At 68.5% G+C, this 114,987-nt stretch carries 99 protein-coding genes and 2 pseudogenes (2 of these 101 cut by a window edge); 51 read left to right on the top strand and 50 right to left on the bottom strand.

Going from position 1 to position 114,987, the window contains the following annotated elements:
* The 4 genes from AB0M51_RS41235 to AB0M51_RS41220 form a co-directional block, all read left to right on the top strand.
* On the top strand, positions 1-5,125 hold the 3' portion of the coding sequence (locus tag AB0M51_RS41235) for a DNRLRE domain-containing protein (RefSeq protein WP_363754239.1). Its footprint begins 3,212 nt before the window's first position; 5,125 of the gene's 8,337 nt are visible here — the last part of the coding sequence; its start codon lies beyond the left edge, outside the window; it ends in the stop codon at positions 5,123-5,125.
* Entirely contained in the window at positions 5,118-6,080 is a 963-nt protein-coding gene (locus AB0M51_RS41230; RefSeq protein ID WP_363754236.1) for a hypothetical protein, read from the top strand. Before AB0M51_RS41235 ends, AB0M51_RS41230 begins: the two co-directional genes overlap by 8 nt.
* A gap of 642 nt (positions 6,081-6,722) precedes the next feature.
* Positions 6,723-7,421, top strand: coding sequence for a polymorphic toxin-type HINT domain-containing protein (locus AB0M51_RS41225; RefSeq protein ID WP_363754277.1), 699 nt, complete (start codon positions 6,723-6,725; stop codon positions 7,419-7,421).
* Positions 7,418-7,888 (top strand): hypothetical protein, encoded by a 471-nt coding sequence (locus tag AB0M51_RS41220; RefSeq protein ID WP_363754233.1) that lies wholly within the window; start codon positions 7,418-7,420, stop codon positions 7,886-7,888. Before AB0M51_RS41225 ends, AB0M51_RS41220 begins: the two co-directional genes overlap by 4 nt.
* Positions 7,889-8,243: 355 nt before the next feature.
* On the opposite strand, the pseudogene AB0M51_RS41215 reads toward AB0M51_RS41220, so the two are convergent.
* Positions 8,244-8,687: pseudogene (locus AB0M51_RS41215) on the bottom strand (transposase family protein); the annotation flags it as partial.
* A gap of 46 nt (positions 8,688-8,733) precedes the next feature.
* On the opposite strand from AB0M51_RS41215, the gene AB0M51_RS41210 reads away from it, so the two are divergent.
* The 7 genes from AB0M51_RS41210 (at position 8,734) to AB0M51_RS41180 (ending at position 14,841) form a co-directional block, all read left to right on the top strand.
* Entirely contained in the window at positions 8,734-9,069 is a 336-nt protein-coding gene (locus AB0M51_RS41210; protein ID WP_363754230.1) for a hypothetical protein, read from the top strand.
* A gap of 1,783 nt (positions 9,070-10,852) precedes the next feature.
* Positions 10,853-11,281, top strand: a complete 429-nt coding sequence (locus AB0M51_RS41205; protein ID WP_363754227.1) for an SUKH-3 domain-containing protein — start codon at positions 10,853-10,855, stop codon at positions 11,279-11,281.
* Positions 11,282-11,667: 386 nt separating this feature from the next.
* A complete protein-coding gene (locus tag AB0M51_RS41200) occupies positions 11,668-11,958 on the top strand; it encodes a hypothetical protein (protein ID WP_363754224.1) in 291 nt (96 codons plus the stop codon).
* Positions 11,885-12,940: an RHS repeat-associated core domain-containing protein gene (locus AB0M51_RS41195; RefSeq protein ID WP_363754274.1), complete on the top strand. Its 1,056-nt coding sequence runs from the start codon at positions 11,885-11,887 to the stop codon at positions 12,938-12,940. The genes AB0M51_RS41200 and AB0M51_RS41195 overlap by 74 nt, the downstream gene beginning before the upstream one ends.
* 2 nt (positions 12,941-12,942) lie before the next feature.
* The gene (locus tag AB0M51_RS41190; RefSeq protein WP_363754221.1) at positions 12,943-13,236 is read left to right on the top strand and encodes a barstar family protein; all 294 of its coding nucleotides are present in this window, start codon (positions 12,943-12,945) and stop codon (positions 13,234-13,236) included.
* Between the two features lie 34 nt (positions 13,237-13,270).
* Positions 13,271-13,780 carry a hypothetical protein gene (locus AB0M51_RS41185; protein ID WP_363754218.1) on the top strand — a complete coding sequence of 170 codons (510 nt, stop codon included), beginning with the start codon at positions 13,271-13,273 and terminating at the stop codon, positions 13,778-13,780.
* 320 nt (positions 13,781-14,100) lie between these two features.
* On the top strand, positions 14,101-14,841 hold the full coding sequence (locus AB0M51_RS41180) for a hypothetical protein (RefSeq protein ID WP_363754215.1): 741 nt from the start codon (positions 14,101-14,103) through the stop codon (positions 14,839-14,841).
* On the opposite strand, the gene AB0M51_RS41175 is transcribed toward AB0M51_RS41180, so the two are convergent.
* Entirely contained in the window at positions 14,838-17,768 is a 2,931-nt protein-coding gene (locus AB0M51_RS41175; RefSeq protein WP_363754212.1) for a S8 family peptidase, read from the bottom strand. The two genes, AB0M51_RS41180 and AB0M51_RS41175, sit on opposite strands and share 4 nt — an antisense overlap.
* 220 nt (positions 17,769-17,988) lie before the next feature.
* Here AB0M51_RS41175 and AB0M51_RS41170 point away from each other — a divergent pair, with 220 nt between their 5' ends.
* The 3 genes from AB0M51_RS41170 (at position 17,989) to AB0M51_RS41160 (ending at position 22,299) form a co-directional block, all read left to right on the top strand.
* On the top strand, positions 17,989-19,071 hold the full coding sequence (locus AB0M51_RS41170) for a chitinase (protein ID WP_363754209.1): 1,083 nt from the start codon (positions 17,989-17,991) through the stop codon (positions 19,069-19,071).
* Positions 19,072-19,174: 103 nt separating this feature from the next.
* Positions 19,175-20,836 carry an FAD-dependent oxidoreductase gene (locus AB0M51_RS41165; protein WP_363754206.1) on the top strand — a complete coding sequence of 554 codons (1,662 nt, stop codon included), beginning with the start codon at positions 19,175-19,177 and terminating at the stop codon, positions 20,834-20,836.
* A complete protein-coding gene (locus AB0M51_RS41160; protein WP_363754203.1) occupies positions 20,836-22,299 on the top strand; it encodes an ATP-binding protein in 1,464 nt (487 codons plus the stop codon). Before AB0M51_RS41165 ends, AB0M51_RS41160 begins: the two co-directional genes overlap by 1 nt.
* Positions 22,300-22,328: 29 nt before the next feature.
* On the opposite strand, the gene AB0M51_RS41155 is transcribed toward AB0M51_RS41160, so the two are convergent.
* Both AB0M51_RS41155 and AB0M51_RS41150 read right to left on the bottom strand, forming a co-directional pair.
* Complete coding sequence (locus AB0M51_RS41155; RefSeq protein WP_363754200.1) at positions 22,329-22,622, bottom strand: hypothetical protein; 294 nt, start codon at positions 22,620-22,622, stop codon at positions 22,329-22,331.
* A 163-nt stretch (positions 22,623-22,785) separates the two neighbouring features.
* Positions 22,786-23,721 (bottom strand): alpha/beta fold hydrolase, encoded by a 936-nt coding sequence (locus AB0M51_RS41150; RefSeq protein ID WP_363754197.1) that lies wholly within the window; start codon positions 23,719-23,721, stop codon positions 22,786-22,788.
* Positions 23,722-23,776: 55 nt separating this feature from the next.
* On the opposite strand from AB0M51_RS41150, the gene AB0M51_RS41145 reads away from it, so the two are divergent.
* Positions 23,777-24,307, top strand: coding sequence for a helix-turn-helix domain-containing protein (locus tag AB0M51_RS41145; protein WP_344193412.1), 531 nt, complete (start codon positions 23,777-23,779; stop codon positions 24,305-24,307).
* Positions 24,308-24,424: 117 nt separating this feature from the next.
* Here AB0M51_RS41145 and AB0M51_RS41140 read toward each other — a convergent pair whose 3' ends face one another.
* Together AB0M51_RS41140 and AB0M51_RS41135 are read right to left on the bottom strand one after the other, a co-directional pair.
* On the bottom strand, positions 24,425-25,354 hold the full coding sequence (locus tag AB0M51_RS41140) for a sugar kinase (protein WP_363754192.1): 930 nt from the start codon (positions 25,352-25,354) through the stop codon (positions 24,425-24,427).
* Between the two features lie 56 nt (positions 25,355-25,410).
* Positions 25,411-26,031 carry a bifunctional 4-hydroxy-2-oxoglutarate aldolase/2-dehydro-3-deoxy-phosphogluconate aldolase gene (locus AB0M51_RS41135; RefSeq protein WP_363754189.1) on the bottom strand — a complete coding sequence of 207 codons (621 nt, stop codon included), beginning with the start codon at positions 26,029-26,031 and terminating at the stop codon, positions 25,411-25,413.
* A gap of 126 nt (positions 26,032-26,157) precedes the next feature.
* Between AB0M51_RS41135 and AB0M51_RS41130 the strand changes: the two genes are divergently transcribed.
* Complete coding sequence (locus AB0M51_RS41130) at positions 26,158-27,945, top strand: sialidase family protein (RefSeq protein WP_363754185.1); 1,788 nt, start codon at positions 26,158-26,160, stop codon at positions 27,943-27,945.
* A gap of 3 nt (positions 27,946-27,948) precedes the next feature.
* On the opposite strand, the gene dgoD is transcribed toward AB0M51_RS41130, so the two are convergent.
* The 3 genes from dgoD to AB0M51_RS41115 are packed head-to-tail and all read right to left on the bottom strand — an operon-like array spanning position 27,949 to position 30,532.
* The gene (gene dgoD / locus AB0M51_RS41125; RefSeq protein WP_344193422.1) at positions 27,949-29,094 is read right to left on the bottom strand and encodes a galactonate dehydratase; all 1,146 of its coding nucleotides are present in this window, start codon (positions 29,092-29,094) and stop codon (positions 27,949-27,951) included.
* Entirely contained in the window at positions 29,091-29,798 is a 708-nt protein-coding gene (locus AB0M51_RS41120; RefSeq protein WP_344193424.1) for an FCD domain-containing protein, read from the bottom strand. Before AB0M51_RS41120 ends, dgoD begins: the two co-directional genes overlap by 4 nt.
* 11 nt (positions 29,799-29,809) lie before the next feature.
* The gene (locus tag AB0M51_RS41115; RefSeq protein WP_363754178.1) at positions 29,810-30,532 is read right to left on the bottom strand and encodes an SDR family oxidoreductase; all 723 of its coding nucleotides are present in this window, start codon (positions 30,530-30,532) and stop codon (positions 29,810-29,812) included.
* 106 nt (positions 30,533-30,638) lie between these two features.
* Between AB0M51_RS41115 and AB0M51_RS41110 the strand changes: the two genes are divergently transcribed.
* From AB0M51_RS41110 to AB0M51_RS41090, 5 genes are read left to right on the top strand one after another with little or no spacing between them, the layout of a single operon-like run.
* Positions 30,639-31,967 carry an ABC transporter substrate-binding protein gene (locus AB0M51_RS41110; protein WP_344193428.1) on the top strand — a complete coding sequence of 443 codons (1,329 nt, stop codon included), beginning with the start codon at positions 30,639-30,641 and terminating at the stop codon, positions 31,965-31,967.
* Positions 31,964-32,917, top strand: coding sequence for a sugar ABC transporter permease (locus AB0M51_RS41105; RefSeq protein WP_344193430.1), 954 nt, complete (start codon positions 31,964-31,966; stop codon positions 32,915-32,917). Before AB0M51_RS41110 ends, AB0M51_RS41105 begins: the two co-directional genes overlap by 4 nt.
* Positions 32,917-33,786: a carbohydrate ABC transporter permease gene (locus AB0M51_RS41100; RefSeq protein WP_344193432.1), complete on the top strand. Its 870-nt coding sequence runs from the start codon at positions 32,917-32,919 to the stop codon at positions 33,784-33,786. Before AB0M51_RS41105 ends, AB0M51_RS41100 begins: the two co-directional genes overlap by 1 nt.
* Position 33,787: 1 nt before the next feature.
* Positions 33,788-36,220 (top strand): beta-galactosidase, encoded by a 2,433-nt coding sequence (locus tag AB0M51_RS41095; protein WP_363754171.1) that lies wholly within the window; start codon positions 33,788-33,790, stop codon positions 36,218-36,220.
* Positions 36,217-37,482, top strand: coding sequence for a cellulase-like family protein (locus AB0M51_RS41090; RefSeq protein WP_344193436.1), 1,266 nt, complete (start codon positions 36,217-36,219; stop codon positions 37,480-37,482). Before AB0M51_RS41095 ends, AB0M51_RS41090 begins: the two co-directional genes overlap by 4 nt.
* On the opposite strand, the gene AB0M51_RS41085 is transcribed toward AB0M51_RS41090, so the two are convergent.
* From AB0M51_RS41085 to eda, 4 genes are read right to left on the bottom strand one after another with little or no spacing between them, the layout of a single operon-like run.
* Positions 37,469-39,046, bottom strand: a complete 1,578-nt coding sequence (locus tag AB0M51_RS41085; RefSeq protein ID WP_344193438.1) for a family 20 glycosylhydrolase — start codon at positions 39,044-39,046, stop codon at positions 37,469-37,471. The genes AB0M51_RS41090 and AB0M51_RS41085 overlap by 14 nt on opposite strands.
* A 27-nt stretch (positions 39,047-39,073) precedes the next feature.
* Positions 39,074-39,625 carry an AAA family ATPase gene (locus AB0M51_RS41080; protein WP_344193440.1) on the bottom strand — a complete coding sequence of 184 codons (552 nt, stop codon included), beginning with the start codon at positions 39,623-39,625 and terminating at the stop codon, positions 39,074-39,076.
* Positions 39,626-39,635: 10 nt separating this feature from the next.
* Positions 39,636-40,943, bottom strand: a complete 1,308-nt coding sequence (locus tag AB0M51_RS41075; protein WP_344193442.1) for an MFS transporter — start codon at positions 40,941-40,943, stop codon at positions 39,636-39,638.
* Positions 40,944-41,001: 58 nt separating this feature from the next.
* The gene (gene eda, locus AB0M51_RS41070; RefSeq protein ID WP_344193445.1) at positions 41,002-41,643 is read right to left on the bottom strand and encodes a bifunctional 4-hydroxy-2-oxoglutarate aldolase/2-dehydro-3-deoxy-phosphogluconate aldolase; all 642 of its coding nucleotides are present in this window, start codon (positions 41,641-41,643) and stop codon (positions 41,002-41,004) included.
* Positions 41,644-41,712: 69 nt separating this feature from the next.
* Between eda and AB0M51_RS41065 the strand changes: the two genes are divergently transcribed.
* On the top strand, positions 41,713-42,510 hold the full coding sequence (locus tag AB0M51_RS41065) for a DeoR/GlpR family DNA-binding transcription regulator (RefSeq protein WP_344193447.1): 798 nt from the start codon (positions 41,713-41,715) through the stop codon (positions 42,508-42,510).
* Positions 42,511-42,538: 28 nt separating this feature from the next.
* On the opposite strand, the gene AB0M51_RS41060 is transcribed toward AB0M51_RS41065, so the two are convergent.
* From AB0M51_RS41060 to AB0M51_RS41030, 7 genes are all read right to left on the bottom strand, one after another.
* The gene (locus AB0M51_RS41060; protein WP_363754164.1) at positions 42,539-43,909 is read right to left on the bottom strand and encodes a GH1 family beta-glucosidase; all 1,371 of its coding nucleotides are present in this window, start codon (positions 43,907-43,909) and stop codon (positions 42,539-42,541) included.
* Between the two features lie 10 nt (positions 43,910-43,919).
* Positions 43,920-44,912 carry an ABC transporter ATP-binding protein gene (locus AB0M51_RS41055; protein WP_344193451.1) on the bottom strand — a complete coding sequence of 331 codons (993 nt, stop codon included), beginning with the start codon at positions 44,910-44,912 and terminating at the stop codon, positions 43,920-43,922.
* Positions 44,909-45,919 (bottom strand): ABC transporter permease, encoded by a 1,011-nt coding sequence (locus AB0M51_RS41050; RefSeq protein WP_344193453.1) that lies wholly within the window; start codon positions 45,917-45,919, stop codon positions 44,909-44,911. Before AB0M51_RS41050 ends, AB0M51_RS41055 begins: the two co-directional genes overlap by 4 nt.
* Complete coding sequence (locus tag AB0M51_RS41045) at positions 45,919-46,899, bottom strand: ABC transporter permease (RefSeq protein WP_344193455.1); 981 nt, start codon at positions 46,897-46,899, stop codon at positions 45,919-45,921. The genes AB0M51_RS41050 and AB0M51_RS41045 overlap by 1 nt, the downstream gene beginning before the upstream one ends.
* The gene (locus AB0M51_RS41040) at positions 46,896-47,909 is read right to left on the bottom strand and encodes an ABC transporter ATP-binding protein (protein WP_344193457.1); all 1,014 of its coding nucleotides are present in this window, start codon (positions 47,907-47,909) and stop codon (positions 46,896-46,898) included. The genes AB0M51_RS41045 and AB0M51_RS41040 overlap by 4 nt, the downstream gene beginning before the upstream one ends.
* A complete protein-coding gene (locus AB0M51_RS41035) occupies positions 47,906-49,588 on the bottom strand; it encodes an ABC transporter substrate-binding protein (RefSeq protein ID WP_344193459.1) in 1,683 nt (560 codons plus the stop codon). Before AB0M51_RS41035 ends, AB0M51_RS41040 begins: the two co-directional genes overlap by 4 nt.
* 152 nt (positions 49,589-49,740) lie before the next feature.
* Positions 49,741-50,754, bottom strand: a complete 1,014-nt coding sequence (locus AB0M51_RS41030; RefSeq protein WP_344193461.1) for a LacI family DNA-binding transcriptional regulator — start codon at positions 50,752-50,754, stop codon at positions 49,741-49,743.
* 252 nt (positions 50,755-51,006) lie between these two features.
* On the opposite strand from AB0M51_RS41030, the gene AB0M51_RS41025 reads away from it, so the two are divergent.
* Complete coding sequence (locus tag AB0M51_RS41025) at positions 51,007-52,182, top strand: ROK family transcriptional regulator (RefSeq protein WP_344193463.1); 1,176 nt, start codon at positions 51,007-51,009, stop codon at positions 52,180-52,182.
* On the opposite strand, the gene AB0M51_RS41020 is transcribed toward AB0M51_RS41025, so the two are convergent.
* Entirely contained in the window at positions 52,179-53,402 is a 1,224-nt protein-coding gene (locus AB0M51_RS41020; RefSeq protein ID WP_344193465.1) for a family 16 glycosylhydrolase, read from the bottom strand. The genes AB0M51_RS41025 and AB0M51_RS41020 overlap by 4 nt on opposite strands.
* Before the next feature lie 223 nt (positions 53,403-53,625).
* Between AB0M51_RS41020 and AB0M51_RS41015 the strand changes: the two genes are divergently transcribed.
* Genes AB0M51_RS41015 through AB0M51_RS41000 form a run of 4 tightly spaced genes read left to right on the top strand, consistent with a single transcriptional unit; the run spans position 53,626 to position 58,051 of the window.
* Positions 53,626-55,485, top strand: coding sequence for a lectin (locus AB0M51_RS41015; RefSeq protein ID WP_344193467.1), 1,860 nt, complete (start codon positions 53,626-53,628; stop codon positions 55,483-55,485).
* On the top strand, positions 55,482-56,843 hold the full coding sequence (locus AB0M51_RS41010) for a lectin (protein WP_344193469.1): 1,362 nt from the start codon (positions 55,482-55,484) through the stop codon (positions 56,841-56,843). Before AB0M51_RS41015 ends, AB0M51_RS41010 begins: the two co-directional genes overlap by 4 nt.
* 38 nt (positions 56,844-56,881) lie before the next feature.
* A complete protein-coding gene (locus AB0M51_RS41005; RefSeq protein WP_344193471.1) occupies positions 56,882-57,697 on the top strand; it encodes a MerR family transcriptional regulator in 816 nt (271 codons plus the stop codon).
* Between the two features lie 6 nt (positions 57,698-57,703).
* Positions 57,704-58,051: a VOC family protein gene (locus tag AB0M51_RS41000; RefSeq protein WP_344193473.1), complete on the top strand. Its 348-nt coding sequence runs from the start codon at positions 57,704-57,706 to the stop codon at positions 58,049-58,051.
* Here AB0M51_RS41000 and AB0M51_RS40995 read toward each other — a convergent pair.
* The gene (locus AB0M51_RS40995; protein WP_344193475.1) at positions 58,048-58,797 is read right to left on the bottom strand and encodes a hypothetical protein; all 750 of its coding nucleotides are present in this window, start codon (positions 58,795-58,797) and stop codon (positions 58,048-58,050) included. The genes AB0M51_RS41000 and AB0M51_RS40995 overlap by 4 nt on opposite strands.
* A 120-nt stretch (positions 58,798-58,917) precedes the next feature.
* Here AB0M51_RS40995 and AB0M51_RS40990 point away from each other — a divergent pair, with 120 nt between their 5' ends.
* A complete protein-coding gene (locus AB0M51_RS40990) occupies positions 58,918-59,541 on the top strand; it encodes an antibiotic biosynthesis monooxygenase (protein WP_344193477.1) in 624 nt (207 codons plus the stop codon).
* A 38-nt stretch (positions 59,542-59,579) separates the two neighbouring features.
* On the opposite strand, the gene AB0M51_RS40985 is transcribed toward AB0M51_RS40990, so the two are convergent.
* Complete coding sequence (locus AB0M51_RS40985) at positions 59,580-60,119, bottom strand: helix-turn-helix domain-containing protein (protein ID WP_344193479.1); 540 nt, start codon at positions 60,117-60,119, stop codon at positions 59,580-59,582.
* A 33-nt stretch (positions 60,120-60,152) separates the two neighbouring features.
* On the opposite strand from AB0M51_RS40985, the gene AB0M51_RS40980 reads away from it, so the two are divergent.
* Positions 60,153-60,896 carry an SDR family oxidoreductase gene (locus tag AB0M51_RS40980; protein ID WP_344193481.1) on the top strand — a complete coding sequence of 248 codons (744 nt, stop codon included), beginning with the start codon at positions 60,153-60,155 and terminating at the stop codon, positions 60,894-60,896.
* On the opposite strand, the gene AB0M51_RS40975 is transcribed toward AB0M51_RS40980, so the two are convergent.
* Positions 60,876-61,598 carry a 6-phosphogluconolactonase gene (locus tag AB0M51_RS40975; protein ID WP_344193483.1) on the bottom strand — a complete coding sequence of 241 codons (723 nt, stop codon included), beginning with the start codon at positions 61,596-61,598 and terminating at the stop codon, positions 60,876-60,878. The genes AB0M51_RS40980 and AB0M51_RS40975 overlap by 21 nt on opposite strands.
* A 104-nt stretch (positions 61,599-61,702) precedes the next feature.
* On the opposite strand from AB0M51_RS40975, the gene AB0M51_RS40970 reads away from it, so the two are divergent.
* Positions 61,703-62,356 carry a DedA family protein gene (locus AB0M51_RS40970; protein ID WP_344193486.1) on the top strand — a complete coding sequence of 218 codons (654 nt, stop codon included), beginning with the start codon at positions 61,703-61,705 and terminating at the stop codon, positions 62,354-62,356.
* Positions 62,357-62,419: 63 nt separating this feature from the next.
* A complete protein-coding gene (locus AB0M51_RS40965) occupies positions 62,420-62,992 on the top strand; it encodes an NAD(P)H-dependent oxidoreductase (RefSeq protein WP_344193488.1) in 573 nt (190 codons plus the stop codon).
* Here AB0M51_RS40965 and AB0M51_RS40960 read toward each other — a convergent pair.
* The 3 genes from AB0M51_RS40960 to AB0M51_RS40950 all read right to left on the bottom strand — a co-directional run bounded on the left by AB0M51_RS40960 (position 62,989) and on the right by AB0M51_RS40950 (position 66,908).
* Positions 62,989-65,451: an FtsX-like permease family protein gene (locus AB0M51_RS40960; protein ID WP_344193490.1), complete on the bottom strand. Its 2,463-nt coding sequence runs from the start codon at positions 65,449-65,451 to the stop codon at positions 62,989-62,991. The genes AB0M51_RS40965 and AB0M51_RS40960 overlap by 4 nt on opposite strands.
* Positions 65,448-66,233 (bottom strand): ABC transporter ATP-binding protein, encoded by a 786-nt coding sequence (locus AB0M51_RS40955; protein WP_344193492.1) that lies wholly within the window; start codon positions 66,231-66,233, stop codon positions 65,448-65,450. The genes AB0M51_RS40960 and AB0M51_RS40955 overlap by 4 nt, the downstream gene beginning before the upstream one ends.
* Positions 66,234-66,311: 78 nt before the next feature.
* Positions 66,312-66,908 (bottom strand): TetR/AcrR family transcriptional regulator, encoded by a 597-nt coding sequence (locus tag AB0M51_RS40950; protein ID WP_344193494.1) that lies wholly within the window; start codon positions 66,906-66,908, stop codon positions 66,312-66,314.
* A 104-nt stretch (positions 66,909-67,012) separates the two neighbouring features.
* Between AB0M51_RS40950 and AB0M51_RS40945 the strand changes: the two genes are divergently transcribed.
* From AB0M51_RS40945 to AB0M51_RS40930, 4 genes are all read left to right on the top strand, one after another.
* Positions 67,013-68,014, top strand: a complete 1,002-nt coding sequence (locus AB0M51_RS40945; protein ID WP_344193496.1) for a hypothetical protein — start codon at positions 67,013-67,015, stop codon at positions 68,012-68,014.
* Positions 68,015-68,207: 193 nt separating this feature from the next.
* A complete protein-coding gene (locus AB0M51_RS40940; RefSeq protein ID WP_344193498.1) occupies positions 68,208-69,605 on the top strand; it encodes an extracellular solute-binding protein in 1,398 nt (465 codons plus the stop codon).
* Positions 69,606-69,623: 18 nt separating this feature from the next.
* A complete protein-coding gene (locus tag AB0M51_RS40935; RefSeq protein ID WP_344193500.1) occupies positions 69,624-70,547 on the top strand; it encodes a sugar ABC transporter permease in 924 nt (307 codons plus the stop codon).
* 14 nt (positions 70,548-70,561) lie between these two features.
* Entirely contained in the window at positions 70,562-71,371 is an 810-nt protein-coding gene (locus tag AB0M51_RS40930; RefSeq protein WP_344193502.1) for a carbohydrate ABC transporter permease, read from the top strand.
* A 1,335-nt stretch (positions 71,372-72,706) separates the two neighbouring features.
* Here AB0M51_RS40930 and AB0M51_RS40925 read toward each other — a convergent pair.
* Together AB0M51_RS40925 and AB0M51_RS40920 are read right to left on the bottom strand one after the other, a co-directional pair.
* Positions 72,707-74,359 carry a DUF222 domain-containing protein gene (locus AB0M51_RS40925; RefSeq protein ID WP_363754143.1) on the bottom strand — a complete coding sequence of 551 codons (1,653 nt, stop codon included), beginning with the start codon at positions 74,357-74,359 and terminating at the stop codon, positions 72,707-72,709.
* A 186-nt stretch (positions 74,360-74,545) separates the two neighbouring features.
* Positions 74,546-75,106, bottom strand: a complete 561-nt coding sequence (locus tag AB0M51_RS40920) for a CGNR zinc finger domain-containing protein (protein WP_344202229.1) — start codon at positions 75,104-75,106, stop codon at positions 74,546-74,548.
* Between the two features lie 76 nt (positions 75,107-75,182).
* Here AB0M51_RS40920 and AB0M51_RS40915 point away from each other — a divergent pair, with 76 nt between their 5' ends.
* Positions 75,183-76,334, top strand: a complete 1,152-nt coding sequence (locus tag AB0M51_RS40915) for an epoxide hydrolase family protein (protein ID WP_344202232.1) — start codon at positions 75,183-75,185, stop codon at positions 76,332-76,334.
* Here AB0M51_RS40915 and AB0M51_RS40910 read toward each other — a convergent pair.
* On the bottom strand, positions 76,327-76,965 hold the full coding sequence (locus tag AB0M51_RS40910; protein WP_344202235.1) for a hypothetical protein: 639 nt from the start codon (positions 76,963-76,965) through the stop codon (positions 76,327-76,329). The two genes, AB0M51_RS40915 and AB0M51_RS40910, sit on opposite strands and share 8 nt — an antisense overlap.
* Positions 76,962-78,173: an MFS transporter gene (locus AB0M51_RS40905; RefSeq protein ID WP_344202237.1), complete on the bottom strand. Its 1,212-nt coding sequence runs from the start codon at positions 78,171-78,173 to the stop codon at positions 76,962-76,964. Before AB0M51_RS40905 ends, AB0M51_RS40910 begins: the two co-directional genes overlap by 4 nt.
* Positions 78,174-78,438: 265 nt before the next feature.
* Between AB0M51_RS40905 and AB0M51_RS40900 the strand changes: the two genes are divergently transcribed.
* Together AB0M51_RS40900 and AB0M51_RS40895 are read left to right on the top strand one after the other, a co-directional pair.
* On the top strand, positions 78,439-79,776 hold the full coding sequence (locus tag AB0M51_RS40900) for an ATP-binding protein (protein ID WP_344202240.1): 1,338 nt from the start codon (positions 78,439-78,441) through the stop codon (positions 79,774-79,776).
* Positions 79,770-80,417: a response regulator transcription factor gene (locus tag AB0M51_RS40895; RefSeq protein WP_344202242.1), complete on the top strand. Its 648-nt coding sequence runs from the start codon at positions 79,770-79,772 to the stop codon at positions 80,415-80,417. The genes AB0M51_RS40900 and AB0M51_RS40895 overlap by 7 nt, the downstream gene beginning before the upstream one ends.
* A gap of 58 nt (positions 80,418-80,475) precedes the next feature.
* On the opposite strand, the gene AB0M51_RS40890 is transcribed toward AB0M51_RS40895, so the two are convergent.
* Together AB0M51_RS40890 and AB0M51_RS40885 are read right to left on the bottom strand one after the other, a co-directional pair.
* A complete protein-coding gene (locus tag AB0M51_RS40890) occupies positions 80,476-81,354 on the bottom strand; it encodes a PxKF domain-containing protein (protein ID WP_344202329.1) in 879 nt (292 codons plus the stop codon).
* Between the two features lie 42 nt (positions 81,355-81,396).
* Positions 81,397-81,504 (bottom strand): annotated as a pseudogene (locus AB0M51_RS40885) (thrombospondin type 3 repeat-containing protein); the annotation flags it as partial.
* 660 nt (positions 81,505-82,164) lie between these two features.
* On the opposite strand from AB0M51_RS40885, the gene AB0M51_RS40880 reads away from it, so the two are divergent.
* Positions 82,165-82,590, top strand: coding sequence for a CBS domain-containing protein (locus AB0M51_RS40880; RefSeq protein WP_344202245.1), 426 nt, complete (start codon positions 82,165-82,167; stop codon positions 82,588-82,590).
* Positions 82,591-82,630: 40 nt separating this feature from the next.
* Here AB0M51_RS40880 and AB0M51_RS40875 read toward each other — a convergent pair whose 3' ends face one another.
* Genes AB0M51_RS40875 through hisN form a run of 3 tightly spaced genes read right to left on the bottom strand, consistent with a single transcriptional unit; the run spans position 82,631 to position 86,083 of the window.
* The gene (locus AB0M51_RS40875; protein ID WP_344202248.1) at positions 82,631-83,977 is read right to left on the bottom strand and encodes a pitrilysin family protein; all 1,347 of its coding nucleotides are present in this window, start codon (positions 83,975-83,977) and stop codon (positions 82,631-82,633) included.
* A complete protein-coding gene (locus AB0M51_RS40870) occupies positions 83,974-85,272 on the bottom strand; it encodes a pitrilysin family protein (RefSeq protein WP_344202250.1) in 1,299 nt (432 codons plus the stop codon). The genes AB0M51_RS40875 and AB0M51_RS40870 overlap by 4 nt, the downstream gene beginning before the upstream one ends.
* Positions 85,273-85,303: 31 nt before the next feature.
* Positions 85,304-86,083 carry a histidinol-phosphatase gene (hisN, locus tag AB0M51_RS40865; RefSeq protein WP_344202253.1) on the bottom strand — a complete coding sequence of 260 codons (780 nt, stop codon included), beginning with the start codon at positions 86,081-86,083 and terminating at the stop codon, positions 85,304-85,306.
* Between the two features lie 134 nt (positions 86,084-86,217).
* On the opposite strand from hisN, the gene AB0M51_RS40860 reads away from it, so the two are divergent.
* Complete coding sequence (locus AB0M51_RS40860; RefSeq protein WP_344202255.1) at positions 86,218-86,697, top strand: DUF2231 domain-containing protein; 480 nt, start codon at positions 86,218-86,220, stop codon at positions 86,695-86,697.
* Between the two features lie 6 nt (positions 86,698-86,703).
* On the opposite strand, the gene rsgA is transcribed toward AB0M51_RS40860, so the two are convergent.
* The 5 genes from rsgA to AB0M51_RS40835 all read right to left on the bottom strand — a co-directional run bounded on the left by rsgA (position 86,704) and on the right by AB0M51_RS40835 (position 91,487).
* Positions 86,704-87,675, bottom strand: a complete 972-nt coding sequence (gene rsgA, locus AB0M51_RS40855) for a ribosome small subunit-dependent GTPase A (protein ID WP_344202257.1) — start codon at positions 87,673-87,675, stop codon at positions 86,704-86,706.
* Positions 87,675-88,946: a 3-phosphoshikimate 1-carboxyvinyltransferase gene (aroA, locus tag AB0M51_RS40850; RefSeq protein ID WP_344202260.1), complete on the bottom strand. Its 1,272-nt coding sequence runs from the start codon at positions 88,944-88,946 to the stop codon at positions 87,675-87,677. The genes rsgA and aroA overlap by 1 nt, the downstream gene beginning before the upstream one ends.
* A 40-nt stretch (positions 88,947-88,986) precedes the next feature.
* Positions 88,987-89,961, bottom strand: a complete 975-nt coding sequence (locus AB0M51_RS40845; protein WP_344202262.1) for a hypothetical protein — start codon at positions 89,959-89,961, stop codon at positions 88,987-88,989.
* Positions 89,962-90,127: 166 nt separating this feature from the next.
* Positions 90,128-90,700, bottom strand: coding sequence for a DoxX family protein (locus AB0M51_RS40840; RefSeq protein WP_344202264.1), 573 nt, complete (start codon positions 90,698-90,700; stop codon positions 90,128-90,130).
* A gap of 58 nt (positions 90,701-90,758) precedes the next feature.
* Complete coding sequence (locus AB0M51_RS40835) at positions 90,759-91,487, bottom strand: DsbA family oxidoreductase (RefSeq protein ID WP_344202267.1); 729 nt, start codon at positions 91,485-91,487, stop codon at positions 90,759-90,761.
* A 70-nt stretch (positions 91,488-91,557) separates the two neighbouring features.
* Here AB0M51_RS40835 and AB0M51_RS40830 point away from each other — a divergent pair, with 70 nt between their 5' ends.
* The 5 genes from AB0M51_RS40830 to AB0M51_RS40810 all read left to right on the top strand — a co-directional run bounded on the left by AB0M51_RS40830 (position 91,558) and on the right by AB0M51_RS40810 (position 97,299).
* Positions 91,558-92,427 carry an aminoglycoside phosphotransferase family protein gene (locus tag AB0M51_RS40830; RefSeq protein ID WP_363754128.1) on the top strand — a complete coding sequence of 290 codons (870 nt, stop codon included), beginning with the start codon at positions 91,558-91,560 and terminating at the stop codon, positions 92,425-92,427.
* Positions 92,428-92,452: 25 nt separating this feature from the next.
* Positions 92,453-94,735 carry a helix-turn-helix domain-containing protein gene (locus tag AB0M51_RS40825; protein WP_344202272.1) on the top strand — a complete coding sequence of 761 codons (2,283 nt, stop codon included), beginning with the start codon at positions 92,453-92,455 and terminating at the stop codon, positions 94,733-94,735.
* A 93-nt stretch (positions 94,736-94,828) separates the two neighbouring features.
* Entirely contained in the window at positions 94,829-95,278 is a 450-nt protein-coding gene (locus AB0M51_RS40820; protein WP_344202274.1) for a hypothetical protein, read from the top strand.
* Between the two features lie 113 nt (positions 95,279-95,391).
* Positions 95,392-96,054: a DUF4097 family beta strand repeat-containing protein gene (locus tag AB0M51_RS40815; protein ID WP_344202277.1), complete on the top strand. Its 663-nt coding sequence runs from the start codon at positions 95,392-95,394 to the stop codon at positions 96,052-96,054.
* Positions 96,055-96,072: 18 nt separating this feature from the next.
* Entirely contained in the window at positions 96,073-97,299 is a 1,227-nt protein-coding gene (locus AB0M51_RS40810) for a serine hydrolase domain-containing protein (RefSeq protein WP_344202280.1), read from the top strand.
* A gap of 44 nt (positions 97,300-97,343) precedes the next feature.
* Here AB0M51_RS40810 and AB0M51_RS40805 read toward each other — a convergent pair whose 3' ends face one another.
* The 3 genes from AB0M51_RS40805 to AB0M51_RS40795 all read right to left on the bottom strand — a co-directional run bounded on the left by AB0M51_RS40805 (position 97,344) and on the right by AB0M51_RS40795 (position 101,931).
* On the bottom strand, positions 97,344-98,045 hold the full coding sequence (locus tag AB0M51_RS40805) for an alpha/beta hydrolase (RefSeq protein WP_344202283.1): 702 nt from the start codon (positions 98,043-98,045) through the stop codon (positions 97,344-97,346).
* 115 nt (positions 98,046-98,160) lie between these two features.
* Entirely contained in the window at positions 98,161-100,695 is a 2,535-nt protein-coding gene (locus AB0M51_RS40800) for an AAA family ATPase (RefSeq protein WP_344202286.1), read from the bottom strand.
* A gap of 12 nt (positions 100,696-100,707) precedes the next feature.
* Positions 100,708-101,931 (bottom strand): ArgE/DapE family deacylase, encoded by a 1,224-nt coding sequence (locus AB0M51_RS40795; protein WP_344202289.1) that lies wholly within the window; start codon positions 101,929-101,931, stop codon positions 100,708-100,710.
* Positions 101,932-102,055: 124 nt separating this feature from the next.
* On the opposite strand from AB0M51_RS40795, the gene AB0M51_RS40790 reads away from it, so the two are divergent.
* The 4 genes from AB0M51_RS40790 to AB0M51_RS40775 all read left to right on the top strand — a co-directional run bounded on the left by AB0M51_RS40790 (position 102,056) and on the right by AB0M51_RS40775 (position 105,863).
* Positions 102,056-102,493 (top strand): hypothetical protein, encoded by a 438-nt coding sequence (locus AB0M51_RS40790; RefSeq protein WP_344202291.1) that lies wholly within the window; start codon positions 102,056-102,058, stop codon positions 102,491-102,493.
* Between the two features lie 102 nt (positions 102,494-102,595).
* The gene (locus tag AB0M51_RS40785) at positions 102,596-103,705 is read left to right on the top strand and encodes a hypothetical protein (RefSeq protein ID WP_344202294.1); all 1,110 of its coding nucleotides are present in this window, start codon (positions 102,596-102,598) and stop codon (positions 103,703-103,705) included.
* 2 nt (positions 103,706-103,707) lie between these two features.
* The gene (locus AB0M51_RS40780) at positions 103,708-104,796 is read left to right on the top strand and encodes a hypothetical protein (RefSeq protein ID WP_344202297.1); all 1,089 of its coding nucleotides are present in this window, start codon (positions 103,708-103,710) and stop codon (positions 104,794-104,796) included.
* The gene (locus AB0M51_RS40775; RefSeq protein ID WP_344202300.1) at positions 104,796-105,863 is read left to right on the top strand and encodes a hypothetical protein; all 1,068 of its coding nucleotides are present in this window, start codon (positions 104,796-104,798) and stop codon (positions 105,861-105,863) included. The genes AB0M51_RS40780 and AB0M51_RS40775 overlap by 1 nt, the downstream gene beginning before the upstream one ends.
* Here AB0M51_RS40775 and AB0M51_RS40770 read toward each other — a convergent pair.
* The 3 genes from AB0M51_RS40770 to AB0M51_RS40760 all read right to left on the bottom strand — a co-directional run bounded on the left by AB0M51_RS40770 (position 105,856) and on the right by AB0M51_RS40760 (position 110,659).
* On the bottom strand, positions 105,856-106,707 hold the full coding sequence (locus AB0M51_RS40770; protein ID WP_344202302.1) for an aminoglycoside phosphotransferase family protein: 852 nt from the start codon (positions 106,705-106,707) through the stop codon (positions 105,856-105,858). The two genes, AB0M51_RS40775 and AB0M51_RS40770, sit on opposite strands and share 8 nt — an antisense overlap.
* A 10-nt stretch (positions 106,708-106,717) precedes the next feature.
* Positions 106,718-108,001 carry an aspartate--tRNA(Asn) ligase gene (gene aspS / locus AB0M51_RS40765; protein WP_344202304.1) on the bottom strand — a complete coding sequence of 428 codons (1,284 nt, stop codon included), beginning with the start codon at positions 107,999-108,001 and terminating at the stop codon, positions 106,718-106,720.
* A gap of 252 nt (positions 108,002-108,253) precedes the next feature.
* Complete coding sequence (locus tag AB0M51_RS40760) at positions 108,254-110,659, bottom strand: sigma-70 family RNA polymerase sigma factor (protein ID WP_344202307.1); 2,406 nt, start codon at positions 110,657-110,659, stop codon at positions 108,254-108,256.
* A 261-nt stretch (positions 110,660-110,920) separates the two neighbouring features.
* Here AB0M51_RS40760 and AB0M51_RS40755 point away from each other — a divergent pair, with 261 nt between their 5' ends.
* Positions 110,921-111,733: a hypothetical protein gene (locus AB0M51_RS40755; RefSeq protein ID WP_344202309.1), complete on the top strand. Its 813-nt coding sequence runs from the start codon at positions 110,921-110,923 to the stop codon at positions 111,731-111,733.
* A gap of 61 nt (positions 111,734-111,794) precedes the next feature.
* Here the strand turns inward: AB0M51_RS40755 and AB0M51_RS40750 are convergent, their stop codons facing one another.
* Both AB0M51_RS40750 and AB0M51_RS40745 read right to left on the bottom strand, forming a co-directional pair.
* On the bottom strand, positions 111,795-112,820 hold the full coding sequence (locus tag AB0M51_RS40750; protein ID WP_363754116.1) for an ATP-grasp domain-containing protein: 1,026 nt from the start codon (positions 112,818-112,820) through the stop codon (positions 111,795-111,797).
* A gap of 9 nt (positions 112,821-112,829) precedes the next feature.
* Positions 112,830-114,038: a pyridoxal phosphate-dependent aminotransferase gene (locus tag AB0M51_RS40745; protein ID WP_344202312.1), complete on the bottom strand. Its 1,209-nt coding sequence runs from the start codon at positions 114,036-114,038 to the stop codon at positions 112,830-112,832.
* Positions 114,039-114,101: 63 nt separating this feature from the next.
* Between AB0M51_RS40745 and AB0M51_RS40740 the strand changes: the two genes are divergently transcribed.
* On the top strand, positions 114,102-114,680 hold the full coding sequence (locus AB0M51_RS40740) for a helix-turn-helix domain-containing protein (RefSeq protein ID WP_344202315.1): 579 nt from the start codon (positions 114,102-114,104) through the stop codon (positions 114,678-114,680).
* Here the strand turns inward: AB0M51_RS40740 and AB0M51_RS40735 are convergent.
* A protein-coding gene (locus tag AB0M51_RS40735) for an MFS transporter (RefSeq protein ID WP_344202318.1) crosses the window boundary here: on the bottom strand, positions 114,668-114,987 show its final stretch. Its footprint extends 1,402 nt past the window's final position; only the last 320 of its 1,722 coding nucleotides appear in the window; its start codon lies off the right edge, out of view — the gene reads right to left on this strand; its stop codon occupies positions 114,668-114,670. The genes AB0M51_RS40740 and AB0M51_RS40735 overlap by 13 nt on opposite strands.

The raw sequence follows: 114,987 nt of genomic DNA, 5'->3' as shown, positions 1-114,987 counted from the left end.
GTCAGCGTTCGTGAGGCTGGCCTACAACTCCCTGGACGGCCTTGATGCCGGTGCCGGGTACGGGGTCTCGGTGCAGCCGGCGACACTGGCCAGGTTGGGCAGTGGTCTGCTGGTCAACAACAACAACGTGGTGTCGTTCATCGACGGGGACGGTACGACGCAGTTCTACCGGGTCGCCACGGATACCACGCTCGAAACCACGTATACGCGGCCGGCCGGTGTCGCCCTCGAGTTGCGCCGTGACAAGACTGCTGATGATGCGCACGGGTGGGTGTTCACCCGTCCGGACGGGACCCGGTTCTACTTCAACTCCACCACTGGGCGGCAGACCTCGGTCGTGGACCGCAACGGCAACACGATGTCGTACAGCTACGACACCAACGGCCAGTTGACCACGGTCACCGACGCCCGTAACCGACAGGTCCTGCGGCTTGGCTGGGACACGGCAGGTCTGGTGTGGATCCGTGACATCTCTAACCGGGCCTTGAAGTTCAGTTACAACGGCTCGCATCAGTTGACCAAGCTCGAGGACGGCGGCGCGTTCGACGAGGCGACCGCGACGTTCGGCGTGGGTGCGCCCGTCAAGGTGTTCCAGTTCGCCTACAGTTCGAGTTCGACGAACAGCAACGCGAGGCTGATCTCGATCAAGGACCCGCGCAACGCGGAGACGAAGGTCGACTACTTCACGTCGACGGAGAACTCCAGGCTCGCGGGCTGGGCCAAGAAGTACACCGATCGGCGGGGCAACGACACGACGTTCGACTACACCGATCCGAACTCGTCGCCGTCCAAGGACCTCGTCGCGACCGTCACCGACATCAACGGCACGACACCGTCGGTCACGACGTACCGAGTCGACGTCTTCGGCCGCACGACCAGCATCATCGATGCCAACCAGAACGCGGCCGGCGGAACCAAAGCCACGTTGCTGGCCTGGGACAAGGACCACAACGTTATCCGGCTGCAGGAGCCGAACGGTGCGGTGTCGACCTGGGAGTACGACCCGGACACCGGTTACCCGCTGATCGTGAAGGACGCGATGGCGGTCAAGAACGGACTGCCGGGCGTGCTCCTGACCTACCAGACACTGGCCACGGGTGCGAAGCCGACGGTGCTGATGTCGAAGAAGAGCGCCGCCGGGCGGACGACAAACTTCACGTACGACGCGAACGGCAACGTCAAGACCGTCAAGAACGGCCGCGGCTACGGCCCGACGTACATCTACAACTCGACCGGGACCCTGGCCACGGCGACTGATGCCCGGGGCAACGCGACCCAGTACGGCGCTGACTCGAACTACGACCCCAGTGGCTACCCGTTGTCGATCACCGATCCGGAGCTCGCGAAGACCGACTTCACCTATGATGTCCGCGGCAACGTGGTGCAGGTCAAGGATGCGCAGCAGCGGCTGACCACGGCCGAGTACGACGCGTTCGGACGCCCGACCAAGGTCACCAAGCCGTACGACGGGACCGCGGTGCGGACCACGGCCACTGACTACGACCTGAACGACAACGTCATCAAGGAGACCGCACCCAACGGTGCGCAGTCGGTGTCGACCTACGACGCTGCCGACAACGTGCTGACAAAGACGTTGCCGGACAACAACACGACCGGCCGGCAGCTCGCCTACACCTACGACGTCCTCGGCCGGAAGGTGACCGAGACCGCGCCGAAGGGTGTCGCGACCACGACGGACCCGAACGACTTCGTTGCGAAGTACAGCTATGACCGGATCGGTCAGGTGCTGAAGGTCGAGACCCCGTTCATCGACTCCGACGGGTCGACGAAGACCCCGACCACCAGCTATGAGTACGACGAGGTCGGCAACCAGACCACGGTGATCGATCCGCTGCGCAACGCATCGCCCGCAACGGACTACACGTCGAAGACCGTCTACGACCTCAACCACCGTCCGACCGCCGTCACGGACGCAGCCGGGTACACCAGTAAGAAGGTGTATGACGCCGACGGTTTGGTGATGTCGGAGATCGACCAGAGCGGCCATACGAAGACGACCAAGTACGACGAGGCCGGCCAGCCGATCGAGGTGAGCGTCCCGCACACGCCGATCGGTGGGCACCAGGTCCAGCAGGTCACCAAGACGGCGTACGACGAGGTCGGCAATGTCACCCGTGTGACCCGGCCGAGCGGCCTGTACTCGGAAACGGTGTACGACAAGAACAACCGGCCGGTGCAGAACAAGTCGGCGTTCGACACAGCCAGCACGCTGTACAAGACGCCGTCGTCCACGTTCATCCAGTACTGGCCGACCGGTGAGATCAAGGCGCAGTCCGAGCCGACGTTCGGCAGTTCCGGTAGCCAGTGGACGAACTTCACCTACTACGGCTCCGGTGACATCAAGACATCCACGGACCCGTGGCAGATCACCGCAACCTACGGTTACAACCAGTTGGGCCAGCAAACCGACCGCACGCTGACAGTGCCCGGCGACGACGCCAAACGCACCCAGGCGTGGGGCTATTACCCCGACGGCGCACTGCAGTCCCGCTCCGACACCGCAGCCCAGCAGCCGGTCGACATCGTCGACAATGCCGACGCCTGGCAAACCAGTTCGACCGGCACTTGGACACCTGTCACCGGTGGCACCAACACCCAAGGCACCAACTACCTGACTCACGCTGCGGCAACGGGCTCAACGGACACCTTCAGTTGGCGGGTACTGCCCGACGTTGCAGGTTCGTTCGACGTCTACGCCTCGTGCCCGGTCCGTACTGACGCCACCACGGCGGCGACGTACACGATCAACCACTCCACTGGCGCGGCGACGAAGACGGTCGATCAGAAGGCGTGCACCGCCGCCACTCCGTGGGTGAACCTGGGGAACTATTCGTTCCCGAACGGTGTCGCGAAGACGATCACGTTGGCGCCGTCGGCGACGGGTGTGGTGTCGGCGGACGCGATCAAGCTGGTCTCGACCAACCCGGTCGACAACCGGTCCTTCACCTACAACTACGATCAGAACGGTCAGCAGACCGAGGTCAAGGACAACAACCCCAACGCCGCGACCGACACCTACAAGGTCACCTCTGACGGTCTCGGCCGCACCTCGAAGGTCGAGGAACTCAAAGGCGCAACCAGCAAGGCGACCACCGACTACACCTACGACCTCGACTCGAACGTCTTGTCCACCAACGCCCAACGCCCGGCGGACGCGAACACGGTCGGTGTGTCTCGCTACACGGGTTACACGTGGGATGTCCGGAACCTGGTCGACACCGTCAAGGCCGGCTCGACCTCGACAAGCACCGATACCTGGTCCTACACCTACGACCCGCATGGTTGGCGCTCCACGATCACCAAACCGAACGGGAACGTGGCGACGTACACGTACCACGAGGACGGCTTGCAGCGGATCCTGTCCGAGAAGACCAGCGCCGGGAAGCTGGTTTCGTCGCACTCGCTGTTCTACACCCCTGACGGCGACCGTTCCGTCGATGTCGAGAAGGTGCTGAAGGCGGGCAGTTCGGACTATCTGGACCAGGCTTCGACCTACAGCTACACCCCGGCGCGTCAGCTCGCCGCGGTGACCAAGACCGGGGTGGACAAGGGCGACAACGAGGCCTACGAGTACGACGCGGCCGGCAACACGACCAAGCAGACCATCGGCGCCACGACGTCGACGATGACCTACGACCGCAACCGGCTCACCAAGACGGTGACGGGTTCGACGACGGTGTATCAGCGGTACGACGTGTTCGGCCGCGCGACCAGCAGCGACGTGGGTGCGCAGGTGGTGGAGCAGAACGCCTACGACGGCTACGACCGCCTCACCCGGCAGCAGAAGTTCGACACGACCGGGACTCCGACGTTCACCCGCAATCAGACCTACGACCCGTTCGACCGGGTGGTCAACCAGTCCGAGAAGGTCGGCACTGCGGCGTCGGTCACGACCCGGTACACGTTCGTGGGTCTGGCGAACCAGGTGACGGCCGAGGAGGAGAAGGACAGCACCGGGACCTGGAAGACGTCGAAGTCCTACGCGTACGGCGCCGGCGGTGAGAACTTGTCGCTGGTTGATTCGCCGGTGAATGGGACTTCTTCGAAGAAGTCGTTCTATGGCACGAACCCGCACGGCGACGTCGAAACGTTGACCGACTCGACCGGGTCCACCACGTCGACCTACCGTTACACCGCGTATGGCCAGCCTGACAAGACCGGTACCACGGGCGATGACGCCATCACCGGGAACGCGAACACCGATGCCGACATCGTCAACCCGTACCGGTTCAACTCGGCCCGTTTCGACGGCGCCGCCGGCACCTACGACATGGGGTTCCGCGAGTACAACCCTGGCCTGAACCGGTTCCTCACCCGGGACATGTTCAACGGCGCCCTCCAAGACCTCTCCCTGGGGACCGATCCGTGGAACGCGAACCGGTACATGTTCGGCGGCGGCAACCCGATCAGCCGCATCGAACTCAACGGCCACTACGCCATCGACGAAAACGGCGACCCACTGAAGTGGCACGAAGTCTGGAACGAGCGCCATGACACCGCGGTCGATGCGACGGCCGACCAAACGCAGTTGGAGCATCCCGAGCGCGGACGCGTGACGACGTCGCGAAAGGACAACTTGGTCGCGGGCGGCTCGTTTGTCAACCCTGGCGACCAGAATGGCTATGCGGACGTGATTCAGTGGGGCCCGAAATCTAAGGATGGGTCCCCGCAGGACGTGTGGATTTGGGAGGTCAAGCACGGCGGCGGCGCCGCTGAGGACGATGGGAAGGCGCAAGTCGACTATGTAAACTACCTTCAGAAGCAACTCGGCAGCGAATTTAGGGTTCAACCTGGGTATGCGCTCGACCCACGAGAGCGGCCGAACCGATCGAATCCGCGCGAGCTGATCAGTGTCGAGTCGAAGATAGGCGAGGATGGCGTGGAGCTGTATGACTACGGCAACTCCGATCCCTACTCTGTGAAGTTACGGGGGCCAAGGAATCCAACGTTCAGCAGGGACAAGGATGACGAGGAACCGCGGTCCGTGCCGACGCTGGATCCTAAGACGACTGGTCAGACGGCAGCCGGAGTACTCACGGTTCTGGGGTTCGTGGCCTACGCGATTTGGAGGGGAACACCTATGGGAGTGGCGCAGGGTGGCTGATGAGATGTCGGCGGCAGATGAGGCGACACGGTTGAAGTCGGCGCGTGGCTTTCGCGCGGAGCTGGATTATCTGCTGCCGGAAGGTTCTGCTGAGGTAGGTCCGCGGGTCGTGGATTGGTTCACGATGGCTGCAGAGCGGCTTGCGGGCGAGTTCGTTGCCGAACTCCCGGCGAAGGGTTTGGCGTCGAAGGCCCTGCGTGATCCGGCGGGTGGGCCGTTTGGGCCGGTTGGTTCGCGGTGGTGTTCGCTACTGGTGATCGGGCAGGGGGAGCGGCGGTTGTCGAAGTCGCTGCGCGCGTGGTCGCCGAAGAATTGGGAACGGTTCTTGTCGCAGGCGACGGACGTGTCTGTGGAGATGTCGGCGAAGTTCTCGACCCTGAATAGGTTCGGACATGCCGGAGTCCCCAGCCTGACGATTTCGGCTTACCGGCAACGTCCGCCGGAAGCGCGGCAGTGGTTACGGGTAGACGCTACATACACAGTTGGCACGCTGGGTGAGACCGACCCGATCCCAGACGAGGTATCTGAGTCGTGGCGGGAGTTTCTGCTCACGCAGGTCGAGCGGTGGCCGGCTGTGTTCGGGTTCCTTGCCGATGACACGAGCGGCGCCGGGACGCGCACACCCCTTGAGGCATCGAGGGCGACTTTCCCGGAGGACACGTTGCCGTTGTCGGACTCGCAGGTTCGAGGCTATTCGTGGCTGACCGTCACGTCGGCGGGCGTTCTGCAGCGGCTGGGTGGCATCAATGCGGTTCGTACGAGTGGGGCGTTCGCGAATGCGGTCGAGTTGCCGTCAGGTGGTGCTGTGTTGCAGGCGACCCCGCGGTTGTCAGAGTACGAGGGTCAAGCGGTCCGCCGGGTGTTCGATGCTCTTGCTCCGGTGCTGCCCACGGATGCGCCTTGGCCCGATGCTTTCAACCGATTCAAACTCATCTACGAGGCCCCGCGCCGATAGTTGCCCGCGGTCGGTGGCGAACCGTGAAACAGTTTCTGTGGGTTGAGCGTGGGGGAGGCGCTCGGCACGCGCGGCGCGGCGTGGGCGGGGAGAGGCTCACATCGCGTGTGGTGGCTCCGCGACGGGCGGGCTGGTGGTGTACGCCACCTTTTGACAACGAGACCTTCTGGCAGCTTGTTGATCGACTCGGTTCTCAATCGGAAGTCATGATCTTTGCTGGTGGGCAGGCTGGCAACTATCCGGCCAGGCATGTCGTTTCTATCGACGCTGCCGTACGTGCTGCCACGACGTCCTTCGAGACCGGTGCCTTGAACCCCGATCAAGCCTGGCACAAGCAGTAATAACGAGCCCGCTGGCAGCTATCCATGGTGCCATCGGGTGGTGTAGCAGGATACCTACGACGGCTACCGCCAGCCGACCCGCCAGCGCAAATTCGATACCACCGGCAGCGTCACGAAGATTCCGACCACCAGCTATGAGTACGACGAGGCCGGTAACCAAACCACGGCGATCGACGCGCTGCGCAACGCATCACCTGCAACGGACTACACGTCGAAGACGGCCCCAACCACGTCCGACCCGGGCTACATCAGTAAGAAGGTGTACGGCGCCGGCGGGCTTGTGACTGCGGAGATCTAGGCGATCAAAGACGTCGCACTCGGTGACATGGTGATCGCCACCGACCTGATCACCGGGTTGACGGCAGCCAAGAAGGTGATTGACCTGATCAGGCACGCCGGTGCTCACACCATGGTCGCCATACGACTTTCGAACGGCAGCACGATCCACGCGACGGACCAGCACCCGTTCTGGGTCGAGAACCGCGGCGAATGGGTCTCCGCGATCGACCTGCGACCAGGAGACCATCTCCGCAGTGCCAACGGTGACGCCGTCACAGTCACAGGTAGCACGATCAGTACCAACGATCTGACGGCCTACAACCTGACCGTCGCGGGCATCCACACGTACTATGTGCAGGCAGGCGAAGATGCGGTCCTGGTCCACAACTGTGCGGCGCCGAACATTAGGATCTCTCCTGCGGCGTCGGACTGGGCGACGAAGGGTGCACATATCCATGTCGGAGGCTCGGAGGTCCGAATCTTTCCGACCGAGGCCGGCGGAGTTGGCTTCGAAGGTATTCGTCTCAGTACCGGTATGGCGAGCGCGCGGGATATCGACGCAGCACGTAATGCGATTATGGGGAATCCTTATCTGAGGGCTGATTTGATCGACAAGGCTGGGTCAGCCATGGCGGGCATGAATTCTCATAATTGGGGTAACTTGATCAACAGGGCTGCCGAAATGAATTTCCTCATTAAAGCACTGGAGAAGATTAGGTGAGTGGCGCCGAGTTCCTTGCACAGATGGCCGTGTCAGGGCTGGTTGCGGGCGTAGGGGTCGGAAGTTCGGCCGAGCAGATTCGAGACGCGCTTGGTGAGCGGTGCGTCGCGGATCGCAGGAAGCGGTCCCTGCGCATGGATTATGGACTCCTGGAATTCAGTTTGTTTGGCGGGATATGTGAGAGTTTCGCCGCGCAAGTTCATCGGCTCGCGAGTGGTGGGCTTGTCGTTCCCGAGCCCCTGAAGGCTGCATTTGTCGAGACTTCCCGAACGGTTTCCTTTGTAGACTTGCGTGTAGAGGTTGCGCGGAAAGGCGCCTCTCTGGAGGAAGGTAATAGTCAGTCGGGATACGATTCATATCGTGTCGAGGATTCTCATGTCTCGATTTTTGTCGTAAATGAAACATCGGGTAATGATTTCCCGGCGGTGGGTGATATCTGGTCGATCGTGGTGTCGAAGGCAGGATGACGAAAATGGACTGGATTCCCGTCACTGTCAACGATACGGAGCATTCTAGAATGCGGTGAGGCGTGTGTGTTGAGGAGGCGCCGATGATCTGGAGCATCTTGGCGTTCGTATTTCGCGAGGTCTCATTGTGGCGTAACTGGTCAGGTGGTCAGCGAAATGTAAGTTGGCTACCCGCACCTCAGTAATCACGCCGCGGCGACCTGACCAGTTACCATTGATCAAGTTTCATCAACCAGACTTGGCGCACCTTCATACAGTTGGCCTGGCGAGGCCCCCTTATGTCACCCAGGGCGAACCTTTCCAGGTTCCGATCAACAGTCCCGGTCTCTTCGGTCCTAACGGCAGCGAGGTTTTCTCACCGGGCTGGGCATTGAAGGTGTAGGAGAACGAGGGCGGCGGCGGTGATGGGGCCGATTCGCCAGGGGTCGAGGGTGATGCGTTCGAGTGCTTTCCAGGTGCGTTTCAGTAGGGCGTTGGCGCGTTCGGCGGGTGCGCGGAGTGGGTTGATCATCGTGTTGCGGGTCTGGTTGTCGGAGGCGAGGTTGCGGCCCTTGGTGGGGACGATGATGCCGATGCCGGCGCCCTCGTAGCCCTTGTCGGTCAGGGTGGGCAGACCGCAGGCGGCGGCTGAGTACAGGGCGGGCAGGGCATGTTCGCGGGCGGCGGTGATGTCGTGGGTCGAGCCGGGCTCGACCTCGCTGACCCATTCGGGATAGCCGGTCGGGCTGGTCAGGACCTGGATGTTTCCGCCGTGGCGTTTGTGCTTTCCGGAGTACCACAGGTCATGCCCGGCTTCGGACGACCCGCATGGTTGGCGCTCCACGCTCACGAAACCGAACGGGAACGTGGCGACGTACACGTATCACGAGGACGGTCTGCAGCGGATCCTGTCCGAGAAGACCAGCGCCGGGAAGCTGGTCTCGTCGCACTCGCTGTTCTACACCCCTGACGGCGACCGTTCCGTCGATGTCGAGAAGGTGCTGAAGGCGGGCAGTTCGGACTATCTGGACCAGGCTTCGACCTACACCTACACCCCGGCCCGTCAGCTCGCCGCGGTCACGAAGTCTGGTGTGGACAAGGGCGACAGCGAGGCCTATGAGTACGACGCGGCCGGCAACACGACCAAGCAGACCATCGGCGCCACCGCCTCGGCGATGATGCGCACCACGTCTTGCCCGTAGAGTTCAGTCAGGACTTCGCCCGTCTGGGCATCGACGCTAACGCGCCCAAGTTCGGCACGTGGGTGCCGAGGATCGAGCACCAAGGATGGAGCGCCGAGGACGCTGAGGATTGGGGTGCCTTCTTGCGCGGCTCGCCCAACGAGGCCCAGGTCCTGGACTTCGGTCGCATGATGGGCGGAAAGTACGGTTTCGATGTCCACTACTGAGCTGGCAGGTCCCGAAGTTGCGCGCCTCGATGTCAAGGATCCGCGCTGGGCTCGAGTGGATCTAGGTGACCTGGGAGGAACATATCCGCGCCTCATGCTGGCGGCGCAAGCCGGAGTTGCGAATCTCCATGGGGTGGCAGATGCGGGCAAGATTGGGGACCTGGTCCCCACCTACTGGGCTGCGCTCTTCTTAGTGAGTCCTGCATTTGTGGCCGTGCTGTCGCGGGCCGGGCTTACTGGCTGGTCCGTCACGTCCGTGACGTCACTGGCAATCCGGCAGCCATAAACCTTTCCCTCCTCCAGGTCATTGGACGATGCGGCGCACCGCGATCGCTGGGCGTGGGGTCGGAACTCGATCCTCAAGGCTGGGACGGTTCCGACCTGTTCATCGTGGCTGGCGACTCGACGGTCTACCTGTCCCCGCTCGCACGCAACGTTCTGGTGGCGGCGCAGCTTCGTAACGTCGAAGCTGAGAGCGCGGGCTTTGTGGCGCCTGATTGATAGCTTGCGTTCGGCCCCGACACCCTCAGAAATGGAAACCATTCAGGTGGACCGTGGCGTGACTGATGTGGCTGGTGTGATCGTGTCGGCCTGACCAGGACGTGCAGTCGTACAGGGTAGTGACGTTCTCCCGGGAGCGTAGCGGCATCGACAATAGGGATCGAGATGCCTGAGAAGCCTAAGAAGTGCGACCGGGAGTTCCGTGAGGGAGCGGTCCGGATCGTCGAAGAGGCGGGAATCCGGTCGCGCAGGTCGCCAGGGACCTGGGTGTGGTCGCCGTGACGCTGGGGGAACTGGGTCAACCGGGCCCGGGCCGAGCGGGAGGGCCGCAGTGAGCTGAGCAAGGACGATGCCCTCGACCTGAGCAAGTCGCCGCTGACAGATGTCGATCCAGCCGCACTCCTGGCCCGAGTCCAAGGGGTCACGAGTAACATCTCCGACATCATCATTCTTGGAGGCTGATCGTGGCGAAGTTCTCGTGCGTCTGCGGTCATGTGCTGTCGACGAGCGGGTCAATTCCGAATCCAGATGAGTGGCGATGTCTTTCTGACGCCGACTTCGATGCGTTCGAAGGATTGGTCGATGCCGAGGATCTGTACACGGAGTCGACGATCATGTACCGCTGCCCGGCTAGCGGCCACCTGTGGTTCTTCTGGAATGGCATCGCTGAACCACCTGCCCTCTACGCACCCACGCCTCTGCCGAACGGCTGGGCTTCCCCTCGAGGCTTGGAGGCGCCGTCTTGGCCCGAACGCCGGACGCGCTGAGATGTCCCGCTGCCATGCGTGCGTTGCTCTTGGAGAAGGCCGGGGTCTCAGGGACCGGTCAGAGACAATTGTGGACGAGAACCTGCCACAGGTTCTGGCAACGGGATTCGTGCCCAATCCCTCGCTGGAGCATCGGCTGGCGAACAATTGTGCCGAAGTTGCGGCTTGTGTGCGACAACTCGAAGGCGTTGCCGATCCTGCTGCAGAGGCCGCTATCATTGACCGGCTAGTGTTCTACACTGTGCATACCAGGACTGGTGACTACTTCCCGCCGTGCGAGAATTGCGCACCCTGGGTGCCAGGCCAGTGATGGGGGCGAAGGACTTGCTGCGTCGAGCTGGCTGGCGTCCAGGTCGGCATGTAGACGTCGACAGCATGATTGGTGAGTTGGAATCGGCGGGCCATGTGCTGGTGCCTCCGGCCAGGAATTTCCTGAGCGAGTTCTCGGGGCTGACGATCCATTCTGAGGACGGCCGTAAGAGCGTGCGGATAGACGGCCACGACGCTGCTCGGCGTGCGGACGTAGGTTGGTGTCTTGCTTACGCTGAGGGCATTGGGCGATCAGTTACGCCGGCCGGTGAGTACTCGCACATGACCCTCATGATCGACGAAGCGGGGGTCTTCTGGGGTGGCTATGACGATCTCTATGGCTTGATGGGCGACGACATCATCGATCTTGTTGATGAACTTCTCATCGGTCCCGCTTTGCGGCAACTGGATCGCGAGGTCAGCAACTGACGCCTTGGCTCCTACCCATTTGAGTGCGCTGACCGGCGAGGAGCCAGATGACTCCAACGAGGCATCGCCCGAGAAGTTGCGAATCCGTCTGGCAGGTGCGCCGCCATCGTGACGAAGTTGACCAGATCGTGGCCGGTAAGCGCCAAGACGGTGACGGGATCCGCCGTCACCGCAAGCCCGCGGCTACAACCAGCTCGGCCAGTAAGTCGATCGCACCCGGACCGTGCCCGGCGACGACGCCAAGCGCACCCCAGGCCTTGGGCGATTACTCCGACGGCGCACTGCAGGACCAAAGCCGCCTACAATCTCGACCGTCGGCCGACCGCGTAAGTTCTCAGTCCGAAAAGGTCGGCACCGCAGCCTCGGTCACGACCAGGTACACGTTCGTGGGTCTGGCGAACCAGCTGACGGCCGAGGAGGAGAAGGACAGCACCAGGACCTGGAAGACGTCGAGGTCGTATGCGTACGGCGCGTCCGGCGAGAACTTGTCGCTGGTCGATGCTCCGGTGAACGGTTCGACGTCGAAGAAGACGTTCTACGGCACCAACCCGCACGGCGACGTCGAAACGTTGACGGACTCGTCAGGGTCGACCGCGTCGACCTATCGGTATACCGCGTACGGGCAGCCCGACAGGACCCGGCACCACCGGCGACGACAAGATCACCGGCACCGCTAGCGACGATGCCGACATCGTCAACCCGTACCGGTTCAACTCCGCCCGCTTCGACGGCGCGACCGGCACCTACGACATGGGGTTCCGGGAGTACAACCCCGGCCTGAACCGGTTCCTCACCCGCGACATGTTCAACGGCGCCCTGTCCGACCTCGGGCTGGGGACCGATCCGTGGAACGCGAACCGGTACATGTTCGGCGGCGGCAACCCGATCAGCCGCATTGAACTCAACGGCCACTACGCCATCGACTCGATGGCTGACCGGCACAATCCCACTCCACCCACCATTGCCTCACCGACCACGACCGACCCGACGCCCCCACCCGCGGCGAGCAGCACGACTGGACAGACCACACAGTCGGAACCTGTGGCCCGTCCCAACCCGGACCGGTTCTTCGAAATGGCCGGTTGCAACGGCGGACCCGGCTGCGTCATGCCCGAGGGCTTCGTCGGCAAATACGGGCCATACCGTCATCCCGGAAGCGGCTGGGAGATCCTCGACCTCCTGATGTTCGTGCCCATTCCTGGAGCTGCCGGTGTATCTCGCGTCGGGAGAGGGATCGTAGCCACCGTAGATGCGTGGCGAGCATCAAGAGCAGCGAACGCGGCTTTGGCGGCCAAGCTCTCGGAAGATCTGGCAGTGGCGCAGTTGGCCAATCCGTTGATGGAGAGCCTCAGGGTTACGGGGAAGCTACCTGCGAACTACGTAACCAAGGAGCAGGCGGCCGCCGCCGGCTGGGAACCTGGAAAGGCGCTTGGCAACTACGTTTCAGGCGGTCAACTTGGGGGTGACGTGTTCAGGGACCCGGCAGCTATCGGACTCCCCACTGCTGCAGGCCGCACCTGCTACGAAGCTGACCTTGGCCTATCGAACGCAATGCGCAGGGCGAAGCAGCCTGGGACTCGTCTACTCTATTCGAACGATGGACTGGCGTATGTCACTCCTGATCACCATGAGCGGCTGTATCAACTTCCGGGCTGGTGACTATGGGCACAGTTCTGATCGATGGGCGCGATGTGTTTTCCGAGCGCGACCTTCACAGAATCCTCGAGCGACAGTTGGAATTCGGTGATTACTACGGAAGAAATCTTGCCGCGCTGCGCGACCGACTGCTGGCCGACGTGCCGCGTCCTGTGAGATTGGTCTGGACAAATTCTGCGGTCAGTAGATCACGACTAGGGGAAGAGTTGTTCGCGAGGATCAAAGCGGTGTTGGAAGAGGTCGTTCAACAGGACATTGACCTTGGATGGGAAGACCGTTTCGAATTTCTATTGGAGTAGCCGCCGAACATGGCATTGAGCCTTACCTAGTCCCGTGCGACGAGACGAATCAACCTCAAGCTACTCGCTGTTCGACACCCCAGACGGCGACCGCTCCCTCGACGTCGAGAAGGTGCTGAAGGCGGGGAGCTCGGACTATCTGGATCAGGCCTCGACCTACAGCTACACCCCGGCCCGGCAGTTCGCAGCCGTCACGAAGTCGGGTGTCGACAAGGGCGACAACGAGGCCTACGAGTACGACGCGGCCGGCAACACCACCAAGCAGACCATCGGCGCGACCGTGTCGACGATGACCTACGACCGCAACCGCCTCGGCAAAACGGTCACCGGGTCGACAACAGTGAACCAGTGCTACGACGTGTTCGGGCGGACGACCACGTCGGATGTCGGCTTGCAGGTGGTGGAGCAGAACGCCTACGACGGCTACGACCGCCTCACCCGCCAACAAAGGTTCGACACCACCGGCAACCCGACCTACACCCGCAACCAGACCTACGACCCCTTCGACCGCATGGTCTGCCGGGCGTTCTCGCCGATTCCGTAGCCGGGGGTGAACCCGATTCCGGGGTCGGGCAGCGCGGCGATCGCCAGGTCCAGCACCGCAACGCGTCTCCACCATCGGCGATCGTTACCGCCAGATCAGCCAGCGCCTGCCCCGGCGCATGCCTGGGCGGCGGAGAGTACGTGTCGATCAGCGCCGCGGTCCAGCCCTCGAGCAGCCCTCCACCATCGCGTATCGGGTGTGGTTCCCGGGGGATGCTGATCATGGGCAGGCGTTCACTGTGAACAAGATCCTGACGATCGGTTGAGGCGCGTTTGAGACAGTGGGTGGGGTACTTACTTCACGCGGTTTAGTGTGCGGGGGTGAGGGATCCGCTGGATGAGCTTGACGAGCAGGTGGTGCGGCTTCGGGGGGTTGTGGAGGAGTTGCGGGCGGCTCGGGGGAAGCCGGTGCTGGACGGGAATCAGGTTGAGTTGATCGAGGACGGGCCGACGTTGCTGGCGGCGTACGAGGAGATGCAGCGGAGTTGCCGGGAGCAGATCCGGGCGCTGGATCGCGGTCCGTACTCGGCGCCGCCGGCGTCGCAGCAGGAGCTCGAGTTGGAGCGGTTGCGGGACGGGCTGGCGTACCGGGCGATCTACGGGTTCGAGGTGTTCGAGTCCGACGAGGTGATGGCGGTGCTGCCGGAGCTTCGGGCGGCGGGGGAGCACAGCCGGGTGCTGCCCCAGATGCCGATGAAGATGGTGCTCGGGGACGACAACATGGCGCTGGTCGCGTTGACCAAGCGGGCGCCGGCGGAGTGTCATCTGCTGATCCGGTCGACCGGGTTGCTCGACGGGCTGATTGCGACGTTCGAGATGTTGTGGGGGCTTGCGGTGCCGATGCCCGAGCTCGAGGCCGACGGTGGCGTGGCGGAGCTGCGGGCGCCGGACCGGGACGTGATGATGCTGCTGGCGGGCGGCGCCACGGACGACATGATCAGCCGGCGGTTGCGGATCAGTCCGCGGACGACACAGCGCCGGGTCCGCGCGCTGATGGATGCTCTCGGCGCGCAGACCCGGTTCCAGGCGGGCGTTCAAGCTGCCCGCCGCCGCTGGATCTAGTTGATCGTCACCACCGTCCCGGCCCGGTTCGGGAACTCGATGAACCCGGTGGACCGCTTGTCGGTCGGCAGGCCCGACCACGAGGCCGTGACCTGGAACGGCTTGAATGCGCCCGGTGCCGACGACGGTGTCACCTTGAGCGAGCTACCGCCGGTCACGACGTTCGTCTGCATCGTGTACTGCGTCGTGCTGGCGCCAGGCGGGTTCGACAAGGTGATGGCGAGTACGCCCCACACGCCAGGTGTCGGTGCGGCCAGGCTGGCCGAGGCCTGGTTCGAGCCGTCGCCTACGAACGACAGGGCCTGCATCTGACCGTTCACGACCTTGTAGAGCACCAGCCAGATGCTCCCGGCCGGGTCGACGGTCTTGATGTTCCACTGCACTGCCTTGGTCTGTGAGGTCACCGTGACCGGGTAGTCGGGCAGGTCCGCGTCCGCAGCGCCGGCCGGGACCGCGCCGGCTACCGACGGGGCCGACACGACGCCGTACGCCCGGATCGGTACGCCGGCCTTGCCAACGGTGGCGGTGAATGACGTGGAGCCGGAGGCGCCTGTGCCGGTCACCGCGGTCGGGGCGAGCACAGAGGTCGGTACGGCGACGATCGGGCTGCGTACGGTCTTGCCGGCGCCCTGCCAGGTCAGCCAGCCGTTGGTGGTCGTACCGGAGTCGCCGGTGTCCAGAGTGAGCTTCACCGTGAACGACTTGGTCTCACCGGCCTTGCTGAAGTTCAGGATCGACGGGGTGACCACGGCCTTCATGCCGGGCACAGAAACCGTCGCCCGGTACAGCCCCGGGGTCACGGCGGTCACGCGGCGCGTGATGGTCTGCGTGCCCAGCAGTTGCCCCACAGAGATCGACGGGGCGTTGTAGTCGCTCGGGTTGATGGCAGGTACGCCGGTCCCGGTCTTGACGCCCGTACCCTCGAGGTAGCCCAGCCAGTCCGTGTCGCAGGAGTCGTAGACGAGACCCGGGTCCAGCATCTTCGACGGCTGCACCTCACCGGCGCCCGCGTCGAACGGGTTGGTGTCAACAGCCCCAGTAGAGGTCAGTACGTCGCCCGCGGTCGTCATCAGCGCTGACTTGACCGCCATCGGCGACCAGTCCGGGTGCTTGGACAGGTAGAGCGCAGCCAGACCGGCCACGTGCGGTGCAGCCATCGATGTACCGGAGAGGAACGCGTAGCTCTGGCCCCCGTTGGTCGGCGGTGCTACGGCCGCCAGCACGTTCACACCCGGTGCGGCGAGGTCAGGCTTCAGCAGGTTGCCCTTGCTCGACAGAGACGGGCCGCGCGACGAGAAGTCGGCCATTTGCGGGTACGGCGTCGTCGTACTGGTCGTGTTGCCCGGTACGAGCTCTGCCGTCGCTCCGGACTGCGCCGCGTACGAACGGACCGACAACGCGCCCGGCGTGTTCAGGTGCACCGTTGGTACGGCGTGGGAGTCGCCGACCACGTCCTGGTCGAAGAGGTTGAGCAACACCATGCCGACGCCGCCTGCCCGCTGTACTTCGGCGGACTTGTCGACACGGGCGCTGACACCGCGGTCACACGCCACGATCTTGCCGGCTGTCTTCGCGGGATCCAGCGTGTTCGCCAGACAGATCAGTGCGTCCGCGTCGCTGGCGCCTGCGTTCTTGACGGCAGTCCCAGTGACAAGGGGCTTGCTGCCGGTGGCGGTCGCCACGGTAGTACTGACACCGGCGTACTTCTGACCGTTGCCCAGTACGACGGTCCCGTTCCACGGCGCGACCGTGCTGGCGCCGACAGTGGTCACCCACGGGGACGTGTTGTCGAGGGTCGACGCGTCCGGGCCGGAGTTGCCGCCGGCAGCGGAGACGAAGACACCGGCCGAGGCGGCCGACAGGAACGCCAGTTGGATCGGGTCAGTGGCGGGGGACTCGATCGTGGAGCCGACCGAGTAGTTGATGACGTCGACGCCGTCGGCCACTGCCTGGTCGATCGCGGAGACGATGTCCGAGGTGAGACCGCCGGAGTCGTTGGCGTTCTTGCCCGACCACAGTGCCTTGTAGACAGCGATCTTGGCCGCAGGGGCCACACCGGTCACCGTGCCGAGGTCGCGGCCGCCCAGTTTGACGTCTACGTCGGCCTTGCCGGCTGCCGTCGTCGCGGTGTGCGTTCCGTGGCCCTCACCGTCCCGCGGCGACACGTAGTCGGCTCGGCGGTCCGGCGGGATCAGGCTGAGCCAGCCGTCGCCGAAGTACTTCGCGCTGATCAGCTTGGTGTTGCACAGATCGGCGGTGAAGTCCTGCCCGGTCTCACAGCTGCCCGTGAAGGTGCTGCCGTCGGCCTTCTCCATCACAGTCGTCGAACCAGAGAGGTACGGGCGGTACGGGTCGGCTGAGGTCGGCGGTTCGGTGCCGAGCTTGGGAGCGGACAGGGAGTCGCTCTCGGGCCAGATGCCCGTGTCGACCACTCCTACGACGACGCCCTTGCCCGCGTTCGCCGTACCGCCGAGCTTGTTCCAGACACCGCTTGCTCCGGAGAGCTTGAGGAAGTCGGTGGGGTTGCGGTCGTCCAGGGCGTGGTGCAACTGGTCAGGAACGACAGAAACGACTCCAGGCGTCTTGCTCAGCTCGTTGACCTGCTTAGAGGTCAGCGCGGCCGCAAAACCGTTCAGGGTCACCGAGTAGTCGTGGTCGATCTTCGCTCCGACGGCGGCCGCGACCTGTGCGTGCTTATTGCTCAGGTAGCTGCGGTACGCCTTCCCGTTGCTGATGTCGCGCTGGTGCGTTGCGAGCGGTTTGTCGGCCAGCGTCACGATGTACCGCCCCGGTGCGAAGCCGAAGCGGTTGACGGTAGGCGTGGCGGTGGCCGGCGTTGCCGAGCCTGGTGGAGCCACCAAGGCGGTGGTGATCAGCGCGGCACCCGCAAGCAGTGCGGCGCGCCGGCGCAGGTTGGGATGGTTCACGTGATGCCTCCACGGCATGTAGTCCTGGCCGTGGCTGTCGCCGCGGCCGCCCGCCCCCGAGCCCGGACGCCGAAGAGCCTGCCAACCGATCGCCCCGACTACACGGTTTTGGCTTCAACCAGCCGCTGGCGAGAATCTGCCAGCGGGTATCCGACAGCGTCGGATACCCGCCGTGCCGATGCATTGACCGGGAGTTACGGAACGTCTCTACTTAATGACCATGCGATGGCTTGCGGTGGTTCTCGGGGTGTTGCTCACCGGTGCGGCCCTGCCAGCTCAGGCGGGACCGGAGTCGGCGACGCATGCGTTGATCGGGTACCTGCACGCGAGTTTCGGGAACGGGTCCGGATACGTGCGGATGGCCGACGTACCGGACGAGTGGGACATCATCGACCTGGCTTTCGGGGAGCCGACGAGTCCGACATCGGGGGACATCCGGTTCAACCGCTGTCCGGCGGCCGAGTGCCCGGAGGTGGAAAGCGACGCGGACTTCATCACTGCCATCCGAGCCAAACAGGCGGCCGGGAAGAAGGTGCTGATCTCGATCGGGGGCGCCAACGGGCAGGTGCAGCTCACGACGACGGCGGCCCGGGACACGTTCGTCAGTTCGGTCGGCGCGATCATCGACAAGTACGGGCTGGACGGGCTGGACGTCGACTTCGAGGGGCACTCGCTGTACCTCGACGCCGGCGACACCGACTTCAAGAATCCGACCACCCCCGTGATCGTGAACCTCGTCTCCGCGTTGAAGACGCTGAAGGCGAAGTACGGTGACAAGTTCGTGCTGACGATGGCGCCGGAGACGTTCTTCGTGCAGGTGGGATACCAGTTCTACGGCGGATCCAACGACAACCGCGCCGGGTCGTACCTGCCGGTGATCGACGCGGTGCGGGACTTCCTGACCGTGTTGCACGTCCAGGACTACAACTCAGGGCCCGTGATGGGGCTCGACAACCAGTACCACACCATGGGCGGCGCGGACTTCCACATCGCGATGACCGACATGGTCAAGGCCGGGTTCCCGGTGGCGAACACCGGCCGGACGTTTCCGGGACTGCGCGACGACCAGATCGGCTTCGGGCTCCCGGCGGCGGTCAGCGCGGGCAACGGCTACACCGCCCCGGCAGCCGTGCACGAGGCGCTCGACTGCCTGGTGAAGGGCCAGAACTGCGGCGGCTACAGCCTCCGCGGCGGTCCTTCGCCCGGGTTCCGCGGCCTGATGACGTGGTCGATCAACTGGGACCACTACTACGACTGGGAGTTCCGGAACAGCCACGCGCCGTACCTCGATTCCCTGCCGTAACAGGCCCGCCCGACCCGGCCCGGTCCGTAGCCGCCCGCGGACCGGGCCGTGGCCTGTGGATTACCGCTCCTGGTTTGTGGGTTGTCGCTGGTATGAAGGAGGCATGACAGCGTCAACGACCCGCTCGGTGATCCTCACCGTGGACGACGATCCCGGCGTTTCCCGGTCGATAGCCCGTGACCTCCGCCGCCGGTACGGCGAGGACAACCGCATCGTCCGGGCGGAGAGCCCGGCGCAGGCGCTCGACGCGCTGAAGGAACTGAAGCTCCGCGGCGAGCCGGTCGCGCTGCTGCTGGCCGACTACCGGATGCCGCAGATGTCCGGCATCGAGTTCCTCGAGGCCGCGATGGACCTGTTCCCGCTGGCCCGCCGGGTGCTGCTGACGGCGTACGCCGACACCGACGCCGCGATCCAGGCGATCAACGTCGTCGACCTGGACCACTACCTGCTGAAGCCGTGGAACCCGCCGGAGGAGAAGCTGTATCCGGTGGTCGACGCGATGCTCGACCTGTGGAGGGCGACCCCGGAGCCGTCCGGCGACGAGACCCGGGTGATCGGCCACCGCTGGTCGGCGCCGTCGTTCGCTGCCCGCGACTTCCTCGCCCGGAACGCCGTGCCGTACCGCTGGCTGAACGTCGACGACGAAGAGGCCAGGCGACTTCTCGACGCTGCCGAGGTCGACGGTACGACGCTGCCGGTCGTGATCACGCCCGACGCAACGGTGATGGTCGCGCCGTCCGAGGCCGAGCTGGCCCAACACGTCGGCCTGACCACAGCGCCCGCGCAGGACTTCTACGACCTGGTCGTGGTCGGCGGCGGCCCGGCCGGGCTCGGGGCCGCGGTGTACGGCGCCAGCGAAGGGCTCCGGACCGTCCTCGTCGAGCAACTGGCGACCGGCGGCCAGGCCGGACAGTCGAGCCGTATCGAGAACTACCTGGGCTTCCCGGACGGCGTGTCCGGCGCGCAGCTCACCGACCGGGCGCGCCGGCAGGCGGTCCGGTTCGGGGCCGAGCTGCTGACGACCCGGCAGGTGGTCGGGCTGGAGACGCTCGGGAACGCCCGCCGGCTCCGGTTCGCGGACGGCAGCGAGATCTCGGCGCATTCGGTGATCCTGGCGACCGGTGTCTCGTACCGGACCCTCCAGGCCCCCGGCGTCGACGATCTCTGCGGCCGCGGCATCTACTACGGCTCGGCCACCACTGAGGGGCCGGCCTGCGCCGGGTCGGAGGTCTACATCATCGGCGGCGCGAACTCGGCCGGTCAGGCCGCGGTCTATTTCTCGAGGCATGCGAAACGCGTGCATATGCTGGTGAGAGGACCATCGCTCACCGCGACGATGTCGTCGTACCTCATCGACCAGATCGATGCGATCGACAACATCGAGGTGCACACCTGCACGCAGGTCGTTTCCTGTATGGGCTCGGAGCACCTGGAACATCTCACCCTGCTGAACAGCGAGACCGGGGAGAAGCGCGAGGTGGACACGGAGTGGATGTTCGTGTTCATCGGCGCGGCGCCGCGGACCGACTGGCTGCCCGGTGACCTGCTCCGCGACGAGCGCGGCTTCGTGCTCACCGGCCCCGACCTGCACGGCAGACCGCCGGGCTGGGTGCTGGACCGGGAGCCGTACCACCTCGAGACGAGCATGCCGGGCGTGTTCGCCGCGGGCGACGTCCGGGCCGAGTCGGTGAAGCGGGTCGCCTCCGCGGTCGGCGACGGAGCGATGGCCGTGACACTGGTGCACCGATACCTGGAGATGCTCTGATGACCGATCAGACCGAGCCGCGGCGACTGAGCCCGGACGAGCTGCGCACGCTGTTCCTCTTCGAGAGCCTCACCGACGAGCAGCTCGGCTGGCTCTCCGAGGCGGGGTACGTCGAGGAGGTGCACGACGGGATCGTCTTCAACGAGGGCGACGAGGCGACCTGCTGCTACGTCCTGCTCAGCGGTGAGATCCGGCTCTGCAAGCTCTCGCACGGCGAGCTGGTCGAGATCAACCGGACCGGCCAGCGCGGGGTCTACTCCGGTGCGTTCAACGCGTTCTTCGGTGCCAACGACCACAAGTCGTACACGGCGACGATGCAGGTGACGCAGCCGTCGGAGTTCTTCGTGATCAGCGCCGAGACGATGGCGACGATGATGAACACCTGGTTCCCGATGGCGGTGCACCTGATCGAGGGCTTCGTGATGGGGATGCGGCGTACCAACGAGACGCTCGGGGAACGCGAACGGCTGCTCGCCCTCGGCTCGTTGTCCGCGGGCCTCACCCACGAGCTGAACAACCCTGCGGCCGCGGCGGTCCGGGCCGCGGCGACCCTGCGGCAGCGGGTCTCCGGGATGCGGTCGAAGCTGGCGATGCTCGCGGACGGGACGCTCGACGCGACCAAGCTGCACCAGATCGTCGCGCTCCAGGACGACGCGGTCGAGCGGCTGGAGAAGAACAAGGACAAGGACGTCCCGCCGCTGGAGCTGTCCGATCGCGAGGACACGCTCACCGACTGGCTGGACGACCACGACGTGCAGGCGAGCTGGGACGTCGCGCCGGTGCTGGCACAGGCCGGCCTCGACGTGCCGTGGATGGAGGAGGTGCTGACGGCGGTCGGCCCGAAGTACCTCGAAGGTGCCGTCCGGTGGCTGATGTACACGATCGACACCGAGTCGTTGATGAACGAGATCGACGACTCGGTCACCCGGATCTCCACGCTCGTCGGCGCCGCCAAGCAGTACTCGCAGATCGACCGGGCGCCGTACCAGACCGTGGATCTGCGCGAGCTGCTCAAGTCGACGCTGGTGATGATGTCGGGCAAGCTCCAGGGGTACCAGATCGTCAAGGAGTTCGACCCGGAGCTGCCGGCGATCCCGGCGTACGCCGCGGAGCTCAACCAGGTGTGGACGAACATCATCGACAACGCGGTCAGCGCGATGGGCGGCTCCGGGACGCTGACGCTGCGGACCCGGCGGGACGGCGCGTACGCCGTGGTCGAGATCGGCGACACCGGACCCGGCATCCCGGAGGAGATCCGGCGGCGGATCTTCGAGCCGTTCTTCACCACGAAGCCGATCGGCGAGGGGACCGGGCTCGGCCTGGACATCTCCTGGCGGATCGTGGTCAAGAAGCACCACGGCGACCTCCGGGTGGAGTCCGAGCCGGGCCGCACGGTCTTCAAGATCGTGCTCCCGCTCGAGCCCGAACGCGAACTGGAGTCCGACCCGGCGCTGCTGTCGTAGAGCGGGCCCGGATCCGGGTTCCGTCGTGGTCACGTCAACGCAGCGATGACCCCGGCCACGACGTTCATCCCGATCATGCCGGCGCCGACCGCGACGCCGACCAGTGCCGGTGTCTGGCCTTCGCGGTTGCCTTGGCGGACCGCCTGGAGCCCGTACGCGACCGCGAAGATTCCCGGGATCACGAAGATCAGCAGGGCGGGGCCGGCCGCGGCGACAGTTGCCCAGAGCGGAGCGCCCTGGTCGGAATACCCGTACCACGACAGCAGACCTTCACCGACGACGAACGCGGCCACGAAGCTGAGCGGGTAGAAAGCCAGAGCCACCCACGCGCGCACCGTTGCGGAGTGACCGGGCTGCGTCGTTCTGCGCCGGTCCTGGGGCGGGGCTGTCAGTCGTCCGGACATCGGAACCACCTCCACCACCAACGTGTGTCGGGCACTTCGCATCCAGCATGGCTGTAGGTCCCAACCTGTCCGGGACCTACGCTCAGCTCTCCGGATCAAGCCGTCCGGCGTGCTCGGCCAGCCAGGCCGTGATCGCGGCGACGGCCTCCGGGTCGACGTGCTGGGCGACCGAGTAGTCGGCCATCGTGGACGGACCCGTGCCGGCGAAGAAGGAGTGGTTGTCGGCGGCGAGGACCGTGATGGTCGCGTCGGGGAGGCCTTCGCGCCAGGCGGGGAGGTCGTCGGCGACGGTGATCTGGTAGTCGCGACCGCCTTGCAGGACGAGGATCGGTACGTCGAGTTTCGCGGCCGTCGCGACCGGGTCGTAATCGCGCTGATCCAGCCAGAACGACGCCGGCATACCGAAGGGAAGGTCCGACGACGGAGTGTTCGCGGTGACGGTGTCGGCCGCGAGCGCCTGGCGTTCGAAGACTGCGATGGTCTCCGGCGGCACTGCCTCGGGGCTCGACGACGCCAGGTAGCGCATCACGCGAACGGCGGCGTACTGCATCGGCTGGGTGTCGCCGGCCATGATCACGACGCCCGCCACCAGCGGTTCCTCGGTGGCGATCTTCGGGGCGATCTTGCCGCCCATGCTGTGCCCGACGAGGAAGACCCGGTCGACGTGTTCGGCGAGCAGCCGTACGGCGGCGGTCCCGTGCGGGACGTACTCCGACGTCATCGTGTAGCCGGGTGCCGCCATCGCCTCGGGGCGGTTCGCGGTGACCTTGTCGAAGCGCAGTACCGCGATGCCCTGCGTCGCCAGGCCCCACGCGAGATCCTTCAGCGGCTTGTTCGGTCCGCTGGTCTCGTCGCGGTCCCACGGACCCCCGCCGGTCAGCAGGACGACACCGCGGCCGGTTGGCTCCTTGGGCAGCGTCAGCGTGCCGGGAACAGTGCGGCCGTCGGCGTCCAGGGTGATGTCGCGTTCGGTGAAGGCGGCCGGATCGGCGTACGGCGGGGGAGTCCAGGCGGTCATCGTTCTACCTTTCTCATCGTTTGAGAAAGGTAACACGACGTGAGATCGTTGCGCCATGGGTCCGTTGGAACTGCTGGGGCATCCGGTGCGGTTGCGGATCGTGCATGCGTTGCGCGGCGGCCGGGAGCTGACGACCGGCGAGCTCGGTGAGCGGATCGCGGACGTGTCGAAGGCGACGTTGTATCGGCATGTCGAGCTGCTCGCCGAGGGCGGGATCCTCGAGGTCGCGGAGGAACGGCGGGTCCGGGGCGCGGTCGAGCGACGGTTCCGGCTCCAGGCCGACCGGGCGTCGATCACGCCGGAGGAACTGGAGCAGTTGACGGTCGAGGACCACCGGCGCGGGTTCGCGACGGCGATGGCCGCGCTGCTGGCGGAGTTCACGGCGTACACCGAACGCGACGGAGCGGACCCGATCGCGGACCTGGTCGGCTATCGCCAGCACGGCATCTGGCTCACCCAGGCCGAACTCCACCAGCTGATCGAGGGCCTGCGCGCCGCGATCCTCCCGGTGCTGTCGAACGAGGCGACACCGGATCGCGCCCGTTATCTCCTCAGCCCGATCCTGTTTCCCGCGGAGGATCAGTAGAGCGGCGCTTCCGGGCGGACGATCAGCCGGCTGGCCGGTGAGCTGCGGGTGAGCTCCCGGACGACGTCGTACCGGCAAGGCGCCGGGAGAGTGCCGTGCCCAGTTCCGCCGCACGCCCTAACGGAGGGCGGTGCCTTGGGCGTGGGTGAGGAGGGTGAGGTCTTCGCGGGTCGGGAGGGATTCCCAGTCGCCGTAGGCCGTGACGCAGAAGGCGCCGGAGGTGGTGGCGCGGTCGAGGCGGGCCTCGGGGGAGAGGTTGTCGAGGGTGGCGGAGAGGTAGCCGGAGACGAACGCGTCGCCGGCGCCGATGCTGTCGACCACCGTGACGGGCAGCGCGGGGCGGTGGATGGTCAGCGGCTCGGGTGTGCGGGTGTGCGACCAGGCACCCTTACCGCCGGCGGTTACGACGACCGTGTGCACTGTCTGCAGTAGATCGGCGATCGGGTCTTCGGCGTCGGACAGCAGATCCAGTTCGTCGTCGGAGGCGAAGACGGTCTGGATGTGGGGGAGGAGTTCGCGGAGGGTTGCCGCGGCCTCGGTGCGGGACCAGAGGCGGGCGCGGTAGTTCACGTCGAGGGAGACCTGCGCGTCGGTCGTGCGTACGGCGGCCAGCGTCGCGGCTCGGGCGGTGTCCGAGAGCGCCGGGGTGATACCTGTGACGTGGAGCAACGTCGGCGACAGTGCGGCGATCGCGGCGGTGGTCTCCTCAGCCGTCAGCGTGGAGGCGGCGGATCCGCGGCGGTGGTAGCTGACGCGGGTGATGTCGTGCGACGGCTGGTCGAACGCGATGAACCCGGTGAACGCCTCGTCGGAGAACCGGACCCGGACGTCGACGTTCTCGGCGCGTAGCGTGCGCCGGATCAACCGGCCCGGCTCGTCGTTGCCCACGGCACTCAACCAGGTGACGTCGTGCCCCAGCCGGGCCACACCGATCGCTACGTTGCTCTCGGAGCCGGCGATCGACAGCTGCGCGTCCCCGCCCAGCCGCATGGGCCGCGCGGTCCGCACCGAAACCATCGTCTCGCCGAGCGTCAGCAGATCTGTCATCTCACATACTCCGGGAGCTGGGGCGACCGGGCGGGTCGCAAGCGGGGACGGGTCCGTCAGATGCCGAGTTCGGTACGGAACGTGCCGGCACGGATCGCCAGATCGGACAGCGGGCCCCCGTTGGCGGCGGGGCCGAGCAGCGGCGAGCCGACGCCTACCGCCAGCGCGCCGGCCTCGAGGTACTTCGGGGCGGACTGGGCGTCGACGCCGCCGACGGCGATCAGCGGGGCGTCGGGGAGCGGGGCACGGAGCTCGGAGAGGTAGCCGGGCCCGTGCAGTTTGGCGGGGAAGATCTTGACCGCGGTGGCACCCAGGTCGAGCGCGGCGATCACCTCGGTCGGGGTGAGGGCGCCGCAGAGCAGCGGGAGGCCGAGCTCCACCGAGCGGTGCGCGCCGCGGGTGATCGCGGGGGTGACGCTGAAGTCCGCTTGCGCCTCGGCGACCGCCGAGGCCTGGTCGGCGGTGACCACGGTGCCGGCCCCGATCAGGATGTGCGGGTCGTACAGCGAACGCGCCTTCGCGATCGCCTCGACGCCGCCGGGGGTGGTGAGGGAGATCTCGAGTGCGGTGATGCCCGCCTCGACAAGGGTCTCGACGCAGTCGAGCGCGGTGTCCGCACGGTCGGCGCGGATGATCGCGAGCAGTTTCCGGCTCCGGAGTTCGGCAAGCAGGTCCATGATTCCCAATCTATGTGACAGCGCAGACATAGGACGTCCCATGACCTCTGGTGTGGACGCCCGATCTGTGGCTGAATTTCCTAGTGAACAACCGCCCCGTTGTTTACTTTCAGGAGGCATCCGCTCATGCCCAGGTTCACCGCTCTGGCGACGGCGCTCGTGCTGACCCTCGCCGTACCGCTTCCACCCGCCCAGGCAGCCGTCACCACCACCGTTCTGTTCGACAAGGGGGATGCCGGCTACGGCTGCTACCGCATCCCCGCGATCGTGAAGACCAAGGCCGGCACGCTGCTCGCGTTCGCCGAGGCACGGCGCGCCTGGTGCGCGGACTCCCAGGAGATCGACCTGGTCATGCGCCGCTCCGACGACGACGGCCGCACCTGGTCGGCCACCCAGACCGTCCTGTCCGGTACCGACACCGACCCGAACGCGGTCGCCACCCGCGGCAACCCCGCGCCGATCGTCGACTACGAGACCGGCCGGATCGTCCTGTTCTCGACGATGGACCCCGGTACGACGAGCCGCCCGCGGACGCCGTACGTCCAGACCAGCGACGACGACGGCCGGACCTGGTCCACGGCGAAGAACATCGGCGACCAGATCGACGACCCGGCGTGGGGCTGGTACGCGACCGGTCCCGTGCACGGCATCCAGCTCACCCGCGGCACCCACGCCGGCCGGCTGGTCGCGGGCACCAACTACGACAACGGCGCCGGGCAGAACGCGGGCCAGCTCGTCTACAGCGACGACCACGGCGTGACCTGGCACAAGGGCGCGACCGACCTTCGCTCGGACGCCACCCCGCAGGAGATCAGCGTCGTCGAGAAGGTCGACGGCGGCGTGTACGCCGGCGCCCGGAACAACGCCGGTACGTCGGGCGCGAGCCGGATGTCCGCGGTCAGCAACGACGGAGGCGAAACGTTTTCCGCACCGTTTTCCACGGTTTCCGGGCTGACCACGCCTGTCGTCCAGGGGTCGCTGCAACGGTTGCGCGCGGTCGACCGCGGCGACATGTACAACCGGATCCTGTTCGCGGCACCGGCCGACCCGGACCGTCGCCGGTACATGACCATCCGATCGAGCTTCGACGAGGGGAAGACCTGGCAGTCCGTTGCCGACGGCACCCGAATCACCGACGACTGGTCCGGCTACTCGGATCTGGCGGTCCTGGACACCGGCGAGATCGGCCTGCTGTACGAGGGCGGCACGGTCGACGCCCGCGACCAGATCAGGTTCGCCCGGTTCACCGAGAACGACATCGGCCACCCGGACGCGCCACTCGGTCCGACGACCCCGGACGTGTCCGGGTACGGGAACGACAGCTACCTGCGCGGCGGTCCGGTGGCGACCGGCGGCAAGTTCGGGCAGGCGCGGGACTTCGACGGCGTCGACGACGCGATCCAGTTGCCGTACGCCGAGTCGCTCGCGGTCGGGGCCGGCGACTTCACCGCGACGGCGTGGATCAGGTACGGCGCGTCCAGCACACCGCAGGCGATCTTCTGGGGCTACGGGATCAACGAGTTCTCGCAGTTCTGGCTCAGAGCGGAGCCCGCCGACGGGCGGATTCGCGGACTGATCACGACCGGCGGGAACACCGCCTCCGTGCAGACCGCGAAGGCCTACAACGACAACGCCTGGCATCACGTCGCGTTGCAGCGGAAGGCCGGGACGTTGTCGATCTGGGTCGACGGCACGCAGGCCGCGAGCGTCGCGGCCCCGACCGGATCGGTCAGCCCCGGCCGGCCGTTCAAGATGTACGTCGGGCAGCGGCTGGACGGGGCACATCACTTCGACGGGTCCATGGACGAGGTCCGCCTCTACAAGCGGGCGCTGACGTCGGCGGAGCTCAACAGCATCCGCACCACCAACAGCACGTCGGTACCCGACGCCGTACTCGATCTGCCACTCGGATGACAGTCACCATTCGGCGAACGATCCGTCGTCGTGGGTCCAGACCGGGTTGCGCCAGGCGTGGCCGGTCCGGTCCGCGGCGCGGACGGCCTGTTCGTCGACGGTGATTCCCAAGCCTGGCAGGGGATTCCACTCCGCGTGCCCGTCGATCCAGCTGAACGGCGCCGGATCCACGACGTACGACGTGAGGTCGCTGGTCACGTTGTAGTGGATGCCCCGGCTCTGCTCCTGGATGAGGAAGTTCGGCGTGCTGAACGACACCTGCAGCGACGCCGCGAGCGAGATCGGCCCGAGCGGGCAGTGCGGTGCGAGCAGTGCGCCGTGCACGTCGGCGAGTACGGCGATCCGCCGCAGCTCGGAGATCCCGCCGGCGTGCGACACGTCGGGCTGGACGACCGCGACGCCGGCGTTCAACGGCGCCAGGAAGTCGGACCGGTGGTACAGGCGCTCGCCCAGGGCCACCGGGACCGTCGACGTCGCGACGACCTCGGGGAGATGCGCCATCTGCTCCGGCAGCACCGGCTCCTCGACGAACAGCGGCTGCAGGCCCTCGACCGCGTGCAGGATCCGCCGCGCTCCGGCGACGCCGACCCGCCCGTGCAGATCGATCGCGACGTCACGGGTATCACCGAGGGCGGCCCGCGCGGCGGCCAGCCGCGTGACGATGTCGTTGACCTCGGCAACGGACGGCGAGACCTGGAGCTGCCCGCCGGCGTTCATCTTCACCGCTGTCATCCCCGCGGCGACCTGCTCGGCGACAGCCTCACCGATCGACGACGGCTCGTCGCCGCCGACCCACGCGTAGACCCGGACCCGGTCGCGCACCCGGCCGCCGAGGAGCGCCGCGACCGGAGCGCCGTACACCTTGCCCGCGATGTCCCACAACGCATGGTCGAGCCCCGCGACCGCGCTGCTCAGCACCGGCCCGCCGCGGTAGAACCCGCCCTTCGTCAGCACCTGCCAGTGCCGCTCGATCTGCAGCGGATCCTGGCCGATCAGGTACTCCGCGAGTACGTCGATCGCCGCCCGTACTACCTCGGCGCGGCCCTCGACCACCGGTTCGCCCCACCCGACGACGCCGTCGCTCGTCTCGATCCGGCAGAACAGCCAGCGCGGCGGGACGAGGAACGTCTCGATCCTCTCGATCTTCACCGGCGCCCCTTCGAGCCGCGGACCTCGGTGAGGTCCTCGGCCGCCTTCGCCAGCAGTTCGCGCATCGCGAGCTCGGCGCCCTCGGGGTCGTGCGCGCGGACCGCCTCCACGACCCGCCGGTGGCTCGGCACCGGGTCGTCGGACGGCTTGACCTTGTGCACCAGCCGGTCGCGGTCGGCGAGCCCGGTCTCCATGATCACTTCCATCTTGGTCAGCAGTTCGTTACCCGTTGCCGCGAGCAACGCCCGGTGGAACGCCAGGTCGGCGGCCACCGCGGCCAGGTCGTCGCCCGCGGACTCCATCGCCGCGAGCGCCGCGTCCAGCGCGGCCAGATGCGTGTCGTCACCCCGTACGGCGGCCAGCCGGGCGGCGGCCGGCTCCACGATGCCGCGGACCTCGTGCAGCTCCTCGAGCAACTCCGGACGGGCGTCGGCGTCCTTGAAGTGCCAGCGGATCATGTCCGCGTCGAGCAGGTTCCAGTCCGTGCGCGGCCGGACGAACGTGCCGCGCTTCTGCCGCGCGTCGACCAGTCCCTTCGCGGTCAGCACCTTCAGCGCCTCGCGGACGGCGGTCAGGCTGACGCCGAGGTCGGCCTGCAGCTCGGTCACGTTGATGGTCGCGCCCTCCGGGATCGTCCCGGACAGGATGCGTTGCGCCATCTCCTCGACGATCTGTCCGTGCAGCCCACGCTGGATCCCCGTCATCCTGCTCTCCCTCACGCCGAGTCCTTCACTGCCGACCATCCGCCGTCGACCACCAGGCTCGCGGCGGTCACGAACGATGCCTCGGACGACAGCAGGAACGCCACCGCCTGGGCCACCTCGTCCGGCTGCCCGAGGCGTTTCAGCGCGGTCGCCTGCGCGCTGCGCTCGCGGCCCTCGGCGTCGACGCGGTCCCACATCGCCGTCACGACCGGACCCGGGAGCACGGTGTTCACACGGATGTCCCGACCGTACTCGACCGCGAGTTGGCGTCCGAGCGACACCAGTGCGCCTTTCGTCGCGGCGTACGCCGGATGCCCCGGCAGGCCGGCGATCGCGTGCACCGACGACACCAGTACGACGGACCCGGCGCCCGCGACGAGGTCGTCGTACAGCGTCCGGAAACCGAGGAACGCGGCGGTCAGGTTGACGTCGAGCTGTCGTTGCCAGGACGGCGGCGAGAGCTCGTGTGCCGGCTTCACGTCGACGACGACCGCGTTGCTGACCAGGCCGTCGATCGGGCCGAGCTCGTCGCGCCCGCGCGACCGCACCTCCGCCCAGGTGTCCGCCGCCGCGACGTCACCGACCACGGCGATCGCCTTCCCCGGCAGCTCCGGGCAGGGCCTGACGTCCACCTGCACAACCTGCGCACCTTCGGCCACCGCCCGCTCGGCGCACGCGGCACCGATCCCCGACGCGGCCCCGGTCACCACGATCACCCGCCCAGCCAGCCGCATCCGCGCTCCTCGATTTGCTCGTAATTTACGAATTAATATTGACAGCTTCGGCTGTCCGCAGCAAGATCCTCCGCAATGAGGAACTCCACAGTCGAGGGGACCAACCATGGCTGACATGTCTCGCCGCAACTTCCTCCGCTCGGCCGGGATGCTGGCCGGCAGTGTCGCCGCGGCCCCGCTGGTGGCGGGCTGCGGTGACGGTGGCAAGAGCAAAGCCACCCAGTCCGGCGCCGTGAAGCTGGACTTCTGGACGCACGACCCCGGGTACGTGAAGACCTACACGGCGTCGGCGAAGGCCGCGAACGCGGCCAAGACCTACCCGTTCACGTTCTCGCTCGGTGTCACGTCGCTGGCCGCCGACGCGGTGGTGACGAAGCTGATCGCCCAGGCCCAGGCCAAGAAGGGCACCCCCGACATCGCCGGTCTCGAGGTCAGCCAGTTCCCGCGGATGATGAAGCAGAACATCGCGCCGTCCGTGCTGGTCGACTGGTCGAGCGAACTCAACGACGAGCAGAAGAGCGACCTGCTCCGGCTCGCCGACTACACCGTCGACGGGAAGGCGTACGCGCTGGAGTCCGACACGTGCCCGACCGTGCTCTACTACCGCCCCGACCTGTTCAAGAAGTACGGCATTCCCGAGGACGTCGGGAGCTGGGAGGAGCTGCAGGCGGCGGCGAAGGGCGCGCTGGCGGCCGGGAAGGCGCTGGGTATCTGCTGCAACGGCGAGCCGGGAGCGGCACTCGGTACGTTCCGGCAGCTGTACCAGCAGCGCGGGCTGAACCTCTTCGACGAGAGCGGAAAGCCGACGATCGACACCCCCGAGGCGGTGGCGGTGATCAAGTTCATGGCCGACTCGCTGAAGAGCGGGTTCTTCACGATGGTCCCGGATCCGTACGGCGCGCCGAACGCCGCGGCGCTCAAGTCGGAGAAGCTGATCGCGACCTTCATGCCGAACTGGTACAACGTCTACGGCCTGCAGGCGAACGTCCCGAAGCAGAAGGGCCTGTGGCGGGTCCGTACGCTGCCGAAGTTCAGCGCGGGCGGCGGTGTCGGGGCGGCGCTCGGCGGCACCGGCTTCGCGGTGGTGAAGGACAAGCCGAACACGCAGGCCGCGATCGACCTGGTGAAGTACACGTACCTGACCAAGGCCGGTCAGTTGCTGCGGTTCAAGACGGCGGGTTATCTGCCGACGATGAAGTCGTTGTACGACGCACCGGAGTTCAACACCTACACCGACGCGTATCTCGGCGGGCAGAAGGTGTTCCCGATCTACAAGGAGATCGCGGCGCAGGCGCCGCCGTTCCACCAGAGCGCCGACGCGACCACGCTGATCGACGCGCTCGGCGGAGCGATCCAGAAGGCGCAGACGGGGGCGATCAGCGCCGATCAGGCGGTGAAGGACGCAATGGCCCAGTACGAGAGCCAGACGAAGTGAGCGGCACCTTGTCGGTGACCAGGTCGGCTCCGCCGGGCGGCAGGGATCCGGACGGACGCCCGCGGGCGCGGCGGCTCGCCCGGGTCGGGCCGCGGATCGCGCCGTACGTCTTCATCTCGCCGTTCTACGTCCTGTACGCCCTGTTCCTGATCGTGCCGATCGGGGTCGGTGCGTACCTGTCGTTCACGGAGTGGGGTGGCTTCGGGTCACCGCAGTGGGTCGGCTTCGCGAACTTCAGCAGGTTGTTCTCCGATGCGGACTTCTTCCAGTCGCTGCGCAACACCGCGATCTACGTCGCGCTCAGCGTCGCGGTGATCGTGCCGGCGTCGCTGCTCGTCGCGCAGGCGCTGAACGCCCGCGGGTTGCGCGGCCGGGACATGTTCCGGCTGATCTACTTCACGCCGGTCGTGCTGTCGCCGATCATCATCGCGCTGGTCTTCCAGCTCCTGTACGACAAGAACTTCGGGCTGATCAACGCCGTACTGAAGGCGGTCTTCGGGTTCGGCGGGATCGACTGGCTGGGCAGTCCGGGCTGGGCCAAGGTCAGCGTCGCGATCCTCGTCATCTGGCGCTGGACGGGGTACCTGACGATCTTCTTCCTGGCCGGCCTGCAGGGGGTTCCGCGGGAGTTGTACGAGGCGGCCGAGGTGGACGGCGCCGGGCCGCTCTCCAGGTTCTGGCACGTGACCGTGCCGTCGTTGCGCCCGGTGACGGCGTTCGTGGTCGTGGTCGTCCTCGTCGGGTCGGCGCAGATCTTCGAGGAGCCGTACCTGCTCACCGCCGGCGGTCCCGACGGGGCGACCATGTCGGTCGCCCAGTTCGTCTACCGGGCCGCGTTCCAGCGTCAGGAGATCGGGTACGCCGCCGCGTCCGGGTTCACGTTGTTCGTGATCGTGTTCGTACTCGGCCGGCTGGCCAACTGGGCCCTCGGCGTCGGAAGGAGCAAGTGATGGCCACGGCAACCCGCGCACCCGCCGCGAACCCGGCCCGCTCCGGCCGGCCGAGTGTCGGCAGAGTCGCGTTGTACGGCTTCCTGGTCCTGCTCGCGGCGATCTTCATCCTGCCGATGCTGTGGGCGCTGTCAGCGTCTTTCAAGGAACGCAGCGACATCTTCCAGTACCCGCCTAAGCTCCTCCCGTCACCCGCCACGTTCGTCAACTACGTGCACCTGATCCAGCAGCAGCCGTTCGTCAGCTGGTTCTACACGACGCTGATCGTCGCGGTCGCATCGACGGCGGTCGCCGTACTCGTGTGTTCGCTGGCGGGGTTCGCCTTTGCGAAGTACCGGTTCCGGGGCAAGGGCACGTTGTTCGACATCATGTTCTCGTCGCTGGCCGTGCCGTACGCCGTCGTCGTCCTGCCGCTGTTCGTCGTGCTGACCAAGACCGGCCTGACCGAGCCGTTCTTCGCGATGATCGTGCCCTGGGTAGCACCGGCGTTCGGGATATTCATGATGCGTCAGTACATCGAGCAGACCGTCCCGGACGAGATCATCGAGGCCGGCCGGATCGACGGCTGCACGGAGTTCGGCATCTTCCTCCGGCTGGTGCTGCCGCTGCTGCGTCCGGCGCTCGGAGCGCTGGCGGTGTGGAACTTCCTCAACAGCTACAACACGTTCCTCTGGCCGCTGATCGTGGTCTCGGATCCGCACCGGTACACGCTCGCGCTCGGTCTCGCGACCGTGTACGGCGCTCAGAGTCACCAGGTGGACCTGGTCCTCGCCGGATCGGTGCTCGCGGCGATCCCGTCGCTGGTCGTGTTCATCATGCTGCGCAAACAACTCCTCGACGGACTGACGGCAGGATCGGTGAAGAACTGAGATGACGGATGCGATCACGGTGCGGTCGATCAAGGCGACCGCACGAGTTCGCCGGGAGCACGCGGTCGTGATGGGCGACCAGGAACTCGGTGCCAACCGGCAATATCTCGTGCGGGCCGGCCGGCCGTGGATCCCGGTGATGGGGGAGTTCCACTTCAGCCGGTACCCGGCCGCCGAGTGGTCCGCCGAGTTGCGCAAGCTCCGGAGCGGCGGGATCACCGTCGTGTCGTCGTACGTGCTGTGGCACCTGCACGAAGAGCGCCGGGGCGAGTTCGACTGGTCCGGCGACCTGGATCTGCGACGGTTCGTCGAGGCATGCCGGGACGCGGGCCTCGATTTCTGCCTGCGGATCGGTCCGTGGGGACATGCGGAGGCCAGGTACGGCGGGTTCCCCGACTGGCTGATGGCCGCCGACTGCGTACCGCGGACCGACGATCCGGCGTACCTCGCGCTCGTCGACGTGCTGTACCGGCAGATCGCGGCCCAGATCGACGGTCTGCACTACGACCAGGGCGGCCCGATCATCGCCGTACAGGTCGAGAACGAGCTGTACGACAACCCGGCGCACCTGGCGACGCTGAAACGGATGGCGCGGGCCGCGGGCATCGACGCGCCGTTCTGGACGGCGACCGGATGGGGCCACGCGCAACTGCCCGACCGGGAGGTCCTCCCGCTGTTCGGTGGGTACAGCGAGGCAGCGTGGGACGACAGCGACGCCGCCTGGCCGCAGCAGAGCCGCGCACACTACTTCTTCAGCGCCGGTAGAGACGACGACTCCATCGGTGCGGATCTGCGTGACGCGGAGGAGATCGCGGCCGCCCGGGAACAGCCGACGATGGACGTGTCGCAGTACCCCTTCGCGACGTGTGAGCTGGGCGGCGGGATGTACACGTCGTACCACCGCAGGCCGTGGATCCAGCCTGCGGACGTGACGGCGCTCTCGCTGGTGAAGATCGGCAGCGGGTCTGTCTGGCAGGGCTTCTACATGTACCACGGCGGGACCCAGCGGATCGGGCAGGAGACGACGTTCCAGGAGTCCCATGCGACGGGTTATCCCAACGACTGTCCGGTGCGTACCTACGACTTCCAGGCGCCGATCGGTGAATACGGACAGCTGCGGCCGCACTGGGAACTGCTGCGTCGCCAGGCGAACTGGCTCAGCACGATGGGCGCGGATCTGGCACCGCTCGAACTACAGCTGCCCGACGATGCGCCCGCGGACACCTCCAACACCCGAGACCTTCGCTGGTGCCTGCGGACCGACGGCTCCGACGCCTATCTGTTCGTCAACAACCACCAGCCCGTGGAGACGCTGCCCGACCATGACGGCGTGCAGTTCGAGGTGATGGCGGGCGGCCGGCGGATCGTCGTACCGGATCGTCCTGTCACGATCCGCTCCGGTGAACACTTCGCCTGGCCGGTGGCGATCACGGTCGGCGGCGTACGACTGTTCGGTCTGACCGCGCAGGTCCAGGCGCTCGTCGACCTCGACGACGGTCCGTTGCTGGTCTGCTTCCGGACAGCGGGAGTCGCGCCCGGCTTCCACGTCGAGACGGCGTCGGCCGGTGAGATCGCGGGGGAGTGCAGTGTCACGGTCGAGGGCGACCTGACCCGGGTCGGCGACCTCACGCCGGGGCCGGAGTGCGTGGTGGAGCTGGCGGGTCGTACGTCGACGGTCCGGATCCTGGTGCTGGACGAGGAGTCGTCGTGCCAGGCCTCCGTCGAACGGCTGGCCGGCCGGGACCGGCTGGTGATCAGTTCCGTTCCGGCGATCGGCACCGACGACGGACTCGAGGTGCAGTCCTCGCCGGCGCCGGTCACGCTACGAGTGATCCCGCCGGTCGTGCCGGCCGCGGAAGACGGTACGCCGGTGCCCAAGGCAACGGTTTCCGGGATCGCCGGCGTGGTGCGGGTGGAGCTCCCGGAGCAGTCCCCGAGCGAACTCCGGGCCGTCCTGCAGCGTCGCGCCGGCCGGTGGAAACCCTCGATCGACGAGCGCACCGGGCGGGCCTCGGCGCCTGATGACGAGGCGTTCGCGGCAGCGGCGGTGTACGGCCTGTCGATCCCGCGTGACGCGATCGCCGAGGACTGCGAGACGCTGCTCGAGATCGACTGGGTCGGTGACGTCGGCAGGCTCTACCTCGGGTCCGAACTGGTGGCCGATCAGTTCTGGTACGGGCCACGCTGGGAGGTCGGCCTGCGCCGGCTCGCGACCCGTGTCGCCGGCGACACCGTCGACCTGCGGCTCGAGCTGATGCCGTGGCACCGCGACGCACCGGTGTTCGTGTCCGAACCGGCGCGCACGCTGCTCGCCGGCTGCCGCTCCGAACACGTCGCCGATCCCGCAGCGCAGGTGCTGGCGCTGCGCTCGGTACAGCTCGTACCGCAGCCGCTCACGCGTCTCGTCGTCCGATCAGAGGAGCCATCGCTGTGAACTTCCTCCCCGAGAAGTTGACCATCACCCTGTGGGACTTCAGCTGGTACACGAGGACAGGGCCGGGCCAGGTCTTCGAGGACCTTGACCGTGCGTTCGCCGAAGCCGTCGACCGTGGATACAACACGGTACGGATCTGCGCGATGCCTTTCCTGCTCTTCGGATCAGGGCTGCCGACGGACGACCTGGCTTTCCAGGGACTCGGCGGCGACTACGGCCAGCGCACCCGCTGGTACGACCTGGCACCGTCCAAGGGTATGAACGGTCGCGATCAGCTGGTCGCGCTGTTCCAGGCCGCCGAGCGGCACGACTGTTACGTCATCCTGTCCAGCTGGGAGTACCAGCAGAGTTCCTCGATGTCGGCGGACCGGCGGTGGTGGGACGCGCTGCGTCGTGTCCCGCCCGAGGACCGCGCCGTCGCGCTGGCCGACAGCCTGGCGGACATGGTCGACTTCCTTGCCGAGCGCAACCTCTCGGACCGGATCGCGTTCGTCGAGCTGCACAACGAGGTGCAGGTCGGCTATCTGGCCGATGTGCTGCCCGACGGATCGGTCAGGCGCGTCCTCGGCCTGCAGGAGTCGCTCGAGCGGGGTATCGACCGGTTCAAGTCGCGCCGTCCGGACACACCGGTCACCGTGAACTACGCGCGGGTCCCGGTCGGCGAACTCCGTGGATTCCCGCGCAACGCGGACGTCGCGGTGTTCCATCCCTACGTGTACGGCGTACTGGACGAACTGCTCGACGTGTTCGCCCTTCGCGATCCGAGCCGTCCGTTCCCGCAGGAGCTCGCCCGCCGCGAGCTGCTCCGCGCCGATGCGCCGGACCTGGGCGAATGGACACCGCCGGCCGAGGACCGGTGGCGGCTCGAGGCGACCGTGGTCGGGCCGCGAGAGGTCTACGTGCACGACTGGTGTGACCCGGAGAAGTGGGATCGCCGGCTGTACGAGCGGTACGCCCTCTTCGCCGCGCAGATGACGTCGGTCCTCGAACTGTGGATCGACGCCGCGGCGGACCTTGCGGCCCAGCGCGACATCCCGCTGGTCTTCGGCGAGGGATGGGTGGGGTACACCCCGCTGCACGGCCGGTTCGAGGAAGGACCCGTCGGCGCCGAGATCTGCCGCCGGGCTGCCCGGCTCTCCGCCGCGGCCGGCGCGTGGGGCACGATCGTCTGCTCCAACGCGGCGCCGCACCACCCGATGTGGAACGACGTCGCGCTGCAGCAGGAGGTGAACGCGATCTTCCGGACGGCTAGCTCCAGTTGACCTCGACGGATTTCAGCCAGGTCCAGTCGCGGTTGTGCCACGTGGGGGACTGGTGGGCGAGGCGGGTGGCGTAGTTCGGCCAGTTGGTCGTGGTCCGGTGAGACCAGGCCTTCTCGGCGAGGCCGGAGAGGCGGGGGAGCAGCAGGAGTTCGAGGTCGCTGGAGCTGGTGACGGTTTCGCACCAGATGGCGGCCTCGACGCCGGCGATCTGTTCCGCGGCGACGATGTCCGCCGGGTCCCAGGAGATGCCGTGTTCGAGGGAGGCGGCGCCGTAGAACTCGAGACCGAGCCGTTCGCGGGCCTTCTCCTGCTCGGGGTCGGCGGAGGTGTCGGCGTGCGGGCGGTCGAAGTACAGCCAGGTGACGGGGGAGACGATCAGCTTGGCGCCCTGTTCGAGGGCTTTCGGGGCGTCGTGCTTGGCCTTGCGGAGGGCCTCGACCAGGACCGGGAGGAGGTCCTCGGGCGGGGTCGGGGCGTCCGGGTTCTCGCCCATCTTGTCGATGTCGAGGTCCAGCCAGTACTGGACGACGTCGGCGGGGTCGAGCTTCGCGCGGGCGATCTCCTGCCAGCCGACGACCCGCTTGCCGCGTTCCCGGACGAGTGCGGCGGCCTTCTCGACGAAGGCGGCGTGGTCCTCGTCGGACATGCCCCAGGTCTCGTCGCCGCCGATGTGTACGTAGACACTGGACGGGAACTGCGGGACGACCGCGTCCAGTACGTCCTCGACGAACGTCCAGGTCTCGTCGCGTCCGGGGTCGAGGGTGCCGAGGTGGAGCTTGTCGCCGTTGCCGAGCTCGATCGTGCGCTGCTCCTGTGGCCCGAGCTCCGGGTACGCCTTGAAGACGGCCGCCGTGTGGCCGGGCATGTCGATCTCGGGGACCACGGTGATGAACCGGTCGGCGGCGTACGCGACGAGGTCGGCCAGCTCCTGCTGGGTGTAGTACCCGCCGGGGCGGTCGCCGATCGCCCCGGTCGCCCCCACCTCGGTCAGCAACGGCCGTGAAGGTACTTCGACCCGCCAGCCTTGGTCGTCCGTCAGGTGCAGGTGCAGGACGTTGAGCTTGTACAGGTCGAGCATGTCGATGATCCGTCGTACTTCGTCCGGCTCGTGGAACGTCCGTACGACGTCGAGCGACAACCCCCGCCACGCGAACCGCGGCCCGTCGACGACGCGGGCCGCCGGGAGGACCGCCGTACCGTCGTGCACGTGTGCCGAGATCAGCTGCCGGAGCGACGTGAGACCGCGGTGGAGCGATTCCGGCGTGGGACCCCACACCACCACGCCGGCCTCCGAAACTTCCAGCCCGTAACGCTCGTCCGCGCTTACCGAGCCGTCGGCGCGCAGGCCGGTGGCAGGCGGTACGTCGTCCACCGGCCTGAGCTCGGCGGTTATGCCCGTGGAGCCGGCCAAGGCGAGACCGGTGTCCAGTTCCACGGCGGCGACGAAGCGGGCCGCGACTGCCTCGAGTTCTGGCGGTGCGGTGACGCCGGAGGATGTCGTGAGAGTGAACGTGCCGTCGCCGGTGGTGGCCGCGGCAGGTGCGGGGATGACGGGAAGGCTCATCCCACGAGTCTGCAGCAAGACAAGGCGTCAGGCGATAAGCGCGTGCAGCGCCTCCTCGAAGCCGCCGAGGTCGAGCGTGTCGGCCGAGTTGTCCAGCAGGATGTGGGTGGCGCCGGACCACTCGCACGGGGTGTTGGTGGCTGCGGTCCAGAACTCGTCCCAGTGCGCGAGCTTCCAGGTGTCGCGCGGGAATCCACGGTGGGCGACACGGTCGTGGACCGCGTGCCCTTCCGCGGTGACATGGACGACGACCAGCTCGGCCTCCGGCCAGTCCGTGGTCGCGTTCACCAGGTAGTCACGATCCCCGAAGTACCGCCCGAACGGTGCATCGAGTACGACGGAACGCCCGACGTGGAGGTTGTCGGCGCACAGCCGGAGCAGGGTCGCGTACTCGAGCGGCAGGATCGTCGACTGGTAGTACGCGTTGTGGTCCCGGTCGTCCTTGTCCGAACCGTTCTGCTCGAGCAGAAGCTCGGTGAACGCGGTCGCCACGGTGTCCTTGTCCAGGTACGCCGCGTCGTACCGTCGGGCCAGCTGCCGGCTCACGGTGGACTTCCCGGAGCCGGCGGGTCCGATCACGAAGAAGACTCTAGGAGTCACGACGGTCCTTCACGAACACACCGTACGACGTCGCGCCGACCAGCAGCAGTGCGCCGCCGACCACGAAGACCAGGCTGTAGTTGTTGCCGGTGGCATCGAGGATGAACCCGGTGACGGTCGGGGCCAGCGCCGCGCCCAGGAAGCCGCCGAAGTTCTGGATGGCGCCGAGCGATGCGACCTGCGCCGGCTTCGCGAGGTCCGATGCGAGCGTCCAGATCACCCCGATCGGGATCTGCGCGGCGAAGTACCCGACGCAGAGCAGCGCGATGCTCAGCACGTCGCTCTTGACGAACGCCACCGGCAGTACGGCGGCCGCGGCCAGTACGGCGCCGCCGACGATCGGGATCTTCCGCGCGGTCAGGGTCCGGACGCCGCGCTTGATCGCCCACGCGGAGATCAGCCCACCGGTCAGTACGCCGACGATGCCGCACAGGAACGGGAGCGCGCCGATCCAGCCGGTCTTGGTCAGGCTGAACCCGCGGCTGGTGTGCAGGTAGCCGGGGAGCCAGGTCAGGTATACCCAGACGGTGTAGAAGATGCCGAAGGCACCGATCACCATGAACCAGGTGTTCTTCTGCCTGAGCAGTGAGCCCCAGGAGCCCTTCGCTGCTTGCTGTTCCGCGGCGGCTTCCTCGCCGAGCCCCTTGATCGCGGCTTCTTCGGCGGCCGTCGGGTTGCGGTACAGCTTGACCCAGACTCCGACCACGATCAGGCCGAACGCGCCGACCACCATGAACATGCCCTGCCAGCTCATCGTCAACATCAGGAAGGTCAACAACGGTGGGGCGATCGCGTTGGCGATCTGCGAACCGGTGTTGATCAAGGACAGCGGCAGGGACCGCTCCTCCTTGTGGAACCAGCGCTGCGAGACCTTGAGACCGGACGTGAAGAACGGGGACTCCGCGACGCCGAGCGCGACGCGGGCGGCGTACAGGAAGGAGAAGCTGCGCGCGAAGCCGGTCAGGATCGTGATCACCGACCACAGGCCGGCGGCCCACGCGTACATCGCCTTCGCGCCGAACCGGTCCACCAGGTATCCGGCCGGCAGGTTGGCGATCGCGTACGGCCAGGCGAACGCCGACAGCAGGACGCCCATCTCGATCGTGTTCAGGTGCAGGTCCTGGGCGATCGTCGTGTTCGCGACGCCGAGAGTGCCGCGGTCGAGGTAGTTCACCACCCCGCCGACCACCAGCAGTCCGATGAAGAACCATCGGACGCGGGTCGGCCGGTCCGCGGGCGCCGGCCCGCTGTCGGCAGAGGCGGCGGCTGGGCCGGTCTGAATCGTTGAGTCCTGCATGGCGGTGCTCCTAGGGAGACTGTAGGCCGGATCGGCCCGGGAGGGGTTGGTGCGGCGCTCATCCGCGAGCGTGATCGACCGCCGCGAGGAAGGTCTTGGCCGCGACCGTCACCGGCGCGTAGTCGCCCGGTGCGTGCTCGGCCTTGGTGACGAAGCTGCCGACCCCGACCGCGGAGACACCGGCGGCGAACCACTCGCCGACGTTCTCCGGCGTGACGCCGCCGGTCGGAGCGACCGGGATGTGGGCGAGCGGAGCGAGAACGGATCTCACGTACTGCGGTCCGAGCACCTCGGCCGGGAACAGCTTCACCAGGTCCGCGCCGGCCTCGGCCGAGTTCACGATCTCGGTCGGCGTGAACGCGCCGCTGACCGAGACAGCTTGGTAGCGGTTGGCGACGGCGAGCATGTCCGGGTTCAGGTTCGGGCTGACCAGGAGCTGGGCGCCGGCCTGGATCGCGGCGTACGCCGAATGCCCGTCCAGCACGGTCCCGGCGCCGACGACGACGTCCGGGTTCTCGGCGGTGAGTCGCTCGATGACTCGCAGGGCGTTCGGGACGGAGTAGGTGATCTCCAGTGCCCGGATGCCGCCCGCGACGGCCGCCGTGGCGACCTGGTAGGCCTCCTCGGCGTCGTCGAGCCGGACGATCAGGATCACGCCTGTGTCGGCGATGGCCTGAAGTCGTTTCAACTTTGTGAACATGGTTTCACAGATTATTTCAGCGATTAACATCCGTCAACGGGCGATGTGAAGTTCTGTTAAGTTCTGTTCATGGAGAGCACGGGACCACTGATTCCGGAGCAACGGCACCAGCGCGTGCTCCAGTTGCTGCGGCGGGACGGAGTACTGAGCACGCGGGCGCTGACCGACCACCTCGGCGTCTCGCACATGACCGTCCGGCGGGACATCGCGGCGCTGGAGGCGGCCGGGCAGGTCGTGTCCGTGCAGGGTGGCGTCCGGCTGGTCGGGACGGCCGGTCAGGTCCCACCGCAGGAACGCCGGCAGCGCGCCGTCCTCGAACTGCCGCGCAAACGGGCGATCGCCGCGGCCGCGGCCGAGCTGATCGCCGACGGCATGGTGATCTATCTGGATGCCGGGACGACGTGCGAGTCGGTCGTCGCGTACCTGGGCGGGCGGCGCGATCTGACCGTCGTCACGAACGACTTCTACGCGGTGACGGCGCTGTTCGACGTACCGGACATCGAGGTGATCCACACCGGTGGGGCGGTCGACAAGGAGAGTGCGTCGAGCAGCGGCAGCCTGGCCGCGGCGACCCTCTCCGCGGTCAACCTGGACCTGTTCTTCCTCAGCACCGGAGCATGGAGCGTGTCGCGCGGCGTCAGCGCACCCACGCTCGACAAGGTGGAACTCAAACGCGCCGCGATGGCGTCCGCGACCACCACGGTCCTCCTGGCGGACAGCACGAAGTACGGCACCACGTCGAAGTTCCAGGTGACCAGCCTGGAGGACCTCGACGTGATCATCACCGACACCGACCTGTCCGAAGACACCCGCAAACGCGCCGAAGACCTCGGCGTCGAAATCCGCCTCGCGGAAGCCCCGTCATGAACTTGCCCGGATCGCCAGGATCCGGTCCTCACCTCGCGCGGCATCGAGCTGCCAGTTCCTTCAGGTAGGTGGCGCTGGCCTTCGGGGTGCGGGTCTGGGTTTCGTAGTCGACGCGGACGATGCCGAAGCGTTTGGCGTAGCCGTAGGCCCATTCGAAGTTGTCCAGGAGGGACCAGGCGAGGTAGCCGCGGATGTCGGCGCCTTGGGCGACGGCGTCGGCGACGGCGGTGAGGTGCGAGGTGAAGTACGCCGTACGGTCGGTGTCGTCGACGAAGCCGTCGGGGTCGGGGACGTCCTCGAAGGCGGAGCCGTTCTCGGTGATGACCATCGGGAGGCCGGGGTAGTCGCGGGCGATACCGACGAGCAGGTCGGTGAAGCCTTCGGGGACGATCTCCCAGTCCATCGCGGTGCGGGGCTTGCCGAGCGGTACGTCGCGGCTCACCGGCTTGCCGTCGGCGTCGGTGGTGCTGCCGTCCTCGGCGTACCCGGTGAACTTCTGGCTGAAGTAGTAGTTCACGCCGAGGACGTCGATGGGCGACGAGATGATCGCCAGGTCGCCGTCCTCGACCGGCAGCGTCACGCCCTCGCGGGCGAGGTCCGCCACGACGTCGGCCGGGTACTCGCCCTTGACCAGCGGGTCGAGGTAGAGGCGCCGCCCCATCCCGTCCGCCCGGCGCGCGGCGTCGACGTCGGGTGCGGCGTCGGACGCCGGGTACGCCGTGGCGACGTTCAGCGTGATCCCGATGTCGAGCTTGCGCGGTGACGCCTCGCGCATCTGCGACGTCGCGAGCCCGTGGCCGAGGAGCAGATGATGTACGGCGGCCAGCGCCGCCGGGTACTCGCGCCGCCCCGGAGCATGTACGCCGTACGCGTAGCCGAGCATCGCCGAGCACCACGGCTCGTTCAGCGTGGTCCAGGTGTCGACCCGGTCCTTGAGCGCGTCGAACACCAGCATCGCGTACTCGGCGAACCGGTACGCCGTGTCCCGCACCGGCCAGCCGCCCGCGTCCTCCAGCTCCTGCGGCAGGTCCCAGTGGTACAGCGTCACCCACGGGTCGATGCCCTGGGCAAGCAGCTCGTCGACCAGCCTGTCGTAGAAGCCGATGCCGGCCGGGTTGACCGGGCCCTTGCCGCGGGGCTGCACCCGCGGCCAGGCGACCGAGAACCGGTACGTGTCCAGGCCGAGGTCCTTGATCAGGGCGACGTCGGCCGGCATCCGGTGGTAGTGGTCGCAGGCGACGTCGCCGGTCTCGGCGTTGTCGATCGCGCCCGGTACCTGGCAGAAGGTGTCCCAGATGGAGGGGGTGCGGCCGTCCTCTTCGACGGCGCCTTCGATCTGGTACGCCGAGGTGGCGACGCCCCAGCGGAAGGTGGCGGGGAGTCCCGTGGGCAGGGTCATAGGTGCCTTTCTAGGCGGTGCGGCCGGGGAGCCAGCAGGCGACGGAGCGGTCGGGAGCGTTGCGGGCGACCTCCAGGACAGGAATATCCACGGAGCAGCGGTCGAAGGCTTGCGGGCATCTCGGGTGGAAGGAGCAGCCTGTGGGCATGCCGCGCAGATCGGGTGGCGAACCCGGGATGCCGGAGAGTTCGCGCCGTTCTCCCCGCAATGCCGGGAAGGAGCGCAACAGGCCTTCGCTGTACGGATGCAGCGAGTCGCGGTACAGGTCGGCGGACCGGGCCTCCTCGACGATGCGGCCGCCGTACATGATCGCGATCCGGTCCGAGAACTCGACCAGCAGCGAGAGGTCGTGGGTGATGAAGAGGACCGAGAAGCCGAGCCGTTCGCGCAGTTCCACCAGTTGGGCGAGGATCTGGCGTTGCATGACCACGTCGAGGGCGGTGGTCGGCTCGTCCATGATCACGACCTGCGGCTCGAGGACGAGCGCCATGCCGATCATCACCCGCTGCCGCATGCCGCCGGACAGTTGGTGCGGGTACGCGTCCATCCGGTCCGCGGAGATGCCGACGAGCTTGAGCATCTCCTGCGCCCGGGCGGTCCGGGCCGGGGCGGACAGGTCGGGCTCGTGGGCCTTGATCACGTCGAGCATCTGGGTGGAGACCTTGTGCACCGGGTTCAGCGAGTTCATCGCGCCCTGGAACACGATCGACGTCTCCGCCCAGCGGAACTTCCGCAGCTCCGCGTCGGTCAGCGCCATCACGTCGTACGGATCGCCCGACGGCGGGTGGTAGACGACCGCCCCGCCGCTGATCACCCCGGGGGGAGGGAGCAGCCGCGTCACGCCGTACGCGAGCGTCGACTTCCCGCTGCCGCTCTCGCCGGCGAGCCCGAGTACTTCGCCCCGATGCAACGTCAGCGTCACGTCTCGCACAGCCTGCACGGCCTCGTCGCCGAGTCCGTAGTCGACGTGGAAGTTCTTGATCTCCAGTACGGGCGTCTTCACGCGACCTCCTCCTCACGCCGCCGTACGACGGGGGTCACGGGCTCCCGCGACGACGACAGCACGGGTGTGAATCCGACCCGCATCCGGACCGAGTGCCCGTCCTTGGTCTTGATGCGAGTGTGACCGCTCGACCGCAACCGTGGGCTGACGAACTCGTCGATGCCGAAGTTGACCAGCGACAGCGCCGTACCCAGGATCGCGATCGCCAGTCCGGCCGGGACGAACCACCACCAGGCGCCCTGGGCCAGCGCCTGCTGGGACTGCGCCCAGAACAGGATCGTGCCCCAGTTCCACTCGGAGATCGTCGAGATGCCGATGAACGCCAGCGTGATCTCGGACATCACCGCGAAGATCACCGTGCCGACGAAACCGGACGCGATGATCGCGGTCAGGTTCGGCATGATCTCGAACGTGATGATCCGCCAGGTACTCTCACCGGTCGCCCGGGCCGCCTCCACGTAGTCCCGGCGGCGCAGCGACAACGTCTGTGCCCGCAGCACCCGCGCACCCCACGCCCAGGACGTGAACCCGATGACCAGGGCGACCATCAGGTCACCCGCGGACGGGATCGTGGACGCGACGATGATGATCAGCGGCAGCGCCGGAATCACCAGGAAGACGTTGGACAGCGCGGAAAGCCCGTCGTCCGCGGCCCCGCCCAGGAAGCCCGCGCTGACCCCGATCAGGATCGACAACGCGGTCGCGACCAGCCCGGCCAGCAGCCCGACGAACATCACGCCCCGGGTCCCGACGAGGACCTGGCTGAAGATGTCCTGCCCGAGGTGGGTCGTGCCGAACCAGTGCTTCCCGGACGGTGCCTGGATCAGGTCGTCGCTGCGCGCGGACGGGTCGTACGGCGCGATCCACGGCCCGATGATCGCGATCAGGCAGAAGAACGCGAGGACGACCAGGCCGGTCGCGGCCTTCGGGTTCGCGACGAACCGCAGCCGCCGGCGCTTGGCCGGAGCCACGGTCGTGGGAGTCACCGCGGTGATGGTGGCGGTCATCAGCCCTCCTTCCGGGTGCGCGGGTCGAGGAGCAGGTACGCGACGTCGGCCAGCAGGTTCGCGACCAGGACCGACAGCGTGATCACCAGGAAGACGCCCTGCATCAACGGGTAGTCCTTGGCGCCGACAGCCTGGAACAGGTTGTAGCCGATGCCCGGGTACGAGAACACGATCTCGACGAGCAGCGTGCCGCCGACGATGAAGCCGAGCGACAGCGCGAACCCGGAGACGTTCGGCAACAGCGCGTTCCGGGCCGCGTAGCTGACCATCACCCGGCGCTCCGGCAGGCCCTTGGCGTGGGCGACGGTGATGTAGTCCTCGGACGCGACCGTCACCATCATGTTGCGCATGGTCAGGATCCAGCCGCTCACCGACGAGATCAGGATCGTGATCGCCGGCAGCAGACTGTGCTGTACGGCGCTGCCGATGAAGCCGGAGCTCCACGACGGCACCAGACCCGGCTCGTACCCGCCCGAGGACGGGAAGAAGCTGTCCGGACCGGCCAGCACCGCGATCGCCAGCAGGCCGAGCCAGAAGTACGGGATCGAGGACAGGAACGTTGTCACCGGCAACAACCCGTCCATGATCGAGCCGCGCCGCCAGCCCGCGATCACGCCGAGCGACGTACCGATCAGGAAGCTGGCGAACGTCGTGATGCCGACCAGCGCGATCGTCCACGGCAGGCTCTGTTTCAGGATTTCCGAAACCGGTGTCGGGAAGAACGTGAACGACAGCCCGAGGTCGCCGTGGAACACCTGGCCCCAGTAGTCGACGTACTGGCTCCACAGTGACGCGTTCTTGTCCAGTCCGAACAGCACGTACAGCGAGTGGATCGCGTCGGTGCTCAGCTGGCCCTGGAACTTGTTGATCAGCGACGTCACCGGGTCGCCCGGGATCAGCCGCGGGATGAAGAAGTTGATGGTCAGCGCCGCCCACGCCGTGAAGACGTAGAACGCCAGCCGCTGCAGGAGGAACTTCATCTCGCCGTTCCTTCCTCGTAGAGCCAGCAGGCGGCCCAGTGGCCGGTGGCCGGCAGTTCGAAGCGGGGCGGGAGCTCGGTCGAGCACTTCGGCATCGCGTGCACGCAGCGCGGGTTGAACCGACAGCCGCCCGGCGGCGCGATCAGGCTCGGCGGCTCGCCGCCGGCCTGGTCCTCCGGAGTGCTCAGCTGCCCGAGCCGGTCGGGGTCCGGCGCGCTCTCGATCAGCAGTCGCGTGTACGGGTGCGCCGGGTGCTGTGTGACGGTCTCGGAGTCGCCGCCCTCGACCATCCGCCCCGCGTACATCACGAGCGTCTCGTCGGCGAAGTACCGCGCCGACGCGATGTCGTGGGTTATGTAGAGGATCGCGAGGTTGAGCCGCTCCTTCAGGTCCCGGAGCAGGTTCAGGACGCCGAGCCGGATCGACACGTCGAGCATCGACACCGGCTCGTCCGCGAGCAACGCCTCGGGGTCGGCGCCGAGCGCGCGGGCGATCGAGACGCGTTGCCGCTGACCGCCGGACAGCTCGTGCGGGAACTTGTCGAGGTAACGCTCCGGGGGAGTGAGCTGGACCTGCTCCAGCAACGACCGCAGGTTCTGCTCGAGGTCCCCCTCACGTCCGTGGATCTTCAAGGACCGGGTCAGGTGGTACCGCACGGTGTGCGTCGGGTTCAGCGAGGCGAACGGGTCCTGGAAGATCAGCTGCACCTTGCGCGCGTACGCCCGGAACTTCCGGCCCCCGCGGACCGTGACCGGCTCGCCGTGCAGGCGGATCTCACCCGAGGTCCGCCCGTACAGCTGCGCCATCAGCCGCGCGACGGTCGACTTGCCCGAACCGGACTCGCCGACCAGCGCGGTCACCCGGCCGCGGCGGAGCGTGAGCTCGACGTCGTCGACCGCGTGCACAGCCTTGTGCTCGCGGCTGAACAGGTCGCGCACGCCCCGCCGTACCGGGAAGTGCTTGGTGAGACCCTCGGCCTCCAGCACCACCTCGGTCTCGGTGACCGTCATTGGCTGCCGGCCGGCTTCAGGTTCAGGATGATCTGCAGAGCGTTCTGCTGGGTCGGCTGCGCCGGCCCGTACTGGTTCTGCTCGTCGGGCCAGCCGACCCAGTTCTTGGTGCTGTAGAGGCCGCCGACGTTGGACGCCGAGGTCGGGATGATCGGCATCTGCTCGACCATGATCTTCTGCAGCGTGTTCAGCGCGGCGGTCCGGGTCGCGTCGTCGGCGGCGTTCGCGTACTGGTCCAGTGCCTTGGTCGCCTCCGGGCTGTTGAACCGCCCGTAGTTGCCGCTCACGCCGCCCTTGCCGACCGGCTTCAGGATCTTGCCGTCCATGATGTTCTGGTAGATGTCGAACGGCGTCGCGCCACCGTTGGTCCAGTGCATCGCGGCGTCGAAGTTGCCGGTGTCGATGTTCTTGAACCACGCGTCCTGGTTGGCCTTGTCGACGGTCGCCTTGATGCCGATCGTGGACAGGTTGTCCTTGATGATCTCCAGGTCGGTGATGTAGTCGGACCAGCCGGCCGGGTCGGTCAGCGTGATCGTCACCGGCTTGCCGGTCGGGTCCTTCAGCGTGTCGCCGTCGAGTTTGAAGCCGGCGTCGGTGAGCTCCTTCTTCGCCCCGTCGACGTCGACCGAGTGGTTCTTGCCCTTGAACTCCGGCGCGATGAACGACTCACCGGCCGGGGTGGGAATGCCGGTCATCGACTCGACCTTCGGGTAGAAGTACCCGGCCTCACCCTGCTTGAAGATGTCGTCGCGGTTGATCACCAGGTTCATCGCGCGGCGCAGCGCCGGGTTGTCGAACGGCTTGCGGGTCGTGTTGATCCACAGGCCGTGGATGCCGAGGTTCGCCGGGAACCAGAGCTTGTGGTTCTTCGGGTCCTTGTCCTGGTAGACGGCCTTCACGTTCGGGACGAACACGAAGCTCCACTCGGACGAGCCGTTCGCCAGCGCGGTGGTCTGCGCGTTGTTGTCGTTGTACGACGTGTACCGGAGCTCCTTGACCTTCGGCAGGTCCTGCCAGTACGAGTCCCGCAGCGTCAGCGTGGTGGTCTGCGGGGTGAACGACTTGACCGTGTACGGGCCGGTGCCGATCGGATCCTTCAGGGTGTCCTGGGTCGGGTCGGCGATCATCGACCACTGGTGCTTCGGGACCACGAACACGGTCAGGATCTTGTTCTGGTTGGTGAACTGGGACCGGGTGAAGGTCAGGTCCACCTTGTTGCCGGAGGCGGTGATCGTGCCGTACGGGATCGCGTCGGTGTTCAGCGCGTCGTGGTCCTTGCGCAGCTGGAACGAGTACGCCACGTCCTCCGCGGTGAGCGGCTGGCCGTCCGACCACTTCACGCCGTCGCGGATCGTGAACGACAGCTTGGTGTAGTTGGCGTCCCACTTCCACTCGGTCGCCAGCCACGGCTTGCCGGGCTCGGTCGGCTTGATCCCGTTGATCATCACCAGCGGCTCGTAGATCATCCACCGGTAGCCGAGCGAGGCACCCGCGGAGGAGCCGAGGAACGGGTTGTTGTTCTGGGTCTGCGGACCGTTCGGCATGCCGATGTTCAGTACGGTCGCGCCGCTGCCCGAACTGCTGCCGGCGGCCTTCCCGTCCCCGTTACTGCAAGCAGCCAGGGTGGCTGCGGCGAGCAGGCCCGTCAGGGCCAGCGAGACCGTGCGTCGTGCTCGCATCGGTTCCTCCTGTGTTCCGTTGGCGGATGGCCCACCCTGAGCCGGTGGGCCAGTGCATAGTGGCGTGAAAGCGCTCTCATGGGAAGAGCTCACAACCGTTCGAGCGAGTACGCCGGCGACGGAGCAGGGGCAGCTGCCCCGCCGCCGGAGTTCTAGTGGGACCTGAGTTTCGGGGCGGTTGAACTGCGGACGATCAGCGTCGTCGGCAGTACTTGCGGGGCGTCCGGCAGCGGCGTACCGCCGAAGTACCCCATCAGCATCCGGGCGGCGGCCTGGCCCATCTGGCGCATCGGCTGATGCACCGTGGTCAGCGGCGGCTCGGTGTGCCCGGCGTACGGGATGTCGTCGAAACCGACCACGGACACGTCGCCCGGCACGTTCCGGCCGGTCTCCCGGACGGCCTGGATCGCGCCGCCGGCGGACAGGTCGTTGTGCGCGAACACGGCGTCGAACTCGAGGTGTTCGCCGAGTGCCCGCTGGACGCCGCGGCGCCCGCTCTCGTAGGTGAAGTCGCCCTCGTGCACGAGTCCCGGGTCGAGCTCGATGCCGGCCGCCGCGTAGGTGTCGCGGAAACCGTCCAGGCGTTCGCGGGTACAGCCGAAGCGTTCGACGCCGGTGATCACCAGCGGTCGCCGGCGGCCGAGCTCCAGCAGGTGCCGGGCGGCGGACTCGCCGCCGGCGTAGTTGGTGGTGGCAACGGACGGGAACTGCGGGCGGTGGTCGCGATCGTCGATCAGGACCACCGGCAGGCCGCGCGCGTGCAGTTGCTCGATGTAGGTGAGGGTGCCCTCGGGTTCGATCACCAGCAGGCCGTCGAAGGACTGCGACGAGACCTGGGACGCGAACTGCTGCATGGATTCCGCACCCCGGTTGAAGGTGAACAGCAGCAGTCCGTAGCCCTCGCTCTCGACCACGTCGACGGCGCCCTGCAGCACCTCGCCCATCCACGGCCAGGTGAGTGACGGGACCAGCATCCCGACGATCCGGGTCCGGCCGCGGGCCAGTCCGACGGCGCGGGCGCTCGGCACGTACCCGAGCTCCTCGATCACCTGCCGGACGCGTTCGGCGGTCCGCAGGTCCAGCTCGCCCTTGCCGTTGAGGACGCGCGACACGGTGGTCTTGCTGACGCCGGCACGGCGCGCGACATCGGCGATCGTGATCGACACGCTGACTCCCCTCGGGCGGTCGGGGCTGAACTGGCCGGAGCTTGCCGGAAATTGTCGGAACCGGTTTCGGAAGCGGTTCCGTAGATGAAAGCCGAGCCGGGGAGGGCTCGTCAATCACGGAGCGGTAACGAATCGCGTCTTAGTTCACGACCTGGAAGAAGGGGGATCTTCCGCCGCCGCAGGCGACGTGATGAACTCGGGGCGAGCGGCCTGCGCGGGGCCGGCTGTGTCAATCACGGTGTGAGGTCGAGGATGGAAGTACGCCGGACCACGGTGCGCGACATGCGCCGGTCCAACCGCTCGGTGATCCTCACCAGCATCTATCGCGAGGGCCCGCTGAGCCGCCAGGAGCTGACCGTCCGGACGTCGCTGAGCGCCGCGAGTGTGAGCAACCTGGTCGCGGAACTGATCGCCGAGGGAGTGGTCGAGGAGGCCGGGTCGGTCGAGTCCGAAGGCGGCCGGCCACGGGTGCTGTTGCGGGTGGCACCGACCTTCCGGTACGTCGTGGGCGCCGAGGTCGGGGAGACCCGGGTCCGGGTGGAGCTGTTCGACCTGGCGATGAACGTGCTCGCCCGGGCCGACCACCCGATCAGCTCGCCGACACCCGAGGAGGTCGTGAAGCACGTCCTGGAAGGGCTTTCGACCGTGATCGCGTCGTCCGGCGTACAGCCTTCGCAGGTTCTCGGGCTGGGCGTGGCGGTGTCCGGAGTGGTCGAGGACAACGCGGTCGTGGACGCCCAGACGCTCGGCTGGGACGCCGTACCGCTGGCCTCGATGCTTGCCGAGGGCACCGACATTCCGGTGCATGTGGACAACGGCGCGAACATGCTCGGCCAGGCGGAGATGTGGTTCGGCGCGGGGCGGGGTGCGACCGACGCGGTCGTCGCGCTGGTCGGCTCCGGGGCCGGATCCGCCTTGGTGGCCGGCGGATCCAGCTACCGCGGCGCCCGCAGCAGCGCGGGGGAGTGGGGCCACATGACGATCGTGTACGACGGTCGGCAGTGCCGCTGCGGGGCGCTCGGCTGCCTCGAGGCGTACGTCGGCGCGGAAGGCGTCCTGGACAGGTATCGGCTGGCCGGCGGCACTGTGGTCAAAGACGAAGAGGCTGCTTTCGTTGAGCTCCTGGAGTCGGACGAGGAGCCTGCGACAACTGTTGTGGCCGACACGATCGGCTACCTGGCGGCCGGCTTCGCGAACCTGGTGAACCTGGTCAATCCCGAGCGGATCGTGCTCGGCGGCTGGGCCGGGCTGCTGCTGGGGGAGAAGTACCTGGACACGCTGCGCGCCGAAGTGGGCAAGCACGCGCTCCGCCGGCCGTACGCGCAGGTGTCGATCGTGCTGTGCGAACTGGGTCGCGACGCCGTTGCCCTCGGCGCCGCGACCCTCCCCGTAGTACGGCTACTGCGCGACGGAGGCGCTGTCCGTTAGACGATCCACTTCTGGTTGGCTGTGCCGGCGCAGGTCCAGAGTTGTGTGGGTGTGCCGTTCGCGGAGTTGTTGCCGGTGACATCGAGGCACTTGTTCGCCTGTGGATTCACGAGGTCGTGCGCGGAGCTGTAGGTCCATTGCTGCGCGCCGGTTCCGTTGCAGGTCCAGAGCTGTACCTTGGCGCCGTCGGCGAGCGAGCCGGCGTTCACGTCGAGACACTTGCCGAGGGCACGGATCGTCCCGTCGCCGGGACGCGTCCACTGCTGGGCGTTCGTACCGTTGCAGTCGTACAGCTGGACCGGCGTACCGTCGGCGGAGTTGGCGGCGGCGACGTCCAGGCACTTGCCGGCCAGGCCGGTGATCTGTGATCCGCTCGAACTGCTGCCGAGCGTGGTGACCCGGACGTAGTCGACCGTCATGGTCTGCGGCATCACCGTGGTGCTGTCCGGATTGCCCGGCCAGCCGCCGCCGACCGCCACGTTCATGATCATGAAGAACGGGTGGTTGAAGACCCAGGTGTTGCCGCCGAGGTCGGCCGGCGTCCGGCGTTCGTACTGCACGCCGTCGACGGACCAGGTGATCGAGTCCGGCGCCCAGTCGACCGCGAACGTGTGGAAGTCGTCGGCGAACGACCAGCCGTTCGGATGGTTGTACGCGGCACCGATCCCGTTCGCGCCGGAGTATCCCGGGCCGTGGATCGTGCCGTGCACGGTGGCCGGCTCCTTGCCGATGTTCTCCATGATGTCGATCTCGCCGTCGTTCGGCCAGTTGGTGCCGCCGAGCATCCAGAACGCGGGCCAGAGGCCCTGGCCGCGGGGGATCTTGATCCGGGCCTCGAACCTGCCGTACGTCTGGGTGAAGGTCTGCGCGGTGAGCAGCCGGGCCGACGTGTACTGGCAGGGGCCGTACCAGCAGTTGAAGCCGCCGCTCTCCTGCCGGGCGGTGATCACCAGGTTGCCGTTGCCGTCCAGTGCCGAGTTGCGGGTCGAGTTGGTGTAGTACTCGAGCTCGTTGTTGCCCCAGCCGCCACCGCCGATGTCGTACCGCCACTTGGCGGGGTCGGGGGCCTGGCCGGCCGGGCCGTCGAAGTTGTCCTCCCAGACCGTCGCGGTCTGGGCCGCGGACGCCTGCTGGTGGCCGCTGGCGGCCGGTTGGAGGAGGGCGGTGCCGACCGCGACGGCACCGATCGCGACGAGCGCGAGCAAGCGGGAACGCTTCATTGATGTACCTCATTTCGGGGGCGTCTGAATGAGGGTGGATGTGCGCCGCAGCGTGCCGTGAGAACGCTCCCACGTCAAGCCCTGGACTAATTCAACGACCTGAAAAAAGTCTCCGCGGGCCGTTGACAGGGCTGTGTACGGATGGTTCTCTCGTGGTGACCATCAGTTGCGGCGCGGGCAGACGCCGTCATGACTTCCTTTGAAACAAGGGAGAACCGCCCCCATGAAACGCTTCCTGCCGCCCGTCGTCGCTGCGCTCTGCGTGGCCGCCGCCGGTCTCGGCTTCGGTACCGCCGCACCGGCCCAGGCCGCCGGCGAGCAGGTCAACGTCTGGCTGACCACCACCAACGACTCCGGCGGCCGCAACGTGACCCGGGGACTGCAGCAGCAGACCCCGGTCAGTTTCGGCCAGGCCGGCGGCTCCGCGAACCAGACCGTCACGGTCGACGAGAACACGACGTACCAGTCCTTCGAGGGCGGCGGTGCGTCGTTCGCGGACAGCTCCGCGTGGCTGTTGAACAGCAGCGGCGTGATCTCGGCCGCCACTCGGGACCAGGTGATGAAGGACCTGTTCGACCCGGTGAACGGGATCGGCCTGTCCTTCGTCCGGAACCCGATGGGCGCGTCCGACCTCGCCCGGTTCAACTACTCGTACGACGACACGTGCTGCGACCTGAACGACTTCAGCATCCAGCACGACCTGGCGGACGTCGTACCGCTCACGAAGCAGGCGCGCCAACTCAACCCGAATCTGAAGGTGATGGGCTCACCCTGGAGCGCACCCGCCTGGATGAAGGACAACAACGACTTCGTGCACCGCGGGTGGCTGAAGTGGGAGTACGCGCCGATGTACGCGCAGTACTTCGTCAAGTACCTGCAGCAGAACGAGGCCCAGGGCAACCACATCGACTACGTCTCGGTGCAGAACGAGCCGACCTGCTGCGGTACCGACAGCACCGGGTACGCGTCGATGAACTGGAACGGGTCCGGGCTGCTCGAGTTCACCAAGAACAACCTGTTGCCCGCACTGCACGCCGCCGGACTCACGACGAAGGTCCTGATCCTCGACTACAACTGGGGCAACTACAACGACCTCGGCTCGGTCCCGCTTGCCGACGCGGCGCTGCGGAGTGACCCGAACTTCGGCGGCATCGCCTGGCACGGGTACGGCGGCGACGTGAACCTGCAGACGCAGATCCATAACCAGTATCCGTCGGTCAACGCGTACATGACCGAGCACTCCGGCGGTACCTGGATCGGAAACCAGCAGACCGAGGACATGAACAACCTGATCGACTACACCCGCAACTGGGACAAGTCGTGGGTCAAGTGGGGTATCGCGCTCGATGAGAACCACCTGCCGTACGTCGGCGCCGGCTGTAACGTCTGCACCGGGCTCGTCACCGTGCACCGCAACGACAGCCAGCGGGGACAGGTCACCAAGACCGTCGAGTACTACACGATGGGCCACCTGACGAAGTTCGTGAAGCCCGGAGCGTTGCGGATCGACTCCACCGCGAACAGCTCGGTCAAGAACGTCGCGTGGAAGAACCCCGACGGTTCGAAGGCGCTGATCGCCTACAACACGACGGGCAGCTCGCAGTCCGTGCGGGTGAACTGGGGCTCGCAGTCGTTCGTCTACACGCTGCCGACGCAGACGTCCGCGACGTTCACCTGGTCCGGCTCGCAGAGCACTGGTAGTGGCGCTGGGCAGATCACTGGGCTGGCCGGAAAGTGCATGGACGTTGCCGGTGTTGCGACCGCTGACGGTACGGCGGTACAGCTGTACGACTGCAACGGTACGGCCGCCCAGCAGTGGCAGCGTCCTGGTGACGGGACTGTCCGCGCGCTCGGCAAGTGCCTTGACGTTTCTGGCGGTTCGGTCGCCGATGGCGCACGCGTCCAGTTGTGGACGTGCAACGGGTCGGCTGCGCAGCAATGGACCTACACGAGCGGGAGAGATCTGGTGAATCCACAGGCGAACAAGTGTCTTGATGTCACCGGCAACAATTCTGTGAACGGCACTCCTCTGCAGCTGTGGACGTGTGCGGGGACGGCCAACCAGAAGTGGATCGTGTCGTGAGGCGCGTAGCTGCCGCCGCCGCGGCGTTGGTGCTGGGTGGCGGGTTGCTGCTGTCTGCCTCGCCGGCAGAAGCAGCCACAGGTGCCGTTACCGGCTTGGCCGGGAAGTGCATGGACGTTGCTGCGGCCAACAGCGCCGACGGTACGCAGGTGCAGCTCTACGACTGCAACGGCACGAACGCCCAGCAATGGACGCGGTCGAGTGACGGGACGTTGCGGGCGCTGGGCAAGTGCCTCGACGTGTCCGGTGGTTCCGTCGCGGACGGTGCGCGGGTGCAGTTGTGGACGTGCAACGGGTCAGGTGCGCAGCAGTGGACGTACACCTCGGGGCACGACCTCGTGAACCCGCAGGCGAACAAGTGTCTCGATGTCACGGGCAACAACTCCGCCAACGGCACGCCGCTGCAGCTGTGGACCTGCGCGGGGACCGCCAACCAGAAGTGGAACGTGCCGGCCGCGGACGGCGGTACGGGCGGTGCGCCGATGGCGGCGGCGCCGTACCTGTACGAAGGCTGGGGTGATCCGCCGAACCCGGCGACCGTGATGAACGCGACCGGGGTGAAGTGGTTCACGATGGCGTTCATCCTGTCCAACGGGTACTGCAACCCGCAGTGGGACGGCGCACGCGCGCTGACCGGTGGGGCCGATCAGCAGGCGATCAACACGATCCGCTCGAACGGCGGCGACGTGGTGGTGTCGTTCGGCGGGTGGTCCGGGAACAAGCTCGGGCAGAGTTGCGGTACGGCGAGCGAGCTGGCCGCGGCGTACCAGAAGGTGATCAACGCGCTGTCGCTGAAGGCGATCGACATCGACATCGAGGACCAGGAGTTCTCCCAGGCCGCGGTCCGGCAGAAGGTCGTCGACGCGCTGAAGATCGTCGAGCAGAACAACCCGGGGATCACGACGTACCTGACGTTCGGTACGACGCAGACCGGGCCGGACGGGAACGGGCTGGACCTGATCAACCGCGGTGCGGCGTCCGGGCTGAACCTGGACGGCTGGGTGATCATGCCGTTCGACTTCGGCGGCGGCTCGACCAACATGGGTGCGTTGACGCAGCAGGCGGCCGACGGGCTCAAGAACGCGGTCAAGGCGGCGTACGGGCTGAGCGACGACGCGGCGTACCGGAGGATCGGCATCTCGTCGATGAACGGCCTCACCGACAACGCGGGCGAGCGCGTCAACCTGTCCGACTTCGAGTCGAACCTCGCGTACGCCTCGGCGCACCACCTGGCCCGCTTCACCTTCTGGTCCGTCAACCGCGACCGCCCCTGCACCGGCGGCAGCGCCGACAGCTGCTCCGGCATCTCCCAGAACCCCTGGGACTTCACCAAGGTGATCGGAAGGTACCGCGGATGATTTGACCCTCCGGTTACCGGAGGGTGGAAGCTTGTCGCATGACGGCGACGGTGACGGTGGGTGAGTTCTCGCGACTCACCCACCTGAGTGTGAAGACCCTGCACCACTACCACGAGATCGGCCTGCTCGCGCCGGTCTCGGTCGACTCCTCCTCCGGCTACCGGAGGTACGGGACGAGTCAGGTGGAGACCGCGCAGCTGATCCGCCGGCTCCGCGAGCTGCGGATGCCGCTGCCGGACGTCCGCGCCGTCGTCGAGGCCGGCGACGGCGCGGCCCGGGAGGAGACGCTGCGGACGCACCTCGAGCGGATGGAGCGGGAGCTCGCGCACACCCGCGACGTCGTCGCCTCACTCCGCGAGCTGCTCACCCCGGGGCAGCCGGTGCTCGACATCCAGTACCGCTTCATCCCGCCGTTCCGTGCGTACGGGGTCCGCGGGCAGGTGCTGCGTGACGAGATCGGCCCGTGGTGCGAGTTCGCGTACGGACGTCTCGGGCAGGTCGCCGGCCACATCAGCGGCAGCTCCGGGGCGACGTACAGCGACGAGTTCTTCACCGAGGACGAGGGTGAGGTGGTCGCGTTCCACCCGGTCCCGCTCGACCAGCCGGCCGCCGACGGCGTCGAGCTCGTCGACCTGCCGGGCGGGTACTTCGCGATCGCCGTGCACGCCGGCCACATGACTGACTTCGACCGGACGTACGGCGCCCTCGGCAGCCACGTCGCGGAGTACTGCGAGATCGCGCCCGGCCCGATCCGCGAGCTGTATCCCATCGGCCCCGGGGACGTCCCCGATCCGGCCGACTACCGCACCGAGGTCTGCTGGCCGATCCAGCGGATCCCTGTCCTGAAAGGCTGAAATCCTGTGTCCATCACTCTCGCGAACATCGCCGTCGACTGCACCAACGCGAAGGCCCTGGCAACCTTCTGGGCCGCCGTGCTGTCGACCGAGGTCGAGGCGGAGGCCAACGAGTACTTCGCGAAGATCACCACCGCGGCCGGTCCGACCTTGATGTTCCTCCAGGTCCCCGAGCCGCGGAACGGCAAGAACCGCCTGCACCTCGATCTCGCCACCGCCGACTGGTCCGCCGAGGTCGACCGCCTCGTCGGCCTCGGCGCCAAACGCCTCGACGAGCACACCGAGTACGGCACCCACTGGATCACCCTCGCCGACCCCGAAGGCAACGTCTTCGACCTCGCCGAGCACCACTAGGGGATTCGGTACCGGGCACCGTCGTACGTCGCCCCGCCGTCCTCGGCCAACTCCTCCAGGCGGGCTCGTGCCTGCGCCACCGGCCACCGGAAGGCGCGGCCGAGCTCGCCTGGCGTGGTCTCCAGCACCGTCTCCAGGAATCGCCGGCTCGCGAGTGCGTGGTCGGTGCCGCCGCCGACCTCGAACTGCTCACAGGTCAAGGCGACCAACGCTGCGGGCCAGCCGGATCCGCTCTCGTGGACGCCGGCCGTGGTGACCAGGAGACTGCGCTGGAGCTCGGTGATCGCGCGCTGGTAGCGGCTCCGGTCACCGATCAGCGCTCGCAGCGTCGCACTCGGCAGCGGCTCGTCGGCGATGGCCTTGGCGATCTCGTGGGCGGCAGGCGACAGCTCCAGCGACTGGTGGTCGCTCGGGTGGCCCGCGGCCGGATAGAGCGCGCTGAGGAGCTCCGGGGACAGGAACGAACCCCGGCCGCCGAGGTACGCGCCGTACCAGGCGAGGCCGCGACGGGGCAGTTCGTCCTTCCACGTCCAGACGCGTTGCTCGTTCTTGCCCATCCCCGAGCCGAACGGCTCCTCGTCCTCGCCGGCGACCGCCTCCCACAGTGACGGTACGACGGCACGCGGTGTCGGGAACAACAACGCGAACCCGACGTCGTCGACGAACGCGGCGGCTCGCTCGATCGACCGGACGCGTCGTCCCCGCACCCACCACCGAGTGGCCCGCGCTCGCCCGAGATCAGTCATCGGGACAGTCAATCACCGGCGGCTTGCGTGGGGCATTGCCAGGTGGGCAGGAGCGGAGCAGTGTGGGTTTCGAACCGGCGGCGCCGCCGGGGCGCTGCCCTGAGCGTAAGGGGGTGGATCGTGTACGCGCGTTCCACCACAATCACGGCCGCGCCGACGTCCATCGACGCCGGCATCGCGCAGTTGCGCGACGAGGTGATGCCCACGCTGATGGAGATGGACGGCTGCATCGGACTGTCCATGATGGTCGACCGGGAGTCCGGCCGGTGTATCGCCACCAGTGCCTGGCAGTCGGAGGAGGCGATGCGGGCCACCGACGAAGCACTCCGCCCGATCCGGGACCAGCTCGCGGAGACCATGGGCGGGGGAAGCCCGGACGTCCAGGAGTGGGAGATCGCCGTCCTGCACCGGGATCACCGTTCGGCGGCCGGCGCCTGCATCCGGGCTACCTGGGTGAAGGCGGATCCCGCAGACATGGACCGGGCGATCGACGTCTACAAGCTGGCGTTGCTGCCGAGGCTCGAGGACCTGGCCGGCTTCTGCAGCGCCAGCCTGCTCGTCGACCGGGCGTCCGGTCGTTCGGTCTCGTCGGTGACGTACGACAGCCGGGAAGCGATGGCCGAGACCCGCGAGGCCGCCGCCTCGATGCGATCTTCGACCGCCAAGGACGCCGGCGCCGAAGTCCTCGACGTCTGCGAGTTCGAACTGGCGATCGCCCATCTGCGGGTTCCCGAACTGACCTGATCCCGCCCACACCACCGGAGTACGGCTCGAGGCGGCGGCTAAGGCGCGTGGTCGAAGACCGAGGTGAAGGCTTCGCGGAAGAGGTCGGCGAGGTCGGCCTCGCCGTTGCCGGCTGCCCAGCGGAGTAGCGCGGTGTGGGTCACCCCGAGTACGGCGCTCGCGGCCGCGCGGGCGGCGTACTCGAGGGTGGGATCGATCGCGCCGACGAACGCTTCCTGCAGACGGAACTGGCTGTCCAGGTGTCGGGCCTGCAGTGCCGGTGTGCTGATCATCAGTTGCAGGCGGGCGAGCAGGAGATCGTTCGCCGAGCGGTCGAGGATCGTCAGCACCGTCCGGCCGATGCGGTCGGTGAGGGAGCCGTCAGCGGGGAGTTCCGCGATCTGCTGGTCGAAGTCGTCGTACAGCACCAGGTCTTCCTTGGTGGGGAAGTTCCGGTAGACCGTCATCGCCGAGACACCGGCCGCGTCCGCGACGTCGTTCACCGTGGTCGCGTCGTACCCCCGGTCGGTGAACAGCCGGAGCGCCTGCCGCTGGATGCGCTGCCGTGTGTCCGCGCGCTGGCGGTCCCTCAGACTCATGTGGTAGATACTAACAACATGATAGTTTCTAACATGAATGACAGGGTGGCATTGGTGACCGGTGCCTCGCGGGGCATCGGGCGGGCGATTGCGGAGCGGCTGGCCGCGGCGGGGGCCGAGGTCGCGGTGCACTATCACCGGGACAAGGCCGGCGCCCAGGAGACGCTGGCCCGGATCGATGGGCGCGGATTCCTGGTCGGGGCCGAGCTCGGCGTGCCGGGTGATACCTCCGCGGTGCTCGACCAGTTGACGCCCGGGTTGGCCGGCAGGCGGTTGGACGTGCTGGTGAACAACGCCGCGGCATCACCTGCCGGGCCGATCGGTGCCGATACCGAGGAGGCGTTCGACCGGTTGATGGCGGTGAACGTACGGGCGCCGTACTTTCTCATCCAGCGGCTGCTGGCGGTGCTGGCCGACGGCGGGCGGATCGTGTCGGTCTCGTCGGTCGCGACCCGGATGGCGAACCCTGCGCAGACCTCGTTCGCGATGACGAAGGGCGCACTCGAGACGATGACGCGGACGCTCGCCCAGGAGTTCGGCGCACGCGGGATCACCGTGAACGCCGTCGCTCCCGGTGCGACGCGCCACCAGGAGAACGCCGCGGTCTTCGAAGTGCCGGGGCTGGCGGAGTTGATCGTCGCGCAGACGGCGCTCGGCCGGCTGGGCAGCGCCGAGGATGTTGCCGAGGTCGTCGCGTTCCTCGCGTCGCCCGCCGCGGGGTGGATCACCGGGCAGGTCGTGGACGCGTCCGGCGGGCTACACCTCGGGGTCGGATAGCGCGTCGAGGAACAGGTGTACGTCGGGGTGGGTGCGGAGCGCCGTACCGGGGTGGTTCGGGCCGATCGGCCGGGTGAGGGTGTCGTGGACGGCCTGGCGTTTGACTGCGCCGGGGACGGAGCCGATCAGGGTGCGGGCGTTGAGCAGGCGGGGGATCGTGACTGTGATCGCGTGTGTCGGTACGTCGGCCAGGGTCGGGAAGTTGCCCTCGTCGACCTGCTGCTGCCGACTGGTCTCGTCGAGTGCGACCCGCTTGGTCGGGTGCGGGTCGTCGAAGTCCGCGGGCGGGTCGTTGAAGGCGAGATGGCCGTTCACGCCGAGGCCGAACAGTACGAGGTCGAAAGGTTCGTCGCCCATCGGGTAGCTGTCGGCATCCGGGTCCAGCTCGTGGAAGGTTGCCTGCGGCACCTTTTCGAGGAAGGTCCGGTGCAGCCAGTTGCGGAACGACTGCGGCGCCTCCGGGCTCAGTCCGACGTACTCGTCCATGTGGAAACAGGCGACCTTGCTCCAGTCGAGCTCCGGTTCCTCGGCGAGTGCGGTCAGTGTGGCGGTCTGGCTCGGCGCGGCCGCGAGCATCACGCGGGCCTGACCGTTCTCCGCGATCGCCTTCCGGACTACCACGGCGGCCTCGGCAGCAGCGGCGCGGCCGAGTGCCTCCCGGTCCGGAGCGGTCGTGACCCGTGGCGCATGCTCAACAGTCATAGGTAGAAGGCTCGCACAAGTCCGCGCCGCCGGGGGTTGTCCCCCGGTGTGGACGGTGGTTGTCCGCAGTGTGCGGGTTGTCATCGCCGAATAGGTTCGTGGGCATGACGACGAACCAGGCGTTGACGGAGCCGACGGGCGGCGTGGCCGGATGGGCGATCGATCTGATGGAGCAGCTCGGACCGGCCGGCGCCGGAGTCGCGGTGGCGCTGGAGAACCTGTTCCCGCCGTTGCCGAGCGAGGTGATCCTGCCGCTGGCCGGGTTCGCCGCGGCGCGCGGCGACCTCGGGCTGGTGAGCGCGATCGTGTTCACCACGCTCGGATCGGTCGTCGGCGCGCTCGCGTTGTACGGCGTCGGCGCGGTGCTCGGCCGGGACCGGACGCGGGCGATCGCCGGCAAGCTGCCGCTGGTGAAGCTGCGCGACGTCGACAAGGCGGAGCAGTGGTTCGAGCGGCACGGCGCGAAGGCCGTGCTGATCGGACGGCTGGTCCCGGTGGTGCGCAGCATGATCTCGGTGCCGGCCGGGGTGGAGCGGATGCGGGTCGCGGTGTTCCTGCCGTTGACGGCGATCGGCAGCCTCGCCTGGAACACGCTGCTGATCGTGGCCGGCTACCAGTTGGGCGAGCGGTGGCATGTCGTCGAGTCGTCGGTCGGCATCTTCCAGAAGGCAGTGCTTGCCGGGGCCGTGCTGGCGGTCGGGTGGTTCGTCGTGGTGAAGCTGCGGGGCCGGCGTTCGGATGGTGAGAAAGTCCAGTAGCGCGATCGACTTTGACTACGCTGCACAGGAGGAGTTGCTGCCGAGGTTCAGGAGATGGGTCGGATGTCCTCAGTCAGGTTGGAGTGGCCACAGTCCGTGGTCACCGTGGTGGGTAATCCGCGCGCCGGTTCGCGGACGGCCGCCGCCGCGGCATCGGTCGCGGAACTGCTCGCCTCCGAGCTCGGTACGCCGTACCGGATCGACGAGCTGATCGACCTGGTGACGTTCGCGCCGGCGATCTTCCAGGGCGGCCCCTCCGAGCAGTTGGCGACTGCGATCGACCTGGTGTCGGCTGCCTCGGTAATCGTCGTCGGGACGCCGGTCTACAAGGGCAGCTACACCGGCCTGCTGAAGAGTTTCCTGGACGTACTGCGGCCCTCGGCGCTGGCCGGTTCGGTGGTGATCCCGGTGACGGTGTCCGCCGCCCCGAGTCACAAGCTCCTCGCCGACCAGCACCTGCGCCCGGTCCTCGCTGAGCTGGGCGCGAGCGTCCCGGTCCCCGGCGTGATCCTGGAGGAGCGCGACCTGGAGGACCTCCAGGTCGTCCTCTCCCCGTGGATCCGGGAGAACGCCGGCATCATCCAGGCCACCACGATCGCCCTCCAACCGGTGGCCGAGCCGACACCTATCCACTAGTCAGTGGTGCTCGGCTGGGTAGGGGAGTGCCGGAGGGCGGCGGTGGCCGGGACGAGCGTCGAGCCGAACGTGAGTACGGCGGCCGCGCCCGCGATCGCGAGGTAGATCCAGGCCGGACCGGTGGGGATCGCGCTGCCGGAGACCTTGGACGAGAACGGCAGCAGGCAGGCCAGTGCCACCGCCGTACCGAGAGTGATGCCGATCAGCGTGACCAGCGTGCTCTCGGTGGTGAGCATCCGCAGCACCTGGAACCGGGTGGAGCCGGTCAGGCGTTGCAAGGCGAACTCGCGGCGGCGGCGCAGGGTCGTCGACACCAGTGTGTTGACGACCGAGACCGCGGTGTACGCGATCAGCATGCCGACGAGCATGTAGTTGACCCACGCCTGCGTCTGCAGGTCCTCGACGTTCGTGGCCACGAGCGCGCTGCGGTCCGCGACCTGGACGCCGGGATGGGCGGCCGCGAGCTTCGCGAGCGCCGGACGGATGTCGGCACCTGGCGCGGCCCGAACCAGCATCTGCCGGGTGAGACCGTCCGTCGTGTGCGCGGCAACGAGCGACGCGGGCAGGATGATCGTTTCGTACCCGCGCTCGGCCGCGAACGTCGCGACCACCCGCAGCTTCACGGTGGTCCCGTCGCCGAGCGTCATCGTGATGTCCGAGCCGACGCCGCGTCCGGTCTTGCTCGCCATGGATTCCGGTACGGCCGCCGTCAGCCCGGTCAGGCCGGTGAGCGAACCCGCGGTCAGCCGGACGGGCGCCGTACCGTCGGCGCCTTGCGCGTCGACACCGACCACCGGCGCGCCGTCCTCGTCGAACGGCGCGTTGCGCGGGTCGTCGACGGCGCCCATGCTGCGGACGTACGCCGAGGCGCTCGCGACGCCCGGTACTGCGCGGACCTGCTGGAGGAGCCTCGCGGAGAGGCCGGCGTCCGAGACCAGGACGCCGTCGGCGCGGAGGTCCCGGGTGAACGCCTCGGAGGAGGCGTGCACCTGGGTGGTCTGCATGTACAGGTTGGCGGTCGAGATGCCGACGGCAAGCATCACCGGTACGACGGCGGCCGACAGGGCGACCGAGCGGGCCGAGAGGTTGCGGATCGCGAGGCGTCCGTTGACGCGGGTCAGCGCCTGGACCGGCCAGCGCCAGAACGCCAGGACGGCCTTGGTCCAGAACGGGCCGAGCAGGGCGACGCCGATGGCCCAGCACAGGACGGACGGGCCGGCGGTCGAGGCGGCCAGTGGTCCGCTCATGACGGTCGCGGTGACGATGAGCAGGGCGAGTCCGCCGCCGAGCGCGATCAGGCCGAAGAACAAGCGGATCCAGGAGAACCACTTGCGCTGCAGGGAGGCCTCGGCGAGGGCCTCGACCGGTCGGATCCTGGCGGACTTCCGGGCCGCGATCAACGCTGCGCCGACGGCGGCGAGGACTGCGGCGCCGGCGCCGGCGGCGAACGGGATCCAGCCTTGGGAGAACTCGACGACGGGGGATGCGACGCCGTGTTCACCGAGCTGGGTGAAGAGGAAGCGGCCAAGGAAGATGCCGGGGAGGCAGCCCAGTACGACGGCCGGCAGGCAGACCAGGAGGGCTTCGCCGAGGATCATCCGGCGTACCTGGCCGGGGGTGGTTCCGATGCCGCGGAGGAGGGCGAACTCGCGTTCGCGGTGCTGGGCGGCGAGCGCCAGGGTCGACGCGACGACGAACATCATCGTCATGGTCGCGATGCCGCCGAAGGAGCCGGCGATCGCGATCAGCGCGGTGCGGTGCGACTCGGCGTCGGGATGCTCGGCGAGGCCGCGGTCGACGCCGGCCGCGACGGTCAGGTCGCCCAGCTTTTCGAGCTGCTCGCGGACGCCGTCGAGGTCGGTGCCAGGGGCAACTTGTACGCCGATGTCGGCGAAGCGGCCGGGGTTGCGGACCAGCCGCTCGGCATCTCCGTCGGAGAAGAACGCGTGGCCCTCGGGGCCTTTCGCCGTACCACTGATGGTGAAGGTGCGGGGCTCGCCGTTGACGAGGAAGGTGAGCTGTTGGCCTACCTTCCCCGACGAAACCACTACCTGCCCGGACCGCGGTGCGTGCCCAGAGCTGAGGTGGTAGGGGGCAAGCACTGCCGACGACCAGTTGTGGCCTTCGGTGGTGTTGGGGGTGATTGCGGTGAAGGTGTAGTCGCCGACGGCGGAGGTGACGCCTTGGGTGGAACGGATCCGGGGAAGCAGGTCGACCGGGACGCCGACGCGTTCCGGGAGCGGAGTGGCGTCTTCGGCGCCGGGCCGGAGGTGGGACTGCTTGCCGGTGAGGACGAAGGTGGGTGCGGCCAGACGCTGGGGTTCCACGTTCGAGCGGATGCCGGTCTCCATCAGCCCGCCGCACGCCATCACGATCGCCGTACCGAAGACGACCGCGACGAACGTCGCCACGAACCCGCTCATGCGGTAGCGCAACGTGCGCAGGGCGAGGCGCATCATCCCGCCACCACCTGCAGGTTCGATCGTGCGCCGAGGTGCGTCATCCGGTCCGCGACCTGCTCCGCGGTGGGGGCGGTCAGGCTGCCGGCGAGGGCGCCGTCGGCGAGGAACACGACCTGGTCGGCGTACGACGCCGCGACCGGGTCGTGCGTGACCATCACGACCGTCTGGCCCTGCGTCCGGACCGGCTCACGGAGCAGTTCGAGGACGTCGGCCGCCGTCTGGGTGTCGAGCGCACCGGTCGGCTCGTCCGCGAAGATCACCGCCGGCCGCGCGACCAGCGCCCGCGCGATCGCGACTCGCTGCTGCTGACCGCCGGACAGCTCACCCGGACGGTGCTTGTGGCGGTCGCCGAGCCCGACCCGCTCCAGCACCTGCCGTACGGCGGTCTTGTTCGGGCGGCGGCCGTCGAGCTCCTGCGGCAGGCAGACGTTCTGCCAGACGTTCAGCGTGGGCAGCAGGTTGAAGGACTGGAAGACGAACCCGATCCGCTCCCGGCGCAGCTCGGTCAGCTTGCGCTCACTGAGCCCGGCCAGCGGCAGCCCGTCGATGTACACGCTGCCCGACGTCGGCCGGTCCAGCCCGGCGGCGCAGTGCAGGAAGGTGCTCTTGCCCGACCCGGACGGACCCATCACCGCGGTGAACGTCCCGGGGGCGAACTTCATCGAGATCCCGTTGAGCGCCGTCACCGCGTTCCCGCCGCGGCCGTACACGCGTCGTACCTCCTGCAGGACGACCGAGTACCCGGTCCCGTCGACTGCTTCCTGCGTCCGTTTCCTCATGGCGTCGACGCTACGGAGCAACGGCGTACCGGCCGAGGGTGCTGGACCGCCGGACGGGGTGGGTGAAACTCCACCCTGCTACGAGCGCAGCAACGCCCGCAGCCCTTCGGTGTAGCTCTCGGGCGTCACGTCCCCGATCAGCAGCCGCTGGATGATGAACCCGGGCAGCGTGCCGAACAGCACCTGCCCGATGTGCTCCGGGTCCGCGTCGGCGTCGACCGTGCCGTCGGCCTGCGCGCGCCGGGCGACCGCCACGAAGTGCTCGCGCAGTTGGGTGTACTTCGCCACCGCGGTCTCCTTGACCGCCGGGTTGCGCAGCGACTCGGCCCAGGCCTGCACCGCCACCCGGGTGACGTCGCCGCCGGGGCGCTCCGCGATCACGACGACGTGCTTGAGCGCGGCCTCCAGCGCGGTCAGCGGGGTCAGCGGCCCCTCGGAGGCGAGGATCGTCTCGAAGAGCTCGTCGATCGCGCTGAGCGCGTCCTCGGCGATCGCGCCGACGATCTCCTCCTTGCTCTTGAAATACCCGTAGACGGCGCCCGCGGAGAGTCCGGACGCGCGGATCACGTCCGCCATCGTCGTCTTGTGGAAGCCCTCCTCGAGCACACAGGTACGGGCGGCCGCGACGATCTGCGCGCGACGCGCCAGCCGGTGTTCCTCGGTGACCTTGGGCACGCCCGCAACATAAAACGAATGTCCGTTCTTGACAAGCCGCGGAGCTGTTGCAACGCTCATAAAGAACGATCATTCGGTTTTATTGCCTGAGGGAGAGTCCCGCCATGACCACCGAAGCGCACGCGGCCGACCGTCGCCGGCCGCCTCTCATCGCCGTCATCGTGCTGCTGACCGCGGTTCTCACGGTGTTCCTGATCGCGTTCGCCTGGCCGTCCGCCCGGTCCGCGCCGCGCGACGTCCCGCTCGCGGTGGCCGGCCCGGCGCCGGCGGTCGCCCAGGTGAAGACGACCCTCGACCAGGCGTTGCCGGGCGGCTTCGAGCTCACCGCAGTACCGGATCGGCAGGCGGCCGTGCAGCGGATCGAGGACCGGGACGCGTACGGCGCGATCGTGCTCGACGGGCCGCAGCCCGAGGTACTGACCGCCTCGGCGGCCGGGCCCGCGGTCGCGCAGGTCCTCACGCAGCTCGCGGGGCGGATGCACCCGGACGGTGGGGCGAAGGTCACCGACGTCGTACCGCTGCCGAAGGACGATCCGCGCGGTGCCGGCCTGGCCGCCGGTGCGTTGCCGCTCGTACTCGGCGGGATCATCGCGGCAGCGGCGCTGACCCAGCTGGTCCGGTCCGGGCCGAAGCGGATGATCGGCGCGGTCACCTTCGCCGTCACCGGCGGGCTCGCGCTCGCCGCCGTACTGCAGTACTGGCTGGGGTCGTTCGAGGGCAGCTACCTCGGCAACGCGGGCGTGATCGTGATGTCGATCGCGGCCATCAGCCTCACCCTCCTCGGCCTCGAGTGGCTGCTGGGTACGGCGGGCCTCGCGCTCGGCGGTGCCGTGATGATGCTGCTCGGCAACCCGCTCTCCGGAATGACCAGCGCCCCGGAGATGCTGCCGAGCGGCTGGGGCACGCTGGGCCAGCTGCTACCGCCGGGCGCCGCGGGTACGGCGTTGCGCTCGGTCAGCTTCTTCGACGGCGCCGGGAGCGGCCGCCCGCTCGTGGTCCTGAGCTGCTGGCTGCTTGCCGGGCTGCTGCTCTGCGGACTCGGTGCGCTCCGCGGCCGGCGACACGCCGTACCGGCTCGTCATGAGGCGCGCACGGTGGCGGCCTGACAAAGTCGGGGTATGGAAACGCGGTGACCGGATCGTTACGTCCCGGTTGCCGCGTGACTGTGTAGCGGGAACGACAACGTTGTCTGTCAAGCATTGACTTCCCTTGACGCGGACTCCTACGGTCGCGGAAAAGCCCGCAGGGTTTGGGTCGTAGTACCGGGATGACAACGATTGCCCGAAGGTGGACCTGATGATGTCAAGGAAGTTTTTCAAGGTAGCGGCGGTCACGTCCGCGCTGCTGCTGGCGGTTTCGGCCTGCAGCCAGGGCTCGACCACCAAGAAGCCGGACGCCGGCAGCTCCCAGAGCGCCGGTCCCGCGCACATCAAGATCGCGTATCAGCAGTGGGGTCCGGGCGTGGTGATGAAGACCTTCCTCACCGGCGTGAAGGCCGAGTACGAGGCCGCGCACCCCGGGTCCCAGGTCGAGATCGTCCCGGTCGTCGCCAGTGAGAACGACTACTACACCAAGATCCAGTTGATGATGCGGTCGGCGAACACCGCGCCGGACATCGTCTACGAGGACACCTTCCTGATCAACTCCGACATCACCGCGGGGTACCTGAAGCCGCTCGACGACTACATCAAGGGCTGGTCCGACTGGAGCCAGTTCGAGGAGAGCGCGAAGGGCGCCGCGAAGGGCCAGGACGGCAAGACCTACGGCGTACCGGACGGCACCGACACGCGGGCACTCTGGTACAACAAGCAGATCTTCGCCAAGGCCGGGCTCCCGGAGAACTGGCAGCCGAAGACGTGGGACGACGTACTCAGCGCGGCGCGCACCATCAAGCAGAAGGTGCCCGGTGTCATCCCGTTCAACATGTACTCCGGCAAGCCGATGGGTGAAGCCTCGGCCATGCAGGGCTTCGAGATGCTGCTCTACGGCACCAAGGACACCCTGTACAACTACGACCAGAAGAAGTGGGTCGTCGGCAGCCAGGGCTTCAAGGACTCGCTGAACTTCGTCAAGACCGTCTTCGGCGAGGGCCTCGCGCCGTCGCCGAAGGACGCGCTGAACCCGAACATGGGCAGCAAGGTCGGCACCGAGCTGCTGCCGCAGGGCAAGCTCGCGATCGACCTCGACGGGTCGTGGGTCTACAACAACTGGCTGAAGTCCGGCGCGAAGCCGTGGCCGCAGTGGAGCACCGTGCTCGGTCAGACCGCGATGCCGACCCAGGACGGCAGCGGCAAGGGCAAGGTCAGCCTCTCCGGCGGCTGGACCTGGGCGATCCCGGCCAAGGCCAAGTCGCCCGACGCGGCCTGGGACTTCATCAAGACCCTGCAGACGCAGAAGAACGCGGCGAAGTACGCGACCGACGGCGCGCAGATCGCGGTCCGCAAGGACGTCGCCGACGACGCGGCGTACAAGGCCTCCTCGGCGAGCACGAAGTTCTTCACCGACCTGGTCTCGGTGACCGTGTACCGCCCGGCGCTGCCGGAGTACCCGAAGGTGTCCAACGAGATCATCACCGCGATGGAGTCGGTGATGACCGGGCAGTCCTCGCCGGACGACGCGGCGAAGAACTACGACCAGGCTGTCGAGGGCATCGTCGGCGGCAAGGACAGTACGACGACGAAGAGCACTGGCCAGTAGCTCGGAGGTCTTTCCCCTGTGACGACGACTGTCGCGCCCACCGCGGCCGCTGCCACTGCTTCAGGCAAGCGGCCGCGGGGGGCCAAACTCGTGCGGATGCTGCCGCTCTCGCCGGCCATCGGACTGATGCTGGTCTTCCTGGCCGGCCCGATCATCTACTGCGTGTACGCCGCGTTCACGAACATGGCGCTCACCGGGACCGGCGCGGCGAACGTGAAGTTCGTCGGACTGGACAACTTCCGGAAGGCGTTCAGCAGCAGCGCGTTCACGAACTCGATCTGGCTGACCCTGGTGTTCACGCTGATCTCCGCGATCATCGGTCAGAACACCCTCGGCCTCGGTCTCGCGCTGCTGATGCGCAAGTCCACCAAGGTGGTCCGGAACTTCGTCGGTACGGCGGTGATCGGCGCCTGGGTGCTGCCCGAGGTGGTCGCGGCGTACCTGCTGAGCGCGTTCTTCAACGACGACGGCACGCTGAACGTGATGCTGCACGCGGTCGGCCTGCCCGGTCAGGACTGGTTGTACGGGGCACCGATCATCGCGGTGTCGCTGGCCAACATCTGGCGCGGTACGGCGTTCTCGATGCTGGTGTACTCCGCCGCCCTGAGCGAGATCCCGCGTGAGATCGAGGAATCGGCCGAGATGGACGGCGCCGGCGGCTGGCGGCGGCTCGCGTTCGTGACGGTACCGATGATCACCCGCGCGATCATGACCAACCTGATGCTGATCACGCTGCAGACGCTGAGCGTGTTCGGCCTGATCTACGCGATGACCCGCGGCGGCCCCGGCACCAAGAGCCAGACGCTGCCGCTGTACATGTACGAGCAGGCGTTCAGCTTCTCCCAGATCGGCTACGGTACGGCGATCGCCCTGGTGATGCTGGCGATCGGCGCGGTGTTCTCGCTGATCTACCTACGTGGACTCAACTCGGAGGCAGCGTGATAGCCCGGGACAAGATGAGCAAGCTGGCGTCGAACCTCGTCCTGCTCGCCATCGGCGTACTCTTCGTTCTCCCGCTGCTGTGGGTGCTGTTCGCCTCGATCAACCGGACGGCGGGGCTGCGGGTCGAGTTCCCGACGCATCCGACGTTGCAGAACTTCAGGGCGGTGCTGAACACCGACACGACGTACCGTCCGGTCCTCAACGGGATCGTGCTGTGCGGCGGGGCCGCGCTGCTTACGATGATCTGTGCGGTGCTGGCAGCGTACCCGTTGTCGCGGTTCCGGACCCGGTTCAACCGGCCGTTCCTGCTGACGGTGCTGTTCTGCACCGGGTTGCCGATCACCGCGGTGATGGTGCCTGTCTACGGGTTGTTCGTCCAGCTGAACCTGGTGGACACCATTGGCGGGACCATCATGTTCATGGCGACCTCGGCGTTGCCCTTCGCGATCTGGCTGACGAAGACGTTCATGGACGGCGTACCGATCTCCCTGGAAGAGGCCGCGTGGGTGGACGGCGCCGGTAACATGCGGGCGCTGTGGGCGATCGTGCTGCCGCTGATGTGGCCGGGGATCGCGGTGGTGCTGATCTTCACGTTCATCGGCATGTGGGGGAACTTCTTCGTCCCGTTCATGCTGCTGCTGTCGCCGGAACGGTTGCCGGCCTCCGTCAGCATCTTCACGTTCTTCGGCCAGTACGGCGAACCCAACTACGGACAGCTGGCGGCGTACTCGCTCATCTACACCACCCCCGTCCTCCTCCTCTACCTCCTCCTCAGCCGCAAACTCGGCGGCGCCTTCGCCCTCGGCGGCGCCATCAAGGGCTAACCCACGGCTGGCTGACCCACCACCACCCTCCCCGCCCACAAAGCACACCGCTCCGCGGCGCCTACCCTTGCCCGCCTACCTCCTGCCGCCTACTTCCTGCCCGCCTACCTCCCCGCCCGCCTGCCCCTGCCCGCCTCCGGCGCGGTGCTCGGTGGCCGGCGCCGCAGGGAGGTAGCTGGCGCCACGTCGTGAGGTGCTGGAGAGGGCGGGCTCGCGCCGTCGCGCCAGCTGCCGTGCTGCCTGTAGCGGAGTGCGGGAGGAGATGGTGGTATTGGCGCGGGGGTTGGTGCCGCTGGCTGCTGCGGCGACGACCCGTGTGGAGCCGCCGGTCACCGGTTGGCGGCGGCTGTCTGTTACCGCCTGCGACGGGTACGCGGCGTGCGTGCCGCGCGGAGGTGGCTGGTGGCGTGGCGGCGCAGGTGGGGATGAGGGTCACCGCTTCGCGGCGGCTGCCTGTTCGCGCCTTCGGCGAGGTGCGGGGCGGGGGCAGTGCCGCGCGGAGATGGACGGCGCCGGGTGGTGGCGGTGCCGCGGATGTGGACGGCGCCGGGTGGTGGCGTGGCGGCGCAGGTGGGGATGAGGGTCACCGCTTCGCGGCGGCTGTCTTGTTGCCGCCTTAGGCGTGTGCGCGGTGGCCTGTGATCCGGCGGAGGTCGATGGCGCCGGGTGCTGCGGTGAGCACGCGCGGCGGCGTAGAAGTTCCGGCGTACTCCGGCCTGGTCCTGCGCTCTGGGGCGCATGAGGTGGTGTGGCGCGCGAGTGGCCGGGCCTGGTGCTGTTTTACCGGGTGAGGTAGGACAGCGAGATCAGGCCGCGATGGTTGCTAATTCGCGCCTTCTGCGGCTGCGCGGCGGGTGATGTGCGGCGGTGGGTGGCCCCGGGTGGTGTAGTCGGGGGAGGGGCGGGACGCGCGGTGGTGCAGGAACTCCCGCGTATGCCGGCCGGGTCGTGCGCGCCAGGGTGCGTCTGGGTGGTGCCGCCCGGGGCGGATGCGCGTGTGCTGCGGTGACCTGGTGCTGGTGCTGGTGTCAGGCGGTGGTGTCAGGCGGTGGTGTCGTGACGCTTCGGTGGGGTGTGCGAGGTGGGCGGGTGGCGGGACGATCGCCACGGGTGCTCAGGGGAGGGACCGGGTGGGGTTGGCGGTCATCGTCTTGTGGCGGTTGTGTCCTGGGGCCTTCGCGGGGGCCGATGGTGCGTGGGCGTGCAGCGTGGGAGGCGGAGGGGGTTCTGTGGAGGTCGGCTGGTTGATCGGAGGCGTGCGGGATTGTCGGACGCGGGCCGTGGGCACCCGCGTCCGACGGGTTGATGGCGTGTTGCTCGAACTGAGGCTGGGGCTCAGGTCGTGGCGAAAGGGGGTGGGCCGGTGGCCGGGTTGGTGGGTGTGCGGTCGCCCCAGACGGCGAAGCGGGCTGCTGCGGTGAGGGTTGCTTCGTCGGCTTTCCAGCGGTTGGTTCGTGGGGTGGGCGGGTCGGTGTCACCCCATGGGTTGTCTGGGGTCATGTGGGGGTGGCCGGGGCAGGTGGGTGCGGCGCCCGGTGGCTCGGGTGCGTCGAAGGGTTCGTGGTGTGTGTCGGCGGGTGGGGGATCGGGGTGTGCCGGGGCCGCGGCGGGCGGTCTCGTGTGGTCTGCGTCTGCGGGGCGTGCGGGGTCGGTGGTTGCAGGTCGGCCGAGGTCCGCGTCCAGAGGCTGCGGGAGGTTTGCGGCCGTGGGTCGGGTGGGGCCTGCGGCTGGAGGTTGCGGGAGGTTTGTAGGCGTGGGTCGGGTGGGGATCGGGCCGGGTGGCTGGGCATCAGTTGCGGCGGTTGGGTCGGCCCAGGTGGGGCGGGCTACGTGGACCTGGCCGTTGGTGATGGTGATGGTCCAGCGGTTGTTGTGGAGGTCTACGTGGTGGCGGCGGCAGAGCAGGGCGAGGTTGTCGATGCTCGTGGGGCCGCCGGCGAGCCAGGAGGTGAGGTGGTGGGCGTCGCACATCACCGGGGGTGCCGCGCAGACGACGCAGCCGTGGTCGCGGGCGATGAGGGCGTGGCGGATGTGGCGGGTGACGAGGCGTTCGCGGCGGCCGACGTCGAGGGGTTCGGAGTTGGAGCCCAGCACGAGCGGGATGATGTTCGCGTCGCAGGCCATACGACGGATGGTCGCCGCGGACAGGTCGTCGCCGTAGATGGTCTGGCCGGTCGCGTGCGCGGTCGCCGAGCGGAGGTCGTCGAGGTCGATGGTGACGGTGATGTTGGCTTTGGCGCCGTGGCCGGCGGTGTCGGTGTCCCAGGCGTTCGCGGCGACGGTGAGGGCGGTGGTGAGGGCGTCGGCCTGGCGTTTGTCGCGGGGGCGGGGATCGTGGTCCCCGTCGGCGGTTTTGTGGGGGCGGGCGCCGGTGTGGACGATCGCTTGGAGGAGTTCGGCGTTCTCGTTGGCCAGGAAACCGGTGAACTTCACCCCGTTCTCCGCCGTGGACAGGGTCAGCGACTCCCGCGCGTAGGCCTTCTGCTCCTCGGGTTCGGGGCCGTCGAAGTCGATCCGGTCACAGAGCTGTTTGGCGGCGGTGCGGAGTTCTTTGGGACTGTGGGTGGCGGCGAGGCCGACGAGTTGGTGTTCGGTGACGTCGAGGGCTTCTGTCGCGACGCGGGGGCGGACGCGTTCGAGTTCGGTGATGATCGCGGCCGCCTGCGCGGTCTGCATCGGAAGTACCGTCCCGTCGGCCGATTCGACGCCGTGGGTGAGGGCGGTGTCGACGGCTTTGTACTTCGGCAAGGCGCGGGCGAGGCGGACGTCGCGCCAGACCTCGGCGCGGTCGCGGCGGTGGCGCAGGGTGAGGAGTTCGACGGTGTCGCGGGCGCCGACCTCCTGGGCGAGGCCGTCGGCCTCGGCGCGGGCGATCAACTGCAGGCGGATGCCTAGGAGCCGGTTGATGTCGGCGTCGACCTTGTCCAGGGCGGGCAGCACCTCGTGGTTGCCGATGGCAACCACTGAGCGTCCGCCGAGAATGTCCATGCAAAGAACTCTAGCTGGCGGCTCCGACAGTTTTCAAAGTCGGAATCCCCTTATTTTTAAGGATATTTGTTATCCACAGATTTGGGGCGACCGTCGGCCAGTGCTCCCCGGTTGGCTGTGGAAATCATTCATCAAGGACTGGACGTGTCGTGATGACGCCTTCGTCTCGCGCGGCTGCGGCACCTGTTAGCTCTTCCTTTGGTGGGTGGCGTTGAAACGGGCTTTCTTTTGGCGGTTGCCGCAGGTGTTCATGTCGCACCAGCGGCGGGTGCGGCTTTGGCTGGTGTCGAAGAAGGCGGCCTGGCAGGTGGGGGAGGCGCAGAGGGCGAGTCGGCCGTCTCGTTCGCCGGAGATGATCGTGATGGCGTCGGCCGCGATGACGCTGAGGGCGTCCTCGATGCGGGAAGCTTCGAGGTGCCAGACGCGCTGGCCGTCGGGGGTCAGGACGGCGGCAGCCTGACCGTGGGTGCTGCGGGTGTTGATGACTTCGACGGCGGCCGGGGGGAGGGTTTCCCGGAGTGCCGCGGCGGTAGCGGCGGCGTGGATCGACTCTCGGAGTTCGCGGGCGAGGTCGAGTTGGGTGGGCGTGCAGCCGTTGACGGCGAGACCGCTCACGGCGAGCCAGTCGACGAGGCGTTCGGGGGTGGGGATGCGTTCGACGGGTTCGCCACAGCGTTCGGTGAGGGTCGCCGTGAAGCTCGTCGCCAGGACCGTGCCGAGGCGGAAGTCAGGGAATCCAGCAGGCATGGAACCAGCTTAGCCGGTTGCCTACGCGAGGATGCTCGTGTTAGAACCGTCTTAGCCGGTTCCCAAGGAGGATCACATGCCGAACGACGTACAAGCCTTCGAAGCTCACGCATCCCAAGCTGACCTCGACGACCTGCGGGCGCGGTTGGCCAACGCCCGGTTGCCGGAGGTCGAGACGGTGCATGGCACCGGCCCGCGGCGCTGGGATCAGGGCGTTCCGCTCGCGGATCTTGTCGAACTCGTGGAGTACTGGCGTACGGCGTACGACTGGCGGTGGTTCGAAGAGCGGCTCAACGAGATCGGGCAGTTCCGTACGACGATCGACGGGCTGGGGATCCACTTCCTGCATCGGCGATCCGCGCGTACCGATGCCACGCCGCTGGTCCTGACCCACGGGTGGCCGGGCAGTGTTGCCGAGTTCGTCGACGTCGTGGACGAGTTGGCGGATCCGAAGGACGACGGCGTACCGGCGTTCCATGTGGTGGTGCCGTCGTTGCCCGGGTTCGGGTACAGCGACAAGCCGGCGGTGACCGGGTGGGGGACCGAGAAGATCGCGGCTGCGTGGGTGGAACTGATGGGACGGCTCGGGTACGGCGAGTTCGTCGCGCACGGCGGGGACTGGGGCGGGAACATCACCACGGTGCTCGGCGGGAGATTCCCGGAGCAGGTGCTGGGGATCCACTCGACGTTCGCGCAGGGGCCGCCGGGGCTGACGACGGACGGGCTGACGGCGGACGAGCGGCGGTGGACCGAGGAGACGTACGACTTCTGGCACCACCGGGCGGCGTACGCGAAGCAGCAGGCGACCCGGCCGCAGACGATCGGGTACTCGCTGGTGGACTCGCCGGTCGGGTTGCTGGCCTGGCTGCTGGACAAGTTCGCCGAGTGGTCGGACACCGAGGACAGTCCGTTCGAGACCCTTTCCAGGGATCGGATTCTCGATGACGTCACGCTGTACTGGCTGACGCGGAGCGGGGCGTCGGCGGCGCGGATCTACTACGAGAGTCACAACTCGCTGGATCCGGCGCTGCGGGTCGACGTGCCGGCGGCGCTCACCGTCTACCCGCGGGACGTCGAGAAGTATCCGCGTCCGTGGGCGCAGGGGCGGTTCCGGCGGATCGTGCGCTGGGGAACGCCGGAGCGCGGCGGGCATTTCCCGTCGCTGGAGGTCCCGGAGTACTTCGTGAGAGATCTGCAGGAAGGCCTCGCAGCGGTGCTGGCTAGCTGAGGGCCTGCTTCCAGGAGTCCAGCTTCTCGGGGAAGGTCTGGCTCCATTGGGGGTCGGGGATCGCCTGGGTGTAGCGGTTCAGGGCCTGCGGGACGAGGGCTGCGGAGCCGGGGGACGCCTCGAGGGCTACGGAGAGGCGGATGGTGAGGGTGGAGATGCGGGTCAGCCGGTCGTGGTCCGGTGTGGTCTCCAGGTCCTTCAGTTGGGCGCGGAGTTGTTTGAGGGTGCGTACGGCGGCGCGGCCGGACCCGGTGTCCACTGAGTCCGCTGGGATGCCGAGGAGCTCGGCGGCTTCCGACGAAGGCTCGGGAAGCGCCGCGGGCTTGCCGAAGAGGCGCGGTTTGCCGAGTCGGTCGGTGATCTCGCCGAGCAGGGAGTCCAGGGCCTCGACGACGGCGGGAACGGCGCGGTCGGCGGTCTTGCGGCGGTTCGTGTCGAGCGCGGTCAGCCGGATGTGTTCGGCTTCGATCGCCGTACGCACGGAATCCGGGAAGACGTCGAGGCCGGTCAGCTGTTCCTGGCGGGGCGCGGACGGGCTGAGGGCGCTCGCGTCCAGCGGCTTCGCGCCGGAGCGGGCCGCGGTGATCTCTTCCTCGAGCTTCTTCTTCGGTCCTGGAACGATTGAGCTCACAGGTCCACCCTACGCAGGTTCCACACCGACGGGACCACAAGCGTGGCGACGGTGATCAGCACGAACAAGGCCGCGCCGTACAGTTCGACGGCCTTCGTGCCGACCGCGACCGCGACGTACCCGACGGTGAGCTGGCCGACCGGGCCGGCGATGAACGAGCCGAGCATGTCGTACGACGCGACGCGGGACAGCTTGTCGATCGGGATCTGCTGACCGAGTGCGGTCTCCCAGCTGATCCCGAAGATGTCGAAGCCGACGCCGAGGACGAACGCCGCGATCGCCATCGCCCACAAGTGCGGCAGCAACGCGAGGCAGAGCATCACCGGGACCGTGCACAGCATGCCGATCATCCCGGTGCGCAGCGGGCGTCGCGGCTTGAGCCGGAGCATGATGATGCCGCTGGCAACGAGTCCGGCGCCGAAGCACGCGCTCACCACGCCCCAGCCGGCGCGGCCGAAGGTACGGTCCGCGATCACCGGGCCGAGGACCTGGAAGCAGGCCGTGTAGATCAGGTTGAGCAGGGCGAACGCGAGCACGATCACCCACACCCACTGCCGGGACACGAACTCGTGCCAGCCCTCGCGCAGATCGGTCAGCAGCGAACTGGCGGCCCGCTCGATCCGCGGGATCGTCAACCCGGACAGCAGCAGCGCGGCGACCAGGAAGGTGGCCGCGTCGACCGCGAGCCCGATCCCGGGCCCGGTGAAGCCGACGATCACGCCGGCCACCGCACCGCCGCCGATCATCGCCGACGAGCGGGCGAACCCGGCGATCGCGTTCGCCTGCGGGAGTTCGGCGCGGTCCACGATCGACGGCAGGATCCCGGTCATCGCCGGCATCACGAACGCGGACGCGATCCCGTTCACCGCCTCGATCGACGCGAGTTGCCAGATCGTCGCGTGCCCGCTGAGCACCAGCGTGGCGGCCAGCCCCTGGGTGAGGCCGCTGATCGTGTTCGCGGTGACCAGGACCAGGTGCCGCGGCAACCGGTCCGCGATCACGCCGCCGAGCAGCAGGAACACGATGTTCGGGATACTCCGCGCCGCGAGCACGGTCCCGACCGCGCTCGCCGAGTCCGAGACGTCGAGTACGGCGAACACCAGCGCCACCGGAGCGATCGACGACCCGAGGATCGAGATGAACCGCGCGGACACGAACACCCGGACGTCACGATGCCGCAGTACGGCCAGATCCTGACGGAGCCCCACCCGACACCCCTCTCGGAAACCTGAGGAGCCTATCCGACCGCCGTACCTGCGATCCTGCGACTAGGACCTGTCTGGTAATCCAGCGCCTACTGCGGGGCACTCGGCACGGCAGCTCGCCGCACGGGTGCAAAGGGAACGATGCTCCGCATCGAACCCTTCGCCCCCGCGCGCCGAGCTACCGCACCGAGCACCTCCTCGCTACGGCGCTGGATTACCAGACAGGTCCTAACCCACCAGCAGAAAAGGAGGGGTACGGTCTGTGATTGTGACGAGGCAGCGGGTGGTGGGGAGGGTGTGGGCGGCACGGGGGAGCGTGGCGCTCGCGGTCGTCGTGCTCTGCCTCGCCGCGGTCGCGCTCGCCGAGGGGAAGCTCGGGTACCAGAGTCCCGCGGCGCACCTGGTGCTGGAGACCGTCAACGCGTGCGTAGCCCTGCTGCTGGCCTTCCTGGTCTACGGGCGCTTCCGGCGTACCAACACCTGGCAGGACCTCCTGCTGGTTCAGGGACTGGTCGTTCTCGGTACTGCGAACGCCCTGCTCAGTGTCACGCTTGTCAAGGGCAACGTAGGCGCATTCGGGAGCTGGCTCCCGCCGACCCTGCGGATCGTAGGGACCTTGCTGATCGCTGGGGCCGCCTTGGTGCCGGCCAAGCAGGCACGGCGTCGCGGCTGGCGGCACTGGGCGCTGGCGCCCGCTGTTGCCGGCATGCTCCTGCTGAGCGCGTTGCTGTACTGGCGGAGGGCCGCACTGCCGGATGTTGCCGCTGCCAGTGAGCTCCTGGTCCCACAGCTCCTGACCCTCGGCTTCTTCGCGGTAGCAGCGGTGGCGTTCATGGTGCAGGCCCGGAGCCGCGACGACGCGCTCCTACGCTGGCTGGGACCTGCCTGCGCAGTAGGTGCGTTCGCACGCTTGAACTTCCTCCTGTTCCCACCGGACCGTCCCGATTGGCTGTACTCCGGCGATGTGCTGCGGACCGCGTCGTACCTGCTTCTGCTGGTCGCCGCCGGTCGTGAGATCAGCCGGCACTGGGCCCTGCAGGCAGAGATGGCCGTCGTCGAAGACCGTCGGCGGCTCGCCCGCGAGATGCACGACGGCGTACTGCAGGAGCTCGGGTACATCCGGTCCGAGATCGCCACGTTCGACGGACCGCGCGGCGACCGGATCCTGGCCGCGAGCGACCGGGCGCTGGACGAGGCCCGGCAGATGCTCGAAGCCCTCGGCCGATCGGACGACGAGCCGCTCGGGACCGTACTCCGGCGCACGCTCGCACAGCTGGCCCAGCGGTACGACGTGACCCTCGACCTCGACGTGGACGAGTCGATCGTGGTCGACCGCCCGCAACGGCACGCGCTGGTCCGGATCGCCCGGGAGGCGGTGCTGAACGCCGTACGGCATGCCAAGGCGGACCGCGTGAGCGTCCAGCTGAGCCGGGACGCCGACGGGAGCCTGCTGCGGATCACCGACGACGGGCCCGGGTTCGATTCGCGGCAGAGCCACACCGGGTTCGGCCTGATCAGCATGCGCGAGCGCGCGGAGGCGCTGCCCGGTACCTTCGTACTGACGACAGGGCCGGGCGAGGGAACAACGGTGGTGGTCAGGTGGTGACAGAGGACGCGGTTCGGGTGGTGATGGCCGACGACCACCCGCAGCTTCGGGCGCACATCCGGCAGGCCCTGGAGGCCGGCGGTTTCGAGGTGTGCGCCGAGGCAGCGACCGGCCCGCAGGCGGTCCGGCTCACCGAGGAGCACCAGCCGGACGTCGTACTGCTCGACATCCACATGCCCGGCGGCGGGATCCGCGCCGCGGCGGAGATCTCCCGGCTGCTGCCGGATATCGCGATCGTGATGCTGACCGTGTCCCGCGACGACAACGACCTGTTCGACTCGCTGCGCGCCGGGGCGTCCGGCTACCTGCTCAAGGACACCGATCCCGGACGGTTGCCGGAGGCACTGCGCGGTGTCCTCTCGGGTGAGGCGGCGATCCCGCGGTCGCTGGTCGCGCGGATCCTCGACGAGTTCCGGGAGCCGGGCCGACGGCGCTCGGCCCGGCGGACGAAGGCGGCCCTGCTGACGTCCCGCGAGTGGGAGGTGATGGGCCTGCTCGGCGAAGGCCTGACCACCGACGAGGTCGCCAAGCGTTTGTTCCTCTCGCCGACGACGGTCCGCGTGCACATCTCCACGGTCCTGCGCAAACTTCGCGTCAAGGACCGCCAGGCGGCCATCGACCTGCTCCGCGACGAGGGCTGAACCGGTCGTGCGGGAGGTCCCCCTCCTCACCGCCCGCACGACCGGTTCCGTACCGGGGTTACTTCCGCAGGTCGAAGTCCGCCGACACCGAGTCGACGAAGCTGCTGTCGGAGACGGTGACCCGATAGGTGCCGGCCGTCAGCGCAGCACCGGTCTGCTGGCTGAGCTTGGTCGACAGGTTGTAGATGTACGACGGGTCCGACCAGCGCATCTGCAGGCCGTTGGTGGCCGCGACGTCGACCGCGGTCTCGTTCACGCTGCCGTCGGGCGTCGCGTCGATCCTGGTCAGCGAGACCGACGGCGCCAGCGTCTTGACCGCCGCACCGTCGCATCCGGTGACCGTGATCTTGACCGGGATCGTGCTGCCCAGCTTGAAGACGCTGCGTGTCCCGGCGGCGTTGATCGGCTGCATCAGTGCGCTCGGCGTGTTCAGCGTCGCGAACGGCGCGGCGCTTCCGGTGCCCGAACCGCCGTCGTCGTCGGTGACCGTGACGCCGACCGTGTAGGTGCCGTTGGCGGTGTACGTGTGCGTTCCGGTGACGGCGGAGACGGCCGGGTCGACGGTCGTCGTACCGGCGTCGCCCCAGGCGATCGAGGCCGTGTGGGTGTCGGCCGTACCGGGATCGGTGAACGGTGCGTTCACGGAGACCGTGCAGGCGTTGACCCGGGTCGCGCTGACCGAGGTGACGGTCGGCGCGACGTTCGCGGCGACCCAGTGGAACGTCTCGGTGGCGGGCGCGTGCTCGCCGTCGGACGCCCGGACGACCACGTCACCGGCCGCGTCGTCGGTGGTGCTGTGTGACCAGGACCAGGTGCCGTCGCCGTTGTCGGCGACCGTACCGTCGCCGCTGACCTTGGCGACCGTCAGCGTCTGGTTGCCGTCGGCATCGGTGAACGCACCGGACGTGCTCAGCGGCGAGCCCTCGAAGCCGTTCACGTCGGCCGGCGCTCCGGACGCGACCGGGGCGTACGAGTTCGGGTCGCACGCGTCGCCGAGTGCGTCCCCGTCCGCGTTCGCCTGGTCGGCGTTCGGGACCGCCGGGCAGTTGTCGGTGGCGTCCGGTACGCCGTCCCCGTCCGCGTCCTGCACAGCCGGGGCGTTGACGGTGATCGGGATGTCGACGTTGTTGTTGTACGTACCGGTGCCGGTGGTGTTGGTCGTGATCTCGGCCGTCACGTGTCCGCTCACCGCTCCGGCCGCAGCGCGGAACGTCACGGTCTGGAACACGTCGCAGGACGTGAACGGCATCGACGCCGGTACGGCGGTGACGCCCGCCGGGGTGTGGAACGTGATCGCGAACTGCTCGCCGGTGTCGATGTTGCAACCGGTCTCGTCCTGGGCGCCGTTCGTGGAGACCACCTTGATCTGGGCCGACCCGGTCGACGCCGGGTCGCCGGCGACCAGCGTGACCGCGCCGGACGAGTCGATGGTGTCGACGATGTTGTCGGCCCGCGCGACCCCGCCGATGGTCAGCGCGACTGCTCCGGCGATCGCCGTTCCCAGCGCCCCCCGCCGGACAGCCTTGGTGTACCTGCTCATGTAGTGCCTCCCGTGGAGCCGGGCGCACCCCTCCGCACACCCGGACTGCAGTCACCGTAAGTAGCGACGGCGCGCAGTGCCAGGCCTTTGAGCGTTCAAACACCTAAACGCCAGGCCGCGGCCGCGTTTGTCTGTCGTTGTCACCGGGGGTGATCACCGGATTGCCGTTACCGTGGGGTATTGGTCCCTCGATCTGCAGGAGGCTCCGTGAAGATCAACGACGTACTGCGCGGCAAGGGCAACCAGGTCGTCACCATCTCCCCAGAAGCCACTGTCACCGAGCTGCTCGCGCTGCTGGCCGAGCACAACATCGGCGCGGTCGTGGTGAGCGCGGACGGATCGACGGTGTCCGGGATCGTGTCCGAGCGCGACATCGTGCGGCTCTGGAACGGTACGCCGGACGCGGGTGACGTCCGGGTCAGCGCGATCATGACCTCCGAGGTGCACACCTGTACACCGGACGACCTGATCGACAACCTGATGCGGATGATGACCGACCGCCGGATCCGGCACGTCCCGGTCGTTGTCGACGGCAACCTGGCCGGACTGGTCAGCATCGGCGACGTGGTGAAGTCCCGGATCGGCGAGCTCGAGTTCGAGCGCGAGCAGCTCTCCAACTACATCACGAGCTGACCGGAGGCCGCCCCCGGACCGATCGGGGGCAGCCCGGCGGCTACAGGTCGATGAGCTCGCCCAGGTCGAGGCCCTCGAGCTGGGGGCGGACGTCCTTGGCCTCTCCGACCACGACCACCAGGAGGCCGTCGGTGCCGACGTACCGGCGGTAGGCCTCGGTCGCCTCGGCCGCGGTGGTGGCGGCGATGTTGGTCAGGTACGTGTCGGCGAAGTCGATCGGTACGCCGTTCGCGATGTTGCTGCCGACCTGTTGGGCAACTGAGTCGGCCTGCTCGTAGCGCAGCGGCGCGGTCCGGATCAGGCTGTCCTTCGCCTCCTGGACCTCCTGCTCGGTCAGCCCGTCACGGGCCTCGCGCAGAATCCGCAGTGCATCGGTGATCGCGGCCCCGGTGACCTCGGTCCGTACGGCGCCGCCGAGGCTGAACGTGCCGCCCTTGCGCGGGGCCGAGAAGCTGGTGCGGGTGCCGTACGTGTAGCCCTTCTCCTCGCGCAGCACGGTGTCCACGCGTGAGGTGATCGTCCCGCCGACCACGTGGTTCGCGACCGCGGCCGCGCCCCACGCCGGGTCCCGGCGGTCCGGTCCGGCGCAGCCGATCAGCAGCTGGCTCTGCACCGAGCCCGGCCGGTCCACCAGGACGATCCGGCTCCCGGTCAGGTAGACCGGCTCCGGCGTCTCCAGCGCCGTACCGGCCGACGACGTCCAGCCGCCGAAGGCCGCGTCGATGATCCCGGCAACGTCCACACCGGCCGCGTCGCCGGCGAACAGGATCTCCGCGCGCTCCGGGCCGATGTTGTTCCGGTAGAACTCGGCGACCTCGAGGTTGGTCAGCGGCCGGATCGTGTCCGGCGTACCCGCGGTCGGCCGGGACCGCCGCATCGACGGGGCGAACAGGTGCGCCGCGAAGGCCTCGCGCGCCCGGTACCCGGCGTTCGCGCGCTCCTGGTTGATCTCGCCGAGCCGGATCGTCACGTGCCGCCCGACGTCCGCCTGGTTGAACGCCGGCTTGGTGATCGCCTCCGCCAGCAGCTCCACTGCCGGCGCGAGGTGCGACACCGGCACCGAGATCTCCACGTGCAGCGCGTCCGAGCTGACGTCCACGCCGTACGCCGCGCCGTGCCGCTCCAGGGCGGCGGCGAACTCGTTGGCCGAATGCAGCTCGGTGCCCTCGTCGAGGGTCCGCGACATGATCGTCGCGACCCCCTCGAGCTCCCGCGGCTCGGCGATCAGCGGCATCGCGATCGTCACCCGGACGGTGGCGACGTACTGCCCGGGGCGGTCGAACACGTGCACGGGCGTACCGGAGCTGGTCCGGGTGGTCGTCGCCTCCGGGAACTTCCACGGCCGCGGCGCGCCGACCGGCGGCGGGGTGGTCAGTACCTGGTTCACTCCTGGCCTCCAGTCTCTCCCGAAGAAGTTGCACTGCGGCGGTAGGTGACCTGCACCCGCCCCGACGCACGGATCCACTTGGCGGCGGCCGCCTGCACCTGGTCGACCGTGACCGCCTGGACCTGGTCGATCCGGGTGTTGATCCGGTTCGCGTCGCCGAACAGCAGTGCGTGGTGCGAGATCTCGTCCGCACGGCCCGCACAGGTGGCGAGCTGCTCCAGCCAGTCCCGCTCGGCCTGCGCCTGCACAGTCGCGAGCTCGTCCTCGGTCACGCCGTCGGTCGCGAGCTTCTCGATCTCCTCGAGCAGCGCGTCCTCGACCTTCTGCAGGTCCACGCCGTCCGACGCGATCCCGGTCAGCGTCCCGAACGACACCCCGCCGATCAGCGGCAGCGCACCGCCGGACACCGACTGCGCGATCTGCTCGTCGCGGACCAGCCGCCGGTTCAGCCGGCCGCTCTGCCCGGCGGCGAGGATGTCGAGCGCCAGCCCGGCCGCGTCGAGTTCCGGCGTACCGTCCACCGGCAGTCGGAACATCATCGTGACCAGATCGGACGGTACGTCGGACGTCACGTCGTCGCGCCGTACGTCGGTCATCGGGCCGATCGTGCCGTCCGGCGCGGGCGGCGGCGTGGGGATCGCCGGCAGGTGCCCGAAGTACCGCTTGGCGGCGTCGAACGCGTCCGCCTCGGAGACGTCGCCGACGATCGTCAGGACCGCGTTGTTCGGCCCGTAGTACTTGCGGAAGAACGCGTGCACGTCCTCCACCGACGCGGCGTCCAGGTCGGCCATCGAGCCGATCGTCATGTGCGCGTACGGATGACCCTCGGGGAAGGCGAGACCGACGAGCCGCTCGTACGAGTCACCGTACGGACGGTTGTCGTAGCTCTGCCGCTTCTCCTCCTTGACGACGTCGCGCTGGTTGTCCAGGTTCTCCTGGTTCACCGCGTCGAGCAGGTAGCCCATCCGGTCCGCCTCGAGCCAGAGCGCGAGATCCAGGCCGCCGCTGGGCAATGACTCGAAGTAGTTCGTCCGGTCGAAGAAGGTCGAAGCGTTCAGGCTCGCGCCGGCGGTCTCGAGCAGGCTGAAGTGCTGACCGGAGGCCACGTTGCGGGACCCCTGGAACATCAGGTGCTCGAAGAGGTGCGCGAACCCGGTCAGGCCCGGCGGTTCGTGGCGCGAGCCCACGTCGTACCAGAGGTTGACGGCGACGATCGGGACGGCGCGGTCCGAGCTGACGACGACCCGCAGGCCGTTGTCCAGCGTCTGCTCCGCGATGGGGTAGTCCAAGGGCATACCGGCCACCATACGTGGTCGCGAAACCCGGCTACTCCAGGCGCTTGAGGACCTCGTCGTGCAGCCGGCCGTTGGTGGCGACGGCGTTCGGGCCGTTGGGGCCGGGGGTGCCGTCGACGGAGGTGAACTTGCCGCCGGCCTCGTCGACGATGATCGCCAGCGCGGCCATGTCGTAGAGGTTGAGCTCGGGCTCGGCGGCGATGTCCACCGCGCCCTCGGCGACCAGCATGTACGACCAGAAGTCGCCGTACGCGCGGGTCCGCCAGACCGTGTCCATCAGCTCGGCCCACTGGTTCTTCTTGCCGATCTTCTCCCAGCCCTTGAGTGACGCGTACGACAGCGACGCGTCCTCGATCTTGCTCACGTCGCTGACCCGGCACGGCTGCGAGGAGTGCAGTGCGCGGCCGGTCCAGGCGCCGTCGCCGTACGACGCCCACCAGCGCTTGCCGAGCGCCGGCGCCGACACCACGCCGACGACGACCTGGTCCTCGATCATCAGGCTGATCAGCGTCGCCCAGACCGGGACGCCGCGGATGTAGTTCTTGGTGCCGTCGATCGGGTCCACCACCCAGCGCCGGACGCCCCAGCCCGAGGTACCGTCCTCCTCGCCCACGAACGCGTCCCGCGGGCGGGCCCGGGCGAGCGTCTTGCGCATCACGTCCTCGACCTTCTTGTCCGACTCACTCACCGGAGTCAGATCGGGCTTGGTGGCCACGTGCAGGTCGAGCGCCTTGTAGCGGTCCATCGTGGTCGAGTCCGCGTCGTCGGCCAGGATGTGGGCGAGCCGCAGGTCATCCGTGTGCGAAGGCATGCCGGAAGGCTAGCCTGAACTGCTCCGGAGCGCTCCGGGTGTCCGGGACAAGTTGCGGCAGGATTGAACCGAATCGGGTCCTCGAACGTGCCATTGATGTCTGGACCTGACCTCAAGACTGCCGGGAGGCGTCAATGTTCGAGCGCTTCGGGAGCCTGCCGCTCCACGTGCTGGTGATCCATCTCGCGGTGGTGGTGCTGCCGGTGAGCGCGCTCACTGCGATGGCCTTCGCCGCGGTGCCGAAATGGCGCTCGTTCCTGCGCTGGCCGGCGCTGGTGCTCGGGGTCGGTGCGCTGGTGTGCGCGTTCGTGGCGAAGAAGAGCGGGGACGCGTTCGTGGCGGCGCTCCCGCAGCTGCGCCAGTTGGTCGCCGTGCACCGTTCGCGGGGGAACCTGCTGCTCTGGCTCGTGCTGGCGTTCGCCGTCCTGGTCGTCGCGGCGTTCCTGTTGCTGCCGACAACTCGTCGAGGCCCGGGCGCCGTCGACAGCCGCCCGCTCCAGCTCGTGGTCAGCGCGGCTGTCGTCGTGCTGGCGGTCGTCGTCATCTACCAGACGATCCGCACCGGCGACGCCGGCGCGAAGGCGGTCTGGAGCAACATCCTCCCCAAGAAGTAGCCGTGCCTACGTAGTTGTCCGGCTGGCGAGCAGGCGCCGGAACGACGCGACCCGGTCGGCGTCGGCGCGACCCTCCGCGACCGCCTCGTCGAGGGCGCAGTCCGGCGCGTCCTCGGTGTGCGTGCAGCCGCGCGGGCAGTCCTCGGCGAGCTCGGCCAGGTCCGGGAACGCGTGGATCAGCTGGTCCGGATCCACATGCGCCAGCCCGAACGAGCGGATCCCCGGGGTGTCGATCAGCCAGCCGCCGTCCGGCAGCCGCAGTACGACCGTGTTCGTCGAGGTGTGCCGCCCCCGGCCGGTGACCTCGTTGACGATGCCGGTGGCCCGCCCGGCGCCGGGGATGATGCCGTTCACCAGCGTGGACTTGCCGACGCCGGAGTGGCCGACCAGGACGCTCGTCCGGTCGTGCAGCTGCTCGCGGAGCTCGCGCAGGTCGCCGCCCTGCTGGGTCGCCACCGACTCGACGCCCAGCGGGCGGTAGATCGACAGCAGCGGATCAGGGTCGGCGAGATCGGTCTTGGTCAGGCAGAGCAGCGGCCGCATGCCGGCGTCGTACGCCGCGACCAGGAACCGGTCGATCAGGCCGGTGCGCGGCTCCGGGTTCGCGACCGCGACGACGATCACCAGCTGGTCCGCGTTCGCCACCAGCGGGCGCTCGACCGGGTCGTCGTCATCGGCGGAGCGGAGCAGCAGCGTCTTGCGGGGGACGACCTCGACGATCCGGGCGAGCGTGCCCTCGTCGCCGCTCGCGTCGCCGTCGAGCTTGACCCGGTCGCCGACGATCACGCCCTTCCGGCCGAGCTGGCGGGCCTTCATCGCGGTGACTTCCCGGTCGCCGACCCAGCACGTGTACCGGCCGCGGTCACGGGTGATCACGAACCCTTCGGCGGCACCGTCGTACGAGGGGCGGTCCTTGGTCCGTGGGCGCGTGCGCCGCTTGGGCCGGTCGAACTTGGCCTCCTCGTCGTACCGCGACATCAGCGCACGAGTCCCGACCACATGTCGGGGAACTCGGGCAGGGTTTTCGCGGTCGTGCCGATGTTCTCGATCCGGAGGCCGTCGACGAGCAGGCCGAGGACCGCGGCGGCGTGCGCCATCCGGTGGTCGCCGTAGGTGTGGAAAAGCCCGCCGTGCAAGGGTTTCGGGCGGATCGCCAGCCCGTCCTCGAGCTGCGTCACGTCGCCGCCGAGCGCGTTGAACTCGGCCTCCAGCCCCGCCAGCCGGTCGGTCTCGTGGTTGCGCAGGTGCGCGATGCCGCGCAGGTACGACGGCCCGTCGGCGAAGGCGGCGACCGCGGCGATCACCGGCGACAGCTCACCCACCTCGCTGAGGTCGAGGTCGCAGCCGTGCACGTTCCCGGTGCCGCGCACGGTGAGACCGTCCGCGTCCCGGCTGACCTCGGCGCCCAACCGGGTGAAGATCTCCGGCAGCTGCCCGCCGGGCTGCGTGGTCGCCGCGGGCCATCCGGTCACGGTGACGGAGCCGCCGGTGACGACGGCAGCGGCCAGGAACGGCGCCGCGTTCGACAGGTCCGGCTCGATCGCGGTGTCCAGCGCCCGAACGGTGCCGGGGGCAACCACCCAGCGGTTCGGCTCGGCGTCGTCGACGTGGACGCCGCGTTCGCGGAGCATCGCCACCGACATGTCCAGGTGCGGCTGCGACGGCACCGGCTTGCCGTCGTGCCGGATGTCGACGCCCTCGTCGTACCGGGCGCCGGCCAGCAGCAGCGCGGACACGAACTGGCTCGACCCGGACGCGTCCAGCGTCACCTTGCCGCCGCGGACCGAGCCGGTGCCGGACACGGAGTACGGCATCCGCCCGGTGCCGCCGTCGTCGATCTGCACGCCCAGGGCGCGGAGCGCGCCGAGGATGACGTCCATCGGGCGCTCGCGGGCGTACTCGTCGCCGTCGAACGCGACCACGCCGTCGGCGAGCGCGGCGACCGGCGGCACGAACCGCATCACGGTGCCGGCCAGGCCGCAGTCGACGCTCGCCGGGCCTTTGAGCGAGCCCGGCGTCACGGTCACCGTCGCACCGCTCTCGGTGATGCCTACGCCGAGCGCGACCAGCGCGGACCGCATCAGGGTGGTGTCACGGGCGTTGAGCAGGCCGGTCAGGTTCGACGGGCCGTCGGCGATCGCGGCGAGGATGAGGGCCCGGTTGCTGATCGACTTCGACCCGGGCACGGTGACCCGTCCGGTGACAGCACCTTCGGCCGGCGGTGCCGGCCAGCCTTCATCCACGCTCATGCCACTCCCTAGGCTCGTCATCTCGAGCCTGAGCCTATCGCTACTGCACCTTCCAGCCCTGGGGCAGCAGCAGCGAGAGGTACTGCGGGGAGTTGTTCAGGACCGGTGCGGGCAGGGTCTTGGGGAACGAGTAGTTGATCACCTGGATGCCAGGAGCGGGAATCGGCTTGTCGCTGCCGTGCGCGGGGGCGCCGATGCCCTTCTCGAACACGGCGACCGGCAGCAGCGTCTTGGTGTCCAGGTAGTAGACGGCGTGGATGCCGACGCCGAGCGGCCACGGGTTCGACCAGGGCCAGCTCACCGGGTCCTCGCCGGCGTCGCGGAACGCCCACATCGTGATCGCCGTACCGGCGTAGCCCTGGTCGTCACCGACCAGGACCGGCTTGAAGTCGACCACCTGCCGTACGTACGTCCGGCCGCCGGCCGACAGCAGCGTCGGCTTGGCGGGGTTCACGAACCCGTCGTAGCTGCGCAGTGTCTTCAGGGCCTTGTCGGCCTGGTCCGGTGTCAGGCCGCTGGAGAACAGGCTGTCGCCGGTGGACGTGTACGGCTTCTTGTAGCACTCCGGGCTGTCGAACGGGACGACCTGCCACTTCTTGACGATGTGGCTCCAGCTGTAGCTCTTGCCGCCCTTGCAGATGGCGCTGGTCGGCTCGTCGTCGTTCGGGCTGCTCCGGAAGGTCTGGGCGAAGTAGTACTTGTCGGTCTTGTGGTCGATCGCCGAGTCCACGATCACCCAGTTGCCCGTCCGGCTCAGGAACTTCTGCGTGTCGTCGAAATGCGACACCTTGAGCCGCGCCAGCGGCTGGGTCATCTGGCGCTTCGCCACGCCCTCGAAGAACGTCGCCGGGTCGACCTCTCCGAGCGTCTGCGCGGTGACCGGCTGGCCCGGCGTGATGGTCTTGCCGTGCGGTGCGCCGCCCGCGCTCTCGCGGTTGGAGAAGGCCCGCCACCCGAAGTACCCGGCAGGTACTGCGATCACCAGCAGAACCGCCAGGACGACGAGCCAGATCACACCACGCCGCTTACGCGGCGGCGGAGGATAGCCCGGTGGCGGGGGATAGCCCGGCGGCGGGTAGCCCGGTTGCTGAGGAGGTGGGTACGGCGGTTGTTGCTGGGGCCACTGACCGTTGTTTCCGTACGATGACACCGGTCTAGGTTAGAACGATGCCCCGCCGGGATCAGCTCAGCTCAGCCTTGGCGAGTCGGGCCGCGTGCTTCGCCTCGCGGGCCAGTTGCTTGGCCTCCCGCTTGGCGGTCTTCGCGCCGCGCTTCGTCTCACGTTTGGCCGCCTTGGCCCCGTGCGTCGCGCGCCAGGCGACGCCCGGCTTGCCCTCCGTGTCGACCGCGGCGAGCAGCAGTCCGCCCAGCAGACCGAGGTTCTTCATGAACTGGACGCGCTGCTGGGTGCGCACCGTCTTGTCCTTCTCCTGCCAGAACGCGTGACCGGCGAGCGTTGTCGGCACCAGCGACGCGGCCAGCAGCGACGCCCCGAGCCGGCGGCCCTTACCGGTCGCCAGCGCGACACCGCCGAGCACCTGCGCCGCGCCGTTCAGCCGGACGAGGTTCGCGGTGGTGTCCGGGATGCGCTCGCCCACCTGCGGCGGCGCCACCTTCTTCACCATCGGCACGAGCCGATCGGTCACCGGCTGCGCCTTCGGTACCAGCGGCTCCGGGTTGCGGATCGAGTTTGCGCCCTGCACGACGAAAATGACGGACAGCAACGGCCTGGCCAGTGCGCGCACGACAGTCATGCCTCCTTCATACACCACGTTTCGTACGAGGTCCGGTACCCACCGCTGAACCTTCTGATCAGATCGGGCATCCGTCCGGCCCGCACGCGGCGTCACCGTCCGTCGCGCCCGGCGCGGTGATCAGCGTCACCGGCTTACGGTCCGCGTTCGCCCGCCGTAGGGCCTCCTGGAACACCTCCACGGGCTGCGCGCCGCTCACGCCGTACTTCTCGTCGATGACGAAGAACGGCACGCCGTTGGCGCCGTACGCCAGGGCCTGCGCCTGGTCCGCCGCGACCTCCTCGGTGTACGCCGTACCCGCCAGGACCTCGCGCACCCGCTCGGCGGGGAGGCCGACCTCGGTGGCCAGCTCGGTCAGGGTGGTGTGGTCACCGACCGGGAGACCGTCGGTGAAGTACGCCTTCAACAGCCGCTCCTTGAGACGGCCCTGCGTGTCGGCAGGGACCTCACCGGTCTCGGCGAGCTCACGGGCGAGATGCAGAACGCGGTGGGCGTCGACGGTGTTGGCCGGCTTCGCTTTGTCCAGGTGATACTCCAGACCGGCCTCCGCAGCGACCTCGGTGACCTGGGCGTTCGCCTGCAGGCCCCACTCGCGGCCGCGGCCGTACTTCTCGCCCAGACGGGTCGCCAGGTCCCGGGGGTCGTCGTTCGTCGACGAGGGGTCGAGCTGGAAGCTGTGCCAGACGACCTCAGCCTTGTCGCCGCTGCCGGCAAGAGCCTCTTCGAGCCGGCGCTTGCCGATGTAGCACCAGGGGCAGACGACGTCGGACCACACATCAATGCGCATGACAGTCGGCAACTGCCCACTTCGTGGACCTATTCCCAACCAGGCACGGCTGTGACGCGTCTGACGCTCCATGAGCTTGGACGAGGAACTCGTGCGGACCCTGTTGAAAGAGCAGCACCCGGATCTGGCCGACCTGGAGCTCAAGGAGGTGGACGGCGGCTGGGGCAACCAGATGTGGCGCCTCGGCGAGGACCTGGCCTTGAGGATCCCCCGCAACGACCCGACCTCCGTCCCGCTCCTCAACGAGCACCGCTGGCTCCCCGAGATCGCCGCCCGGGTCCCGCTGCCGGTCCCGACCCCGGTGCGGCTCGGTGAACCCTCGGACCGCTTCCCCAAGTCCTGGCTGGTCACCACCTGGGTATCCGGCGAGCCGGCCGACCGTACGCCGATCAGCTCGCCGCAGGCCGCCGACAGCCTGGCCGCTTTCCTGCTGGCGCTGCACACCGAGGCCCCCGCCGACGCGCCGCGGACCCCGGGCCGGGGGGACGGGCTGCGCGGTCACACCGAAGGGTTCGAGAAGTGGGCGGACGAGTTCGCCGTCGAGGACGGCGTACGGGAGGTGTGGGCCGACGGGGTCGCGGCGCCCGAGTACACGGGTACGCCGGTGTGGCTGCACAGCGACCTGCATCCGGCGAACGTGGTCGTTGCCGACGGCACCCTCGCGGGCGTGGTCGACTTCGGCGACCTGTCCCACGGCGACCCGGCCACCGACCTGTCGGCCGCCTGGCTGCTGCTGCCCGACGGCTCGGTGGACCGCTTCTTCGAGGCTTACCCGGTCGACGACGCGACCTACCGCCGGGCCCGCGCCTGGGCCGCCGCCCGCGCGCTGTCGTTGATCGCCATCGGGACCGCCGGGGTGAAGGGTCTCCGCGGCGGCAAGCCGACCTGGCTGCCGGCCGGCCACGCGGCGATGCAGCGCATCCTTTCGGGCGGTCTCTAGACTCGGGCCGCCGGGAGGAGGGCGTATGCGGGGCGAGTTGGCAGGGCAGTTGTCGCAGTTGCGTGACCTGACCGGACGTAGCCTGCGGGAGCTGGCCCGCGATATCAACGCCAGCAGCTCCTCGCTCTCGCGGTACTTCTCGGGTCAGGCCGTGCCGCCGTGGCCGACGGTGGTTGCCCTGTGCAAGGCCGCCGGCCGCGACCCCCGTCCGCTGCGGGACGTGTGGGAGCGTGCCAAGACCGACGGGCCACGGACAGATCCGCCTGCAGCCCCACAGGTACGCAATGACCTGCCACACGACGTCATGGCGTTCACAGGTCGCCGTGCTGAGCTGGAAACCCTCCTGCAGGCAGCACGCAGTACGGCGGTGGTGACGATCGACGGCATGGGTGGTGTCGGCAAGTCCGCGCTGGCCGTGCACGCCGCACACCTGCTGACCGCCGACCACCCCGACGGGCAGCTCTACCAGGACCTGCACGGGTTCACACCCGGGCGGGAGCCTGTCGAGCCGTCCGAGGCACTCCGGGTGCTGCTGACCGCTCTCGGCCTGGCACCGGCCCGGATCCCGGACGGACTGGTCGAGCGGGCCGCCCTCTGGCGGTCCGAGCTGGCAACCAGGCGCGCGGTCGTGGTGCTGGACAACGCCGCCGACGCAGAGCACGTCCGGGACCTGCTGCCAGGTGCCGGCCAGAGCTTCGTCGTGATCACCAGTCGCCGGCGGCTGGTGGAGCTGGACGGCGTACGACCGGTCTCGCTGGACGTGCTGCCGCCCGATGACGCCGTACAGCTGCTGACCGAGTCGGCCGGTGGGACCCGGCCGGGCGACATCGACGAGGTCCTGCGGCGTTGCGGGAACCTGCCGCTCGCGATCCGAGTGGTCGCCGCCCGGCTACGGCACCGTCCCGCGTGGACGCTCGACACTCTCGTGGAACGCCTGCGGGAGGGCGAGCTGGCGGTGGGCGACGTCTTCGAGATGTCACTGCGGCAACTGGATCCGGCACAGCGGCGGATGTTCCAGCTGCTCGGGCAGGTGCCGGGCGACGATATCGACGCGTACGGCGCCGCCGCGCTGGCCGGGATCCCGTTGGGGAACGCCCGCTCGCTCCTGGAGGATCTGGTGGACGCGCACCTGGTCCAGGAGCCGGCCGCGGGCCGCTACCGCATGCACGACCTGCTCCGCCAGGCTGCCCGCGCGGACGACCCCGCGGCGGATCCGGTGCCCGCGATCACCCGGCTCGGCGACTATTACCTGACCTGCCTGATCGCCGTGAAGCAGCTTGTCCAGGTTGTCTTCCCACTGCCGGTCACGGTCTCGCAGCCGCCTGCGGCGTTGCCCGATCTCGACAGCGACGTCAGCTGGCTGGACACCGAGTGGGACAACCTCATGGCCACGTTCACGCTCGCCGTACAGCTGCGGATCGACACCGTGGCCGTTGGGCTCGGTCAGATCGTGACGATCGCCCACGGACGCCGTGGCGGTTCGAGACAGCTGCTGGACGCGCTCGTGGCCAGTACGCCGGCTGCTGAACGGCTCGGTGTCCGTCGGGTTCTTGCCTCGCACCACTACCTCCTGGGCGTCCTGCACCTGCGGATGGGACTGCCGACGCAGGCGGGCGTGGAACTCCGGGCTGCGCGCGCACTGATGGACGGTGATCGTGTCGGCGAGGCGATGGCCCTCTTTCAGCTGGGAGAGCTCTACGAGCACAGCGACACCGCGCAGGCAGTGGACTTCCTGGAGCAGGCGGTCGCCGTTCTCCCACCTGAGGAGGCCCTCGTGCGGCTACGGGTGCGAGCCACGCTCGCGCACGCGCTCCTGCGTCTGGACAAGTACGACACCGCCCGCGAGATCGCTGCCGACGTACTGGAGGCCACCCGCGACAGCGACCGTCAGACCGCGCGCATGTGTCTGGACGTGCTCGGCCGCGCGGCCCTGGGACTGGGAGACCTACAGGGTGCGCTCGACTTCGCGGAGCGGTCTGTCGCCATCAGCCGGGCGACCCAGCACGCGCTGTTCGAAGCGAACAGCCTTACCGACGTAGCCGTCGCCCTGCTGCACCTGGGACGTCGGGACGAGGCCGCGACCAGGCAGGCCGAGGCTGTCCGCATTCTCGAGCAGGCGGGCGAGCCGGACCGGCTGGTCCGCGGTCTCCTGCCGTACGCCGAGGCGTGTCTGGCCACCGGCGACCCGGACACCGCAGCACAGAACTTCCAGGCGGCGCTGGACCTCGCTATCTCCCACGGCCTCGACTACCTGGTCCCGGCGGCGCGTGCAGGCCTGTCCCGTCCCGTCCCGGGACACCAGTCCTAGAAGCACGAATCCGCAGGTCAGCCCGCACAGATCTGTCCCGGGAGACCGGCGACCGGATTGTCCCGGCCTGACCTGACGCCGAAGCTTCCGGCCATGGACCTCCCCGCGCTCTGGGCAGTAGACGGAACAGTCGCCGCACCACCGGCAGCCGTCGCCGGACTGCTGCTCGCTGTCTCCGAAGGCCGGGTCGGCTACGACAATCTGCTGGTCCTCGCCCACGCCTCGGCCGCCCGCCGAGGATCCATGACCGTGGTCGCAGCACCCGACACCGGCGTCTACCGGGCCGAGCTCGCCGGACCGGTCGCGCCGGCGGTGATCCGCGTCGATCCCGCGAGCTCCACGCTGGCGGTGCAGAGCTGGTACGCCGGGATCTACGCCGTGACTGCGTGCTCCGCCGGCGCACTGGTCACCCACCGGGTACACCGCGTCGTCCCGAGCCATCCGGGCTTCGCGGACGGGATCGCCGACCTCGGTCTGCGGGTCCGGATGCGCCGCGACCTGGACGACGTGCTGGGCGTCATCGCCGACCGGCTCGGCTGCTGACATGTCCTTCCACCGCGACTGCCGGCGTGTCAGCGCGACGGCGGCCCGGTGTCAGGGCGCTCTTCCAGAGTGGTCACAACAACAACGTTCGCAACCGTCAGAGAGGCAACACCATGTCTACTTTCAACACCCCCGAGGCCATCTCCGCAGTCCTGAACATCCCCGCCGGCCGGATCAGCTTCGCCGCCTCCGAGCGGACCGACAGCACCGTCCAGGTACAGCCGCTCGACCCGTCGAAGGGCCGGGACGTCAAGGCGGCCGAGGCGACCCAGGTCGAGTACGCGGACGGCGTACTGCGGATCACGGTCGTCACCAAGAACCAGTACTTCGGCCCGTCCGGGTCCGTCGCGGTGCAGGTCGAACTGCCCGCCGGGTCCCAGGTCGAGGTGAAGGCGGCCAGCACCGAACTGGAGACCAGCGGGCCGCTCGGCGCCGTGGTCGTCGAGAGCTCGCACGGCTCGATCAAGCTCGCCGACGTGGCGAGCGCCCGGGTCGCCACCGTCGCCGGTGACGTCGCGATCGGCCACCTGAACGGGCCGGCCGAGGTCCGCACCAGCAAGGGGGACATCCGGATCGCCGAGGCCGAGCAGGGCGCGCTCGAGCTGCGCACCGACGTCGGCGAGATCGAGGTCGGCGCGGCCGCGGGTGTCTCGGCCGCGCTCGACGCCGGCACCACCACCGGCCGGATCAACAACTCGCTGAAGAACTCCGAGGCCGCCCAGCTCACCATCCGGGCGACCACCACCGTCGGCGACATCGTCGCCCACAGCCTCTGACCGAAGGGAACACCACTGATGGCAACGAACGGAATCTCCGCGGCCGCCGAGAAGCGGCTGCACGAGGTCCTGTCCGGGTACGTCGACTCCGGGAAGATTCCCGGGGTCGTCGCCCTGGTCGGCCGCGGCGACGCCGAGCCGTACGTCGAGACCCTCGGGACCATGCGCCACGACGGCGGCCCGCCGATGCAGCGGGACACCGTCTTCCGGATGGCGTCGACCTCCAAGCCGGTCACGGTCGCGGCCGCGATGGTGCTGCTCGACGAGTGCCGGATCCGGCTGGACGACGTGGTCGACACCTGGCTGCCGGAACTCGCCGACCGCAAGGTGCTCCGCACCATCAACTCCGAACTGGACGACACGGTGCCGGCGAAGCGGCCGATCACCGTCCGGGACGTGCTGACCTCGACGTTCGGGCTCGGCATGGACATGACCTCGCTCGGTACCCCGATCATGAACGAGGTCTTCGCCCAGGGCCTCACGCCCAACCTGCCCGAGCCGATGCCCGAGCAGGACGAATGGATGCGCCGCCTCGGGACCCTGCCGCTGATGCACCAGCCCGGTGAGCTGTGGCAGTACCAGATCAGCAGCGACCTGCTCGGCGTACTGGTCTCCAGAGTCTCCGGCCAGTCGTACGGCGACTTCCTGCAGGAGCGGGTGTTCGGGCCGCTCGGGATGAAGGACACCGGGTTCTACGTACCGCAGAAGGACCTGCACCGGCTGCCACCGCTCTACGTGCCGGACCCGGCGAGCGGTGAGTTCCACGTGTGGGACGAGGCCGAGGGCGGCCGGCACAGCACGCCACCGGCGTTCCAGGGCGGAGGCGGCGGGCTGAACTCGACCGCCGACGACTACTACGCGTACTTCCGGATGTTGCTGAACCTGGGCAAGCACCAGGGCGAGCGGATCCTGTCCCGGCCGGCGGTGGAGCTGATGACCACCAACCGGCTCACGGCGGAGCAGCTGGCCTGGCGGGAGGCGATGGCGCGGGACAACGTGCACATCTCGTTCGGCCAGGGCCAGCACGGCGGCTGGGGCTTCGGGATGGCGGTTCGCACGTACCGCGGCGACTACGCCCCGGTCGGCCAGTTCGGCTGGGACGGCGGCTCCGGTACGTCAACGTATGCCGACCCGGTCAACCAGGTCGTCGGCATCCTGCTGACCCAGGTCGGCGCGTCCACCGCGACACCGATGCAGATCATGCAGGACTTCTGGACGACGATCTACCAGTCTCTCGACGACTGACACCTGCTGCCCGGCTCAGGAATCCCTGAGCCGGGCAGGTTCGTTCAGCGGACGGCCTGGGCGATGAAGTCGGCGACCGCCTTCGGCTGCGAGACGGCGACGGCGTGCGAGCCGTCGACCTCGACGGTGGTCGCGTTCGCGCGAGCGGCCATCTTCCGCTGGCCCTCCGGGTGGATCGCCTCGTCGTGGGTGGCGACCAGGTCGTAGACCGGGAGGCGCTTCCAGGTCGCCGTACCGGACTTCTCGTCGAACGCCGCCGCCGCGATCGGGCGCTGCGTCCGGCCGAGCAGTTCGGCGTCCTCGACGTCGGCCGCGAACAGCGCCGGGAACTTGTCCCGGTCGATGCTCAGCCAGGTCTCCTCGCCGTCGCCGGCCGGAAGCTGGTGCGGGACCAGACCGGAGGCGAAGTCGTTGGCGGGGAAGCTGCCGAGGAGGTCCTGCAGGCTCTCGCCCTCCTCCGGGACGAACGCCGCGACGTACACCAGCGCGGACACGTTGTCGGCCTGGGCAGCGGCGGCGGTGATCACGGCACCGCCGTACGAGTGCCCCACCAGCACGACCGGGCCGTCGATCTCGCGAACCTGGGCGGCCACGCGGCTGCCGTCGAGCGCGGGCCCGCGCAGCTCGTTCGCGACCGCGATCGCCGGGATGCCCTGGCTGGTGAGCTCGGCGATCACCCCGTTCCAGCTGCTGTTCTCCGCAAACGCCCCGTGCACCAGGACGACGGTGGGGGTCTTCTCACTCATCTCGCGTTTCCCTTCGTGGTTGCTTGATAGAAGGAAACCGCTCAAGCCTGCTCCCGCGGATCGCGTGAACGCATGAATCTGCTCGGGGCGCCGGCTCCCGCGGTGCACCCGAATCTCATGCGTTCGGGGGAGGAGCGAACCGCTCCAGCACCAACCGGGTCAGCTGCACTCGCGAGTTCACCCCGAGCTTGCCGAACACGGCTCGCAGATGCGTCCCGACCGTACTGGCCGATACCACCAGCTCGTCGGCCGCCGACCGGTTCGTATGACCGTCCGCCACCAGTAAGGCGACCCGACGCTCCATGGGCGTCAGCGACTCCCACCCCTGCTGAGCCCGCGGCGGTACGGCGGCCCAGCGACGCCGCCGGACTCCGGCTGCCTGCAGCACCGCCTGGATCCGTCCGGCCGGAGCCGTCGCGCCCAGAGCAGCCAGGCTGTCCAGGGCCTGCTCCAGCGCCCGTACGCCGGTCGTACGGTCGCCCGCGTCCAGAGCAGCCCGCCCGTACCGCTCCGCGACCTGTGCGACCAGCAACGGCCGGTGAGTAGTACGGACGACCTCTAACGCCGCGGCCAGCTGCTCAACGTCGTTGCCAGCGGCTACTACCGCTAGTGCGCCACGGCTTGCTGCTGACGGCTGCAGCTGCTCCAGCTGGCGCCACGCGTTGGCCTCCAGCAGTAAGCCGATGCGCTCCGGGACGTCGTGTGGCGTGCCGGCCAAGCGCTCTACTGCCTGCGGGTCACCGTCTGCCATGGCCAGCAAGGCACTGATGGTCGGGTCGTGACCCGCAAGCTTCCGTGCCTGGCTGAGGTGCCCGCGGAGCAGAGCGATCAGCGCGAGGACCTGGTCTGCTGCTGGGGCGAGGGTCTGGTCGTGGAGCTGGTCCATCCAGCGCAGACCGGACTGTGCGGCGTCTTCTGCCTCCCGCAGGTTGCCGGACGCGTACTCGAGCCGCGCCCGCAGCACAGCCAGCTGGGGAGCGGCCCACGAGTCGCCCGCGGTCATCAGCTCTCGCACGCGCTCCAGCGCGGCAGGCAGGTCGTCCGTCTCGGCACGGCAGTACAGCTCGCCCACTTCGACCTGCGTAGCCGGCAGGCTGCCGAGACCGACCGGCGCCCGGCGTGCCGCACCGTACAGCTCACGGGCCTCGCCGAACCGCCCCTCAGCCCGGGCCTGCTCAGCTGAAGCCACCAGTTGCAGCCCCTGGGCAATTGGATCGGTTGCTGAAGACGGCGCTTCCGCACCTGCGAGAGCGCGATGGCCGGCGAGGCGTTCGGCGAGCTCGGGTGCTGCACCTGGAACGGTCAGGTCATGCACGTCGAGACGGCGGAAGGGCGCGAGATGCAGAAGCAGCGTCGCCCGCAGGTCCGGCGTCGCATCGCGCAGCAGGTCGTCCGCGAACGCCTTCGCACGGTCGTACTGCCAGGCAGCGAGCAATACGCTCACCACGTCGACACCGACCTCAGCCCGCAGCGGATCACCCACCCTGGTGAGTTCGAACGCCTGCTGGATCACCTCGGCGGCTGTTGTCGACATAGTGGCCAGCAGGTCCCGCGCCGCTTCCCTCAGCGTCTCAACAGCCACCACGTCACCCGGCTGCGCTACAGCAAGCACATGCGGCGCGGCTGCGGCAGCACCACGCCCCGCAGCCATCAACTGGTTCGCAATCGCCCCGTGCAGCGCCCGCTGAGCAGACGGCGGTACGTCGGCCAGCGCCGCGGAGCGAAGCAGCTCGTGCCGGAACCGCAGTACCGAACCGCCGTCAACCAGCAGCCCTGCCTTGATCGCCTCCTCCAACGGCGCTGCCAGCCGCGCTACCGGCGCAGCCATCAGTACGGCGACGTCCTCCAGCTGGAACTCGCTCCCGAAGACAGCCGCCGTCCGTACCAGCTCACGGCTCGTCTCGGACAGCTCAGCCGTACGCCGACGTACACCCTCGACCAGCCCCGCGGACAGGTCGTTGTCGCTCAGGTACAGCCCGGCAATGAGCTGCTCGGCCAGGAACGGGATCCCTTGTACGCCGGCCAGCTGTACGGCGAGCGACGGGTCCACCGCATGGTTCAACCGGTCCGCGGCGAGGTCCTGGATCGCCTCCGCGGTCAACGGCGCCAGCCGGATGCTGTGCACCGGTACGTTGACCGCCTCGACCAGCTGGTCCGTCGTACCGCCAGGAGAGGGCCGAGTAGCTAGCAGCCACAGCACTTGTGCTGCGGGGAGCCTGTCGATCACGACCCGCAGTACGAACGCCGTGAGCGGGTCCGACCACTGTGCGTCGTCCAGCACGATCAGCGCGCGTACACCGGCCAGCCGCCGCCCTATGAGGTCGGCCAACCGCTCAGCCAGCCACAAGGGCTGCGTGTTGAGGCCAGCCAGTTCCAGGAACTGGTCGGTGTCGATCAGCGGCTCTGCACCGCTCCGGAGCGCAGGAGCGAGCGAGGCGAGCGGGCTGATGTTGTCGGTCTGGTGCGCAACCGCACTGGCCACCAGGAAGCCCTGCCGCTCGGCCTGCTCCACAGCCGCCGCCAGCAACGCTGACTTGCCGATCCCTGGCTCACCGCTGACAACCGCCAGTGATGCTCGTCCGTTGCCTGCTGCACGCAATGCGTCCAGGAGCTTGCCCAGCTCCTCAGACCGTCCCCGCAGCGGCACCATGGTGGATTTGTATCAACCGCAGCGCCGGACAGCCAGCAGGGCATACACCCGGGCAGCGTGCAGTACGTCGGCCAGTACGACGTGCTCGTCCGCGGCATGCGCGTACCGGACGTCACCCGGGCCGTACTGCAACGTCGGGATGCCTGAGGCGGCGTACTGCCGCAGATCCGACCCGTACGGCGCCCCCTGCACCGCCGGGGCGTCCCCGCGAACGTCAGCCACTGCCTGGACCGTGTCGGCCAGCAGCGGGTCCCCGTCCGGCAGCATGCCTGACGCGAACTCACCACCCGGCCAACTCACCAGCACCGGGTGCTCCCGCAGCCAGTCGTCCTTCGCGCATGCGTCCGCCACCGCCGCCTCGAACGCGGCCCGCGCTTCCGCAACGCCTTCACCCAGCCGTACGCCGTACCGACCCTCCGCCACCAGGTGATCCGGCACCGTGCTCGCCCAGTCGCCGGCCGCGATCGTGCCGACGGACAACGGGTTGGCGAGATCCAGGTGCGCGAGCAGCGGATGCGGATCTCGGTTGCGTGCGCGTTCGAGCTCCTGCAGGGCCGCCTGGATCACGGTGAACTTCTCGATCGCGTTCACCCCGCGGCTGCGCGTCGAGCCGTGCGTCGCGAGCCCCGGCACCTCCAGCCGGAACGTCAGCGAGCCCGCGTTCGCCGGGATCACCGCGCCCGCGGTCGGCTCCGCGATCAGGCAGGCCGCGCCACTGTGTCCGCGCCGCAGGGTCGCGAACGCACCGGCGCCGCCGTCCTCCTCACCGATCACCGTGTGTACGGCCAGCGGTTGCCGCAACTGGACACCGGAGGCAACGATCGCGGCGACCGCGCCGAAGATCGCCGCCACGCCGCCCTTCATGTCACAGGTCCCGCGACCCCACATCACACCGTCCTCGATCCGCGCGTCGAACGCCGTACCCGGCACCACGTCGACATGCCCGTTGAGGATCAGCCCCGGCGTCGCGGCGCCGCCGAGAACGCCGACGCATCCCCAGGCCTCGGCCCGCTCGACCTCCATGCCGGGGAACTCCGGATCGTCCACCGGAAGGTCGAGCAGCCAGTGGTCCACCGTCAGCCCGAGCGCCCGCAACCGCGCGGCACACCACGCCTGCACGTCGGCCTCGGCCGGGGTTCCGTCCACGCTCGGAATCCGCACCAGCTCGCGTAGATCGTCGACGATCCGGCTGTCGTCGACGGCGGCCAGAACGGTCCGTTCAGTCTCGAAATCCACAGCACTTGAATACCACCGATCGACCGACAAGAACTGACCGATCGCCCGACAGACGGCCCGCGGCCACTCCTGACAGCCTTCCGGGGAGACGGCCCACTGGGGGTCGGGGGGAAGGGAAACCGCCATGCACCGCAAGAAGAAGATCCTGATCGCCGCAGCCGCCACACTCGTCATCGGCGCCGGCAGCGCGTTCGCCTACTGGAGCACCACGGGCTCGGGCACCGGCTCGGCGGCGACCGCGTCGTCGAACGGCACCATCACCCTGCACGCGAGCTTCGCGGACGGTCTGACGCCGGGCGGCAGCACGCCCGTCACGTTCACGGCGGACAACGGCGGTTCGTCGAGCCTGCAGGTCGGCACGGTGACCTCGGTCGTCACCGCTTCCGGCACCTGTGACCCGACCTGGTTCACCATCGCGCCGGTGGCCGAGAACCAGACCATCGCGGCCGGCGCGTCCGGCGTCCAGTTGACCAACGGAGGCACGCTGAGCTTCGCCGACACCGCAGCCAACCAGGACTCCTGCAAGGGCGCCACGATCACGCTGACGCTGTCCAGCAACTAGTTCGTCGTCGCGGTTTCCCGGGTTCCCGGGCGAGGTGCTTCATCGACCCAGCGCCTCGTCCGGGCCGGGACCGCAGCAGTTCTTGGGGGGAGTGAGCAACGGATGCGAGGCACGCGTACGGCGCCGCGCCGGGTGATCAGGTTCGTGATCGCCGGCCTGTGCCTGGTGCTCGCCGTGGCCGGCCTGGCGTACGCCGCGCAGCCGGCGAAACCCGGCCTGTCGCTGGGCATCTCACCGGCCGGGCAGTCGGTGACCCGCGGCCAGACCGCGACGTACACCGTCAGCGTGACCTCGACGGGAGGCTTCACGGGAGCGGTGTCGCTCAGCGCGAGCGGCCTGCCGAGTGGTGCGTCGGGGACGTTCAGCCCGCCGTCGGTGACGCTCGCTTCGGGCGGTAAGGCGCAGACCACCCTGACCATGAACACGGGGTCCACGACACCGATCGGATCGTTCACCTTCACCGTCCAGGGCGCCAGCGGCAAGGTCAGCGGGACCGTATCGGCCACCCTGACCGTCAACGCGCCGGTCTCGAGTTCGATCGCGCTGTCCGCGACTCCTGCGTCGGTGAGGCTCGCACCCGGGTCCACCGCCGTGTACACCCTGCAACTGACCCGGACGAACTTCCCGGGGCCGATCACCTTGGGCGTCGTCGGCGGCCTGCCCACGGGCGCGACCGCGGTCTACTCACCGAACCCGGCAACCGGCACCTCGTCGACACTGCAGATCACCACACCCACAACCGCGAACGACGGCACCTACACGCTCTACCTGACCGCATCCGGTCAGAGCCAGTCCGGCTCCCCGCTGTACGCCTACGCGAGCGTGCAACTCGTCGTACAAAGCACAGGGAAGCCGTTCACGATCAGCGGCAACCTGTCCGGCGCACTGGCTCCGGGTGTTTCCCGGCCGCTCGGCCTCACGCTGACCAACCCGAACAAGAAGCCGATCTCCGTGACGAACCTGACCGTCGCCCTCGCCTCGGTGACGCGCACGCAGTACGCGATCAGCCACAACCAGCCGTGCGGACCGGCCGACTACAAGATCACGCAGTACTCCGGGACCTATCCGCTGACCGTTCCGGGCAACGCTGCCGCCGTCGTGCCGATCGGATCCGCGCCGCAGGTCGCGATGCTCGACACAGCCTCGAACCAGGACGGCTGCAAAGGCGCGACAGTCACGTTCACCTATTCGGGCGCCGGACAGGGGAGCTGACCATGACTCGACGCTTGTTGCTCATGCTCGGCATCGTCCTCCTCGCGCTGACAGGTGGTGGCACCGCCTGGGCCTTCTGGACCGCGGCCGGCACTGGTACCGGTAGCGCCGCGACCGGCACGCTCAACCCGCCGACGAACGTCACCGCGGTGACGACACCCGGTCTCGGCACGGTCCAGCTCAGCTGGACGGCGTCCGCGCAGGCGAGCGGCTACTACGTCACGCGGGTGCGCGACAGCGACAGTACGACGGCCGCCGCTTGCGGAACATCCCCGTCGCAGCCGACCACCGGTACGTCGTGCGCCGACGCAGCAGTGGCAGACGGTACATATCACTACACGGTCACCGCAGTCCTCGTCACGTGGACAGCCACCAGTGCGCCGAGTGCGAACGTCACGGTGAACAACACCCGGCCGTCGGTCACGGTCAACCAGGCCGCCGGCCAGGCCGATCCGACCTCAGCCGCACCGATCAACTTCACCGCCGTGTTCAGCGAGACCGTCAGCGACTTCACCAGCGCAGACGTCACGGTGTCCCCGGCCGGTGCGACGGCGACGGTGACCGGCAGCGGTACGACGTACAACATCGCCGTCAGCGGACTGGCCGGCACCGGCACGGTCGCCGTGTCGATCGCCGCCAACGTCGCCCATGACGCCGCGGGCGCCGGCAACACCGCGTCGACCAGCACGGACAACTCGGTCCTGTACGACGTGACCGCGCCGACGGCCGCCGCACCGGCAGCGAACGCCGCCGTCACCTACGGCACCTTCGTCAACAACGAGGTCGTCACGCTGACCGACACCGCCACCGACGCGAACTCCGCCGTCGCCTCGGTCGCCTACTACTACTGCGCCGGAGCCACCGGCAGCTGCACCAGCGCGAACTGGACCGCGATCGGTTCGTCCACCGCAGCATCCACCAGCTTCCCGGTCAACTCCACCGCCCCACTCGCCGCCGACGGCCCGTACCGCATCGTCGCCGTAGCAACCGACACCGCAGGCAACCTCAGCACCCCGAGCCCCGCCACCCAGCTCACCGTCGACACCACCCCACCAACCGTCACCCGCCCAACCGTGAACGGACACTCCTGATGAGCATCAAACGCACTTGGCTGATCGCCCTGGTTGCGGTCCTGGTCACGATCGGCGTCGTTGAGAGCCCAGCTGCCTTCGCCGCGGTGAGCACTGTCGTCTTCACCCCGGGCAGCAGAGCTGCAGGGGCGACGTCCAGCTGGGACGTCAACTTCACTCCCAGCAACGGAACGACCGGCGAGCTGAAGGCCGGAGACAAGATCACAGTGACGTTCAACAGCCTGTTCACGGTGTCGACCACGCCGGTGGTGACCCTGCCCGGCGGGTTCACCGGCAACTGCACGACCAGTGTCACCAAGCCGAGCGCGGCCGTCGTCCTGATCGCTCTCGCCGGGTCGACCTGCGACCTCAAGAACGCTTCCGGCACCGTCAGGATCGACGGCATCACCAACCCGGCCGCCGGGACGTACCTGGGGAGCTCCTTCAGTGTCTTGACGACCAAAGACACCGCTGGGTCATCGAACAGCCCGATCGTCATCGACCCAGGTGCGCCCGCCAAGCTCGCGTTCGCCCAGGGACCGGGCAACGGGTTTGCCGGTACTGCGCTCTCGCCCGCGATCACTGTCCAGGTGCAGGATCAGTTCGGCACCGCAACCGGAGCTTCCGGGATCGCCGTCAGCTTGGCATCCTCGCCTGCTGGGATCGATGCCGGCGCGACGGCGACAACCAACGCCTCTGGGCTGGCCACCTTTACCGGGGTGGTCATCAACAAAGCGACCATCGGGCTCACCATCACGGCAACTGCGCCGAGCCTCGTGTCCGCGGTCTCGGCCCCGTTCAACATCACGGTCGCTGTCAGCAGCGGTGCCGTGCTGAGCGGGTCTGCGGACGACGGGACCGGCTCCGGGGTGAAGTCGGTGGCGTATTACTACTGCGCCGGCTACTCCGGCAGTTGCACTAGTGCGAACTGGACGTTGATCGGCTCGTCGACCAGCGCGGCTGCCAGCTACCAGGTGACCTGGACCGCGACGCCGGCAGCCGGTGCCTACCGGGTCGTTGCCAGCAGCATCGACAACGTGACCAACACCAGCCAACCCAGCACAACCACGCCGGTCACGGTCAGCTGAGCAACTCCAGTAGTCGGCGGCCGCCGTGGTTCACCAGGTCCTGGGAGTAGGTCCCGCGATCATGGACGAACTCCGCAACGGAGGCGAACGCCGCCGCGGCGCAGATCGCGACCGCGGGCCGGCCGCTCGCGCGCAACGCCGCCTCGAGGAACAGTCCGTCGACGCCGGGTGCGGCGCCGTCGCGGGCCGCGGAGGACGCCAGCGATACGAGGTCGTAGGCCCGCGCTCCGCTGCCTGCGGCCTCGATGTCCACGATGCCGGTGATCCGCCCCTCGGACACCAGCAGGTTGCCCATGTTCAGGTCGCCGTGCACGAAGTCGTGCCCGGGCAGTACGTCGTCGCGGTACGGCCGGCACAGCTCGCCGTACCGACGTACCAGCTCGGACGCCTCGTCGCCGTACCCGAGCACGCGCTCCCACACGCCGTCCCAGCCGGCGAAGACGACGCCCTGCGCCCAGGCCGACCAGGTCACGTCGTGATCCTCCGGGATCAGGTCCCGCTGGAGTTCGCAGATCCCGATCAGCTCCCGCGCCAGCGCCTCGTCGAGCACCGGCGCGCTGCCGGGCACCAGTTCCTGCAACTGGTACGGCGATCCCGCCGCGGTCGTGCCGACCGCGAGCCAGGCGGGCGTGGGGTAGCCGACCGCCCGGGCGCGGCGGACGAGCTCGGCCGCCCGCCGGACCCGGGGAGCCCAGTCCGGGTTGTCCGTCCACTTCAGGACGACGTCGCCGGTCAGCACGTACGCGGTCGACTGCAGACCACCGGTCAGTTGCCGCACGACCCGATAGTCGGTGCCCAGGGCAACGTTCAGTTCGGCGACAACCGACTCGGTGCTGTCGTTCATGATCTGGCCATCAGGGCGTCAGCCGGTGCAGGTCGCGGGGGAACAGCGTGACCTCGCGGACGTTCTCCGCCTTGGTCAGCCGGGCCACGAAGCGCTCCAGCCCGATCGCGAACCCGCCGTGCGGCGGCATCCCGTGCCGGAACGCCTGCAGGTACGAGCTGTACGCCGGTGACTCGGCCGACTCGCCCCGCACCGCGAGCGCCGCGACGTACTCCGAGTACCGATGCAGCCGCTGTCCGCCGGTGACCAGCTCGACGCCGCGGAACAGCAGGTCGAACGAGTTCGACCAGCGCGGGTCCGACGGCTGTGGATGCGTGTAGAACGGCCGCTTCACCATCGGGTAACCCTCGACCGCGACGAACTCGCTGCCGTGCTCGCGCAACGCCCACTCGCCGACGGCACGCTCGTCCGCCGGCGCCAGGTCCGGCTCCTCCGGGTCCGCGCCGGCGATCTTCAACGCCTCGGTGAAGTGCACCACCGGTACGTCGACCGGGATCTCCGGCACCGTCACGCCGAGCCGCTCCAGCGCACCGCCCGCCCGGGTCTCCACCGCCGCCAGCATCGCGGCGATCGTGGACCGCAGTACGGCGAGCACGTCGCGGTGGTCGGTGATGAACCCGAACTCCGCGTCCAGCGACACGTATTCCGCGAGGTGCCGGACCGTGTCGTGCGGCTCCGCCCGGAACACCGGGCCGACCTCGAAGACCCGCTCGAACACGCCGACCAGCTGCTGCTTGTAGAACTGCGGCGACTGCGCCAGGTACGCCGGTCCGCCGAAGTAGTCCAGCGCGAACACGTTCGCCCCGGACTCGGTCGCCGTACCGACGATCTTCGGCGTCTGGATCTCCGTGAAACCCTGACCGTTCAAGGCCTCCCGGAACCCGTAGAGAGCGGCCGCCGCGATCTCCCAGCCGGCACGTACGACGGGATGCCGCAGCGCGACCGGCGCGTTGTCGAGTACGACGGGCAGCCCGGCGCCGACGGTCGGCCGCCACAACTCGATCGGCGGCGTCTCCGCGGGCTCGGTCAGCGGTGTGATCACCGGCTCGACGATCTCCGCACCGCCGGGCGCCTGCGCGTTGGCGGCGACCGTACCGGTCACCTCCACGACGGTTTCCTCGCCCAACGAGTCCAGCTGTTCCTGCGGACCCTTGACGACGATCTGGGCCAGGCCGGAGCGGTCGCGCAGGATCAGGAAACTGACGGCGGCGAGCCGTCGTCTTCGGTGCACCCAGCCGGCCACCGTGACGGTCTGGCCCACTGCTGAGGGGATCTCATGGCTGAGAATGCGCATTGCTGTTTCACCTCCAGGTCATTTCTCGAACCCCGGAGGTGTGGGCGAAGGGGAATCTCGCGGTGCCACCACACCTTCACCGGACCCGACGGGCCCGGCCTCTTGCACAGCAGTCGCTCAGGAGTGTCTTCGCCACCGCTGCACGCATCGCCTTCCCAGCTACCGGCGACTCTCTCGGACGTGCAGTACGGCGCTACTCGGTTCCGTCAACGCGAACAACAACCAGCATAAGGGACCGCGGCAACCCGAATATCACCGGCGCGACTGCGACGGCGGGATCTGCACGCTGTCCGTATCCTCCCGACCGCCCACCCGGGCGTGCACTGTCATCGCGTTTTCCGGACTGTTGCCGGGGAACCACGCGTTCCACTCCGAGTTCAGCGGCTTCTTGTAGTTGTCCGTCCAGCAGGTCGCGCGCCGGATGTCGCTGGTCCGGTCGCAGGTCCACCCGGCATCGAGCGACGTCAGGAACATCAGGTTGCGGCCCCAGGAGATGTCGAGTTCAACCCGTTGGCCCTGCGCGCCGTTCACCTTCAGGAACCTGTTGTAGACAAGGGGATCCGGGTCCTGGCTGGGCGTCGGCGTGAGGATCTGCAGCAGCGACTCGTCCTGTCGCACGGCCGGCAGCACCTCGGAGTCGGTATCGCTGACCAGGTCGGCCTGCGCCGCCACCGTGAACGTCCGTGCGGCCGCCGACGACTTGTCCGGTACGTCGAAGTCCGCCGCCAGCGGAGCCGGCTTGTCCGGGTCGGCCGCCGTACACGTCTTGGTCGTCTGCGAGCACTTCCAGCCGGCCGGGTTCGCCGCGATCGGCCACGCCAGCGCGTCGCCGTACGTGATCTTCAGCGTGACCTTGGTCCGGTTGGCGCGCGGGGCGACGGTGAGAATCCGGTGGTGCACGTCCGGGTCGGCCTTGCCGTCGTGGATCTTCAGCAGGTTCTCGTCGGTGCTCGCCTTCGGCTGCACGGTCGCCGCGTCGGAGTCGTACAGCCGGCCGGTCTTGGCGCTGACCGTGAACGTGCGGTCCGCGGCCGAGCCACCGGTCGGGGCGTCGAACGTGACGGCCATCGGCTGCGGGCTCGCGGAGTTGGCCGCCGTGCAGGTGCCGGTCGACTTCACACACGTCCAGCCCGGCGGGTTGGTGCTCAGCGGCCACTCGAGCTCGGCACCGTAGGTGAGCCGGATCACCACCGGGTTCGGGTTCTTGGCCGGCGGCTTGATCGTGATCACGAACTGCACGCCGGAACCGGCGGCAGCCGCCGCGCTTGCCTGCGACCCACCACTGCGCTCCATCACCGGCGCGCCACCGCCGAGCGCATAGGCGGGCGCGCCGTTGCCCTGGGCGTTGCCGCCCTTCGCCGCCGGCGCTCCTCCGCCCGCACCCTGCGGGGGTGCTCCGCCGCCGCGGGGGATGCTGATGGTGACCATGCCGGGGTAATGGATCGGCGTGGTCGGCGTCGGCTTCGGGGGTGTCGGCTTGGTGGGCGGCGGGGTCGGCACCGTCGTGGTCTGGGTCGGGGTGGGCGTCGGCGTGCTCGGCGCGGTCGTGGGCGCCGACGTCGGGGCCGTCGTCGGGTTGGACGCCGGCGGCTGCGTGGGCTTCGTCGCCGGCGGTTTCGCGGTTGGTTTGACCGGGGGTTTGACCGGCGGCTGCGTCGGGTTGTTGGTCGGGTTGGCCGGCGGGACGGTCGGCTGGGACGGCTGCGAGGGCTGGTCGATCGCGGCCGGCGGGGTGTGGTTGCCGGTCAGCGCCATCGCCGCGAGCACCGCGGCGACCGCGACCACCACGACCGCACCGGCGCCGACGGCGGTCCGGGTGCTGTTCTCGGTGACCTTCTTCCAGCCGGTGACGAAGAAGCCGACCAGGCCGACCTTCGCGCCGGAGGCCGCGGCCAGGTAGCCGAGGCCCGCGGTGCCCAGCAGGGCGGGGGCGAGCAGCGCCGGCAGCGCACTGTTGACCTCGACGAGCTCGAGGTACACCGCGGTGCACTTCGCGCACTCGTCCAGGTGCTCGCGGACGTTCTTGTTCTCGCGCTTGGTCAGGCCGCCGCGGACGTACGCGCCGAGGCGTTCGGTCGTCCAGCGGCAACGGTCACCGGCGACGTCGGCCAGGTGCTGCTGCAGGTACGCCTGCCGCAGGCCCTCGCGGGCGCGGTAGGCCAGCGCGGAGACGCCGTTCGCGGTCAGGCCGAGCAGCGGCGCGATCGCGGCCGGCTTCTCGCCCTCGACCTCGGTGTGCCAGAGCACCGCCTGCCAGCGCTCCGGGAGGCTGGCGAACGCCTTCGCCGCCGCACCGCTCTCGAACCCGGTGACGGTCGGGTCGTCGAACGTCTCCGGCTCCCGCTCGTACGACGCGATGTCGTCGGTGGACTGCACCTTCTTGCCGGAGCGGATCCGGTCGACGTGCACCCGCCGTACCGTCGTCAGCAGGTACGCGCGGAAGGAGACGTCCGGGCCGCCGCCCGCGCGCAGCGCGTCCAGCACCTTCGCGAACGCGTCACTGGCCAGGTCGTCGGCGTCGTTGGCCGGCACCAGTTGGCGGGCCATCCGTTCGGCCGCGTGGTGGTGCCGCGCGTACAGCTCGCCGTACGCCTCCAGGTCGCCGTTGCGGACGCGCGCGATGAACTCCGCGTCACTCGGACCCTCTGGCGTCTCCATCCATCTCCCCGCTAACTCTGTGTACGACGACGTGACGGACCGTCACGTACCGCCGGAGACAAGGCTCCCACGTAGGACGGATCAGCGCATCTTCCATGACGCGGAAACTGTGCCTCTTTCCTTACGACATCGCCAGTGCAGAAGTTACGCCAAAAAAATTCTGGAAATCCGCGTCATGAACCGTCACGGCGTCTGTCTCTTCGGCGTACGACGCTTCCGGCCGACCGGTCGGGAGACTGACGGGGCTAGTTGAGGAGGACCATGTCGCTGTTCGCGGACATCCGTCGACGGCTCGACCTGCGTCCGGCCAAGTCCCTGAACCTGGCGGGGTCGCCCGCCCGGATCGCGCCGGAAGTGTCGTCACCTGGGCAACCGAGCGGCCGGAGGGAACCGCTCGGCACAGCTGGTACCGATCACAGCGCCTATCTCGCAATCGCGGAGGCGCTCACCGACGGTGCCGATGTCGTGCCTGCGTCGGACGAGACCGGACGCCGCCTCGCGGCCGATGGAGTCTCGCTGGTGGAGGCACTTGATGGGCTGAGTGCGCTGTACCGCTCGATCGCCGGGGGCGAGCCGGCTTTCGCCGCGGTACGCGCACTCAGTTCCAGCTGGGCCGAGGCATCTCTTGTCTACCTGCACTCGCTGTCCTGCGAGGACCCGCTGACCGGGCTGTCCAGCCTGGCGCACCTGCGGTCCCGGCTGGGCGAGCTCTACCGAGAGGCGGAATTCCGTGGAACTTCCGTACCGCAAACCCACGCACTGGTGGTCGTCGAACCGCTCAATCCGGAAGGCACATCGCCGTTCGACCGCGAGCTCCGGCTCGTCGACGTCGCGGAATGCCTGCGGATCGTCTTCTGCGGCGGTGACGTACTGGGCCGCGTCGGCTCACGCCGCGCGGCGGCGCTCGTCGGCCGCGAGCCGAACCTGCCGGAGCAGGTCGCGACGGTACGAGCCCTGATCACCCAGTGGCGGCTGGACACCGACGTACCGCAGCTGGCCCGGACCTGGATCGAGGGCCTGCCCGGTAGCGACGCCATGGCCGGGAGGCTCCTCGACGAGCTGGCCAGAACCTGAGACCTGCGTCCGGACGCCTACAGGGGGGCGCCCGGGCGCACTTCAACCGGCGGCGGATCGCCTAACACGGGGTGGGCGATCCGCCGCCGCTTGCCGCCAGCAACCGTTCGACGAGCTCGGCGTACCCGATCCCGGCGCCCTTCGCGGCGACCGGGACCAGGCTGCCCGGTGTGAGACCCGGCAGCGCGTTGACCTCGAGGCAGTACGGCGTACCCGAGGCGTCGCAGCGGAAGTCGGCCCGGGAGTACGTCGTACCGAACCCGAGAGCCCGGTGCGCCCGGAGCGCGAGCTCCTGCAGTTGCTCGGCGAAGTGGTCCGGTATGTCGGCCGGGCAGACCTCCCGTACCGCGCCCGGCTGGTACTTCGCCTCGTAGTCGAACACCGCCGTGGTCAGCTCGATCTCCACCACGGGCAGTGTCGTCGCGCCGATCACGGCGACGGTGAACTCGCGGCCGCTCAGGAAGGGCTCGACGAGTACTTCGCCGTCGGTCCGCAACGCCTCCAGCGAGTCGACCTTGCGCACGGCAACACTCGACCCGTCGGCGACCGGCTTGACCACCACCGGTCCGCGGGCCAGCAGATCCTTGACCGCGACCGGCGGCTCGGGCTGCTCCGACGCGTTGTAGAGCACCCGCGGCGGCACGGGGATCCCGGCCGCCTCGAGCACGGCCTGGCACCGGCCCTTGTGCCAGGCGACCGCGCAGACGTCGTGGCCCGCACCGGTGAACGGCACGCCGGCCAGCTCGAGCAGCGCCTGCACGTGCCCGTCCTCACCCCAGCCACCGTGCAGCGCGAGGAACACCCGCTCGGCCCGCCGAAGCTCCTCCAGGACACGCCCACCGGTGAGGGCGGCGTACATCCGCTCCCTGAGCGCGGCCCGCTCCGACGGTGACGGTGGCGCCGACGGCACTGGTACGGCGGGATCGTCGGCGGACACCTGCTTGGCCAGGATGGGCTCCGGCGCCGCCGGGTCGATCAGCATGACCTCGTGGCCGCGCTCGGTCAGCGCCTTCGCGACCGCCCAGCCCGACGACCGGGACACGTCCCGCTCCGAGCTCTCGCCGCCGCACAGCACCACGACTCGCATGACGTCTCCCTACTGCTCGTAGCTGTCCAGGAACCGGCCGATCCGGCGGATCGCGACCTCCAGGTCACCAGCTTCCGGCAGCGTCACGATCCGGACGTGATCGGGGTCCGGCCAGTTGAACCCGGTGCCCTGGACGATGTGGATCTTCTCCCGGAGCAACAGGTCCAGCACGAACCGCTCGTCGTCCTTGATCCGGTGCACCTCCGGATCGATCCGCGGGAACGCGTACAGACCGCCGAGGGGTTTGACGCAGGACACGCCGGGAAGTTCGTTCAGCGTCTGCCAGGCGGTCGTCCGCTGCGTCTCGAGCCGGCCGCCCGGGCGGACCAGATCGTCGATCGTGTCGTCGGTCAGCGCGGCCTCGATCACGTGCTGGGCGAGCGCGTTCGGGCAGAGCCGCATCCCGGCCAGCATGGTCAGACCCTCGAGGTAGCTGGCCGCGGCCGCGCGCGGGCCGGAGACGATCAGCCAGCCGGCCCGGAAGCCGGCGATCCGGTGGCTCTTCGACAGCCCGCCGAAGGTCAGGCAGACCAGGTCGGGCGCCAGCGCGGCGAAGTGGTGGTGCTTCGCGCCGTCGTACACGATCCGCTCGTAGATCTCGTCGCTGAAGACCATCAACTCGTGCCGACGGGCGAGCTCGGCGATCTGCCGCAGGACGTCGGGGGAGTAGACCGCTCCGGTCGGGTTGTTCGGGTTGATCACCACGATCGCCTTCGTCCGCGAGGTGATCTTCGCCGCGATGTCGTCGAGGTCGGGCTGCCAGCCGGCTGCCTCGTCGCAGCGGTAGTGCACCGGAACGCCACCGGCGAAGCGGGTGACCGCGGTCCAGAGCGGGTAGTCCGGGCTCGGGATGAGAACCTCGTCGCCGGTGTCGACCAGCGCCTGGATCGCCATACCGGCCAGCTCGGACACCCCGTTGCCGAGGTACACGGACCGCTCGTCGAGGCCCTGGATGCCGCGGTCGGCGTAGTGCTTCGCCAGCGCCTGCCTGGCCGAGCTGATGCCGCGTGCGTCGGTGTAGCCGTGGGCCTGCGGGAGCCGGGCGATCAGGTCCGCGACGACCGCGTCCGGAGCGGCGAACCCGAACGGCGCCGGGTTGCCGATGTTCAGCCGGAGGATGCTGTGGCCGGCGGCCTCGAGGGCGTTGGCCTGCTCGACCACGGGGCCGCGGATCTCGTAGCACACGCCGGTCAGCTTGGTGGACTGCCTGAACTCCATGGGCGGCATCGTACTTGGTTATTCCAAGTACGCGCTTGGGAGGTCCAAGCTATGGTGGTGGGCATGCCTCGCCGGAGCTATGCGCAGTACGACGCCGTCGCCCGTGGACTCGACGTGATCGGCGAACGTTGGACGCTGCTGATCGTCCGGGAGTTGGCGTTCGGCCCGCGGCGGTACACGGATCTGCACGCGGACCTGCCGGGGATCAGCACCGACGTACTCGCGGCCCGGTTGAAGGAGTTGGAGGCCGACGGGGTCGTCGAGCGCCGGACCTTCGCGCCGGCGGCACCGGTACGGGTGTACGACCTCACCGATCGCGGGCGTGAGCTCGTGCCGGTCGTGGCCGCGCTGGCGGCGTGGGGGAGTCCCTTGCTCGCCGCGCACCAGGAGACGGACGCGGTGCGGCACCACTGGTACCTGCTTCCGCTGGCCGCGCTGGTGCGGGAGCTCGGCGGGGTGGTCGAGCTGCGGGTCGAGGGCAGCAGCTGCCGGGTCGACCTCGAGTCGATGGCCGTCGTACCGGAGGCTGAGCCGGACGCGGTGGTCACGATCGCGGCGAAGATCGCCGACGAACTGCTGGCCGGCCGGACGACCCTGGCCACCGCGATCGACGACGGCCACGTGATCGTTCAGGACTCCTGAACCGCCGGCACCGCTTCGGGCTGCGGCTCCAGGTGGATGTACCGCGGTCCGCGGAACAGCGACGCCGCCGCGCCGACCAGCGACATCGCGATCGCCACCGCGAACACGATCACCAGACCGTGGTGGAACGGCCCGGAGATCAGCTCCGGGAAGAACTGCTTGCTGGTCAGCGTGCCCAGGTCAGCGCCCTTGATCGCCGACGCCGGTACGGCGTTCAGCGCGGTGCCGATCGGGTTGTACCCGAGGAACGCCGCGAACAGGCTGCCGACCGGCGGCTGGTTCCCGATGCCCGCGGCAACGGCCTGCG

The sequence above is a fragment of the Kribbella sp. NPDC051137 genome, from assembly GCF_040682535.1.
Lineage (GTDB): Bacteria > Actinomycetota > Actinomycetes > Propionibacteriales > Kribbellaceae > Kribbella > Kribbella karoonensis.
This window is presented reverse-complemented; position numbering and strand designations above follow the sequence as displayed.

Coding starts and splice junctions, on each gene's coding strand:
- AB0M51_RS41015 (WP_344193467.1), top strand. CDS start 53,626: ATGAAACGCTTCCTGCCGCCCGTCGTCGCTGCGCTCTGCGTGGCCGCC.
- AB0M51_RS40835 (WP_344202267.1), bottom strand. CDS start 91,487: ATGCGCATTGATGTGTGGTCCGACGTCGTCTGCCCCTGGTGCTACATC.
- AB0M51_RS40920 (WP_344202229.1), bottom strand. CDS start 75,106: ATGCCTGCTGGATTCCCTGACTTCCGCCTCGGCACGGTCCTGGCGACG.
- eda (WP_344193445.1), bottom strand. CDS start 41,643: ATGTTCACAAAGTTGAAACGACTTCAGGCCATCGCCGACACAGGCGTG.
- AB0M51_RS40780 (WP_344202297.1), top strand. CDS start 103,708: ATGACTCGACGCTTGTTGCTCATGCTCGGCATCGTCCTCCTCGCGCTG.
- AB0M51_RS41060 (WP_363754164.1), bottom strand. CDS start 43,909: ATGACCCTGCCCACGGGACTCCCCGCCACCTTCCGCTGGGGCGTCGCC.
- aroA (WP_344202260.1), bottom strand. CDS start 88,946: ATGAGCGTGGATGAAGGCTGGCCGGCACCGCCGGCCGAAGGTGCTGTC.
- AB0M51_RS40960 (WP_344193490.1), bottom strand. CDS start 65,451: ATGATGCGCCTCGCCCTGCGCACGTTGCGCTACCGCATGAGCGGGTTC.
- AB0M51_RS40995 (WP_344193475.1), bottom strand. CDS start 58,797: ATGACTGATCTCGGGCGAGCGCGGGCCACTCGGTGGTGGGTGCGGGGA.
- AB0M51_RS41040 (WP_344193457.1), bottom strand. CDS start 47,909: ATGACGGTCACCGAGACCGAGGTGGTGCTGGAGGCCGAGGGTCTCACC.
- AB0M51_RS41065 (WP_344193447.1), top strand. CDS start 41,713: ATGGAGAGCACGGGACCACTGATTCCGGAGCAACGGCACCAGCGCGTG.
- AB0M51_RS40955 (WP_344193492.1), bottom strand. CDS start 66,233: ATGAGGAAACGGACGCAGGAAGCAGTCGACGGGACCGGGTACTCGGTC.
- AB0M51_RS41005 (WP_344193471.1), top strand. CDS start 56,882: ATGACGGCGACGGTGACGGTGGGTGAGTTCTCGCGACTCACCCACCTG.
- AB0M51_RS41150 (WP_363754197.1), bottom strand. CDS start 23,721: ATGACCGCCTGGACTCCCCCGCCGTACGCCGATCCGGCCGCCTTCACC.
- AB0M51_RS40740 (WP_344202315.1), top strand. CDS start 114,102: ATGCCTCGCCGGAGCTATGCGCAGTACGACGCCGTCGCCCGTGGACTC.
- AB0M51_RS40755 (WP_344202309.1), top strand. CDS start 110,921: ATGTCGCTGTTCGCGGACATCCGTCGACGGCTCGACCTGCGTCCGGCC.
- AB0M51_RS40840 (WP_344202264.1), bottom strand. CDS start 90,700: ATGACTGTCGTGCGCGCACTGGCCAGGCCGTTGCTGTCCGTCATTTTC.
- AB0M51_RS40820 (WP_344202274.1), top strand. CDS start 94,829: ATGGACCTCCCCGCGCTCTGGGCAGTAGACGGAACAGTCGCCGCACCA.
- AB0M51_RS41110 (WP_344193428.1), top strand. CDS start 30,639: ATGGCTGACATGTCTCGCCGCAACTTCCTCCGCTCGGCCGGGATGCTG.
- AB0M51_RS41075 (WP_344193442.1), bottom strand. CDS start 40,943: ATGCAGGACTCAACGATTCAGACCGGCCCAGCCGCCGCCTCTGCCGAC.
- AB0M51_RS40815 (WP_344202277.1), top strand. CDS start 95,392: ATGTCTACTTTCAACACCCCCGAGGCCATCTCCGCAGTCCTGAACATC.
- AB0M51_RS41130 (WP_363754185.1), top strand. CDS start 26,158: ATGCCCAGGTTCACCGCTCTGGCGACGGCGCTCGTGCTGACCCTCGCC.
- aspS (WP_344202304.1), bottom strand. CDS start 108,001: ATGCGCATTCTCAGCCATGAGATCCCCTCAGCAGTGGGCCAGACCGTC.
- AB0M51_RS40770 (WP_344202302.1), bottom strand. CDS start 106,707: ATGAACGACAGCACCGAGTCGGTTGTCGCCGAACTGAACGTTGCCCTG.
- AB0M51_RS40870 (WP_344202250.1), bottom strand. CDS start 85,272: ATGCCCTTGGACTACCCCATCGCGGAGCAGACGCTGGACAACGGCCTG.
- AB0M51_RS41085 (WP_344193438.1), bottom strand. CDS start 39,046: ATGAGCCTTCCCGTCATCCCCGCACCTGCCGCGGCCACCACCGGCGAC.
- AB0M51_RS41145 (WP_344193412.1), top strand. CDS start 23,777: ATGGGTCCGTTGGAACTGCTGGGGCATCCGGTGCGGTTGCGGATCGTG.
- AB0M51_RS41160 (WP_363754203.1), top strand. CDS start 20,836: ATGACCGATCAGACCGAGCCGCGGCGACTGAGCCCGGACGAGCTGCGC.
- AB0M51_RS40860 (WP_344202255.1), top strand. CDS start 86,218: ATGTTCGAGCGCTTCGGGAGCCTGCCGCTCCACGTGCTGGTGATCCAT.
- AB0M51_RS41035 (WP_344193459.1), bottom strand. CDS start 49,588: ATGCGAGCACGACGCACGGTCTCGCTGGCCCTGACGGGCCTGCTCGCC.
- AB0M51_RS40915 (WP_344202232.1), top strand. CDS start 75,183: ATGCCGAACGACGTACAAGCCTTCGAAGCTCACGCATCCCAAGCTGAC.
- AB0M51_RS41190 (WP_363754221.1), top strand. CDS start 12,943: ATGGGCACAGTTCTGATCGATGGGCGCGATGTGTTTTCCGAGCGCGAC.
- AB0M51_RS40775 (WP_344202300.1), top strand. CDS start 104,796: ATGAGCATCAAACGCACTTGGCTGATCGCCCTGGTTGCGGTCCTGGTC.
- AB0M51_RS40940 (WP_344193498.1), top strand. CDS start 68,208: ATGTCAAGGAAGTTTTTCAAGGTAGCGGCGGTCACGTCCGCGCTGCTG.
- AB0M51_RS41120 (WP_344193424.1), bottom strand. CDS start 29,798: ATGACGGGGATCCAGCGTGGGCTGCACGGACAGATCGTCGAGGAGATG.
- AB0M51_RS40810 (WP_344202280.1), top strand. CDS start 96,073: ATGGCAACGAACGGAATCTCCGCGGCCGCCGAGAAGCGGCTGCACGAG.
- AB0M51_RS40760 (WP_344202307.1), bottom strand. CDS start 110,659: ATGGAGACGCCAGAGGGTCCGAGTGACGCGGAGTTCATCGCGCGCGTC.
- AB0M51_RS40830 (WP_363754128.1), top strand. CDS start 91,558: ATGAGCTTGGACGAGGAACTCGTGCGGACCCTGTTGAAAGAGCAGCAC.
- AB0M51_RS41050 (WP_344193453.1), bottom strand. CDS start 45,919: ATGACCGCCACCATCACCGCGGTGACTCCCACGACCGTGGCTCCGGCC.
- AB0M51_RS40965 (WP_344193488.1), top strand. CDS start 62,420: ATGTCCTCAGTCAGGTTGGAGTGGCCACAGTCCGTGGTCACCGTGGTG.
- AB0M51_RS40805 (WP_344202283.1), bottom strand. CDS start 98,045: ATGAGTGAGAAGACCCCCACCGTCGTCCTGGTGCACGGGGCGTTTGCG.
- AB0M51_RS41135 (WP_363754189.1), bottom strand. CDS start 26,031: ATGGACCTGCTTGCCGAACTCCGGAGCCGGAAACTGCTCGCGATCATC.
- AB0M51_RS40975 (WP_344193483.1), bottom strand. CDS start 61,598: ATGACTGTTGAGCATGCGCCACGGGTCACGACCGCTCCGGACCGGGAG.
- AB0M51_RS41115 (WP_363754178.1), bottom strand. CDS start 30,532: ATGCGGCTGGCTGGGCGGGTGATCGTGGTGACCGGGGCCGCGTCGGGG.
- AB0M51_RS41140 (WP_363754192.1), bottom strand. CDS start 25,354: ATGACAGATCTGCTGACGCTCGGCGAGACGATGGTTTCGGTGCGGACC.
- AB0M51_RS41020 (WP_344193465.1), bottom strand. CDS start 53,402: ATGAAGCGTTCCCGCTTGCTCGCGCTCGTCGCGATCGGTGCCGTCGCG.
- AB0M51_RS40825 (WP_344202272.1), top strand. CDS start 92,453: ATGCGGGGCGAGTTGGCAGGGCAGTTGTCGCAGTTGCGTGACCTGACC.
- AB0M51_RS40945 (WP_344193496.1), top strand. CDS start 67,013: ATGACCACCGAAGCGCACGCGGCCGACCGTCGCCGGCCGCCTCTCATC.
- AB0M51_RS40750 (WP_363754116.1), bottom strand. CDS start 112,820: ATGCGAGTCGTGGTGCTGTGCGGCGGCGAGAGCTCGGAGCGGGACGTG.
- AB0M51_RS41095 (WP_363754171.1), top strand. CDS start 33,788: ATGACGGATGCGATCACGGTGCGGTCGATCAAGGCGACCGCACGAGTT.
- AB0M51_RS40800 (WP_344202286.1), bottom strand. CDS start 100,695: ATGGTGCCGCTGCGGGGACGGTCTGAGGAGCTGGGCAAGCTCCTGGAC.
- AB0M51_RS40785 (WP_344202294.1), top strand. CDS start 102,596: ATGCGAGGCACGCGTACGGCGCCGCGCCGGGTGATCAGGTTCGTGATC.
- AB0M51_RS41025 (WP_344193463.1), top strand. CDS start 51,007: ATGGAAGTACGCCGGACCACGGTGCGCGACATGCGCCGGTCCAACCGC.
- AB0M51_RS41165 (WP_363754206.1), top strand. CDS start 19,175: ATGACAGCGTCAACGACCCGCTCGGTGATCCTCACCGTGGACGACGAT.
- AB0M51_RS40745 (WP_344202312.1), bottom strand. CDS start 114,038: ATGGAGTTCAGGCAGTCCACCAAGCTGACCGGCGTGTGCTACGAGATC.
- AB0M51_RS40985 (WP_344193479.1), bottom strand. CDS start 60,119: ATGAGTCTGAGGGACCGCCAGCGCGCGGACACACGGCAGCGCATCCAG.
- AB0M51_RS41100 (WP_344193432.1), top strand. CDS start 32,917: ATGGCCACGGCAACCCGCGCACCCGCCGCGAACCCGGCCCGCTCCGGC.
- AB0M51_RS40980 (WP_344193481.1), top strand. CDS start 60,153: ATGAATGACAGGGTGGCATTGGTGACCGGTGCCTCGCGGGGCATCGGG.
- AB0M51_RS41205 (WP_363754227.1), top strand. CDS start 10,853: ATGGGGGCGAAGGACTTGCTGCGTCGAGCTGGCTGGCGTCCAGGTCGG.
- AB0M51_RS40790 (WP_344202291.1), top strand. CDS start 102,056: ATGCACCGCAAGAAGAAGATCCTGATCGCCGCAGCCGCCACACTCGTC.
- hisN (WP_344202253.1), bottom strand. CDS start 86,083: ATGCCTTCGCACACGGATGACCTGCGGCTCGCCCACATCCTGGCCGAC.
- rsgA (WP_344202257.1), bottom strand. CDS start 87,675: ATGTCGCGGTACGACGAGGAGGCCAAGTTCGACCGGCCCAAGCGGCGC.
- AB0M51_RS41170 (WP_363754209.1), top strand. CDS start 17,989: ATGCGATGGCTTGCGGTGGTTCTCGGGGTGTTGCTCACCGGTGCGGCC.
- AB0M51_RS40925 (WP_363754143.1), bottom strand. CDS start 74,359: ATGGACATTCTCGGCGGACGCTCAGTGGTTGCCATCGGCAACCACGAG.
- AB0M51_RS40970 (WP_344193486.1), top strand. CDS start 61,703: ATGACGACGAACCAGGCGTTGACGGAGCCGACGGGCGGCGTGGCCGGA.
- AB0M51_RS40930 (WP_344193502.1), top strand. CDS start 70,562: ATGAGCAAGCTGGCGTCGAACCTCGTCCTGCTCGCCATCGGCGTACTC.
- AB0M51_RS41045 (WP_344193455.1), bottom strand. CDS start 46,899: ATGAAGTTCCTCCTGCAGCGGCTGGCGTTCTACGTCTTCACGGCGTGG.